Source organism: Gordonia sp. VNK1 (genome assembly GCF_040049135.1).
Lineage (GTDB): Bacteria > Actinomycetota > Actinomycetes > Mycobacteriales > Mycobacteriaceae > Gordonia > Gordonia oleivorans.
Map to the genome: position 1 here is coordinate 1 of NZ_JBDZDJ010000004.1, position 113,141 is coordinate 113,141.

Below are 113,141 nucleotides of genomic sequence, written 5' to 3' on the forward strand. Positions count from 1 at the left end.
CTGCACTACACTGGACATGCGCAACGCCGGAACTCCTCAGGTTTAGTCTTCGCAAACCAAACCTTAAGCAGGACAACGGCGTTGCGCCCTCACGCCACGCCGAACCCACCCACAACTACGTCACAAGAGCCCAAGTTCTGCCGCGAGATGAGTGATCAACTCGGTACGGGCGGAAGCCCACTCTGGTCCGCCGAAGTATGTGCTGCTGACACTCCGGGGACCGGCTGCACCAGTGGACGGCGGCACTCCATGGTGCCCACCGGCCACAACGGCAACCCGCTCTGCCGCACCAGGCCGGAAACCATATTCCTTGCGCAGGAAGGTATGGATTGCGTGATAGCTGATCACCGAATGAGGAACTCCGGGACGCTTGCTGCAGCCCGCCGGAAAGTGAAATCCTGCGTCCCGCATAGGACCGACGAGATCGATTCCTCCTGGAGTGTTCGACAGCGACTCAACCTGGATCGCGAACGTCGGGCTGAGCTTTCCGACATCGTGAGTCGCAGCCAAGAATCTCCCGAGGGTGCACGCCTCGTCGTCGGTGAAACCTTCACTCAAGAATCGTTTTGTCGAGTCCGCGAGCCAGCAATGCCAGAGATATCCGGCAACCTCGGCCGAATCCTCAGAATGCCGGATCAGCGACATCCACTCCCCGGTCTGCCGCCGCGACTTCGCCCATGCAGACTGCACCTGACGACTGAGCACTACACATCCTTTGGTCTCTACCGGCGCAATCCGTCCATCAGCCAAGTCGACGGGTCTGACATTTCTCAGAAGTCGGGACACTGGCCCACCGCATCGCGGCTCATAAGGAGCGGCCAGGAAGCGGCGAGGAGCGGCGGCGTCAGGACGCAGCTGTCGACAGCCTGACACCCGAACACCAAATATGGAGCGTCCCTCCGATTCTCGATCGAGAACGAGCACTCCCGTGTCGCTTCACGCTTTGGACCAAGTGACGACTGGGCGTGAATCACGTTCGCAGGAAACAAGCTACCGCCGTCCTCCTCAGTCTGAACCCACAGTGATGACATTCAACTCTGAGCACAGGGGAGGCCGTCGCCGTGCGGCTCAATATTCCCCCGGACGATGGACAACCGACGCACGCTGAGCCGTTGAACGCGTCGGCAAACGACACGTCAACACACCGACGACGCGTAACACTGGTCCACGGCTAAGCCGTATTGGGCACGCCCAAGATTTCGTTGGGGGTCCCCCGCCAAGTCCCGATTCAGCCGCGGTATGGGTCCTTGGTTGAGCGCCCACTCGACGGGAAAGGACGCCCACTCGACGGAGACGCCGAAGGCCGGCCACCCACTCGGGGTGACCGGCCTTCGGTCGAGTAACGCTGTGAGCGTTGGGGTTTCGAGAACTCAGGGTTTCGAGAACCTCAACCAGCGAGCGGCGGGATCAGAATCCCATGCCGCCCATCTCGTCGCCACCCGGCATTGCCGGGGCCGGGTTCTTCTCCGGCTTGTCGGCGACGACGGCCTCGGTGGTGAGGAACAGGGCCGCGATCGAGGCTGCGTTCTGCAGCGCCGAGCGGGTGACCTTCACCGGGTCGTTGATGCCGGCGGCCAGCAGGTCCTCGTAGTTGCCGGTGCCGGCGTTGAGGCCGGTGCCCTTCGGCGAGTTGAGGATCTTGTCGGCGACGACGCCGGGCTCGAGGCCGGCGTTGAAGGCGATCTGCTTGGCCGGAGCCGACAGCGCAACCTTGACGATGTTGGCACCGGTGGCCTCGTCGCCTTCCAGCGAGAGTCCGTCGATGACCGGCTCGGACTGCAGCAGGGCCACGCCACCGCCGGCGACGATGCCCTCTTCGACGGCAGCCTTCGCGTTGCGGACGGCGTCCTCGATGCGGTGCTTGCGCTCCTTGAGCTCGACCTCGGTGGCCGCGCCGGCCTTGATGACCGCAACACCGCCGGCCAGCTTGGCCAGACGCTCCTGCAGCTTCTCACGGTCGTAGTCGGAGTCGCTGTTCTCGATCTCGCTGCGGATCTGCGCCACGCGACCGGCGATCGCGTCGGCATCACCGGCGCCGTCGACGATGGTGGTCTCGTCCTTGGTCACGACGACCTTGCGGGCGGTGCCGAGCAGCTCGACGCCGGCGCCCTCGAGGGACAGGCCGACCTCTTCGCTGATGACCTCGCCACCGGTGAGGATGGCGATGTCGGCCAGCATGGCCTTGCGACGGTCACCGAAGCCCGGGGCCTTGACGGCGACGGACTTGAAGGTGCCACGGATCTTGTTGACGACCAGGGTCGAGAGGGCTTCGCCCTCGACGTCCTCGGCGATGATCAGCAGCGGCTTGCCGGCCTGGATGACCTTCTCCAGCAGCGGCAGCAGGTCCTTGACGGTCGAGACCTTGCCCGACACGAGCAGGATGTAGGGATCTTCGAGGACGGCTTCCTGGCGGTCGGCGTCGGTCACGAAGTAGCCCGAGATGTAGCCCTTGTCGAAGCGCATGCCCTCGGTGAGCTCCAGCTGCAGCCCGAAGGTGTTGGACTCCTCGACGGTGATGACGCCTTCCTTGCCGACCTTGTCCATCGCCTCGGCGATGAGCTCGCCGATCGAGGGGTCGCCGGCCGAGATGCCCGCGGTGGCAGCGATCTGCTCCTTGGTCTCGACCTCCTTGGCGCTCTTCAGCAGCGACTCGGTGACGGCCTCGACGGCCTTCTCGATGCCGCGCTTGAGACCCAGCGGGTTCGCGCCGGCAGCGACGTTGCGCAGACCCTCACGCACGAGAGCCTGGGCAAGCACGGTGGCGGTGGTGGTGCCGTCGCCCGCGACGTCGTCGGTCTTCTTGGCAACTTCCTTGACGAGCTCCGCGCCGATCTTCTCGTACGGGTCCTCGAGCTCGATTTCCTTGGCGATGGAGACACCGTCGTTGGTGATGGTGGGGGCGCCCCACTTCTTCTCCAGAACGACGTTGCGGCCCTTGGGTCCCAACGTCACCTTGACTGCGTCGGCGAGGCTGTTGAGACCCCGCTCGAGGCCGCGACGGGCCTCTTCGTCGAACGCGATTTGCTTGGCCATGGGTAAGTGATCCTCCGATAGGGGGTGACACTAGGTTTCGTATGGCCGGAACTCGGTGCCCGCGACGGACGACCGGCGTGTCAGGTGCCGATCTCACCGTCCCGACCTGGCACTCGCAGTACGTGAGTGCCAACGTCCGTTTTAGCACTCGACCCTGGTGAGTGCAAGGTGTGACCGCCGTCCGGATACACCGGCCCCGTGTTCAGCCGGAGGCCACCAGCAGCGGCACCAGTTGCTCGTCGGCGGTCCAGGCGCCGTGATGGCCGATCATCGTCGCCTCCGACGGCTCGGCCTCGCCTCGGACCAGCACCGTCGTCCCCTGTCCGACGGCGACGATGTCACCGATGCGGGCCGCGATCCGGGGTGGCACGGCGTGGCCGAACCAGCCCTCGTCGAGCACCTGCTCGCGGGTCGCCGTACGCGCATCGTCGTCGCCGACCACCTGCGCCCACGCCGCGAGCACGTCGTCGCGCGCACCGTCCTCGGTGTACAGATGCCGCACCCGCGGCTCGCCGGCGATCATCGCGACCCCGGCGGTCAGCGCGTCCTCGATGTCGAGGTCGATGCGACGGCCCGCCGCCAGCATGCCGTGATCGCCGGTCACCGCCAGGGAGGCGTCGGCGGGGAGGCTCGAGGCGATGTCGGCGACGAGGCGATCCACCGTGCGCAGCGCCCCGAGCCACTCGGGTGATCCCGGGCCGTACCGATGCCCGGCGGCGTCGAGGTCGGACAGGTAGGCGTAGACGAACCGGGGCCGTTTGCTGCGGCGGACGAGGGTGTTGACGACCCCCTCCAGAACGGTGTCCGACGAGTTGGCCGGCCAGTAGCGTCCGGTCGCGCGGAACGCCACCTGGGTCAGGCCGGTGCCGCGGAACTCACCGGGCATCACGTAGGAGATCTCCACGCCCGCGTCGGCGAGGCCGGCCAGCGCTCCGGCCAACGGCGCCACCAGGTTCGGCGGATAGGTCACCAGCGCCGACGGGCCGTCGGAACGATCCATCGTCCAGCGCAGGGCGTTGAGCAGCCGCGGGGTACCGCGGGTGCGGGAATCGTCGTCGGGCCGAAAGGCGTAGCCGATGATGCCGTGCACCCCGCAGGGCGCGCCGGTGGTGAGGCTGGTGATCGAGGTGGCGGTGGTCGACGGGAACCCGGCGCGCAGTCCGGCCGCGCGCAGTCGGGCGAGGGTGGGCGCGTCGTCGGCGTGCCGCTGCAGCAGTCGGTCACCGAGGCCGTCGACCATCAGCAGCACCACCGTCGACGCGGCGAGGTCGGGCATCCCTTCCGTCGCGGTACCAGGGTCGAGCAGCGTCGTGCCGATCCACGGCAGCACGTCGGCGAGCGTTCGGGGATGGGCTCCCCAGTCGGCCGGCGGGAGTTCCTCCATCACGGCGTCTGCCGGTGTGGGCTGTACCGACGGGGCGCGATCCATAGCTCCGCATTGTGCCGCACAGACGGCGACGCGTCGGCCTTCCGGTCCACTCCGAGCCCGCGAATACCAACGGAATAAAAGTTGATCGTCATGCGCTCAACTTGACATAAGTACTCACCCGCAAGTGATAGGACTCGTCATGGCAACCACCCGCCTCGTTCCCGCCCGTCGTCGTGCCGCCGCGCCGCTGTTCACACCGTTCCGCCCCTTCGACGACCCGCGCGGCCTGCTCGACGTCGTCGACGCCGCCTTTGCCGGCCTCGACTCCCCCCGCTTCGCCGACGCCTGGACACCCGCGGTCACCGTCGAGGAAACCGACGGCGCCTACCGCGTCGAGGCCGAACTGCCCGGCATCAAGCGTGAGGATGTCACCGTCGAACTCGACGAGAAGATCCTGCACATCCACGGTGAGACCGCCGAGACCGAGCGGACCGGCAAGGTCCGCCACCAGACACGTCGCACCGGGAAGTTCGACTACCGGCTCCGCCTCCCCCAGGAGGTCAATGCCGACGCCGTGACGGCAACCCTCACCGACGGCGTACTGACACTCGAACTCGCCAAGGCGGTACCGGCCGGCGCCCGCCAGATCACCATCTCCGATGAGTCGTCCGCCGTGCAGGCGGAGACCGCATCGGCCGACGCTCCCGAGACCCCGCTGTCCGGGGCCACCGAGAGTGAGGCCACCGAGGGCTGAACCTCTCGGTTTCGTTCGGTCGGAGATTGCGCATGATGCCGTCCCACGCATGTCGTGGGGCGGCATCGTGGTGTTTACGGCCCGCTCGTGTGCCGCAGCTCCCGCGGTCCCCGGCCCGGATGCCGATATAACCGGGATGAATACGCCGGCTCGCGTCAATAATTGACGCGAGGGCGCTGGCTCATCCCGGTTATATCGGCTCGTCCCGGTTATATCGGCATCGGGCATCGCCATCGCCGCACACGGACGCCGACATGCTTGCGGATGCGTCCCGTTGGTCAGTGCGGAGGCCGCACAGTCGCGCGAATGACCCGTTCCCCGCGCTACATACGCGATCGTGACCTCATGGTGCTACTTTCGCCACGATATGTGTGTGCCGTCGGCACACCGTCGGGGTGCGGGAAGGGTGAATCATGCGCGGGTCGCCGGATGCGCAGATCGCCGGACACCGACTGGCCGAGATCGTCGGCCAGGGCGGGATGGGGACGGTCTACGCCGCACACCATCCGCGTCTGCCACGGATGGTCGCGTTGAAGGTGCCCAACGCGTCGGTGTCGGCCGACCCGGCCTTCCGGCGGCGCTTCCAACGCGAGGCCCACCTCTCGGCCGGTCTCGAACACCCGCACATCGTCGGATGTCTACGAGAAGGTGTGCGCCGACGCTGCCTGTCGACCTGCGTTGAGAGCGCCATGTGCCGAAAGCCACGTACTCGGCGGGCGCGTTGACGGAGATCACCTCAGTGGCAGCAGGGATGGATGTGGCGCACGCAGCGACAAGGCACAATTCACAGGCGATCACCCATGCAGTCGCCCAAGTCCCGCTCGCTTGTCCGGCGGCAACCAGGCACAGACCGAACGTGATGATGTGCGTGCCAACGAATTTGGAGACGATCTTGCCGGTGCAGTAAGGACATCGCGCACATCGGCAACGTCATCGGAATGAAGGCGAGTCCGATTTACGTGCACTGAGCCCGGGCTGACGCTGGTACCACCGAGCCAGGGTGAACAGCAGTCCGCAGAAGACCAGTGACGCCGACGCCGCGGCGAGGATATGTTGAAACTCAACCATGTTCTACGTCCCTTTGACCAGCAATCACGTACTCTCCGTCCTCGTGACCCACCAACGGCCTACGACGCGGCCGGTCAATGTCATAGATACGTCGTTCCGCGACGATCTCGCCGCCTTTGAATGTCAGCTGCCTCGTAAGAAGTCGGTCGATATGGTTGTACACCAGGGTGCGACGGAGTTCAGGTACAGACGTGCTCGCGAGATAGAACTCGGTCGTTTCGCTAGTTGCCGTTGGGTCAAAATCTACAAACTTCCAGCGGTCATCGCTGCCGCCCCATATGTCGAGATCGACAGGAAAACACAATCTGAATATCTTCGGCGCTCGGGACCATTTAACCAAAGGGTCAGCTGTCGAGAAATCCACGTTCTCTCCGTACCCGTAACCATGATTCGGATCATAGAAGAAATGGATTCCAAATTCATTCTCCACAATAAACGAGCGATCGATCGTATTGGTTCGAAATCGCCACACCAACGGGGCATCTCGTTTCGAATTCCAGGATAGACATCGCGCCTTGATTTCACCAGTTCGTTGAATCTCAATGACTCGGCCAAGTTCCTTGGCGAACTCGCCGATCAGATTACTAGACATCAGATAGTTCCCATCACGATGTAGGCGCGCCAGGAAAGTTGCATGGCGTCGGGTTGCGACGAGTGCCCGGAGAGCAGTAGAACGTAGGCATCCTAATGTTGATGTTACTCTCCCTCTCAGGGAAGTAGTGCCTACCACCGCTAATGTACGTACGATCATTCGTCAGATGGAGATAGATCTCCTCTTCATATGGAACACCGTATTGCGCCCGCGATTCCTGACTATTGCGCCAATAGGGTATATTTTCATATTCCTCAGGACCAAAGAACGGATCTTCACCAGGAACATCTTCGCGCAAGTTCCACCCCAGTCGCACATCAGGCTGATCCGTAGATATCAAATTCGTCCAACGAACTACCTGATTACTTCGATTCGTCAGCTCCTGATTCATTTGATAACGGAGCCATTCGGACCACACCACACGCGTCCTCAACAGTGTGGTATTCTCAATCTTTCCGTAACAGATATCGGCATTCGCTCTTGCGTGCCAGGGGTCTACGAGAAGAATCTCCTTCGACGGATTGCCATTCGGGTTACACGGGTCGGGATTCGTATCCACCTCAGACCGCGACGAGGCCGATTCCCTGTACCCGTTGGTTAACCGGGTCACGTCAGCAGCGGTCTTTCCTGTTGTCTCCTGAAAACTACCCGAGAAAATATTACCAACAAACGACCGATTACCATTTTCCTCGTAAACGCTGACCACACCGCCATTTTGACACAACATATAGGCATTCGAGAGGCTTACAGATTTCAGAATGTGTCCGGCAGCATCGCTGCAAAGGCTAGCTTTAGTTCCGTCACGTTGACCACTTCGAATTGGAGCCTGCCCGGACGTGATATTCGCTGCCGGGCTGCTTGTCGATGTGGGCGGGTTCAGGTTCGGTCCGCTCGCCGGGGAGGAACTGCTCGTCTCAGTCGAGGCTTCGGTGGTGGTCGGGGCTTCCTCGGTGGTACTTGGTGTCGTAATGGTCGGGGTGGTCTCGTTGTTCTGACCACACTTGTACGGCGGATTTGGGGTGGGCGCGTCATCGACGGTACTGCCGGGATGCGCCAGCACCCATGCCTGTTTCCACGCGGTGTTGTAGGCGGTAGTTTCGCGTTTGCACCGCTCGGCGGGAGTTTCCGCGCTGCTCGTTGGTGCGCTGATCAGCGTGATCGCGACCACGGTCACCGCAACGATGCAGCCCAACGCAAGAAGCGCCGCCTTCGCCGCCCGGCCCAAAGCCGCCGGGGTGTGGGTGTGCTGTCCCATAGCTGGGTCACTCTCCCTTCAGATTGGCGGCAAGAACGGTCGTGTCGGGAACTCCCGGCGAAGTGAGACAGCCAGGCAGGATCGGTGCCCGTGACGTCATACGTGGATCATCTGCGGGATGGGTCAACACCGAGCCTTGAAACCACACCCGCTGGTAGGCCAGGCAATCCGGGTTATCCACCTCGACATGGGCTGGCACAGGCTGGGGCACCGAGGACGCATCGGCGACCAAGGAGGCTTGAGACGCAACCGACCACAAGCCACCGCTCACCATGGATCGGGCCCAACCCGTGTCACCCACCGGCACAGGCCGGATGGTGTGGCAGCGCGGTGACGACCGCTCCGCCCCCTACTGTCGTGATGTAGCGCGTTCATGCGAAACAGATCTCCTGTCAGATCGAAGAATTTGAGCAAGAAGGCTCGCGTGTGACGGGGAGGCCACCGCCACACGCGCGGACTGTTGGCGACTGGCGCCGGCCGTCGTGACCTCCCCTGGTGGGGGCGCCAATGTGTTAGCGCGATCACCGCACTACCTCGAGCGCCAGCAAGAACCGACGTCAGGTTGCACACAGTGTCCCTGCGGTGCCGTTACCAGCCCGGCTCTGCGAGAGTTCGTGCCGAACGGTGGTCAGATAGCTTTCTGGACGCCGTACTCGGTGAATACGTAAACGCCTGTCTCGGTAATGACCGAAATCTTGGCGTACGGCCGAACCTGTACCGCCCCCAACGCATTCGACATCGACAATTGGATACCGGAGAGCACAATGTCGGCCGTCGGCCGCGTCAATGCGATCTCGGCCAACGTAACCGTAGTAACCTTGCCCGCACCCACCTCGAACTCCAGATCCGCCGACGGGATCACTGTCGCCTCCGCACCAGCCTCGGCACCGATCTCGCCAATCGACCCACCACCACCGCCAGAGGAGATGTTGACTGTGGGTGCGATCTTCGCGTTCACCCCAGCATTGAGCTTCAACTCCGGCGTATGCGCAGTCACTTTCACCCCGGTCGGGGCAAACGACACGGGATACCCGATCTGATAGCCAACCTCGAGAGTCGCCTGGACCGCCTCACCACCGGTGATGCCGCGCACCGCGGCATGCACATCAGCCGAGAGCAACGCTTCCCGCGAGAACGCATCCACCGAACCGATCGGGGTCGCCCTCACCGAATATGCATTGAGATAGATCGTGTGCCCATCCCGCGTCGGATGCGCTGTCGCCGAAGCAACCCCACCTCCAGCCAACAATGCGGCTATCACTGAGGCGAGCACGACAGCCAGCGCGGCGGGCACCCCGAACAACCCGTGCGCGTGTCGGCGTACACGACCGGACCGGTTCGCTAGCACCTGCGGTAGGTGTGCGTGAACAACTTGCTTCATTCTGATCCCCCAGACCCTGATGAATATGTAATCGCAAACCCACACACCCCCGGCGCCAGCAAACCGCTGCGTCAGAACCGTGAATCAGCTGCGTGCAGAAGTACGCCACATCAAATCACGTGATGCATATGATCAACTCTAGGTTTGTGCGTGACCTCACAGCTCGACATGCCTGGCAGGTTCTCCGGAACCGGAATCTTCCCCCAAAGTGGGCACATCGCGGCGGGAATCTCACGGACTCCCCTACCATCCAGCATCCGCTGCCATGCAGCCCATGGCGTGCGTAGAAATCTTGTCTTTCATCGACGACATCGACGGGACGCGCCTCGACACCGATGACGCCGACACCATCCGATAGTCATGACGCGGCGTCGACTTCCAACTCGAGGCCTGACTTGGCTCAATTTCGTGAACTCGCGGATGGCGGGGCTGTGACCTGGGTTGATGGGTGTCGGTGTGGACACTAGCGGTGGGGGTTTTGGGCTGCTGGGGTGGCGTTTGTGCGGAAGGTGAAGACCAAGTCGGGGGCGACGGTCGGTGCAGATCGTGCATTCCAATCGTCGTGATATCGGCGATCAGGCATGGGTGGGCGAGGACGCCTGGGTGGTCGGCGACGCGCGGGTCCGCGAGAACGCGAGCGTGCGTGACAACGCCTTCGTGGGCGACCGCACCGACATCTCCGGTACCGCACGCGTCGACGGCAACGCCTCGGTGTTCGGCGATGCGACGGTGTCGGGCACGGCTCGCATCTCCGGTGACGCCGAAATCAGCGGCACCGCATCGGTGTCCGGTTCGGCCTGGGTGTACGAGGAGGCCGCGATCGGGGACGCGTCGAGCATCGACGGAAACTCGCGGATCTGTGGTCGAGCCAAGATCGGCGGCCACGCCCGCGTCGACGAGTTCGCGATCGTGAGTGACCGGTGCCGCATCGGCGATCGGGCAACCGTTCGCGGCCACGCCCGGGTGGGCGACTCCGCGATCGTCTCCGGATCGGCCGTCGTCGATGGGCGGGCCCGTATCCACGGCCACGCCGAGGTCGCCGGGGCGGCCCAGATCGGGGACGACGCGGTGATATCCGGCAATGCGCGGGTCGCCGGGCAGGCCGTGGTCCGCGACGATCAGAAGGTGGATTCGGGCACCCGGGCGTGAGGCGAGCGCCGTTCGGGTCACCGCAGCTTGCGGCGCAGCAGTTTTCCCGTCGCCGATCGGGGGAGTTCGCCGACGATCTCGATCTCCCGCGGGTACTTGAAGGCGGCGAGACGGTCGCGGCAGTAGTCGATCAGCCCGGCCTCGGACACCGAATCCGGTTCGGCGAGAACGACGAACGCCTTGACCGACTCACCCCGGTACTCGTCGGGGATGCCGACCACGGCGACGTCGACGACCGCCGGATGGGTGCGCACGATACGTTCGACCTCGGTGGGCCACACCTTGTACCCGGACGCGTTGATGAGTTCACTCTTGCGGTCGATGATGTAGAACCAGCCGTCGGCGTCCATGAATCCCAGGTCGCCGGTGCGTAATTCGCCGCCGACGAAGGTGTCCGCACTCGCCCGTGGGTTCTGCCAGTAGCCGTCGACCACCTGCGGTCCGGCCACCACGAGCTCACCGATCTCACCGGCGGGCAGATCGGCACCGGACTCGTCGACGACCCGTACCGACGTGTCGAACACCGGCACCCCGACCGACAGCACACCGGTTTCCGGGTCGACCGGGGCATCCCTGCCGAGGGGCACCATGTGGGTGGGTGAGGTGGTCTCGGTGAGTCCGTAGACGTTGTGGATGTAGCCGCCGAGCCGGTCGGCGATGCGCTGGGCGGTCTCCGGATCGATCGGTGCGCCGCCCGACAGCCGCAGTCGAAGCGGCTCCAGTTCGGTTGCGGTGATCGATGATTCGTCGGCGAGTGCGATGTAGGCGGTGATCACCGCGACCATGAAACCGGGACGGTGACGCCGGATGGCGTCGGCCATCACCTCGGGGTGGAAGCGGTGGGTGAGCACCAGGGTTGCGCCGAGCAGGGTGGCGAGCATGACGCCACCGATCAGCCCCGTCACGTGGAAGACCGGCGACGCACCGAGGACCGGGTCGCGCGTCGCACCGGTCCAGTCCCGGTACACGTGGGCACTGAACACGAGGTTCGCATGGGTCAGGCGCGCTCCCTTGGGTGGTCCGGTGGTTCCCGACGTCGCCATCAGCACCGCGGTGTCGAGCGGGCCGACCGGTCGTGCCGGCACCGTCCCATCCGTCGGCCACCCGGCGATCAGCGCGTCGAGATCGATGGTGTCGGCGGGCGCGCGTCGTCCGAAGTCGGCATCGGAGAACAACCTCGCATCCGGACTACTCACACCACTGATCGGCGACGCGGTGAGCACCACCCGTATCCCGGAGTTCCCGTCGCCCAACAGGTTCCGGAGTCGATCCTCGTAGATGTCGTCGAGGGCCAGCAGTGCCGTCGGGGTGTACTCACCGAGCCGTGCGGCTAGTTCGTCGGCGGTCGACATCGGGCTGAGGGTCGCGGCCACTCCCCCGGCGCGCCACGCCGCGATCAACCCGATGACAAAGGCCGGGTCATTCTGCAGGATCAGGGCCATCCGGTCGCCCGGCGCGAATCCCCGGGCGATGAGCAACGCGGCGACGGCGCCGGCCGCATGGTCGAGTTCGGACCACGTCAGCACGCGGTCGAAGTAGGCGATCGCGATGTCGTCGGGGTGCGCGGCGACCGTCGCGTCGAACATGTCGAGCGCGGTGGCGACACCGATCCGCAGGTGCGCTCCCAGACCCGGTGCATAGTGGGCCAACCACGGACGTCGGTCGTAGACGTCGAGGCGGTAATCGGAGTCCGGTGCTGCGGGTGTGTTCATCGCGTCCGCGAGTGTACGAACGCGTGACCTCCTGTGTCCGGCGAACGCGCGGACAGGTAGCGCACCGATGCCCTACCGTGTTCAGCATGGCTGAACGAAGTGCGGTCGGATCGGCGGTTCGACGCACCCGTGAACACGCGGGGATCACCCTGCGTGCGCTGGCGAGCGCGCTCGGCGTCAGCGTCGGCACCATGAGTGCGATCGAGAACGACAAGGTCGCCGTCACGATCGACCGGCTGAACGCGATCGCCGCCGCACTCGACGTGCCGAGTTCCACGCTCCTCGATTTCGACGCCGGGGCACCGGTGGCCGACGCCGCACATCCCGCCTCCGGCGACTGGCGCCACTTCGCCGACCTCGATCTGGACCCGGTGCTCTCGGCCGCGGTGGAGGTGTTCACCGAGACCGGCTATCACGGCGCCACGATGCGGCTGGTGGCCAACGCCGCGGGCATCAGCGTCGCCGGGATCTATCACCATCACCGCAGTAAGCAGCAGATGCTCGTCGCTCTCTGCGATCTCACGATCGCCGACATCACCTGGCGCATGGCCGCCGCATCCGATGAAACCGATTCTCCAGTCGAGAGTTTCGCGAGAATGGTGGAGGCACTGGCACTGTGCCACACCCATCGGCGTGACCTGGCCTTCATCGTGGCCACCGAGATGCGCAGCCTCGAGGAGCCCGACCGGTCGCGGATCGCCGACAATCGCCGTCGCATCCAGCAACGCCTCGACCACGCGGCCGCCCGCGCCGTCGCGACCGGCGAGTTCACCACCGACACACCCCACAACACCGGCCGCGCCATCGCCACCATGTGCATGGCGCTGCCCTACTGGTTCTCGCCTCGCGGGCCGCAGTCCCCCGACGAGGTGGCCGCCGAGTACGCCCGGTTGGCGCTGACCATGATGGGCCATCGGGTTCAGCCCGACTGAACATCTGCGAGCTCCGATCGCCGCCGATGGGCCTGCGGCGGCGGGGGTTGACGCACGCCCGGTCCATCTGTGATCCTCATCTCACTGAACCCGGTCCGAACGATCGCTCGGACTGTTCAGACCTGACGAATCGATGGAGGCGACCACACCATGACATCCGCACCACAGGCTCCCGACCTCACCGAGCTCCTCGACGGCGCACCCAGCAATTGGGGGAAGTGGGGTCCCGACGACGAGGTGGGCAGTCTCAACTACCTGACCGCCGAGCAGGTGCTCGCCGGTGCCGCGCTGATCCGCAAGGGCGCCCTGTTCACGCTGCAACGACTGATCGGTGACCCCGACGGTGACCCGGTGTGGCCCGGACGCAGCCCGGCGACCCGGGAGATGATCCTCGATGAGTCGCACTGGGACGAGGGCGGTGACGGGCCGGCCTTCCCCGGCGGACTGCATTACGCCGACGACAAGATCAACGCCTTCCTGCAGGGCTCCACCCAGTACGACGCACTCGGGCACGTCTGGTACGGCGGCAAGATCTGGAACGGCTACGACGCCCGCACCACCGTCGGCGGACTCGACAAGGCCAGCGTCGAACCCATCGCCGAACGAGGCGTCGCCGGGCGCGCGGTGCTGCTGGACATGGCCCGCTTCCGCGGTGTCGACTGCCTCGGACCCCGCGAGACCTTCGACCACACCGACCTCGAGAAGTGCGCCGCCGCACAGGGTATCGAGATCAAGCCGCGCGACATCCTGTTGATCCGCACCAACCATCTGGAATTGTTCTTCCGCCAGGGCGACAAGTTCTACGACGACTTCTGCGAGCCCGGCCTGGTGTACTCCCCCGAACTCGTGGAGTGGTTCCAGAACAACGAGATCCCCAACCTCGTCACCGACACGATCGCCAACGAGATCACCACCGACCCGCACAACGGCGTCGCGCTGGTGCTGCACAACGCCCTGATGCGCAACCTCGGCGTCACCTTCACCGAGATCTGCGACATGGAGAAGCTCGCCGCCGACTGCGCCGCCGACGGCGTGTACGAATTCTTCTATGTCGCAGCGCCGCTGAAGATCCACAATGCGACCGGCTCCCCGGTCAACCCGGTGGTGCTCAAGTGAGCGGCCCCACCTACACCGACCGGCCCTGGCTGGCGCTGTACCCGCCGGGGTCGCCACCCGACATCGACGTCGAGTACCGCACCGGACTCGACATCTTCGACGCCGCGGTCGCCGATCATCCCGATGATCCGTTCCTGCTCTACTTCGACGGCTCACTGAGCTTCGGTGACGTCGACAAGGCGTCACGTGCCGTGGCGGTCACGTTGCGCGAGAAGGGATTCAACGCAGGCGACCGACTCGCCCTGTATGTGCAGAACAATCCGGCGTTCGTCATCGGTCTGATCGCCGCCTGGCGGGCCGGTGGTGCCGCCGTGGCGATCAACCCGATGAACAAGGCCCGGGAGTTGACCTATCTGCTCACCGACTCCGGCGCGGTCGCTCTGCTCACCCTCGACGACCTGTACGAGACCGTCGCCAAGGAGGTCATCGCGGCCGGCACCACGTCGGTGCACACGGTGATCACCTGCTCGCCGTTGGACTTCCAGGGTCGCAACGACGAGCGTCTCTTCGCCGGACTCACCCGGACGAAGCCGGAGGGAACGCTGGACCTGCTCACCATCATCGACGATGACATCGGCGCGGAGCTGCCGCCGGTGACGTTGAGCCCCGACGACGTCGCGGTGCTCGCCTACACCTCGGGTACCACCGGTAATCCCAAGGGCGCCATGAACACTCATGGGAACCTGGCGTTCAATGCGCAGACGTATCGGGATTGGACCGGCCTCAAGCCGGGCGAGGGTGTGCTGGGCGTGGCACCGCTGTTCCACATCACCGGGCTGGTCGGGCATGTCATGTTCGCGATGATCGCCGGATCGCCGCTGGTGCTTGCGCATCGTTTCGAACCGTCGGTCATGCTCGACGCCATCCGGGAGCATCGTCCGGTGTTCACGGTCGCCGCGATCACCGCGTTCAACGCGCTGGCGTCGGCACCGGGAGCCACCCGCGACGATTTCGAGAGTCTGCGCATCCTGTACTCCGGTGGCGCTCCGATCGCACCGGCGGTCGCCGACCGCCTCGAGGAGGTCTTCGGCGCCTACATTCACAACATCTACGGGCTCACCGAGACCAATTCCCCGTCTCATGGTGTGCCACTAGGTGTCCGGGCTCCGGTCGATCCGGCGTCGGGAGCGTTGTCGGTGGGCGTGCCGGTGTTCAACACCGTGGTGCGTGTCGTCGACGAGGCCGGCAACGACGTCGCGCCCGGCGAGGTCGGCGAGTTCGTCACGTCCGGTCCACAGGTGGTGGCGGGGTACTGGAACAAGCCGGAGGCGACGGCGAGTTCGATCCCCGGCGGTGCCCTGCACACCGGTGACGTCGGTTTCATGGACGCCGACGGCTGGTTCTATCTCGTCGACCGCAAGAAGGACATGATCAACGCGTCCGGGTACAAGGTGTGGCCACGGGAGGTCGAGGACGTCCTCTACACCCATCCGGCCGTCCGGGAGGCCGCGGTCGTCGGGGTACCCGACGACTACCGCGGCGAAACCGTGAAAGCCTATGTCTCCCTTCGCGAAGGTGAGTCCGTCGAACCCGACGACCTGATCGCCTTCTGCAAGGAACAGATGGCAGCCTACAAGTATCCGCGCGCGGTGGAGATCGTCGGCGAACTACCGAAGACCGTCACCGGCAAGATCCTGCGAAGGGAGTTGCGGGACAACGGCTGAGGACCGACATGCGGCTCGGCCGGCGGGCGACTTCCGCCGGTCGAGCCGCCCCGTTTCGTCGGTCGAGCCGACCATCCCCTCCGGTCGAGACCACGCAACCCGGTGCTGGAAACCGACTGCAGCGCACCAAAACTCCCGCCGGTCGAGCCGTCACCGTCTCGCCGGTCGAGCCGCCTCGTGCGAGCTTGCGAGCCCGTGGCGTGTCGAGACCACGCAACCCGATGCTGGAAAACAATTGCAGCGCAGCACCACCCGACGGTAGTGACCTACCGCGGATAGGTGGTAATGGTCTCCCCGGTGACCGGGTCGCGCCAGATGACAGCCCGATCCGACAGCATGGTGGGGATCAACAACCCCATGTGTTTTCTCTGATGGTCCGGGGTGCACAACGGCATCAGGTTGAATTCCACGGTCCAGCCACCGGTGATCGGATCCTGGTGCACGAATTTCACCAGGTGATCGATCTGGCATTCACTGGCCGGGCGGCCGCAATGCGGGTACCGGCAGGTGCCATCCAACTCGATGATCTTCTCCCGCAACCATGCCGGTATCCGATACGTCAACGCACCCGGCGGTGGGAGCAGATGTCCGCCGTGTCCGGTGGGGTCGATCGGTGCCGCGGGGAACGGATCGTCGAGGCGACGCCACGCCGCGGGTATCCGATCGAGTGAGGTGGCGGTGTTGATGCTGGGGATGTCCAGGGTGGGAAACTCGCTGACGGTCACCAGTTGCCCCGAGCTGATCAGCGATCGGGCGTGGGAGTTGTCAATCACGCCGAAGTACTCCAGCCGGGCTTCCCGCTGCCCGGACGGGTCGGTGATCAACGACAGCGACAACTGCGAATCGGTCTCGGTGTCGGTGTCGGTGTCGGGTTGCGCCTCGACGGTATCCGTTGCCGCACCGTCGGCGTCGTCGGTGATCTCATCAGGCTCACCATGATCGGCGTCCGCATCGACCTCGACATCGCCAGATAGATCAGTCGCGTCGTCGGGGTCGATGTCGAGGTCGGTCAGGCCACTGGGCTCGTCCGGCAAGGGGATCGCCCGCGAGCAGTCGCCCCGACCGCACTCACACGACAGCTGCGCGCCGGGCAGTCCTTGGATTTCGGCGAACGCCGCGACCTGCACCTGACCCTGACGACGCGGATCACGCGGGCAGATCCGCTCACTGATCATCTTCGCGATCCGCGCCGCCAGGTGGGCACCCATCTCGCCTGGTGCGTAGACCGAGATGCTGCAGTGCCCGTTGGTGTCCCGGCGCACCCGCACGTTCTGATCCCGTGCGGCGGCTCCTCGCGACGGTCGGCGGCACCGTCGGGATCCAGGGCGATCACCATCTCGATGACCTGATCCCGCAGGGTCGTATCGGCCTGATTGCGTTCGGCGAGTTGCAGTGCACGGGTTTCGGCGAAGGCACGGACGTCATCGTCGGACAGGACGACGATCTCGTCGGCGATGATGCGGATGCGTTCCAGGGAGTGGTCACCGTCGAGGAATGCGGCGGTCACGGTCGGGAGCGTTGACAGCAGAAAGCTCAACGTCATCCACGCCGTTGCTTGCGGCACCGATACTCCCAGGGTGGTGGATACCTTGCCGGTCGCGGACTTGTCGACGGCGCCGGTGGTGTGCACGTTGGTTTGATGGCCCGAGAGCAGCATCTCGTCGTATACGGTGTGCCCGATCCGCGCCGCGGACAGCACTTTCCGCGCGATCACTTGCCGTTCCTGGCGTTGCAGGGATCGGGCCAGGGCGGTGGCCGCCTCGACAGGGAGGTGATCGATCATGGCGGCGTCGTCGGCGGTCATCGACAGTTCCGGCGCCTTGCTGCCGGTAATTGTGTTGGTGGCCATGATGTTCACCCCCTTTGCTCGTTCGATTCAACTGAACTGAGTCAAGTGTAGCGACGGCCACCGACAAGTCTTTCCGCCGCGGAATCGGTTGGGGGTGAGCGCTGTCAGTGTCGGCAGAGCCGTGTTCGGTTGGCGGTGACTCGGTTTCGTCGTCGGGTTGCGGAGGTCTCGACTCGGTCCTCCGCTATCGCTCCGGACCGGCTCGACCAACGGGAGGGGCGGGTCGGCTAACGGAAGGTCGGCTCGGCCAGCGGGGGTTACTGAACCGCCTGTTTGCGTGAGGCTTTCACCTTACGAAGGTGGCCTCGATACGCGACGAGCTCGCTTCGCTCACGCGGCGCACTCGACCAGCGGGGGAGGTATTGCGCTGTCGAACTGCGGAAGTGGTCTCGACCTCGACGAGCTCGGCCCGGCGGATACGCGACGAGCTCGCTTCGCTCGCGCGGCGCACTCGGCCAGCGGGGGTTGCAGAAGTGGCCTCGATACACCGCCTCGCAAGCTCGTCGGCACTCGGCCAGCGGGGGTTGCCCACCGCTGGCCGAGTGGGGCGGAGCTTGCGGAGCCCCGTATCCGCCGGGCCGAGCCTGTCGAGGTCGTGGCCACCCTGGTGAGTGGGAGCTGTTGCTTGGGTGGAGCTTTCAACTTACGCAAGTGGGTCTCGATACGCGACGAGCTCGCTACGCTCGCGCGGCGCACTCGGCCAGCGGGGACCAGGCGCGCTCGACCAGCGGGGGTTGAACCGGTTGCTTACGTGATACTTTCACCTTGCGAGGGTGGTCTCGATACGCGACGAGCTCGCTTCGCTCGCGCGGCGCACTCGACCAGCGGGGGAGGTATTGCGCTGTCGAATTGCGGAAGTGGTCTCGACCTCGACAAGCTCGGCCCGACGGATACACCGACTCGCAAGCTCGTCGGCACTCGACCAGCGGGAGGTCACCTACCGCTGGTCGAGTCGTCGGAGCCCGTCAGCCCTGCAACTTCTCCACGCAGACAACCTTCTGTCGCTCGTCGTAGGTGTAGTAGTTTGTCGTCGCATCCGGGCACCGGCTGTCGTCGGTGGTACCGGGGATGATCTCGAGGACGCGCAGCGCGTCCGAGTCGGAGGACGTGCATTCGACGTGCGTGGGGTCGCCATAACTCGGCACGGTCATGCACTCGCCGACGGCCCAGTCGGTGTCGAGGCACAGGGCACCGGTCTGCGTCGAGCCGCGGGTGACGTAGTAGGTCTGGTCGACGTCGGACGGGCAGGCCTCCTTGTTCGGAGCCTTGGCCACCACGACGTAGTTCGCCGGATCCTGCCCGCAGGTCGCGTGATCGATCTCGGCGTCGAAGGTCGTGCCGGACAGGTAGACGCAGTCGCCGATGTTCGCGTCGAAGGCGACGTCACCGCCACCGTCCTGACTCTCCGTCACCGACGACACGGTCGACGAGCTGCCGAACGGCAGTGCTCCACACCCGGTCAGGGTCGCCGCAGCCAGCAACCCTGCCCCGATTCCACCGATGACTCGCGCCGAAATCCTGCGCACGTCCCACACCTCCGCATCCATGGGCCACTTCCCACAGCCCCCGACATGTCCTCGGTACGCTACGACACATCCCCCATTCGCCTCATACCGGACCATTCGAACGCGCGACAATGACACACGTGAGGTCGACATCCGGGAGTTGTCATGTCTAGCGGTCTGGCGATCGCGCTCGCGATCGTCGCGGTGGCCGTCGTTGCCGGGCTGATCGTGCTGGTCCGCACCCGCCGCGTCGTCGCCACCCCCACCGAACGTGCCGTGCACACGGCATTGCACACCGCGTCGCTGGCGGCTCGGTCGCTGCGTGGCGGCCTCACCGCCGACGCCGCGCGGGACGCCCTCCCGCCGCTGCGTTCCCTGACCGCCGCCGACGGCATCGCGCTCTACGACGCCGAACCGTCGCTGCTCGCCCACGACGCCACCGACATCGTCACGTGGGATGAGCTGCTGATCGCGGCGGCGGACACGGCGGCCACGTCCGCTCTGACCGACCAGCGACGTGTCCTGGTGAACGACCCGTCCGGCCCCGAGTCGCCGGTGCGAACGCTCATCGCCCAACCGCTGATCGCCGACGACGTGGGTGCCGGTGCGCTGGTCGTCGTCACCGTCGACCACCCCACCCCCGGCAAGCTCGGCGCCATCGCCGAGGTCGCCCGCTACGTCGCCGATCAGGTGGAACTGGCCGAACTCGACGCGTCACGCACCCGCCTGGACCGCGCCGAGGTCCTGGCCTTGCGCGCGCAGATCAGTCCGCACTTCATCTACAACGCGCTCAACACGATCGCGTCGTTCGTGCGGACCGACCCGGACCGCGCCCGCGAACTCATCATCGAGTTCGCCGACTTCACCCGCTACTCGTTCCGTGCCGCCGGTGAGTACACCCTGCTGTCGGACGAACTGCGCAACATCGACCGCTACCTGACGTTGGAGCGGGCCCGCTTCGGCACCGCCCTCGACGTGCGGTTACAGGTGGCACCGGAGGTCCTCGGCGTCGTCGTACCGTTCCTGGCCCTGCAGCCACTCGTGGAGAACGCGGTCCGGCACGGACTGGCCGGCAAAGGCGGCGGCACCATCACGATCATCGCCCGCGACGAGGGCGCCGACTGTGTGATCACCGTCGAGGACGACGGCGTCGGCATGGACCCGGAGCTGTTGCGGTCGGGTGAGATCGACGCGCTCGATCCGCCCGGACCGTCCGCTCGGGAACGCGGCGAATCCGCGGGCGCCCACGTGGGGCTCACCAATGTCGATCATCGGCTGCGGGCGGCGTTCGGCAACGACTACGGTCTAGTGGTCGATACCGGCATCGGCGCCGGAACCAAGGTCGGTATGCGCGTCCCGAAGTTCCGTGCCGGCGTGCAGGTGTGATGAAGCAGCAATGAGATGGGATTCGCCGTGCCCCTGAGCGTTCTGGCCGTCGACGACGAGCGGCCCGCCCTCGACGAACTGGTGTTCCTGCTCTCCCGGGAACCGGGCATCGGCGAGGTGCGTTCGGCCTCCGATGCCACCCAGGCGTTGCGCACCCTCAACGACCACACCATCGACGCCGTCTTCCTCGACATCAACATGCCCGGACTGTCCGGCATCGAACTGGCCACCGTCCTGGGCAAACTCAGCGATCCGCCGGCGATCGTGTTCGTCACCGCCCACGACGATCGCGCCGTCGACGCCTTCGACGTCGGCGCCCTCGACTACCTGCTGAAACCCTTGCGGGATGAGCGATTACGGCAGGCCATCGAACGGGTGGAGGCCGCCGTCGCCGGACACCGCGACGCGGAACCGGAGTCCGGTCGCGACGACGACGTCATCCCCGTCGAACTCGGTGGGGTGACCTCCCTGGTGCGTCGCGACTCGATCTCCTGGGTGGAGGCGGTCGGCGACTACGCACGACTGCATTCGGCCACCGGCGCACACCTGGTCCGCATCCCGCTGAGCACGCTGGAATCGCGCTGGCAGGACAAGGGTTTCGCACGCATCCACCGCTCGTATCTGGTGGCGTTGCCGATGGTGACCGGCCTGCGGTCGGCCGGCTCGACGACCGTGGTGTGTGTGCGCGCCAACGGTTCCGCCGACGCCGTCGAACTCCCGGTGAGCCGCAGGCAGGTTCGTGAACTCAAGGACCGACTGATCCGGGACCCCATGCGCGCCTACCGATCCGGGGACGAGCAGTGAACAGCCCACCGCAACGCGAACGGGTGGTGCTCGCCCAACGCCGCGGCGCCCGGATCGTCCGCACCCGCGTCGAGGTGCATGAGCAGACCGAGGTCGGCGACGCCCTCGTCCGCGGGCTGATGCGCGCACAACTGGGACTGGCCCTGCGACTCGGCGTCAGCATCGTCGCATTGATCGCACTGATTCCGTTGCTGGGCATCATTTTTCCCAGCCTCGCCGATTTCGACGTGTTCGGCATCAGACTGTCCTGGCTGGTGCTCGGTGTCGCACTGTATCCGGTCTTCTACGGATTCGGACGCCTCTACGTGCGGCTGGCCGAGCAGGCCGAAAGCGACTTCATGGGGGTCGTCGACGACGACGCGCGCACCTCCGAGGCCACCGATGGCCGACGATGAGTGAGTCGGTGCTGACCGCGACCGCCCTGGTGGTCGCGGCGCTGGCCACCATCGTCATCGGCGCCTACGGCGGCCGCTTCGCCCGCACCACCTCCGATTTCCTGGTGGCCTCCCGCAGTGTCGGATCACGCTGGAACGCGGCCGCGATCTCCGGCGAATACCTCTCGGCGGCATCCTTTCTCGGTGTCGCGGGACTCGTCGCCAAGTACGGCGCCGACGCCCTGTGGTATCCGGTGGGCTTCACCGCCGGCTACCTCGGCGTGCTGTTGTTCGTCGCCGCGCCGCTGCGCCGGTCCGGCGCCTACACCGTGCCGGACTTCGCCGAGTTCCGGCTCGCGTCCCGCCCGGCCCGCCAGACCGCGATGATCGTCGTGGTGGTGATCTGCGTGTTGTACCTGATCCCCCAATTCCAGGGCGCGGGACTGACATTGAACATCCTGCTCGGCGTGCCGGTGTGGGTGGGTGCGGTGGCCGTCGGGGTGATCGTCATCGTCAACGTGGTCGGCGGCGGGATGCGGTCGATCACCTTCGTGCAGGCCTTCCAGTACTGGCTGAAACTCACCGCGATCGGCGTTCCCGCACTCGCCCTGGTGATCGTGTTCCTCGGTGATCGCCACGCCGTCGGCGAACCCGCACCACCGCGGGTCGACGTCGCGACCACCGTGGACGTCACCACCGACACCGTCGTCGCGGTGCCCGCGGTCGCGGGCGTGCGGGTCACCGGCGTCGTCGACGGCCACGAGATGCGCGACGGCCGATTCCCCGCCCCCGGTGAGTACACCCTGCGGTCGGGTACCACCATTCACCTCGACGCCGGTGCCGCCACCCCGGTGATCGCCGGGGCGCCGACGACGGGGGCGGCGTGGCTGTCCACCGGCGGTGGTCTGGGCGGTGAACATCCACTGTTCCAGGTGTATTCGATCATCATCGCGACCTTCCTGGGCACCATGGGATTGCCGCACGTGCTGGTGCGCTTCTACACCAATCCCGACGGCCGCTCGGCCCGTCGCACCGCACTCACCGTGATCGCGCTGCTCGGATTGTTCTACCTGTTTCCCCTCCTGCTGGGTGTGTTCGCACGCCTCTACGTGCCGCAGCTGCTGATCACCGGGACCGCCGACGCGGCGGTGCTGCTGTTGCCGTCGGCGGCGGTCGGTGGGCTCGCCGGGCAACTCCTCGCCGCCCTCGTGGCCGCGGGTGCGATCGCGGCCTTCCTGGCGACCTCGTCGGGTCTGCTCGTCAGCGTCGCCGGCGCGGTGTCGACCGACGTGCTGTCCGGGCGCATCCGCGACTTCCGGATCGCGGCGGTGATCGGCGGGACGCTGCCGATCGTGTTCTCCCTGGCGACCGCGTCATTGGAGCTGTCGCGGACCGTGGGCCTGGTGTTCGCGGTGGCCGCCTCCACCCTCTGTCCGCTGCTCATCCTGGGTATCTGGTGGCGTGGACTGACCCCGATGGGCGCGATCTGCGGCATGGTGATCGGCGGCGTGTCCTCGGGCACCGCAACATCTTTGGCGATCGCCGGGGTCATCGACGACGAGGCCCTCGGCGGGTGGCCCGCGGTGATCATCGGCTATCCGGCCGCGGTCACCGTGCCGCTGGCCTTCGCCACGATGGTGCTGGTCAGCCTCGGCACACGACGCCGCGTACCCGGCGACCTGTCGCGCATCTTCGCCCGCATGCACGTGCCCGAAAGGCTCGGCATGGGCGTCGAACGCGTACCCGGCGAACGCTGAACCCGGGGCACGGCAACCCTTTCCGTCGTGAACCAGGAATGCGTCATCGCGGATACACCTCGAGTGATCGGTGTCGACGGGCTACGGTCGAGAGGTTCGATCGACCGCCCAACGACGGGAGTTCACCATGATCACCTTGGCCGCCACCGAGATCCTCGCCCGATCGACCACCCTGACCAACGTGGGGTGGATCAGCTACATCTTCATCGGCGCCATCGCCGGCTGGATCGCCGGCAAGATCGTCAAGGGCGGCGGTTCCGGGCTCCTGATGAACATCGTCATCGGCATCGTCGGCGCGCTGATCGGCGGCTTCCTACTGAGCTTCTTCCTCGACACCGCGGGCGGCGGATGGTGGTTCACCCTGTTCACCGCCATTCTCGGATCGGTGATCCTGCTGTGGATCGTGGGTCTGGTCCAGAAGCGGTAAGCGGGAGTCACCAGCTGACCCTCACCAACTCACCCTCACCAGCTGACCGCGGCCACACGCGCGAAGTTGCCGCCGAGCACCGCGATGACGTCGGCGTCGGCCCAGCCGCGCGCACGCAGATGGTCCCCGAGCGTCACGAAGATCTCCGGCGCCATCCACTCGATGGGACCCCAGCGCGTGTACGACTCGTCGAAGGCCTCCGGATGGCTGCGGATCTCGTCGAGGAAGTCCGCGGCGTCGAAGGAGTGATCCGTGCTGACGCCGACGTGATCGATGCCGACGAGTTCGACGGCGTACTCGAGGTGGCGGATCATCGCCTCGATCGACGGAGTATTGGGGCCCAGGAAGATTCCGACGCCGGTGACCCCGACGACCCCGCCGGTGGCCGCACACGCGCGCGCCTGATCGTCGGTGATGTTGCGCGGATGCTCCCAGACGGCGCGCATGCAGGAGTGGCTGTAGATCACCGGCTTGGTGGACACCTCGCACATGTCCAGGCCGGTGCGGGCGCTGCAGTGTGAACCGTCGGGCACCATGCCCGCGGCGTTCATCTCGGCGACCAGCTCCCGCCCCCAGCCGGTGAGTCCGGTGTCGTCGGTGTCGAGACATCCGCAGCCGGCCCGGTTGGCGTGGTTGTAGCTGGGCAACATGGTGCGTACGCCGAGTGCGGTGAAGGCGGCCACGTTGTCGAGGTTGCCGTCGAGCGGGTGGGAGTCCTCGAGATCGAAGGCGATCGCGATCCGGGTGGGATCGCCGGTGGTGATGTCGTCGACCCCGGCGGCCAGGCGAAGTTGCGGGTGCGCCTCGATCCCGGCGCGGAAACGGCGCAGCAGACGCGTGGAATCGGCACAGGTCTGCGGTGAGTACCCGACGTTGACCGACACATACGTCGGGCCGGGCCGCGCGAACCGCGTCAGGGGGTCGACGTCGGCGTCGGGCTGCAGCGGCAGGCAGGCATGCTGGTCCCAGAGCAGGGTCATGGCGTCAGTAGTACACGCAATCCCCCGACCGTTCATCGGCACGCACCGACCGCCCACCGCACAGATGACCGGCTTCGTCGTGTGACCCATACCACCCCATTGTGTGTGATGTCTGCCTCACCCACTCTGTGATGCATCGACCATCACAGTTGGGAGGGACATCGTGTCCACTGTCGATCAACCCGCGTCGGCCCAGCCGCCCGGCCATCCACCGCACGAACATCATCAGCTGCACCCGTCCGGCGAGCAGTTCATCGCCATGCAGGCCAGCCCCGGGTTCCAGAACCTCAAGCGGACCCTGCGCCGCTTCGTCTTCCCGATGACCGCGTTCTTCCTGATCTGGTACGCGCTCTACGTGGCCCTCGGCGCCTTCGCGCACGACTTCATGGCGACGCCGGTGTGGGGCAACATCAACGTCGGTCTCATCCTCGGTCTGCTGCAGTTCGTCACCACGTTCCTCATCACCGGGCTCTACGTACGCTTCGCCAACCGCGACCTCGATCCGCAGGCCGCCGCACTGCGCGACAAGATGGAAAGTGAGGTCGAACGATGACCACCGCTGCAGCCGCCGCCGTCGGCAATCCGGTCGCCAACATCGCGATCTTCGTGGCGTTCGTCGCCATCACCATGTTCGTAGTCATCCGGGCGAGCCGGAACAACTCCTCGGCCGCCGACTACTTCACCGGTGGCCGCGCCTTCTCCGGTCCGCAGAACGGTGTCGCCATCGCCGGCGACTACCTGTCCGCCGCGAGCTTCCTCGGTATCGCCGGCGCCATCGCGGTGTACGGCTACGACGGCTTCCTCTACTCCATCGGCTTCCTGGTGGCCTGGCTGGTCGCCCTGCTGCTGGTGGCCGAATTGCTGCGCAACACCGGCAAATTCACCATGGCCGACGTGCTGAGCTTCCGGCTCAAGCAGCGCCCGGTGCGCCTGGCCGCGGCCATCTCGACCCTGGCCGTGTCGCTGTTCTACCTGCTGGCCCAGATGGCCGGTGCCGGCGGTCTCGTCGCCCTGCTCCTCGACATCGAGTCGCGGGCCGGACAATCGCTGGTGATCGCCGTCGTCGGCGCCCTGATGATCGTCTACGTGCTCGTCGGCGGCATGAAGGGCACCACCTGGGTGCAGATCATCAAGGCCGTCCTGCTGATCGCCGGCGCGGCGTTCATGACGGTGATGGTGCTCGCCAAGTTCGGGCTCAACGTCTCCGACATCCTCGGCAATGCGCAGCAGGCGATCTCGGGGTCGTCGAGCGACAAGGTCGCCGCCCGTGACGTTCTCGCACCCGGCGCCAAGTACGGCGGGTCGTTGGAGTCGCAGATCAACTTCATCTCGCTGGCCATCGCCCTGGTGCTCGGCACCGCCGGTCTGCCCCACGTGCTGATGCGCTTCTACACCGTCCCGACCGCGAAAGAGGCTCGGCGCTCGGTCGTCTGGGCCATCGCCCTGATCGGCGCGTTCTACCTGTTCACCCTGATCCTCGGCTACGGCGCCGCGGCCATCGTCGGCCCCGACCGCATCCTCGCCGCGGCCGGCAAGGAGAACTCGGCGGCACCACTGCTGGCCTTCGAACTCGGCGGCACCGTGCTCCTCGGCATCATCTCGGCGGTCGCCTTCGCGACGATCCTCGCGGTGGTCGCCGGCCTCACCATCACCGCATCGGCGAGCTTCGCCCACGACATCTATGCCAGCGTCATCAAGCGCGGCAAGGTGAGCGAAGACGATCAGGTGCGTGTGTCCCGTTACGCCGCAATCACTCTCGGCGTGCTGGGGATCGTCCTGGGCATCCTGGCCAACGGCCAGAACGTGGCCTTCCTGGTGGCGCTGGCCTTCGCGATCGCCGCCGCGGCCAACCTGCCGACCATCGTGTACTCGCTGTACTGGAAGCGGTTCAACACCCGCGGCGCCCTGTGGAGCATCTACGGTGGCCTCGGCTCGACGCTGCTGCTGATCGTGTTCTCCCCCGCGGTCTCCGGCAAGGCGACGTCGATGATCCCCGGCGCCGACTTCGCCTGGTTCCCGCTGGAGAACCCCGGCATCGTGTCGATCCCGCTCGCCTTCGCGCTCGGCATCATCGGCACCCTCACCGCGCCGAACGATCGCGGTACCCCGGAACGCAATGCGGAGATGGAGGTGCGTTCGCTGACCGGCATCGGTGCCGAGGAGGCGGTCGCCCACTGACGTCCCGGTAATCCCGGACACAAGAATTGGGTCCTGTTGGAGAAGCTGGGTGGCACACCACCCAGGTTCTCTGACAGGACCCAATTCTGTTGTCGCAGAGAGTGTTATCGAGAGCGCGAACTCAGGTCGCGTCGACGAACTCCACGAGCTTGGCGTCGACCTTGTCCTGAATGTCCTTGACGCGCTCTTCGATGGGCTTCGCCGCGTCGAGGCTGTGCTTGGCCTTCTCCACCAGCTCCCCGATCAGCTTGGCCTGCTCGATGGAGACGATGTGGAACTTGTGATGCTTGAACTTGTGGCCGACGTTGCCCGACAGTCCGTGCTCGACCTCGAGATTGTTGACGAGGTCGAGCTTCGCGTCTCCCGATCCCTCGCTGAAGTCGAGATCCTTCAGGTCGACCCACACGGTGTTCGGGCGGGTGGTGGACTCGAAGACGTAGCGCGGGTTGGTCAGATCGATGACGACCTGCCACAACGTCTGTGACGCATCGGGCTTGCCCGGGTCCGCGGTGCGGAACGGTTGAGCCGTGTTGCGCATGATGCTGCCCATCGCGGCGGTGGCCTGTAGCCGCGAGGTGGGCTGCGGCTGATGGTGCACGTAGTACGACGCACGAGCGAAACGGTCGGCCGCGTCGCAGGTACCGGGGAGCGCGTCCGAGCCGCCCAGACCCTCGAACTTCTTGACGAGCTCCAACTGCTTGTCGTAGGTGGGCGAATTGGTCATCACCCAGTAGTCCCGGCTGTGGTAGACGTCGAGCTTGCCGTCGATGTATTCGAAGATCGCCGAATCGCCAGTGGCATCGTCGAGCGCCAGGTGGATCGCCGGGTGGCTGCCGCCGGTCGGATCCGCCATCGGAATCACCTGCGGATCATTGTCCTGGGTCCACCGCACGGCCTCGGCAACCGTGGCGAAATTGTCGAGGTAGTACTGCAGCCACACCGACATCGCCAGCTGCGGACGATTCGGATCCGGGGTGCCGTACTCGGACTCGGCGAGCCACAGAATGTGCCCTGCCAGCCCTTTCTCATTCACCCCGTCGGTCGACAGGATGTCGTACACGCCGGCAATCACGCTGCCGTATTTCGAGGTCCACTTCAGCTTGCCCTCGACGCGATCATTGCGTTTGACGCCGCGCGGGAGTTTCCAGAGGTTGGTGTGGAGATCCTGATGGAAGTCCATGTTCCGGCCGACGATGACAGATCCGTTGGCGTCCGGCCACATCACACGCGTGCAACAGAATTCTCTTTTCGTTGTCGACGATTCTGCCGAGAACATTATCTCAGTGCGAGAGAACATCGCAGCAATAGGTTTACCGCGGACGACACCGATGATTCGGGACACGATCCGAGCGATTCCGTGCCAAGGTTTCTGAGAAATCACCCGCGACGGCCGCGGTTCCTCTATACATCGTCGTCAGCTGTCGGCGATGTCGCGACGATGGATTCCACCCGGTGGCGTCGGACAGATCCGCTCTTGCGCGCGGGGCTTCCGCATCGAAGCGCCGGTCACCCCGATGTAGGTTGATCCGAGCCGTGTCGGCAGTCCGACCACATCGGTTGGTCCGCATGGCAATCGAGACCCGCTGTGAGGTGCAGGCATGTCAGATGACGCGGTGAAACGGCCCGGATCGGCAGATCCGGACGACATGCTGACCCTCATCACCGAGGTCGGTGAGGCGCTCAACAGTTCGTCGTACCCGGTTCCCCTCACGCAGCAGGTTCTTCACGAGATCTGCACGACGTACGACTACGACGCGACGACCGAGGTCTTCGCGACCTACATCATCGCGCTCGATCGTCAACGGGGTCGGACGGCGATGGCGAACAGCACTACGCCCTACCGATTCGACCAGATCGCGGACACCGAGACGCTGGTGCACCGGCTCCGGCGGGAACCGATTCCGGTTCCGGATGCGCTCCACAAGCTGCGCGCCATCGCCGCTGCCCCGCCACCGATTCATCCCCTGGTCCGGATTGCGGGCTACATGCTCATGGCGTTGGGGTTCGCCATGTGCTTCCGGATGAGCCCGTTGGCGTCGGTCGCTGCCGTCGTCCTGTCGATTCCGATTGCGGCGGTGCTGTTGTGGAGTGGCACCAAACCGGCGATCACCGCCCTGATGCCCGTCCTGTTGACGTTTCTGGCCGCATTGCCGATTGCACTGTGGTCGGTGCACGGCGGATTCGACGACCCGGTGCGACTCGCCGTCATCCCGGTGGTGACACTGATTCCCGGAGCGGCGCTCACCACCGCACTGATCGAGCTCACCACCGGCGACATGATCGCCGGCTCGACCCGCCTGGTCTCCGCGCTGATCGTGCTGCTGTCGATGGCGTTCGGATTCGCGTTGGCCCTCGACGTCGCCGGCCTGACGTCAGTTCACCTGCAGGATCTGACAAGTGAGCAGGCGCCGTCGTGGGTGCTGTGGCTCGCCGGACCGGTGTTCGCGGTCGGCAACACCCTGTATTTCTGTACGCCCCAACGGTTGTGGGTGTGGACCATCGGGTTGACATTCGGGACCTTCTGGCTCAACAACGTGACACAGCTGGTCATCCTGCCCGCGTTCGCCGGCGGTATCGCGTTGGGCGTCACCCTGCTGGTCGCCTGGGTCGTCAGCGACCGCGCCAAGGGACATCCGAGCGCCCTGGTGATGTATCTGCCGCCGTTCTGGTTGATGGTTCCGGGATCGATGGGTTTCGTCGCGATCAGCGGAGTCATCACCGAGGATCGCGAACTCTCCGGTCTCGGGACGAATGCCGCCCTGTCCCTGCTGAGTATGGCCATCTGCATGATGATCGCCACCGTCCTGGCCCCCTTGGTGATCCGGCTGCTGAACTCGTGGTGGCCACGGCCGTAGCGGGATCGCCGGACGGGGAATCACAGCGCGACAACAGTAGTGGGCGACAGTGGTCGTGGTTCCCCCACGGCGAGATGGGGTCGTGTTGGCGGAATTGGGTGGTGTAGCACCCAGATCCTCAGGTCCGACCCAATTCTCTGGGTCCCGAGGCGTCGCCCACGACCGCCGAGACGGTTTCTCGTCTCAGCCCGCGTCCTGAATGCGCGCGAACGGCTGTGCGGCCTCGAGTTCGTAGGCGAGTTCCAGCAATGTCCGTTCGTCACCGAGATCGGCCGAGAAATGCATGCCCAACGGTAATCCGTCCGACGTCTGTGCCAGCGGCAGGCTGATTCCCGGGGTACCCGACGTGTTGTTGGCCGGCGTGAAGGCCACGTAGCGGATCAGCCGATCGAAGGCCTCGTCGAAATCCACACCCGGATCGAGGTAGCCGATCTTCGGCGTGGTGTGCGCCAGCGTCGGCGAGAGCACCGCATCAAAACGCGAAAAGGTCTCGCGCAGTTGAACCGTAGACCGTTTGAGGCCACGGATCACACCGGGTGTGCGCCACATCCGGCGAAGATACATCCGCGAGAGCCCACGAGTGAACGGATCGAGTTGCGAACGGTCGAAGCCCTTGTCGATCATCCGCTTGCCGAAGTGATCGATACCGAACGCGAGCATCGCCCAATACGAGGTGAACTCGTTGATATACGACCGGTCCACCGGAACCGGAACGAATTCCGTTCGGTGACCCAGACTTTCGAGAAGTTCAGCGGTGGCGGTCAGTCCGGCCTGGGTGTCGTCGTCGAGGAGTTGCCCGGTCAGCGGTTCGGTGAGCATCGCGATCCGCAGGCGTCGCTCCGACGGACCGTCGACGCGACCCACCAGCGGCAATCCCTTTGCTGGACTGAAGGTCTCGGCATCGGCGAGGAATCGCGCGGTATCCCGGACGGTGCGGCTGACGATGCCGTTGGAGATCAGGTCGATCGGCATCGACTTCCCCTCGGGCGAGGCGACGACGCGATCGCGGGAGGGTTTGAGTCCGACGAGCCCGCAGGCCGCGGCCGGGATACGGATGGACCCGCCACCGTCATTGGCGTGCGCGATCGGCAACGCCCCGGCCGCCACCAACGCCGCCGACCCACCCGATGACGCGCCACAGGAGTAGTCGGTGTCCCAGGGATTACGGGTGGGATCGCGGTCGACGAATTCGGTGGTCGCGGTCAGCCCGAAGGCCGGCAGCGTCGACGCGCCGACGATGTTCACGCCGGTGGACAGCAACTGATCGGTGAAGGGTTCGTTCTGCGTGGCCACCCGCTCGGGTACCGCGGCCGAACCGTGCGTCGTCGGGATTCCGGCGAACAACGTGTTGTTCTTGATGATCGAGGGCACCCCGGCGAACGAGCCGCCGCAGTACCCGCCGTCGACGGCGCGCTTGCGGGCGCGCTCACGGTCATCCACCGCGACCGCGTTGAGCGTCGGGTTGACCGCGTCGATCCGAGCGAGGGCCGCCTCGACCGCCTCGGTGGCCGAGATGTCGCCTCGCGTGATCGCCTCGGCGACGCCGACCGCGTCCCATTCCCCCAGCGCGTCGTCACCGAACGCGTGCACATGCCTCATGCGCGCCGAGCCTAGTACGTCACGGGCATCGGATTCGCCAGGATCAGACCATCCGCATGACATCGGCGGCCAGGCGGGTGGCGAACTCATCGTCGATGTGTTTGGCGAAGACCGCATGGTGATAGAGCGGCGCGATGATGTGGTCGAGGATCTGTTCCACCGACGGTGTGGCCTCGCCGCGGCCGGAAGCCCGCCCGACCATCTCGGCCGCCTGACCGCGGCGGATCTCCCAGCACGGGCATTCGTCGATGAGGTCGTCGCGCGCGGTGACCATCGCGCGCAGGTAGGCGCGACGCGACGGCCGGGAGATGTCGGCGCCGATGATGCGCGCCCACTCGGCCAGATCCCCGGCCAGCGTGCCGGTGTCCGGCAGCGCCTCGCCCTGGGTGAGCGCGGCCACCGCGACCTCCTCGAGCAGGGCGGTGATCGACCCCCAGCGTCGATAGATGCTGGTCGGGTTGACCCCGGCGAGCTCGGCGACCTGCGGGATCGTCATGCTCTCGCGTTCACCGCGGGCGACGAGCCGGCCGACCGCGTCGTACACCGCGTGTTGCACCCGGGCACTGCGTCCACCGGGTCGGCGACCCGTCGTGACCTCGGTGTTGTCCGCTGTTACCGCACTCATGGAATCGATTATTGCAAATCGCGTTGCTTTAGGGGTCCACGTCGGGCTAGGTTGGCCCTAACGCAAACCACTTTGCTTTTGGAGGATCGATGTCGCGACTGCATCCGCACCGCGCGTTCTGGGTGATCGCCGCGACCGTGGTGATGGTCCTCTTCGCCTCGGCCGCCCCGTCGCCCTTGTACCCGGTCTACCAGCAGCTTTGGGGCTTCTCGTCGTTCACCCTGACCGGGGTGTTCGCGATCTACGTGGTGACGATGCTGATCAGCCTGCTGTCGGTGGGATCGCTCTCCGATCACATCGGCCGCCGACCGGTACTGGCCGTGGCCCTGGTCCTGCTGATCGCCAGCATGGTGCTGTTCCTGGCCGCCGACGGTGTCGGCATCCTGATCGCCGCTCGTGCCCTGCAGGGCCTGGCCACCGGGGCCGCGATCGGCACGCTGACCGCCACCGTCGTCGACCTGCAGCCCAGTGCGCGCCTCGGCTCCGCGATCACCGGGGCGGCCCCGACCATCGGTCTGGCCGCCGGGGTCGCGATCGCCGGTGTCCTCGTCCAGTACGCGCCGCAGCCGCGATTCCTGGTCTACGAGATCACCCTGGGCATCTACGCCGTGCTGCTCGTCGCGTTGCTGATCGTGCCCGAGACGTCGTCGCGCATCGGATTCACCTCACGCCGGCACATGCTGGCCACCCTGGCCCCGCAGGCGTCGGTACCCGGCGAGATCCGCCATCTCTTCTGGGGCGCCCTGCCGGCCTTCGTCGCGACGTGGTCGATGGGTGGGCTCTACCTCTCGCTGGGGTCGTCGGTGATCGCGAAGGTCTTCGGCATCGACAATCACGCCGAGGCGGGCGCCCTGCTGTTCACCTTCTTCGCCGCCGGCGCACTCACCTCGCTGGCCCTGATCGGACGCGACGCCGCGACCAAACTGGCCTACGGCTACCCCGCCCTGGCCGCCGGCGCGGTGATCTCGCTGGCCGGGGTGCTCACCTCGGCACTGCCGTTCTATGTGGCGGGCTCGCTGATCGCCGGTACCGGCTTCGCGGCGACCTTCCTCGGTGCGCTCGATTCGATCAGTGCCGCCACCCCACCGCCGCAGCGCGGGCAGGTGTTCTCGGCCGTCTTCATCGTCAGCTACCTCGCCTTCAGCGGCCCGGCCGTGATCGCGGGACTCGTCGTCAGTCACGTCGGCCTGCAGGAGACCGTCGTCGGCTACGTCGTCTACGTCCTGCTGGTCGCCGTCGTCGGGGCGGTGCTGTCGCGGCGGGCGCGACGCAGAGCCGGAATCGTCTCATCTTCGGTGTCCGATCCGGCCGATCCGGCATCCCGGGTTTTGCCCCGCGACCTCGAAGAGTATGAAGGTAGGCATGCACCTGAAATACAGTTCAAGTGAGGAAGCATTCCGCGAGGAGCTCCGGACGTTTTTCACGACCCAGGTCCCCAAGGACATTCGTGAGCGCAGCGCCGCCGGAAAACTCAATTACCCCGACGACATCGTCACCACCACCCGCATCCTCAACGAGGCCGGGTACGCGGTGCCGCACTGGCCGGTGGAGTGGGGCGGCCAGGATTGGACCCCGATCCAGCACCACATCTACCGCGAGGAGATGAGCCTGGCGTCGGTGCCGGACATGCTGCCGTTCAACGCAGGCATGATCGGACCGGTCATCGCGCAGTTCGGCTCCCCGGAGATGAAGGAACGATTCCTGGCCAAGACCGCCAACCTCGACATCTGGTGGTGCCAGGGCTTCTCCGAACCGGAAGCGGGCTCCGATCTCGCATCCCTGAAGACCCGGGCGGTACGCGACGGCGACCACTACGTCGTCAACGGTCAGAAGACCTGGACGACGCTGGGCCAGTTCGCCGACTGGATCTTCTGCCTGGTGCGTACCGACCCGGACGTCAAGAAGCAGGCCGGCATCTCGATGCTGCTGTTCCCGATGGACACCCCCGGCGTCGAACTGCGTCCGATCCAGCTGATCGACGGCGGCTTCGAGGTCAACGAGGTGTTCTTCAACGACGTCCGCGTTCCGGTGGAAAACCTTGTGGGCGAAGAGAATCAGGGCTGGACACAGGCCAAGTTCCTGCTCGGCAACGAGCGCAACGGCATCGCACGGGTCGGTTACACCCGCACCAAGCTCGCTCGCGCCAAGGAACTCGCCCGCGAGGTGACCGCCGCCGACGGCACCCCGCTGCTCGCGGACCCGCTGCTGTCCGCACGTCTGGCCGAACTCGAAAACGAGCTGCTCGCACTGGAACTCACCCAGTTGCGGGTGGTGGCGTCCTCCGCCGACGGCAAGCCGAACCCGGCGTCGTCACTGCTCAAGCTCCGTGGCAGCCAGCTGCAGCAGGAGGCGATGGAGCTCATCGCCGACATCGCCGGCCCGCAGTCGCTGCCGGTGTCCGCGATCGAATCCGGCTCCGCCAACGGTTCTGCCGACATCCTCGCACCGGAGTGGGCGCAGCTGTCCGTGCCGACGTACCTGAACTACCGCAAGGTGACCATCTACGGCGGTTCGTCGGAGGTTCAGCGGCAGATCATCGACAAGGCCGTGCTCGGCCTGTAGGCCCGATCCCCTTCTGCCCGAACACCTCTCGACACCCGAGGAACTTTCATGGATTTCGAACTGTCCGAAGAACAAACGATGTTGCGCGACACCGTCCGCGACGTCCTGACCAAGACCTACGACGTGGAGACGCTGCGCAAGGTCACCGACACCGAACTCGGCTGGAGCCGCGACGTCTGGAAGTCGTTGGCCGACATCGGCATCCTGGGTCTGACCATCCCCGAGGAGGACGACGGCGCGGGCGCCGGTCCGGTGGAGTTCGCCAGCGTGATGGGCGAGATCGGTCGCGCCAATGCGCCTGAGCCGTACCTGGATTCGGTACTCGTCCCCAGCTCGCTGATCGTCGCCACCGCCGAGGGCGAGTTGCGCGCCGAACTGCTCGGCGGGCTGGCGTCCGGCGAGTTGCTGATGGCCTTCGCCCACCAGGAGTCCGGCGATCGCTGGCCGGCCGCCGCGGTGGATTCAACCGTCGCCGACGGCAAGCTCACCGGAACCAAGACGCTTGTCCCCCACGGCGATTGCGCCGACAAGCTGATCGTCTCGGCACGCGAGAACGGCGAACTCGGCCTCTACCTCGTCGACGCCGACGCCGACGGCGTGGACCGCGTCGCCTACCGCACGAGCGATCGTCGACGCGGTGCGCAGATCACCTTCACCGACGCACCGGCCACCCGGCTCGGCTCGGGTGATGCCGGCGCCCTGCTGTCCGACGTCGAGGTGGGCATCCAGACCGCGCTGTGCGCCGAGGCCGTCGGCGCGATGGAACGCGCCCTGGACCTCACCGTCGACTACCTCAAGACGCGCAAGCAGTTCGGCGTGACCCTGTCGACGTTCCAGGCCCTCGACCACCGGGCCGCCGACATGTACGTCTCACTGGAACTCGCCCGCAGCATGAGCCTGTACGCGACCACCGCGCTCTCCGACGGTGTCGCCGACCCGATCATCGCCTCCCGCGCGAAGCTGCAGATCTGCCGTTCGCTGCGGCACGTCGGGCAGGAAGCGGTGCAGATGCACGGCGGCATCGGTATGACCGCCGAATACCCGGTGGGCCACTATCTGTCCCGGCTGACCGCGATCAGCCACACCCTCGGCGACGCCAACGATCACCTCACGGCGCTGTCGAAGAACGTGGGCAGCTACGACCTCGTCGGACTGCTCTGACGGCTCGCTGAACGCGACCACGCCACCGCCCCGATCACACCGCCACACACGGCGGGTGGTCGGGGCGGGTGCTTTGTCCGGCGCACACTCGACGGGAATCAGCGCACACTCGACGCGGAACAGCGCCCACTCGACGGGAAAGGGCGCACACTCGACGGGGAACGGCGCACACTCGACGGAAATCAGCGCCCACTCGACGCGGTGGGTGGGGTCACGGCACCCACACCCCTACCCACACCCACACCCACACCCACACCCACACCCACACCCACACCCACACCCACAGCATCAGCACATAGGGCGGTGGCACCCGCCGCTTCGGGGCACAGTCCCGCGACACCGTCGAGCAGCCGGCGATGCTCGTTCTCCAGTAGTCGTGTCAACCAGCCCATCCCGGCCACCTCCTGCGCCACTCGATTCGCACGACGATCCCGCCCAGTAGGCCCCGAACAGATCGCGGTGACCAGGGTTTGGCCCAGCGTGATCGCGCCGACCTCGTCGGCGGGCGCATGTCGTGAGCGCCAAACCCGACGCCTCCGACGCCATTGTCGCTAGGGTTTCTTCTGACCCGGTCCCGGTGACGGACGGGCCCCGACGCTCGGCGACGACAGGAGTTCGTGTGGAGATCTTGCGGGACAATCTGGCCGGCGCCGCGTCGTTCTCGCTGGTCGGCATCGCGCTGCTGATCCTCGGCTACGCCGCCCTCGACCTCGTGACGCCGGGCCGGCTCCGGCAGCTGGTGTGGGTGGAGCACAATCGCAACGCGGTGATCATGACGGTGTCGATGGTGATCGGCCTGTCGCTGGTGCTGGTGGGGTCGGTGTTCGACACGGCCTTCCTGGAGTTGTGGCGCGGCCTGGTCTACACCATCGCGTACACCGTGGTCGCGATCGCGGTGATGATGTGGTCGTTCGTCCTCATCGACTGGCTGACCCCCGGCAAGCTCGGGACCCTCCTGCTCGACGATTCCCGCGATCACCCGGCGATCTGGGTGACCGCGGCGGTGTTCGTGGGCGTCGGCGCGGTCATCGCGGCCACGCTCCTGGCCTGAGCGGCCCGAGCGCTTATTGACGGTTGCTCAATAAGTGGCCTAGGGTCGTCCATATCCGACGTCGCCCGGCGGCGTCATCGACCAATCACGCCGTCATCCGACCGATTCACACGAACCGATCAACACGAGGGGAACCGAACCGTGGCTGCACCACTCATCGAGGAGTCCATCGACATCACTGCCTCCCCGGAGGCGGTCTGGACGGTGATCTCCGATCTCAAGCGCATGGGTGAGTGGAGCCCGCAGTGCGTGAAGATGATCATCCGCGGCCCGGTGGAACTCGGCACCAAGACCATCAACATCAACCGTCGCGGGCCACTGGTGTGGCCGACGACGTCGAAGGTCGTGCGGTTCGCCCCGAATCAGGAGATCGGTTTCCGGGTCGCGGAGAACCACACCGTGTGGAGCTACACCATCACCCCCACCGACGCCGGTGTCACGCTGACCGAACGCCGTGAGGCGCCCGGCGGGACGACCACGAAGGTCTCCTCGGTGCTCGTCGACAAGCTCATGGGTGGCACCGAGTCGTTCGAGGAAGAACTCAAGCTGGGGATGGCCGAGACCCTCGGCAAGATCAAGAAGGCCGCCGAGGCATAGGAAGGCGTAGGGCGTACCCGACTCAGCCGTCGAGCTTGTCGATCAGGGCCGGTAGGTCGGCGATCGAGTCGATGACGTAGTCGGGCACCGGCCCGAACTCGTCGCGCTGCAGGGCGGCGAGGGCCTCCTCCCGGAACTTGCCGGTCCGCACCAGCACCCCGATCAGCGCCGACGCCTGCGCGCCGAGCACGTCGTTGTGCATGTCGTCGCCGACCATCACCACCTGCGTCGGTTCCAGATTCATCACCTCGACGGCGGCGCGGAAACCCAGCGGGGACGGCTTGCCGATCGCGCGGATCTTGCGGCCGGCGGCCTTCTCCAGTCCCTCGAGGTAGACGCCGGTGTCGATGGACAGGCCCGAGGCCGTCGACCAGATCATCGACCGATGCATTGCGATCACCGGAACCCCGGCGAGCAGCATCTCCAACACCGTCGACAACGCCTCGTGGGTGAACACCGGGCCCGCCCCACCGAGGACGACGACCTGCGCCTGCGACGGGTCGTCGGTGAGGGGTACCCCGGTCATGTCGTCGGCGATCGGGCCCTCGTTGAGCACCCACGCCTTCTTGCCGGGGTAGGTCTGCGCCAGATACTCCGCGGTGAGCTTGGCGGCGGTGAGGATCTCCTCGGGCGCCACCTCGAATCCCGCCTGCGCGAGGGCGTCGGCGATATCCCCACGCGAACGAGACGTGGTGTTGGTCAAGAACATTCGTGGGATCTGACGGTCGGCCAGGGTGCGCACCGCATCGACGGCACCCGGCAGCGCCTCCCAGGACGTGACCATCACGCCGTCGATGTCCAGCAGCAACCCGAGACTCATAGACCAAATCTAGTATCGGTCGCCGATGCCTGCAGAGCTCGACGACCCCGGTCCGCTCGGCGTGCACCGACGACGGCCCGGCGGGGCGGGATGACATGCCGGGGCGGTGACATGCCGGGGCGGTGACATGCAAGGGCGGTGACATGCAAGGGCGATGACATGCAAGGGCGATGGCATGCTGGGGCGATGCGCCCGGTGAATGTCCATCAGCAGATCGTCGCCGCCCTGTTCGCCCCGCCGGAAACGGTCACCGTCGCCGTCACCGACGCGCTGGGCCTGGTCACGGCCGGGCCGATCGACGCGCCGATCTCGCTGCCCGGCTTCGACAATTCCGCGATGGACGGATTCGCCGTGCGCGCCGCCGAGGTCGCCGACGCCGGAGCCGACCGCCCGGTCACCCTGCCGGTGGCCGCCGACATCCCGGCCGGGCGCACCGATCCACCCCCCCTGGCACCGGGCACGGCCGCACGCATCATGACCGGCGCACCGATGCCGGCCGGCGCCGACGCGGTGGTACCCGTCGAGTCGACGACGGCCGATTTCACCGGCGACGCCGACCTGCCCGACACGGTGACGATCACCGCCGGCGTGCCGCTCGGCAAACACATCCGGCTCGCCGGTTCCGACATCACCGTCGGCAGCCCCGCGCTGGCCGCCGGCACCGAGATCGGTGCCGCGCAGATCGGCCTGCTCTGTGGTCTCGGCATCACCGAGATCGGTGTCTTTCGCAGGCAGCGGGTGGCGGTGCTCTCGACCGGCTCCGAACTGGTGGCGCCGGGACAGCCGCTGCTGCCCGGCCAGATCTACGAATCCAACGGCGCGATGCTGACGGCGGCGGCCATCGAGGCCGGGGCCATCGCGCGGCACGTGCACTTCGTGCCCGACGACCCCGCACAGTTCCTCGGACGCCTGGCGGAGATCGCCGCCGACGCAGACCTCATCATCACCTCCGGAGGCGTCAGCGCCGGTGCGTTCGAGGTGGTCAAGGAGGCCCTCACCGCCACCGGTGGCGTGGAGTTCGCGAAGGTGGCGATGCAACCGGGAATGCCGCAGGGCTGCGGCCACTTTCGCGCACCCGACGGGCGGGCGGTGCCGATCGTCACCGTGCCGGGCAACCCGGTCAGTTCGCTGGTGTCCTTCGAGATCTTCATCCGCGATCCACTCCGTGCGGCGATGGGACTGCACCGACGCCGGCCGCGTCTGCACGCGAAACTCACCACCGATCTCACCTCGCCGCCGGGCAAACGCCAGTTCCAGCGCGGCCTGTTCGTCCGCCACCCCGGCGGCCCGTGGATCTCCCCCGCGGGCCCACCGGCGTCGCATCACCTGAGCAACCTGGCGCGCGCCGAGGCCCTCGTCGACATCGACGAAGACACCGTGGCGCTGTCGGCGGGCGACGAGGTCGACGTCATCCGCCTGCGGTAGTCGGGGCGGGGCGGTCCGCCGGTCGCCCCGCGGCCGGGGGCTCTAAGCTGTACGGGCGCACCATCGGAGTGCGCATCACCCGACATCATCAACGGACATGGGGAGAGGTTGACTGTGGCGAGGCGCCCGCGGCCGGACGCACCAGACGGTCTGTCACCTGCACATCTGGTCACGTTGGCCAAAGAGACCATTCCCCCGGTCCATCCCGCCGGTCTGCCCTTCGTCGCGGCCGCATCCGCGGTGGCCGTCGTCGGCCGCAGACACCGCTGGATCCGGGTGCCGGCCACCCTGACCGCCGGGGCGTGTGCCGCGTTCTTCCGGCATCCCGCCCGGGTGCCACCCACCGATCCGGCGGTGGTGGCCGCACCCGCCGACGGCACGGTCAGTCTCGTCGACGAGGCGGTCCCGCCCGCCGAGGCCGGACTCGGCGACACACCACGGCCCCGGGTGTCGGTGTTCCTGTCACTCTTCGACGTGCACGTGCAGCGGGTCCCGGTGTCCGGCACGGTCACGTCGGTGACACATACGCCGGGACGGTTCGTCTCCGCCGACCTGCCCGACGCCAGTTCGGTGAACGAACGCACCACCATGACGCTGCGCGCCGACGCCACCGGCGACGACATCGCCGTCGTCCAGATCGCGGGGCTGCTCGCCCGTCGCATCGTCTGTGAGCCGTCGGCGGGTGATTCGCTGTCGGTCGGCGCGACGTACGGCCTGATCCGTTTCGGGTCCCGCGTCGACGTCTACCTGCCACCCGGAGCGGTGCCGCAGGTCCGGCTCGGCCAACGCACCATCGGCGCCGAGACCGCGCTGGCCACCCTGGGTGGCGACCGCGCATGAATCCGCACCGGGAGCGTCCCGTCACCCAACGCCCGCCCACGCGGGTGGCGGGTCGTCGGACCTCGCCGGCTGAGCAGTCCCGGCTGCGTCGTCAGGCCGCCGCCGGACGCATGTTCGTGCCTTCGGCGCTGACGATCCTGGCGATCTGCGCCGGGATGACGTCCGTCCGGTTCGCGATGAACGGCAACATCAACGCCGCGTTGGGCCTGCTCGTCGCGGCCGCCTTGCTCGACGGCATCGACGGCCGCGTCGCGCGGCTGATGGGTGCGACGACGAAGATCGGCGCGGAGATCGACTCGCTGGCCGACGTCATCAACTTCGGTGTGGTGCCCGCATTCCTGGTGTATCTGACGCTGCTCGACGGTACCGACCTGGGCTGGCTGCTGGCCCTCATCTACTGCTGCGCGATCGTGCTGCGTCTCGCCCGGTTCAACACCCTGCTCGACGACGATGACGCCCCCGCCTACACCCGGGACTTCTTCGTCGGGGTGCCGGCACCGGCGGCCGCGATCGGTGCGTTGCTGCCCGTCGGACTGCTGCAGCAGTTCGGGACGGGGTGGTGGACGTCACTGGCCGCGGTCGGGATCTGGTTGATGCTGGTGGCCTTCCTCGCGGTGAGCCGTATCCCGACGGCGTCGCTGAAGGCGTCGAAGGTGTCGGCCCGGGCGCTGCCGGGCCTGCTGTTGCTGGTGGCGATCGGGGCGGCCCTGCTGCTGACCTTTCCCTACATCCTGATGGTGATCGCCATCGTCGCCTATGCCGTGCACATCCCGTTCGCCTGGCGGAGTCGGCGCTGGGTCGCGTCGCGACCCGAACACTGGGACGCCGCCCCCAAGGAACGTCGCGCCGAGCGGCGGGCACTGGCCCGGGAGGGTTCCGGACGCCGCGTCATGCCACGGCGGCGGCAGGCGATGAAGAAGTCCGAGGGACGACTCGGACTACACCGCCCGACTCGCCCGGAGGATCCGGAGCGTCGCCCCTCATGAGCCGGTTGACCCTCACCGCGCGACTCAATCCGTCGGCCGCCGACGCCCGACGCGGGATCGTCCGCGTGCATCCGGAGGTCCTGACCGCGCTGGGCCTGCGCGAATGGGATGCCATCAGCCTCACCGGGGCGCGCGTCACCGCGGCCGTCGTCGGCGCCACCGCCCCGGATGCCGCGACCGGCGCCATCCTGCTCGACGACATCTCGTTCTCCAACGCCGGCGTCCGCGAGAACGCTCAGGTGGTGATCGGCCCGGTGGTCGTGCAGGCCGCCGCGCGGGTCGTCGTCAGCGGATCGGCCCTGGCCAGCCACGGCGTCGACCCGACCACCCTGCGACGAGCACTGCTCGGCAAGGTGCTCTCCGTGGGCGACACCGTCTCCCTGCTGCCGCGCGACCTCGGCCCCGAGTTGACCGCAGGCGATGCGGTCCGCGCCCTCGCGGTGTCGGTGGGTATCACCTGGACCAATGAACTGCTCACCGTCACCTCCACCGAGCCCGGCGCGCCGGTGAGCGTGCAGCCGAACACCGCGGTGATGTGGACCGGGGGCGCTGTCGGTGGGAATCCGGGCGCTGTCAACGCGGGGGTGAGCGCTGTCAACGTGGAGCAGGGCGCCGTCAACGTGGGGGTGAGCGCCGTTAACGCGGGGGTGAGCGCCGTCAACGCGGGGGTGAGCGCTGTCAACGTGGAGCAGGGCGCTGTCAACGTGGGGGTGAGCGCTGTCAACGCGGCGCGGCCGGCGCGATCGGTCGCCGAACTGGTCGGGGTCGATGACCAGGTCGCGAAGCTGACCGAATGGTTACGGATCACCCTCGACGAGCCGGAGGTGCTGCGCACTCTCGGCGCCATCCCTCGGCTCGGGGTCTTGCTGACCGGTCCGGCCGGCGTCGGCAAGGCGACGGTCGTGCGGGCGGTGGTCGCCGAGCGACCGATGGCCGCCGTCGCCGAGCGACCGATGACCGCCGTCGCCGAGCGACCGATGGCCGCCGTCTCTGGGCGGCCGATGACGGTCGTCGACGGTCCGACGGTCGGCGCGCTCGAGGCGAATGCCCGTCTACGCGCGGTCACCGACGCCATCGCGGGTCTGCGTCCGGCCGGCGGAGTGCTGCTCGTCACCGACGTCGACGCGCTGCTGCCGGCCGAACCCGAACCGGTGTCGACACTCATCCTCGACGCGTTGCGTACCGCACTCGATCCGGCCGACGATGGCACCGGTGGCGGGGGCACCGGTGGCGGGGGCACGATCGCCCTCATCGCGACGAGTGCCGAACCGGCCGCCATCGACATCCGGCTGCGCGATCCGCAATTGTGCGACCGCGAACTGTCGATCGGTCTGCCCGACGCGGCCACCCGGGCCAAACTGCTCGCCGCCATCCTGAGCGGCGTACCCACCGACGGCGCGCTGGACCTTTCGGCAATCGCTTCTCGCACACCGGGTTTCGTTGCCGGCGACCTGGCCGCCCTGACCCGCGAGGCGGCACTGCGGGCCGCGGCGCGGGTGACCGCCGACGCCTCGTCGTCGGCACCCGCGCTGACCGACGCCGACCTCGCCGGGGCGCTCGGCGTCATCCGCCCGGTGTCGCGCGGCGAATCGCCGGAGGTGTCGCTCGGGTCGATCACCCTCGACGACGTCGGCGACATGACCGAGACCAAACAGGCGCTCACCGAGGCGGTGCTCTGGCCCCTCGAACACCCGGACACCTTCACCCGGCTCGGCGTGCAGCCACCGCGCGGCGTGCTGCTGTTCGGGCCGCCGGGCTGCGGGAAGACCTTCGTGGTGCGGGCCCTCGCCGCGTCGGGGAGATTGTCGGTGCACACCGTCAAGGGTGCCGAGCTGATGGACAAGTGGGTCGGCTCGTCCGAACGCGCCGTCCGCGACTTGTTCTCTCGCGCAAGGGAATCCGCGCCCTCACTGATCTTCCTCGACGAGATCGACGCGCTGGCCCCGCGGCGCGGGCAGTCCAGCGACTCCGGCGTCTCCGACCGCGTCGTCGCCGCCCTGCTCACCGAACTCGACGGCGTCGAACCGTTGACCGATGTGGTCGTGCTCGGCGCCACCAACCGGCCCGATCTGATCGATCCGGCGTTGCTGCGCCCCGGCCGGCTCGAGCGCCTGGTCTTCGTCCCGCCGCCCGATGCCGCCGCCCGCGCCGACATCCTGCGGACCTCCGGACGCAATGTCCCGCTGGCCGACGACATCGATCTCGATCACCTGGCCACCGATCTCGACGGCTACTCGGCCGCCGACTGCTCGGCGCTCCTGCGCGAGGCGGCACTCTCCGCGATGCGGCGCAACATCGACGCCGCGACCGTCACCGCCGACGACATCGCCGACGCCCGCACCCGGGTGCGCGCATCCCTGGATGCCGCGCAGGTGGAGAACCTCCGCGCGTACGCGGAGCGTCGGCTCACCTGACCCCGACCGACAAAAAGTGGGGGAAGAATGTTCTTCCCCCACTTTGGGTTTCGCTCGCCGGCAGTTTCCGTCGGACGTACGATTCCTGGGGGAAGAAGCTTCTTCCCCCACTTTCGTCAGCTCGTCTGGGTCTGGCCCTCGGTCTGCGTCGGCGCCTGGGTGGGAGCCTGCTGCTGGCCGGTCTGGCCGTTCTGGGTCTGGCCGCTCTGGCCGGGCATCTGACCCATGCCACCACCCTGCTGGCCACCCATACCGCCGCCGGGCATCTGGCCGCCCATGCCACCGCCGGGCATCTGGCCCATGCCACCACCCTGCTGGCCGCCCATGCCACCGCCGGGGAACTGCTGGGTGTTCGACGACGAGCCGGAATCACCGACGACGTAGCCGGCACCGAAGCCGAGCAGCCCGAAGCCGACGGCGAGGCCGATGCCGCCGGCGATCACGGCGTTCTTGGTCTTCGAAGGCAGGCCCGAACCCGGCTGCGCAGCGGCGGGAACGGCTGCCGCCGGTGCGGGCGAACCGGCGACCGGCGCCGACCCGATCGGGGCGGTGGGAGCGGTGGCGGCCGTCGGGCCCTGTCCGACCGGCACCGTCGGCGCGGTGGCGCTGTAGGCGTCGGCATTCGCCGGTGCCGCGGTGGTGCCGGGGGTTGCGTCGGGGGCCGTCGACGTATCGGAAACTGTCGTGGTGTCGGGAGTCGACATCGTGTCACTCTCGCTTTCGGGTTTGGTCCGGTCACAGACACCTGCGTCCCGGATCGGTTTCAACGACTCCACGGTGGCGACGTCCGCTTGGCCGGTACTGCCCAGCACCTGTGAACCCGCTGTCAACCGCGGCGGCCCGGCCCGATCCGCTCTACGTTCTGCTCACCGGTCCGCTCAGCCGACGCTGACCTGATAGAACACCGAGGTGGCACCGGCGGCCGCGGCCGGTGTGATGCCCAGCGTCACCCAGTAGGTGGTGCCGTCCTTCGTCCCCGACATCCGCACCACGGTCTGACCCGAGTCGCTCTCCCGGCCCTCCTCGGTGAAACCGGCGTCGGTCAGCTTCGTCACCGCACCCTCGATCGGGTTGCCCTGATTCGCCGGTGCCTGCACGGTGACGGTCCAGTGATCCTTGCTGCCGTCGGCGGTCAGCACCTGACCGTCGACGAGCGGCACCTGCGCGGTCGGGAAATCGGCGGGCAGCCCCGGACGGGTCGGCGCGTCGCCGCCGCATGCCGCGATCAGCACCGTTGCCACCGATATCACCAGCATCGCGGCGAGCACCCTCACCACTGCATTCAGCCGAGCCATGGGAGCAACGGTAAGGTAGAGCCCGCGGACGTCACGTCGTGACACTCCCGGCCACCGGGACAGACACACCCGACATCCGCGCCATGACCACCCCGCCCGCCGAACGACGACCGACGACCGACGACCGAAGACGGAGTGCGCCCCCTTGCTCACTGTGCTGATTGCATTGGCACTCTGCGCGCTCGTGGCCCCCGCGATCGTCGGCAAGCTCGGGACGAAGGGGTTTTACGTCCTCGGCCTGGCACCACTCGGCGGACTCGTCTGGGTGCTGACGCACTGGCCCGATTCCGACCGCGCCCCGCAGGTCGAGACGCTGCACTGGGTTCCGACGCTGCACATGGACATCGTCATGCGGATGGACACGCTGTCGGCGATCCTGTCGGTGCTGATCCTCGGCGTGGGGACGCTCGTCCTGTTCTACTGCGCGCACTACTTCGACGACGCCCGCCCGCGGGTCGCGGTGTTCGGCGGCGAGATGATCGCCTTCGCCGCCGCCATGTTCGGCCTGGTGACCAGCGACAACATGCTGGTCCTCTACATCTTCTGGGAACTGACGACGGTCCTGTCGTTCATGCTGGTCGGTTTCTATCGCATCCGCGCGACGTCGCGACGCTCGGCCACCCAGGCGCTGCTGGTCACCACCCTGGGCGGTCTGGCGATGCTCGTCGGCATCATCATGCTGGGCGAACGCACCGGCAGTTACCTGCTCAGCGATCTGCTGGCACACCCGCCGATGGACGGCGTGTACGTCCAGGTGGCCGTCGTGCTGCTGCTGATCGGCGCGCTCAGCAAGTCCGCGATTGTGCCGTTCCACTTCTGGCTCCCCGGCGCCATGGCCGCACCCACGCCGGTCTCGGCGTACCTGCACGCCGCGGCGATGGTGAAGGCCGGCATCTACCTGATCGGTCGTCTCGCGCCGGCCTTCGCGCCGCTGCCGAGCTGGCAGGTGATGGTCATCGGGCTCGGCTCGTTCACCATGGTGCTCGGCGGCTGGCGCTCCCTGCGGGAACTCGACCTGAAGCTCGTCCTCGCCTTCGGCACCGTGTCCCAGCTCGGTTTCATGTCGGTGCTGATGGGCATGGGCGATGCGAACGTGGCGATGGCCGGCCTCACCATGCTGGTCGCGCACGCCCTGTTCAAGGCGTCACTGTTCATGGTCGTCGGCATCATCGACCACGCCACCGGTACCCGCGACATCCGCAAACTCGCCCGGCTCGGGCATCGCCTGCCGGTCCTCGCGGTCACCGCCGCGGTCGCCGGCGCGAGCATGGCCGGATTGCCGTTCACCTTCGGATTCGTCGGCAAGGAGACCGCGTTCGGGTCGGTGTGGGACACCGGGTCGCTGCAACCCTGGCAGGGCCACGTCGTCGACCTCGTGCTGCTGCTCGGTTCGGTGATCACCTTCGCCTACACCTGCCGATTCCTCTGGGGAGCGTTCGGACGCAAGTTCCGCACCCTGCCGACGCGGGCGGTCGCCAAGATGCATCCGCCGACGCCGATGTTCCTGTTCTCCCCGGTCCTGCTCGCCGCCCTCGGCGTCGTCGCCGGCCTGGCCAGCGGCTGGGTCGGTCACTGGTTCGAGCCCTACGCAGAGGAACTGCCCCTCTACGGCCACGAACTCGAACACCTCGCGATGTGGCACGGCTTCGGATTGCCGGTGGTGTTCTCGGTCATCGTCGTCGTCGGTGGTGCCGCCCTGTTCCTGGGGCTGCGCCCGATCCGCGACCGCGTCTTCGGGTTCCGGCCACTGCTCAACGCCGACCGCATCTACGACGCCACCCTGCGTGGCGCGGACACCGTGTCGCTGTTGATGACCCGCAACACCCAGCGCGGATCGCTGCCGATCACCCAGGGCGTGATCCTGTCGACGATGATCATCCTGCCGACGACGGTGCTCTTCCTCGGCAACCGCAACACCCTGACACCCCGCGGATTCGACTCCCCGGTCCAACTCGTCGTCGGCGGCATCATGATCGCCGCGGCGATCGCCGCCGTCATACTGCGCAACCGCCTGGCCGCCACCCTCATCGTCGGCGTCACCGGGTACGGCTGCGGCATGCTCTTCGCGTTGTACGGCGCCCCCGACCTGGCGCTGACCCAGTTCCTGGTGGAGACGCTGACGCTGGTGATCTTCGTCCTGGTACTGCGCAAACTGCCCGCCGAACCCGAGCCCCGCCACTCCACCGGGTTCAAACCGCTGCGCGCGCTCATCGGCATCGCACTCGGAGTGTCGGTCGTGCTGATCGGACTGTTCGCGGCGGCGGCCCGTTCCGAACAGCCCGTCAGCATCGATCTCCCCGAGGCCGCCTACAAGTTCGGCCACGGTGCCAACGCGGTGAACGTCCTGCTCGTCGACATCCGCGCCTGGGACACCCTCGGCGAGGTGTCGGTCCTCATCGTCGCCGCGACCGGGGTGGCGTCGATGGTCTTCCGCAATCGCCGGTTCGGTGCCGCCCCGCGCGTCGCCGACGCAGCGAAGTTCTTCGGCGGGTCCACCGACGAGGACGACGACATCATCCCGCCCGACCGCACCACCTACCTGCTGGGCAGCGAGTTCCGCGATCCCCGGCACCGGTCGATGGTGCTCGAGGCCACCACCCGGTTGATCTTCCCGACGATGGTGGTGCTGTCGGTGTACTTCTTCTACGCCGGCCACAACTCGCCGGGCGGCGGGTTCGCCGGTGGCCTCACGATGGGCCTGGCGCTGGTGCTGCGTTACCTGGCCGGTGGCCGCTACGAACTCGGTGAGGCCCTGCCGGTGGAACCGGGCACCTTCCTCGGTGCCGGCCTGCTGATCTCCGCGGGCACGGCGGTCACCTCGATGTTCCTCGGCGCCCCCGCCCTGAGCTCGGCCGTCTTCGAGATCACCGTCCCGGTCCTCGGGCACATCAAACTGGTCACCGCGCTGTTCTTCGACCTCGGCATCTACCTGATCGTCATCGGTCTGGTCCTCGACGTCCTGCGCAGCCTCGGCGCGCGCCTCGACGTGGAGGGCCCCGGCGGTCTGGTGACCCGGTCGGTGCAGGTGCCGGCGGATGGTGGGGCGAAATGAGCGTCAACCTCGGCCTGCTGGTGGTCATCGCGGTACTGATCGCGGCCGGTGCGTATCTGCTGATGGAACGCAGCCTGGTGCGGATGTTGCTGGGTCTGCTGCTGGCCGGCAACGGCATCAACCTGCTGATCCTGGTGCTCGCCGGCGGGATGGGCAATCCACCGATCATGGGCCGGTCCTCGGAGGCCCGCCCCCGTGACGCCGACGCCCTCGCACAGGCGATGGTGCTCACCGCCATCGTCATCACCATGGGTGTGGCCGCGTTCATCCTGTCGCTGGTGTACCGGCTGTTCGTGCTCAATCGCGACGACGACGACGTCGAGGACGACACCGAGGACGTCAAGGTCGCCACCGGCTCCCTGCGGACCGCACCCGACCGCGACCGCAGCGACGACCCCCTGACCGGCGCGGACACCTCCGCCGGCGACTTCTTCGACGACGAGGGCAACCCGCTGACCCCCGAGGAATACATCAAACGACACCTCGAGGTGATCGAGACCGACCTGATGCCCGAGGACGCCGACGTCATCGACGAGATCGGCGTCGACGATCCGGATTCGGACAACCCGGATTCAGACAACACCGGGTCGGACAACACCGATTCGGAAAGAACCGGGTCGGACACCACCGGGTCGGATGACCACACCCCGGGGGATCGCCGATGATTCCGCAGACCTCCTGGCTCCCGGTCCTGATCACCCTGCCGACGCTGGTCCCGATGCTCGCCGCGGCGTTGACCCTGCTGCGCGGCCGCGGCGCCATCTTCCAGCGCATCATCACGGTGTCGGCGATCGGGGTGGCGCTGATCGCGTCGTGCATGATGCTCTACCTCACCAACGAGCACGGCACCTACGCACTGGCCATCGGCGGCTGGGACGACAAGGGATTCGCGAACGGACCACTCGGCATCACCCTGGTGGTCGATCAACTCGCCGCGCTGATGCTGGTGGTGTCGACGCTGGTGTTGCTGTGCGTCGTCATCTACGCGATCGGGCAGGGTATCCGCGACGGCACCACCGATCAGCCGGTGTCGATCTTCCTGCCCACCTACCTGATTCTGTGTGCGGGCGTGTGCAATTCGTTCCTGGCCGGTGACCTGTTCAACCTCTTCGTCTCGTTCGAGGTGCTGCTGGCCGCGAGCTTCGTGTTGCTGACCCTCGGGGCCAGCGCCGACCGTGTCCGCGCCGGCGCGTCGTACGTGATGGTGTCGATGGTGTCGTCGCTGATCTTCCTGGCGGGCATCGCCTTCGCGTACGCGACCACCGGAACCCTCAACCTCGCCGAGATGGCGGTACGCCTCGATCACGTGCCCGACGGCACCCGCAACGCCCTGTACGCGGTGCTGCTGGTGGCGTTCGGCATCAAGGCGGCGGTCTTCCCGCTGTCGACGTGGCTGCCCGACTCCTATCCGACGGCACCGGCACCGGTCACCGCGGTGTTCGCCGGCCTGCTCACCAAGGTCGGTGTGTACGCGATCATGCGGACGCACACCCTGCTGTTCCCGGGCGGCTCGATGGACGCCATCCTGCTGGTCGCCGGCCTGCTGACGATGATCGTCGGCATCTTCGGTGCGATCGCCCAGTCCGACATCAAGCGACTGTTGTCGTTCACCCTGGTCAGCCACATCGGGTACATGATCTTCGGGATCGCGTTGTCGTCGGAGATCGGGATGAGCGCGGCCATCTACTACGTCGCGCACCACATCCTGGTGCAGACGACGCTGTTCCTGGTGGTCGGGCTGATCGAACGTCAGGCCGGCTCGGCGTCGCTGCGGCGGCTCGGTGGACTCATCGCCAGCCCGGTCCTGGCCGCACTGTTCCTCATCCCGGCGTTGAATCTCGGTGGCATTCCGCCCTTTTCGGGCTTCCTGGGCAAGGTCGCGTTGATCGAGGCGGGCACCTCGGACGGTTCGGTCCTCGCCTGGATCCTGGTCGCCGGGTCGGTGGTGACCAGCCTGCTGACGCTGTATGTGGTGGCCCGCATCTGGACCAAGGGCTTCTGGCGTCCCCGCGCCGACGCCCCCGAGGGGGAACTGTCCGACAGTGCCCCGTCGGCGTTGATCGACGAGAGCGACGACATCGCCTTCGACGAGCGAGCCGATGTGGGTCGCATGCCCGTCGCGATGGTCATCCCGACCGCGCTGATGGTGGCCGCGGGACTGGCGTTGACGGTGTGGGCCGGCCCGATCTTCGGATTCACCGACCGCGCCGCGACCGACATCATCGATCGCGACATCTACGTCAGCTCGGTGTTGGGAGGCCGATGATGACCGACCGGAGGAACGAACGGATCGCACCCGTCAGGCCCGTCGGCAAGGGGCCGGTGAAGCGTCTGCTCATCAACATCGCCCGCTATTCGGTGCTGGGTTTCGCGTGGACGACGGTCAGTGCCTGGGTGTGGCTGCGCGAGCGGATCCGCACCCCCCGCTGGTTGGGCACCGACGGCCGGGAGGTGGCCGTCCGGCTGTGGTCGATGGCGTGGCTGACCTTCGTGTGGGTGTTGTTGTGGGGCACGGTGTCGTGGGCGAATGTGCTCGCCGGGCTGGTCCTGGCCATCGCCATCGGCGTCCTGTTGCCGCTGCCCCGGGTGCCCGTCGAGGGCCGGATCCATCCCCTCACCCTGCTCGTGCTGATCCTGCGGCTGATCGTCGACTTCTTCGTCTCGAGTGCGCAGGTGGCGTGGATGGCGATCCGGCCCGGACGGCCACCGCTGGGGGCGGTCATGCGGGTGCGCGTCGCCATCAAATCCGACATGGTGCTGACCCTGGCCGTGGACTACCTCAACCTGGTGCCCGGCACGATGGTGCTGGAGATCGATCATCGTCGGCGCCTGCTCTACGTCCACGTCTTCGACGTCCGGTCGGACAAGAAGGTGCGCAGCTTCTACAACCAGGTCGCCTTCGTCGAGCGGATGTTCATCAAGGCCTTCGAACGCGACAGTGAGTGGCATCCCAGTCCGTTCCACGGCATCGACGACAGCTTCCATCACGTGCCCGACGGTGAGCATGCCGCCGTCGCGACGGGGGCGGCCCGCCATCGCCCCACTCTCCTCGACCGCACGACCCCCGGCGACGAGGAGGATCGGCGATGACCGTCGTCTGGTTCGGCATCGCCACGGCGTTGCTCGTCGCCGCCATCCTGGTGATGGCGCGGATTCTGCTCGGTCCGACCACCCTGGACCGGCTCGTCGCACTCGATGCGCTCATCGCCCTGTGCATGTGCGGGCTCGCGGCCTGGACCGCCTACAGCGGCGACACCACCGTGGTACCCGGGATCGTCGCGTTGTCGCTGGTCAGCTTCGTCGGTTCGGTGGCCATCGCCCGCTTCCGTGTCCGGGATGATCAGACATGATCGCCGACATCGTCACCGCCGTCTTCCTGTCCATCGGGGCGTTGCTCGCCGTCACCGCGGCGATCGGCATCCTCCGTTTCCCCGACACACTCTCGCGGATGCATGCCGCGACCAAACCCCAGACCCTGGGGCTGCTGATGATGCTGATCGGGACGATGATCAGCGTCGGCGGCGGGCACGTCGACAACGGCATGCTGATCCTCGCCGGGATCTTCGCGTTGATCACCGCACCGGTGGTCGCGCACCGCATCGGACGCCTCGTCTATCAGGAGCAGCGTGCCCGCGACGGGCTGATGGCCCGCGACCAGATGGAAAGCGGCGACCGGGATTAAGGCAGATCAGGGCCGGATCGCGACTGTCTGGCAAGCCGCTGTGTGACGAGGATCTCGACAATCACGCCAGTTGGGTAAGTCGACCCTTCCCTGTGGCCGACGACCACCGGTAGATTGATTGTTCACAGGACTAACGAGGGGGTCGCGGAAGGAATCGAGTGGTGGGTAATCGATTCGATCAGCGGACGCTCGCTGTCTTGTGCAGCGAGCTGGGGGCGGTACCGCTGCTGATCTTCGCCCTGTTCTCGTCGTCCTTCGCCGTCGCCGGCACCCGGCCGCTCCTGGTGGCGATCCTGGTGTTCACCGCGATCTCGGTATCACTCACGGCCTGGCAGGGCAGTCTCGACGACCGACTCTTCGTCATCCTCTGCGCGGGCGGGATGATCGGGGTGGCCGGCTCGGCGGCGGTGATCGCCGATCAGGGCACCTCACACGCGGTGCTGGTGCTGTTGGCCGCGATCCCTGCACTCGCCGCGATGGGGTCCTCGGGCCGAACGGTCGTCGGTTTCATGACGTTCGCGGTGACCCTGGGACTCGCCGTCGTCGCCGTGCGTGCGGCATCGCTCACCGATCTCCTGGTCGGCGGGGGTGCGGTGATCATGGCGGTCATCGCACCGACGCTGATGGTGACGATGCTGCGGCGCAATCTGTCGGATCTGATCCACGAACAGGCGACGCTGAGCCTGATCGATCCGCTCACCGGGGCCCTCAACCGGCGCGGCCTGTTCGACGGCGCGCCGACGGTCTTCGAGGAGGCGCAGCAGTCGGGTCAGATGATCGGCATGCTGGTCATCGACATCGATCACTTCAAACGCGTCAACGACGCACTCGGACATTCCGCCGGCGACGAGGTTCTCGTCGACATCACCTCGGTTCTCCACGAGGAGGTGGGGGATCGCGGGATCGTGGCACGCACCGGCGGTGAGGAATTCACCATTCTGTTCGGGGTCGCCGACGCGGCCGAACTCGAGGCCGTCTCGACGAGGTTGCGGCTGGCGGTCGGTTCCCGCTCCGAGGTGACGGTCAGCGTCGGTGGCGTCTGCGCACCGCTGCGGCGACTCGATGCGCCGCTGCACCCCGATGCCCAGACCCTCCTGGACGATCTGGCACGACCGGCCGACCAGCGCCTGTACGCCGCCAAGGCGTTGGGGCGCAACCGGTCGATGGTGTCGCAGATCCCGACCGTCGAGTGGTACTTCGACGATCCGGAGGCGACGTCGGCGACATCGGACGACGGGACGGCCCGGCAGGTACGCGCCACCTCCGCACTGGTCTCGGCGGTCGCACCGCGATCGGCGGGAGCGACGACGCGGGCACCGAGAGCCGCGTCGACACGCGCCGAGAGCGAGCGCCGGACACCGACGCAGTCACGCAGCGTCCGCTTTGTCGACGTCGACGAGGCGACGTTCGAGATCCTTCATCCGGGCCGGGACGCCGACCGTATTCGGCAGCTCACCTCGTCGAATGTGTACGAGGTCGTCGACATCTGGCCCGACGCGGTGGCCGAACTGCGCCAACTCGACGCGCTCGACCACGTCGAACCGGGTGTCCATCCGGCCGTCCCGCTCGACTACGACGATCCGGCGGTCGTGGACGAACACACCCGGTATGTCGTGTTCCCGTGGCGCCGCCGGGTGGTCCGGATGCCCGACAGCGCGACGTTCTATCGGTTGAAGACGGCACGCAACCGCTTCCTCGTCACCGGCGCGGAGCAGCGTCGGTGGGATGAGACGATCATCGCCGTCGCCGGACTCAGCGTCGGATCGTCGGCGGTGTCGGCGTGTTCGCTGACCGGGGCACGGCATTTCCGCCTCGCCGACCCCGACACCCTGGCCGCCACGAACCTCAATCGCATGTCCGGGTCGGTGTGCGATGTCGGGACGTCCAAGTTGGACCTGACGGTGCGTCGACTCCTCGAGGCCGACCCCTATACCGTCATCGAATCGTTCGCCGACGGCTACACCCCGACCACGGCCGACCGCTTCCTGGCGACCTCGGAGTCCGGGCCCCGGACCATCGTCATCGAGGAGATCGACGACGTCGCCGCGAAGATCGACATGCGTCGCCGCGCCCAGGCCCTGCGGATTCCGGTCATCAGCGCAACCGACATGGGCGACAATGTCATTCTCGACATCGAACGCTACGACCTCGACCCCACCTACCCGATCTTCCACGGCCGGGTCGAGCAGTTCACCGCCGGCGACCCCGGCGACCCCGCCCAGCGACTGCGAATGGCCGCGTCGATCGTCGGCGATGTCCTCACCCCTCGAATGGCGTTCTCCGCCAGTCAAATCGGCCGCGGTGTCGCGTCCTGGCCGCAACTCGGTTCGACCGGCGCGATGGCCGGCGCCTTCGCCGCGGCCGCGGCCCGCAACATCGTCTGCGGCCACCGCGTCGAATCCGGCCGCCACGTCCTCGACATCGAGCAGATGCTCAACGCGGGCGACGGCGGTTCGGCATGGAATGAACTCGATCCCGACGTCGTCGCCGGCAGGCACACCGACGGGCCGGGGACGTGGGACCGCGAGAAGCCACCCGCCTGAGGTGGGTTCTCGCGGTCGACGACCCCCGACGTGCACCCGTCAGGCCACCGTCGCCGTCCCCGCCGCCGACACCTCCCGCGACCGGAATGCGGCGGCGTACTCGGCGTTCATCACCTCCCACACGTCGGGATCGGCGAAGGACTGCAGGTTCTCCGCGTCCCAGAACATCGCCCGGGTGCGGTACCGGTCGTCGGGGTACGGGGTCGCGGCGATCAGCGGATTGACCCGTCCCCCACCGGATGACCAGCGTTCGAGCACGTAGTCGGCCGCGGTGGCGAGCATGTGGCGGCATCCGGTCAGCTCCATCGAGATCTTCACCGACCGCGCCAGCGCACCCGCCGCCACCTTGGCCAGCGGCGACGACGGGTCGACGAAGGCCGACTTGACCTCGATGATCCCGTCGGGGATGCGATGGTTGATCGCCGCGATCAGGTCGTCCTGGCCGGGTTGCCCCGCCCACTCGCCGATCGCATGTGACTGACGGGCATCGCGATACGGCCCCTGCACGCGGAGGCCACCGATGACCGCACCCGACGGGTCGAGCACGGCGCAGAACACGGTGGTGTCCCCGCCGTCGCGGATCCGCTCGTATTCCAGAGCGGACCGGACCCCGCGTGCGGTGTACTCGACGACGGCGCGATCGATGTACTCATGCCACAGTTCCGGCAACGCGTGCGGATCGGCGAAGATCATCGTCGCTCCGCTACCGCAGATGTCGTCCACCCATGCCGATGCACCGGCGAGATCGGGTGCAGAATAGTGCGCGGAATGCGCGATTGTCACGACGGAATTCATTGTTGTCATTTCCTTTGCCAGAAAAGCAGGACGCTCATTTCGGGATGCTGCGCAGGGCGGGCAGCACCTTCAAGTGTCCGTTAGCAAAGGTCACAAGCCAACACGCGGGCTTGACGCAACCCCCGTGAATATCGACGAAGTGTCGAGGTCAGTACGGCAATCCGGACAGCCGGTCACCGGCATCCGCCCCGACTTCCATCGGGTCGGAAAACGCCGACTTCACATGTCGGAAAATGAATTGCCAGGGTGGGTGATGAAATAGCTGCGCATTCGTCGATCGCGGCCGAATTCACCGGATCTCAGTCGCGGTAACGCACCGACGTGGTACCCAATCCGTGCAGAAACGCATCGGCCGCATGCGACGCACGTGTCGCGATGTCGCGGCCGTCGAAGGCGTCGGTGGTGGCAGCGGACCGGATGATCGTCAGATACAGGGTCGCCGCCCATCGATGATCGTCGGAGTCGGCGATCAGTCCCCCGCGGGCGAGCGCGGCCATCCATGCGACGGTCAGATCGAGGACCGGATTCGGCGCGCCGGCGGCCTCCGACTCGCCGAGTGCCCAATGCCAGTCGGCCTTCGCCGAGACCAGATCGGCGGTCACCTGATAGAGCCGGACCACCAGGGGAACCGCGCCGTCGCGGGACCGCTCGTAGGTGGCCGAGATCTCGCCGACGGCACGCTCACGCAGCGCCGAGACCAGGACATCCCGGTTCGGATAGTGCCGATGCACCGTGGCCCGCGACATGCCCGCCGCCGTCGCGATCGCCTCGATACTGGCGCCCGGGTCGCGTCGCAGTGTCGACGCGGCCGCGTCGAGAATCCTCGCCGGTGTTCCTTCGGCCGCGGTCATCGCACCGGACTCCCTTCCTCGTTCTCGTGACGTGTCACCCGAGAGGTGTCGACGTGATTCGACGGTAGCCCCCGCGCCGCCGCCGTTCGGACACAACCCTCCTGCTACACACAACTGTCTCATAGATTCACCCTTGCGAGACTTTGATGTCTCATCTATCGTTGCTCATGCGACGGTGATGTAACCACCCTTCACCGTGGCGTATCAGTAGAAAGGTAGGCACACGAATGGACCGTCACGACGAACTCGTGGACCAGATCATGCGACTCCGTCGTCGCGAGGACACCCTCGACGGCGACATCATCATCGCGATGCACAAGGGGTACGGCGGCACCGGCGGAACCGAGGAGGAGATCCGCGACGAACTCGCCGAGATCCGCCGTGCCATCGAAACCCTCACCGAAGAACTCGACGGGAGCTACCTGTGACCGACCACACCTCAATCACCCCGACCACCTCGACCCCCATCTCGACCGGCACGCCGCCCGCCGCCCTGCCCGCCGTTCCGACATCGATCGGCGGCCGCGCCGTCGTACCGGACGGCTGGCACCTGGTGTGGGATCACGCCGCCCGCCGTTCCGGGGAACCGGTGCGTGTACTGCGGTGGCAACCCACCACCGATCGCGAACTCGGCGTCGAGGCGGTCACCGCGGTCGTCGCCGCGCGTGGTGGCCGGCTGCTGTCGATCCGCCGGTTCATCGGCGAGGTCACCGGTGATCTGCCGTCGCCGGCACGGGCCGAGCAGATCGCGATGGACGTGTTCACCGAACTCGACCCGCGCTATGCGCGCTTGCTGACACCGCTGCGCGTCGACACGCAGGGCCGTCGGTGGCGCACCGCCGACGGACACGACGTCGACATCACCGTTCGGTGGGCCAAGCACGCTCACCCCAACGGCACCTACAACTGGGTGACCGTCGGCCCGGGCGGGTCGATCATCGAGGTGGAACGCGAATCGCACTGGGATTACGAGGCCGGTCGACGCGCCACCGAACAGTGGGATCACGACGGCTGGATCGCCGCGCGCGAGGGCACCGGCCCGCAGTTGCCCGGGCCCGACGCGGTGGCGTGACACACCGGGCCGGCCGGCGGCGCCGCGGGTCATTCCAGTTCGTCGACCACCGACGCGACCACCGCGCGCATGTCCCGGGTGTCGGCGAACGTCGCCCGCTGCCGTTGATAACTCGCGCCGCGGGCCATGATCTCGGAGATCTGCGCGAGTTCGTCGACGCAGCCGAGGTCGGCGGCGATCGGTGCGAGCCGCACGAGCAGGTCGGCCAGATCCTCGGTGACGAGGCGTTCGGTGCAGTCGGAGTCCAGGATGACGATCGCCTCGAGCCCGTATCTCGCTGCGCGCCACTTGTTTTCCTGCACCAGCCAGGGCGCCATCTGCGGCAGGGTCTCGCCGGCGGAGAACCGCCGGTCCAGGTCGACGACGAGGCAGTGGATCAGCGCCACCAGCGCGGAGAGTTCGTGCAGGTTGGTGGTCCCGTCGCACACCCGCACCTCGATGGTGCCAAGGTGCGGCGACGGCCGGATGTCCCAGCGGATCTCGTTGATGTGGTCGATGATGCCGGTGGTCTTCTGGTCGGCGACGAAGGCCTCGAACTCATGCCACGTCTGGAACTGGAAGGGCAGGCCCGCCGTCGGCAACTGCTGGAACATCATCGCGCGGTTGCTGGCGTAGGAGGTGTCCTGTCCCGACCACATCGGCGACGACGCCGACAACGCCAGCAGGTGCGGGTAGTAGTTGAGCAGCGACGACAGGATCGGCAGCACCTTGTCGCGGTGGGAGATCCCGACGTGCACGTGCACGCCCCAGATCAGCATCTGCCGGCCCCACCACTGGGTGCGCTCGATGAGTTCGGCGTACCGATGGCCTTCGGTGAGCAGTTGCGTCGACCATTGCGCGAAGGGGTGGGTACCCGCCCCGTAGAGATCGACGCCGAGGTCGTCGGCGACGCCGCGGACGGCGTGCAACGTCTCGGCGAGGTCGGCGACCGCCTCACCGGTGGTCCGGCAGATGCCGGTGACCAACTCGACGGTGTTGCGCAGCAGTTCCTTGTGCACCTTGCCGGCGAGATGCGGATGCGCAGATCCGAAGGCCGCGAACAGGTCTGCCGCGGAGTTCGAGAGATCGCCACTGACCTTGTCGGTCAGGGCGAACTCCCACTCGACGCCGAGTGTCGGCTCCGGCGAGCCCGAGAATTCGATCGGGACGATGGCGGGCATCACGTCACCACACGGGGATTGTGACCGGGGCGCTCGGCAGGGCGGTCTACCCCGCGGTCTCGATGACGCCGCACGCCAGGCGCGCGCCACCGTCACCGGTGCTCATCGTCGTCTCGTCGGGCCCGGGCTGTCCGTTGGCCTGGTAGCGATCGGGGATGTTGGCGAAGTTGTCGGCGTTCTCGTGGATGATGATCGTCTTGCCGGTCACCTGCTCCAGGTCGACGGCGTCCGTGGAGGTCAGCGTCGTCCCCGAACCGTCGGGCAGGACGTTGATCGACACCAGGTCACCGCTGGCCGGGTGGCCGGTGTTGCCGCCGACCTGCAGGTGGCCACCCGCCGAGTCGAACTTGTCGGCGGTGTTGCAGGTACTTCCGGAGTGGATGTGCATCGCGTGGAAACCGGCCGGCAGACCGCTGCCGGCGTTGACCTTGACGAGCACCGCCAGCGAGGACCCCTGCGGACTGAAGGTCGCGGTACCGATGTCCTTGCCGGAGGTGTCCTTGATGGTGGCCGAGCCCTTCTCACCGCTGCTGGAGGGGATGTCGTCGGCGTCGACGAGTCCGACGACGGGCGCCGGGTTTCCGGTCTGCACCGCCGGGGTGGTGCCCTTCTCGGTGGTGGTCGGCTCGTCCGGGGTACATCCCGCCAGTGCCAACCCGACGGCGCCGGCCGAGGCGAGCACCGCGAGCGCGCGCAGGGACGCAGAGCCTGATTTCGAACTGACGGTCATCTCGCTCCTCGAGTGATATGTGATGGAAAACCGGGCTGCCTTGATGAGCCGGTGTCAGCGCCCGGGGCTGCAACGCTGAGGTCTGGGACGCCGGAATCTGGGTTGCCGGAGTCTGGGTTGCCGGAGCCTGGGACGCTGGGGTCTCGATGGACGGATGTGCCGATCATGGCTGCCTCACCACGACCACGGCGATCCCGCCGTCGCAGCGGCTGAACCCGCTGCCCAAGGAGCTGCGCGAGTCGACACTGAACTCGCCGCCGAGGTCGTCGTTGAGCTTTTGGGCGAGCGGCTTCTGCGCGGACGTCGAGTAGACGATGGAGTTCTCGGAGAAGCCGCCCTGCGAGTAGTTGCTCTCGCTGTTGATGCCCTCGGTGGTGTAGCCCTTGGCCTTGACCTGGGAGTCCACCTCACCGGCCAGCCCGGTGACCTCACCCGCATTGATCACGCAGATGGTGGTGTTGCCCTGGTTCACCGTCGACGTGCTGGCCGGCACGCTGACACTCGTCGACGGCGCCGACGACTGCGCGGCCTGCAGTTGTTCCTCGGGGTTGTCGTTCGCGGTGGCCGCGGAGTGCCAGCCCAAGCCCACGAACACGATGGCAACCGCGAAGAGCAGCATGGCTCCGGCCCTCAGGGGCAGGCGGTTGGACTCGCGATCAGCATTCATCACCGATGACCTTAACGCACACACGCATGGCGTCTGCTCTCCAGCGCCGGGGCGTGCGGGCTCAGGTGATGTCGAACCCGAGTCGACGTGCGGCACGCGCCTTCTGGCGTGATGCACGCAACCGTCGCAGGCGCTTCACCAGCATCGGGTCGGCGGCCAGCGCCTCCGGCCGATCCACCAACGCGTTGAGGATCTGGTAGTAGCGCGTGGCCGAGAGTCCGAAGAGCTCCTTGATGGCCTCTTCCTTGGCGCCGGCGTACTTCCACCACTGACGTTCGAAGGCGAGGATGTCGTGTTCGCGGCGGGACAGCCCGTCGGGACCGACCTCGTTCGGATCGATGTTCTGCGCGCCGTCGACGTCGTGGGTCTTCTCAGACTCCGGGCCCTGGCCCGGCTGATTCTGGCTTCGCGCTGCTGCGCCGTCCATCTCGCTCCCTCGAAGATCTCCTCTGCGACCCCTCACACCACGTCATCGAGGTCCACCGGTCCATCATCGGGCGTCTGGTGACGTCGCGCATGACGGGCTCGGGGCCGGCGAATGACAACGGTGTGGTTCGTGAACATCTAACCACGCAGAACCGGGTGGGTTGACGTGACGCGCGGGCGGCACGTCGCGCGGGACCATCGGCGCCGGTGGCCGTCTGCGCGCACGATAACCTGTCGTGCATGGCAATTCTCCCCATCTGCATAGTCGGTGAGCCGGTTCTGCACCGTCCGACCGAGCTCGTCGAACTCGACGGTGACGGACGGCCGTCGGCGGAGACGGTGACCCTGCTCGACGACATGTACGCGACGATGGACGCCGCGAACGGCGTCGGCCTGGCCGCCAACCAGGTGGGGGTCGGTCGGCGGATGTTCGTCTACGACTGCCCCGACGGCGAGTCCCGGATGGCGGCCCGACGCCGCGGCGAGGTCATCAATCCGGTGCTGGAGACCTCGGAGATCCCGGAGACCATGCCGGACCCGGACGACAACGACGAGGGCTGCCTGTCGGTGCCCGGCGAGCAGTTCCCCACCGGCCGCGCCGACTGGGCCCGGGTCACCGGTGTCGACCGCGACGGTGCCGCGGTGACGATCGAGGGCAACGGTTTCTTCGCCCGGATGCTGCAGCACGAGGTCGGTCATCTCGACGGATTCCTCTACGTCGACGTGCTGGTCGGCCGGAATGCCCGGGCCGCGAAGAAGGCGATCAAGCGCAACGGCTGGGGTGTGCCGGGGCTGACCTGGACCCCGGGTGAGCAGGCGGATCCGTTCGGTCACGACGACGACTGAACGTGCGGATGTCACGATGACCGGGGCGGCGGGTTCGATGCCGGATCGATTCGGCGTGTCGTCCGGGGCTTTCCGCGGTGATCGCGTGGTCGTGCGTTACCGACTCGGCGATGCGACCCCGGCCGATTGGCGCGATACCCCCAATCCCCGCCCGGCACCGGGACGGCCGTCGCTGTCGGATGTGACCGGCTTCCTGCTCGACGACGGCGACCCGATCCGCCTCGAGCGCGACGGGGTCGTGGAATCCATCCCGCGGTCGGCGATCACCTCGATGCGGCTGCTGTCGGCGGTCGCGGTCCGCAACAGCGACATTCGGACGCTGGAACATGCCGCGGCGCTGGCGTGGCCCGGCATCGAGCACGAGGAGATCGACGGATGGTTGCTGCGCGCCGGTGGCGGTATCTCTCGGCGCGCGAATTCGGCCATCGCCGTTGATCGTTCGGCTCGCGTCGATGCTCAGATGCTGTCGGTGATCGAGGACTGGTATGCGGCGCGGGGATTGCGCACGCTCATCGCGGTTCCCGATCGGCTGCTGCCCCGGCAGATCGTCGGGGTGCCCGCGAGCGACGAGATCCAGGTGTTGACACGGACTCTCGACGACGTGCCGGCCGACGGCGGAGTGCCGACCGGCGGTGGCGATGTCACGCTCGGGGCTGATCCGTCGCGCGCTTGGTTACGCGCCTACCTTGGTGACGAGGCCGACCTCACCGTCGGCGCCGGCGTGCTCAACAACGTTGCCGGCGAGAATGGTTCGGTGGTCTTCGCCTCCGTCGAGTACGACGGGGAGCCCATCGCGATCGGTCGTGGTGCGGTGACCGAGGCGCCGGGTTCACGACGATGGTTGGGCGTCACCGCGGTGTGGACCGATCCTGACCATCGTCGACGTCACCTCGGCGACGCCATCGTGTCCCGGTTGGCGCGGTGGGGAGCCGACCATGGTGCGCAAGCGGCATACGTTCAGGTCGAGGCAGGTAACCGGGTGGCCGGGACCTGGTACCGGTCGCGGGGTTTCGCGCTACATCACAGCTATCGATACCTCGCGATCGGCGGCGGAGGGCGATCGAGGTGAATGCGACGCCGAAGCGGCCGCGATCATCGGCCAAAGGATCACGAGCACAGACGCCGGCGCAGCGGCGACGTCAGGCCGCCGTCACCGCAATCGGCCTGGTCGTCGTCGCCGTGGTCGTCATCGCGACCTGGCTCATCAACAATGCGGGTGACGACGCCGGCTCGTCGACGTCGTCGGTGGCGGGCTCGTCGGTGGCAGGCTCGTCGGCGGCAGGCTCGGCGGTGGCACGGTCTTCGAATGCAATGTCTGGGCGGTCGACGTCTCCGCAGACGGCCACCGTCCCCGCCCGGGTGACCCGCACCCTGGCGCTCATCGACGCCGGTGAATGGCCCGAAGCCGCCGACGCGCCCGGCACGCAAGGCGGGATCACCTTCCGTAACAGCGAGGGTCGGCTACCGGCTCGCGATTCCACTGGAAAGCGGATTACGTACCGGGAGTGGGATGTCAACCCGAAGGAGCCCGGCCGTTCGCGCGACGCCGAGCGCATCGTCACCGGCAGTGACGGGTCGGCGTGGTACACCGCCAATCACTACCGCAGTTTCGTGTTGATCAGGGGGCCGTCATGAGCGGGCACTCACGCACTATCGGCGAGTTCCTCTCTGATGCCGGAAGAGGTGGTCCCGCAGTCGGATTGACCACCGATACGCTGTCGGCGACATCACTGCCCGGCTCCGTCGCCGACTCGTGCGAGGTCCGCGTCGTCGAGAGCGACCGCCTCCGTTCGCTGCCGCAGCTGTACGCTGCATTCGCCGAGGCATGGGGATTCCCTTCGTCTTTCGGCAAGAACAAGGATGCCTTCGATGACGCGATGCGCGACCTGGGCAACCTGACCGCCGACGCCGGAAGTCCGCCACGGCGTGGCTACCTGACGGTGATCACCCACGCGCAGCACCTGCTGACCGCGTCGGACACCGACTTCGACTGGTTCGCCGAATCCCTGCCTTTCTACCGAGATCACTACCGTGATTTCTCCGATCCCCCGGCAACATTCGCCGTCCTCCTGTCGACGCCGACGTCATCCCGTCGAGCAACAGTGTCCCGCTGGCGGCACGCGGGCATCCGCCTGGCACCGGTCAGCGTGTGATCGGACCGGCCTACCGTCCATCCCACCGGTCGAGCCGCCCATCCCCCGCCGGTCGAGCCGCCTCGTGCGAGCTTGCGAGCCCGTGGCGTGTCGAGACCACCCAACCCGACGCCGGAAACCGACTGCAGCACAACCCAACCCCCGCCGGTCGAGGCGACCCTTCCGCCGGTCGAGCCGCCTCGTGCGAGCTTGCGAGCCCGTGGCGTGTCGAGACCACGCAACACGGTGCTGGAAAACGGTTGCAGCGCAGCACCACCCAGCGGCAGTGCCTACCGCGGATAGGTGGTGATGGTTTCCCCGGTGACGGGGTCGCGCCAGATGACCGCCCGGTCGGTGAGCATGGTGGGGATCAACAATCCCATGTGTTTTCGCTGATGGCACGATGTGCACAGCGGCATCAGGTTGAATTCCACCGTCCAGCCACCGGTTTTCGGATCGCGGTGCACGAACTTGACCACGTGATCGATCTCGCATTCACTGGCCGGCCGGCCGCAATGCGGGTATCGGCAGGTGCCATCCAACTCGATGATCTTCTCCCGCAACCAGGCTGGTATCCGGTAGGTGAGTGCACCTTTCGGTGGGGTGAGGTATCCGCCGTGCCCGGTGGGGTCGATCGGGGTTGCGGGGATCGGGTTGTCGGGGCGGCGCCACGCTGCGGGTAGCCGCTGCAACGTGGTGGCGGTGGTGCCGGTGTGGGGTACCTCGAGTCCGGGGAACTCGACGACGGTGACCAGCCCGGACCTGATGAGCGCGGCAGCGTGAGCATCGTCAATGACCCCGTAGCGTTCCAGCCGGGCTTCGCGCTCGCCGACGGGGTCGACGACGAGTTCCAGGGCCAGTTGCGGATCGACGTCAGCGTCTGACGACTCACCCTCATCGTCGGTGTCGGTGTCATCAGTGGTGTCGGACTCGGGGAACTCGAGTTGTGCGGCGAGTTCGGCGTCGACATCGTCGGGCAGCCCGACGGCGGGGTCGAGGTCGGCGGGTTCCTCCGGCAAGGGGATGGCCTTGGGGCAGTCGTCCCGACCGCATTGGCAGGATAGGCGTCCGCCAGGCAGTCCTTGGATATCGGCGAACGCCGCGACCTGCTGCTGACCCCGACGACGCGGGTCGCGGGCGCAGATACGTTCGCTGAGCAGCTGCGCGATCCGCGCGGCAAGGTGGGCTCCCATCTCCCCGGGGGCGTAGACGGAGATGCTGCAGTGCCCGTTGGTATCCCGGCGGACTCGCACACTCTGGTCGCGTTCGGCGGCTTCTTCGCGTCGGTCGGCGGCGCCGTCGGGATCCAGGGCAATCACCATCTCGACGACCTGCTCCCGCAGGGTCGGATCGGCCTGGTTGTATGCGGCGATCTCCAGGGCGCGGGTTTCGGCGAAGGCGCGGACATCATCGTCGTCGAGGATGGCGATCTCGTCGGCGATGATGCGGATACGTTCCAGGCAGTGATCGCCATCGAGGAAGGCGGCGGTGACGGTGGGTAGTTTCGACAGCAGGAAGCTGAGCATCATCCATGCTTTGGCTTGTGCGACCGAGATTCCCAGTGCGGTAGACACTTTGCCGGTGGCGGCCTTGTCGGGGCCGTCGTCGACGTGGCGGTTGATCTGGGTATCCGACATCAGCATGTCGAGGAACACGGTCTGCCCGATCCGCGCGGCTGACAGCACCTTTCGCGCGATGACCTGTCGTTCCTGGCGTTGCAGGGAGCGGGCCAGGGCGGTGGCCGCTTCGCCGGGGAGGTGATCGATCATGGCTGCGTCGTCGGCGGTCATCGACAACTCCGGAGCTGCGGTCGTGGCATCAATGATGTTGGCGGCCATGATGTTCACCCCCTCTGCTCGGTCGGATCAACTGAACTGTCACAAGTGTATCGAGGGGGTACGACATAACTTATCGGCACGGGACCGGTTGGGTATGAATGGCATCGACATCCACAGGATTGGGTTCTGTTGGCGGTAACCCGGTTTCGCTGTCGTCTTGCGGAGGTGGTCTCGATACGCGACGAGCTCGCTTCGCTCGCGCGGCGCACTCGACCAGCGGGGGTTACCCACCGCTGGCCTAGTGGGGCGGAGCTTGCGGAGCCCGTATCCGCCGGGCCGAGCTTATCGAGGTCGAGGCCACTTCGGTGAGTGGAAGCTGGTGCTTACGCGACGCTTTCGCCTTGCGGGGTGGTCTCGATCGCGACGAGCTCGCTTCGCTCGCGCGGCGCACTCGACCAGCGGGCGTTACCCACCGCTGGCCGAGTAGGCGAGGAGCGATAGCGACGAGCCGTATCGAGGCCACCTTGGTGGGTGGAAGCTGGGCCTACTCCTCCGCCGCCCGTGCGAGCGCCCGCTTGAGCAGGTCGAGGACGTAGACGGTGGCGTTGGGGGAGGGTTCGTTGAGACCGGTCACCTGCACCGTGTCCATCAATGTGACCGCACCGGCTTTCACCGAGTCGAGATTCTGGTATCCGGGAAGTCCGGGCAGTCGCTTACGCAGGTCGTCGTTCTGGACGCCCATGACGAGGAGGTCGGAGTTGAGCCACGGGATGTTCTCCGCGCTGATCTGGAACCGCGGCTCACCGGTCTTCTGCGACTGCGCGATCAACCGTGGTGCCATCACCAGGCCGAGCGATGTGAACAGCTGTCCGGCACCGTCATTGGGGTCGCCGAGCACGGAGAACTGGTCGGTGCCGTAGAGGTAGGCGAAGGTGTAGGCCTTGCCCTTGATGCCGGGATACTCGTCGGCGAGGGCCTTGATTTTGGCGTCGACGCCGGCGATGATCTCCTTCGCCTTGTCCGGCTGATGCAGGATCGTTCCCATCAGGGTCACCATGTCCTGCCACGGATCCACCTGTGCGCCACTGATCTTGTCGATCGTCGGTGCGATGTCGGTGAGCTTGTCGAACACACCGCTCATCGAGGCGAAGCCGGGTGCGACGATGAGATCGGGCTCGAGTTTCGCGACATTGGCGACGACGTCGTCGTTGGGATTGAGCGCCGTCGAGTCGGCGAGTTTGTTGCCGAACCAGGGCGGGTTCTGGCCGCCCTGCGCTTGGATCGTGTCGTAGTACCCGACGGGTGTCACCCCGAACGACAGCAGCACGTCCGTCCACTGCCCGCCGAGGGTGACGATGCGCTTCGGGGTCTCCGGGATGGTGATGGACCGGCCGTCGGGCAGGTTGATCTGCACTGTGCCACCGGCACTCTCGTCGTCCGACGACGAGCACCCGGCGACACCGACGAGGACGACCGCGGCGAGCATCAGCGCCAGCAGGGCGCGCAGCCTGGTCATCCTCAGGCGACCGAGCACGGGACCATGGCGTATGCGGCGATCACACACACACTCTCATTGGAGAGTTTCCACTTGCCGTCGAGCCAGAACCACTTCATCGGCTTGTACCGAGATCCGTAGCCCGGCACCGACATCTGCAGTTGCGCATTCATCGTGGTGCCGTTCACGGTGACCGGTCCGATGATCTGGTAGGTGAAACCGGAGTTCGGGTAGGACGCCAGCAACCGCGAGACGGTGTCGACCGAAATGAGGGCCTGATTACCGCCCTGCAACTCCGACGCACGCGACGCACGCGGCGCGCTGGTGTTCATGACCGTCTTGACCTTGGTGGTCAGCTGGCCCGGGGTGAGCGCCGCCGGTGCGGCAGCCGCCTGCTGCTGGGTCGGTTGGGCGCCTGCTGCGGGCGCACTCGTCACTGCCGGGGCCCCGGCCGCGGGAGCTCCGGTGGCCGGCGCTGCTGCCGCCGGTGCACCACCGGGCGCTCCGGCCTCGGGCACCTGTTCGGTGGGTGCCGCAGCCGGCGCCTGTCCCGCGGGAGTCTGTCCGGCCGGCGCCTGCCCGGCGGCCGGGGACGACCCGGCCGGCGCGGCACCGAGCGCCTGCGTGTTCGCGGCGCCGCCGAGGTTCACCACGGTCGGCTGGGCTGCGGTGTTGCTGCCACCGTTGTCGCCGTCGGCGATGAGCAGGCCGACGACGCCGATCGTGACGATGAGTGCAGAGATGATGGCGGCCACACCCGCCGAGGCGAGCACCGTCGGCCAGCTCACGCCGCCGCCGGAGTCCGAGCCCGAGTCCACGGAAGCGTCGGCCGCCGCCGGTTGGTCGACGGCGTACTGCTCGGTCGGGTAGTCGTCGGCCGGGTACGCGGACCCGTATGCCTCGTCGTAGGGGGCATCTGCCCCGCCCGCCGCCCCGCCGCCAGCGTCGTTACCGGTCGATCCCTGTGTCATGTCGTACTCCCGTCATAGCCGGAGTCCACCCCCGGAACCCCGCTGAAGGAGAGGCTAACCTGTCTGTTCGCGATTCCCAACCCGGTATTGCCCAGACCGAACCCCGAGCAATCAGGACGGATCGGCCTCCGGCCGCCAGTAGGCCTGCGCCTTCACGCCCTTCTTGCCGAGGCCGAAGTCCTCGCGCAGCACCCCGGCGACGGCTCGAGTGCTGGTGGAATCCAGGGCGACCCAACCGAATTGGCCGGCCGACGGGGTCGCCGCAGCGCGCACCGCGTCGACCAGCGCCGCGCCGTCACGTTCGCGGCGAACCCAGTGCAGCGTGTCCTGCGGCCGCAGCCGGATCGGCAGATCCTTGTCGTCATCGTGGGCGTATTCGAACCAGATCGTGGCCGCCACCTCGGGCGACGACGACGCACTCAACGCGTCGAGCAACGAATTGATCGCCGGCAGCGAGGCCGGATCACCCGCGACGAGCCATCCCGTGGGAGCCGGCTCCGGGATGGCGAATTTCGATCCCATGAACGTGGCACCGATCGTCGCCCCCGGCTGCGCGGCCAGAGCCCAGCGTGCCGCCGCACCGTCGTGGATGGCGAACTCGATGAAGAATGCGTCGGCCGCGGCGTCCGCGTCGGCGAGGGTGTAGCCGCGCTGATGTGCCTTCCCGTTGGACTCGAACCACAACCGGACCCACATCGTCGGATGGATCGGGCGGTCGGCAAGCAGGCCGCCGCCGGTGAATCCGACGCGGATGTAGTGATCGGTGATCAGCTCGCTGCTGGTGACGGTGAATTCGTAGTCGTCGGCGCGGAGCAGCTTCAGGATCGCTCCCTGGATACCCCTCGACGGCGCCTTGTGCTGGGTCTCGGCCATGCCGGACGTCCCCTTTCCTCGACTGCAGTTGAGGTCAGGGTAACCTAAGTTGAAACTGTCTAGCCCCGGCAGATCAGGCCACCAGTACGTTCACCCCCTCGGCAGCGGCACGACTACACCGGAGCCAGAGGCACGACTACACCGGCGCCAGAGGCACGACACCGGGATGATGGTCCAGGAAATCCTTGGTGAAAGTACACACCGGACGCACCCGCGCCCCCTGGTCGCGAATGTAGGCGAGCGCACCCCGCGTCAATCGGGTGCCGAGGCCGTGCCCGGTGTACTCGTCGTACAGAACGGTGTGCAGCACCGTCACCGTCCGTTGCCCGTCGACGTCGTCGATCGAGTAGCCCAGAACTCCGACGAGGTCACCGGCTACCCACAGTTCGAATCGCTCCCGCTCGGGGTTGTGCACCACCTGCGAGATCTGCTGAAGAATCGACTGCGCCGTCTGCGGCGGGCGGTGCCGGTGTTTGCGTTGCATGTGTCCATATCCCTTATGCCGTCGTCCGGTGAACGACGAACCCAGCCGACCGGCGCCCCTTCCGGTCGGCGAACCACTCCCTGTGATCCCGGTCACACACTACATTACGGTTCCGTAGGTGGGTGACATGAACGCATCGGCCTGTGGACGAATCCGTTACGGTTCGGCCACCGCGGACACGCATCCGCGAAACGTTTCCGGCCCCCTGCCACCGACACCATCCTCCGGTCCATCGGCGCCACACCACCCGATGTCGATCGGATGAACCCCGACCCGCGTATGCTCGTCCCTGCACGACGACGATGCACATCGTCGGTGCACAACTTCACACGCGGGGGCTCCCACGTACCGGGGGCTGAGATGGCGACGGGCGGTCGCCGACCGCCCGAACCTGTCCGGGTAATGCCGGCGTAGGGAGACTACAGACCATGGGCACACCTGTATCCGGTGACCGCACACGCACCACCGACACCGTCGACGGCTCGATCCTGACCACCGGCCCGATCCAGGGCAGCACCAAGCACTACCTCGAGGTGGACGGCCTGCGCGTCGGCCAACGCCGCATCCACCTCACCAACGGCGAACATCTCGACGTCTACGACACCTCGGGCCCCTACACCGACGACGCCGCCGTCATCGACGTCGAGCAGGGTCTGCCACCGACCCGCGATTCCTGGACGCGGCCCGCTCCGGTCGATGGCGCCTCGACCCAATTGGCCTGGGCGCGTGCGGGAATTGTCACCGACGAGATGCGGTTCATCGCCGCCCGCGAGGATGTCGACGTCGAACTCGTGCGCCGTGAGGTCGCCGCCGGACGAGCGGTGATCCCGGTCAACCATCGACACCCCGAGTCGGAGCCGATGATCATCGGCAAGGCCTTCGCGGTGAAAGTCAATGCCAACATCGGCAATTCGGCCGTCACCAGCTCCATCGCCGAGGAAGTGGAGAAGATGGTGTGGGCCACGCGGTGGGGTGCCGACACCATCATGGACCTCTCCACCGGCTCCGACATCCACATGACCCGCGAATGGATTCTGCGCAACTCGCCGGTTCCCGTCGGCACCGTGCCGATCTACCAGGCACTGGAGAAGGTGAAGGGGGACCCGACCAGGTTGACGTGGGAGATCTACCGCGACACCGTGATCGAGCAGGCCGAGCAGGGTGTGGACTACATGACGGTGCACGCCGGCGTGTTGTTGCGGTACGTGCCGCTGACCGCCCGCCGGGTCACCGGCATCGTCTCGCGCGGCGGGTCGATCATGGCGGCATGGTGCCTCGCCCATCACGAGGAATCGTTCCTGTACACCCACTTCGACGAGCTCTGTGAGATCTTCCGCCGTTACGACATCACCTTCTCTCTCGGCGACGGACTGCGTCCCGGCTCGATCGCCGATGCCAACGACGAGGCCCAGTTCGCCGAACTGCGTACCCTCGGGGAACTCACCCGAATCGCGAAATCCCATGGCGTGCAGGTGATGATCGAGGGCCCCGGCCATGTGCCGATGCACAAGATCGCCGAGAACGTGCGACTCGAGGAGGAACTGTGCGAGGAGGCGCCGTTCTACACCCTCGGCCCACTGGCCACCGACATCGCCCCGGCCTACGACCACATCACCTCGGCGATCGGTGCGGCGATGATCGCCCAGGCCGGCACCGCCATGCTGTGTTACGTGACGCCGAAGGAACATCTGGGCCTCCCCAACCGTGACGACGTCAAGGTCGGCGTCATCACCTACAAGATCGCGGCACACTCCGCCGATCTGGCCAAGGGCCATCCGCGCGCACAGGAACGCGACGACGCACTGTCCAAGGCACGCTTCGAGTTCCGTTGGAATGACCAGTTCAACCTGGCACTCGACCCGGACACCGCACGCGACTACCACGACGAGACGCTGCCCGCCGAGCCGGCCAAGACGGCTCACTTCTGCTCGATGTGCGGCCCCAAGTTCTGCTCGATGCGGATCTCGGCCGACGTCCGCGCCTACGCCGAGGAGAACAATCTGGTGACCGCCGAGGACATCGACCGCAAGATCGCCGCCGAAATGGCAGCCAAATCAGCGGAATTCGCCGACGCGGGCGGACGTATCTACCTTCCCATCGAAACGGGCAGCACTCCGTGAACTCCCCTCTCCTGCCCACCGCCCCGCCGGGGGCCACGCCGACGCGGGTGATGACCGTTGCCGGTTCGGATTCCGGTGGCGGCGCGGGTATTCAGGCCGATCTGCGGACCTTCGCGCTACTGGGCCTGCACGGATGCGTCGCCGTCACCGCGGTCACCGTGCAGAACTCGGTGGGCGTCAGCGGATTCCAGGAGATCGACCCGGGTATCGTTGCCGCCCAGATGCACTCGGTGGTCTCCGACATCGGGGTGTCGGCGGTCAAGACCGGCATGCTCGCCTCGGCGCCGATCATCGACGCCGTGGTGACCGCATGCACCGAACTCGGCATCGGAGGCAATGCGCCCGTCCCGCTGGTGGTCGATCCGGTGAGCGCATCGATGCACGGTGACCCGCTGCTGGCCACCGAGGCGCTGGACACGTTGCGCACCAACCTGTTTCCGTTGGCGACGCTGGTGACCCCAAATCTCGACGAGGTTCGACTGCTGACCGGGATCGAGGTGGTCGACGCCGACACCCAACGTGCCGCCGCCCACGCCCTGCACGCACTCGGTCCGCGTTGGGTGCTGGTCAAGGGCGGGCACCTGCGGACCAGCGCGCAGAGCCCCGATCTCCTGTTCGACGGTGAGCAGTTCCTCGAGTTCACCCACGAACGTATTGACACCGGCCACGATCACGGCGCCGGCGACACCCTGGCGGCGGCGACGGTATGCGCTCTCGCACACGGGAAATCGGTGCCGGATGCGGTCGAATTCGCCAAGGAGTGGGTGACGCGCGGGCTGGCCGCCGCCTATCCGCTCGGCGCGGGCCACGGACCGGTCAATCCGCTGTGGCGGGTCAGTGCGGCGCCGGACGGTGAGACAGCACGTTGGCCACGTTGACCGTCAGGATCGGTACCGCGCGCACGAGTTCGGTTCCCACGAGGGTAGGGCACGCCCACGATCCGACTGCCCGACGGGCCGAGAGCGACGTAGCGTAGACCCATGACCTGGACCTACCTGATGGATATGGACGGTGTGCTCATCCGCGAGGAGCACCTGATCCCGGGCGCCGATGCGCTCATCGCCGAACTCCGTGACCGCGGCATCCCGTTCACCGTGCTCACCAACAATTCGATCCGCACGCCCCGTGACCTGCGCGCCCGACTCCTGCGCATCGGCCTCGACATCCCCGAGGACGCCATCTGGACCTCCGCGTTGGCCACCGCGCGATTCCTCGACACCCAACGTCCCGGCGGTAGCGCGTACGTCGTCGGCGAATCCGGCCTGACGACGGCTCTGCACGACATCGGTTACGTCATCACCGATGTCGACCCGGACTACGTCGTCCTCGGGGAGACGCGGACGTATTCGTTCGAGGCCATCACCACCGCGATCCGCCTGGTGGAGCGCGGTGCGCGGTTCATCGCCACCAATCCCGACGCGACCGGGCCGTCGACGCAGGGCCCGCTGCCCGCGACGGGTGCGGTCGCCGCGTTGATCACGCGTGCCACCGGGCGGGACCCCTACTACGTCGGCAAACCGAATCCGCTGATGATGCGCTCCGCCCTGCGCAAGATGGGCGCGCATTCCGAACACACCCTGATGATCGGCGACCGGATGGACACCGACGTCATCTCCGGACTCGAGGCGGGACTGCAGACATTGCTTGTGCTGTCCGGGATCTCGACCATCCAATCGGTGGAACTGTTCCCCTACCGGCCCACGCGGGTGATCGACTCGGTGGCAGATCTCGTCGGGCACACCACCAATCCGTTCGGCGGCGAACCCGACAGCCTCTGAGGCCTGAGTCCGGCCCGACAAACGCCGACCGCCCACCCGGTGAATCCGGATGGGCGGTTGAGGAGCGGCAAGACTTGAAGAGCTCAGTGAGCGAGCGCCTTCGCCTTGAGGGCCTCGTACTCGTCGGCGCTGATCGCACCGGAATCCAACAGCGACTTGGCGTCGGCGATCTGCTGCGCGGGAGAGGTACCGGCGACCGACTGGATGTACTTGTCGGACTCCTTCTTGTACTCGGCCGCCGCCGCCTGCGAACGCTCGGCCATGCCCTGACCCTTGGCCAGCAGGTACACCAGCGCGGTCAGGTACGGAACGATGATCAGGAAGATCACCCAGATCGCCTTCGAGAAACCGGACGCCTTATGGTCACGGAAAAGGTCGGCGATGATGTACCAGAGCACCACCAGGTACGCGACGAACGCGAAGATGATGATCATCGACCACAGGAAGTTCCAGAACGAATCCCACACGGGAGTGCTCCTTGCAAAATAGTGAAGCGACCAGTTTTCTGGCCAGCAATAGCATTGCACATATTCGCGTATTCATAGTGAGGCAAACGGCTCTTTTCGTGCCAACGTCTCCCTCGTCACCCGGCGGGCACAATGGACCTCGTGAATCTCGAACTCGGACTCGACACCTTCGGTGATGTCACCGTCGACGACGACGGCGCACCGATCACCGCGGCGCACTCGATACGGAATCTCCTCGATCAGGCCGTCCTCGCCGACGCGGTCGGCGTCGACTTCCTCGGCGTCGGCGAGCATCACCGCGACGATTACGCGGTATCCGCGCCCGAGGTGGTGCTGGGTGCCGTCGCGGCCCGCACGACCCGGATGCGGCTGGGCTCGGCGGTCACCGTCCTGTCCTCCGACGACCCGGTCCGCGTCTTCGAGCGGTTCCCCACCGTCGACGCCCTGTCGTCCGGTCGTGCCGAGGTGATACTGGGGCGCGGCTCGTTCACCGAGTCCTTTCCGCTGTTCGGCTATGACCTCGAACAGTACGAGGAGCTCTTCTCCGACAAACTCGAGTTGTTCTCCCACCTGCGCACCGGCAACCCGGTCACCTGGTCGGGCACCACGCGCGGCCCGCTGAGCAACCAGATCGCGCATCCGCAGCTGGAGAATCCGCCCCTGCCCGCCTGGATCGCGGTCGGCGGGAGTCCCGAATCGGTGGTACGCGCCGCGCGGCACGGACTGCCGCTGATGCTCGCGATCATCGGCGGCGACCCGCTGCGGTTCGCACCGTATGTCGACCTGTACCGTCGCGCGCTCGACCAACTCGGCAAGCCGACGGACCTGCCGGTGGGTGTGCACTCCCCCGGCCACGTCGCCGACACCGATGAGCAGGCCCGCGACCAACTGTGGCCGCACTACCGCTCGTACGTGTCGCGGATCGGCGCGGAACGCGGCTGGCCGCCACCGACACGCATCGAGTTCGAACGATCCACCGGACCGGGTGGCTCACTCTACGTGGGCTCGCCGGAGACGGTGGCCGGCAAGATCGCAACCACCGCCCGCGCGCTCGGTCTCTCCCGGTTCGACATGAAGTACTCCCATGGCACCCTGCCGCATAGCGCCCTGATGCGCAGTGTGAAACTGTATGGCACGCAGGTCATTCCGCGGGTGCGGGAGTTGCTCAGCGACGACTGAGGGTCAGCAAGAAGTCCCCGTGCGGGTCGGTCCAGCTGGTGACGTGCGCCAATCCGGCGTCGGCGAGTTCGGCGTCCAGGGTGGCCGGATCGAACTTGGTGCTGATCTCGGTGAGGATCTCCGCGCCGGCCGGTAGTACCCAATCTCGTTGCAGCACCGCGAGATACGCCCGGACGTCCCGACGGGCCCGCAGCCACATCTCGATGCGGTGCCGGGCCGGATTCCACCGTGCGATGTGGTCGAAGTCGTCGGCGTAGAGTCCCGTCGCGGCCAGCCCGGTACGGAGCACCTCGATCATGTTGCGGTTGAAATCCGCTGTGACACCCGCCCTGTCGTTGTAGGCGGCGACCAGACGCCCGGTGTCCTTGATGAGGTCGGCACCGAGCAGGAAGTGGTCGCCGACCGCGAGTGACGCCGCGAGCCCGTCGAAGAAGGCGCGCCGCGCGTCGTCGTCGAAGTTGCCGATCGTACCGCCGAGGAATACGACGAGGCGGTTCCCCGGCGAACCCGGAAGTGTCAGTTCGGATTCGGTGAAGTCGGCCTCGGTGGGTTCGATCGCGATGCCCGGGTAGTCGCGCGCCAGGATCGTCGACGACTCGGCCAGCATCTCGGCACTGACATCCACCGGCACGTAGGTGACGTCGACACCCGCGGCGGCCCGCGCGGCGAGCGCATCGAGCAGTAGACGCGTCTTGGTGGAGGTGCCGGAGCCGAGTTCGACCATGGTGGTGGCGTTCGACGTGGCGACGATGTCGCGCGCGTGCGCCCGCAGGATCGCCGTCTCCCGACGTGTCGGGTAATACTCGGGGACGCGGGTGATCTCGTCGAACAACCGGCTGCCGCGTTCGTCGTAGAGCCACTTCGTCGGCAGCACAGGCGGATCGAGCCACAGTCCGGCCAGCGCGTCGGCGGCCAGCGGTGTTACGGCCTCAACGGTCACCGCGCCAACCTCAGCCCGGCGAACACCCACCGCGACGGAGCCGGGAAGAAGTTCCGGTACGTCGGACGTTCATGCCCTCGCGGGGTGATCGCGCTCGCTCCCCGCAGGACGTGCTGATCGGACATGAACTTGCCGTTGTACTCCCCGACCGCACCATTGGCGGGCACGAAACCCGGGTAGGGCAGATACGCGCTCGCGGTCCACTCCCAGACGTCGCCGATCATCGCCGCCCCGGCCATGCCCGGGTGGCATCGGTCCGGGTCGAGGAGCTCACCCCGTTGCGAGCCGAGCGCGCAAGCGGCTGCCTCCCATTCGAATTCGGTCGGCAGTCGGGCTCCGGACCACCGGGCGAAGGCATCCGCCTCGTAGAAGGACACGTGCATCACCGGTTCGCCGAGTTCGACGCGTCGTCGCCCGGACAGTGTGAAGGTGGTCCATTCGCCGTCGTCGAATCGCCAGTAGCCCGGTGCGTCCCAGCCGTGCTGACGAATCGTGGCCCACCCGTCGGACAGCCAGAACTCGTGGCGCCGATAACCGTCGTCGGCCATGAATTCCAGCAAATCGGCGTTGGTGACGGCGCGTTCGGCAATCTCGAAGTCCTCCAAGAACACTCGATGCCGCGGACTCTCGTTGTCGTAGGAGAAGCCCACTCCCGGCGCCGCCCCGATCTCGGTGATGCCGCCGGAGACCGACCGCCAGGTGGTCGGGCCGGTGGATGTGGGCGTGTCCGGGTCCCGGTCGACGTACACCGGTCCGGGTGAGAGCGGGATCGTGGAGAACAGGTGCTTGATGTCCATCAGGAGCAATTCCTGATGCTGCTGTTCGTGATTACAGCCCAGTTCGAGTAGGTCGAGGGCGTCGTCGTCGAGGGCGCCACGGGTGAGGACGTCCTCCATCGCACCGTCGACGTAGTTGCGGTAGTGCGTGATGTCGTCCACGCCGGGTCGGGTCACGAGTCCGCGGTCGGGGCGTGGGTGCCGTTCGCCGACCGCCTCGTAGTAGCTGTTGAACAGGTAGCGGTAGGTTTCGTCGTACACGGTGTAGGACGGGTCGCGCCGCAGGATGAACTCCTCGAAGAACCAGGTGACATGCGCGCGATGCCATTTCGCCGGACTCGCCTCGGTCATCGACTGTGGCGTCTGATCTTCTGCCGACAGTCGCGCCGACAGCAGGTCGGTCAGCTCCCGGACCTCTCGAAAGCGTTGCGCCGGTGACTGATCGGCGTGGGTACCGTCTGGGCTGGTGGAGATGCGTTCGGTAATGCTCACTGGAGTACCTCCCGTGGCGTGTGGACCCCGGGCTCTCCCGAGTCGTCGTAGTCCATCGTTCCTACGACGCGTGAAACTGTCAACGCGCCGAGATCACGCGTATTCCGTTCGGCACCGGCGCCGGACGCCCCGCGCGCCGTGCCGTGCCGCGGTCACAACGCGAAACGACCGGTCCCACACGGAACTCCTCCGTGTGGGACCGGTCGCGTGGCGAGGTGCCGCAAGACCGGTTGCCCGGTAACGACTCTCGCATTCCGGACATGGTTGCGTGCGGCAAGCCCCAGGTCAGAACTCGTCGCCGACGACGTGCACCGCCGCCTCCTCCGCGCTGGCGCCGGCGCCGTCGATACCGCAGTCAGAGGCGACGGCCTCGGATTCGGTGTCCACACCGTCACCCCGATCGGGTGCGAGCAGGCGGCCGGCTCGACGCTCGCCCACCTGGTCGGCCCCCTCGGCGAATTCGTCGTCGGCGTCGGACTCGTGCGACTGCCAGTCCCGCTTCTCGTCGGCGACGATGTCGTCGAGCGGGTCGGTCGCACCGACGTCGGGCTCTTCCTCGGCGAGCTTCTGATCGAGCGTCTCCCCGTCACGCATCTCCTGGGCCGTCAACCCGTGGACGGCCCCCTTGGGCGCGTAGTCGGGCGGCGAGAAGCCTTCGTCGAGGACGTCGTCCACTCCTCGATCGTCGAGGGTGTCCTCGGGCTGCAGCTGATCGTCGGGGTCGAGGCTGTACTCGCCGTCGGAGCCTTCAGGGGTGCTGTCGTTGTCGTATCCGCTCACACTTCCAACGATGCCAGGCCGCACCGCACTAGGCCAGTATCCCCAGGTAATTGGGGTATTTCTGCCCTGAATCCGACCGTCGACGCCCATAGGCGGCCGGTAACATGTTTGTGAAACAGATCACTTTCTGCTGCTGCGTCGGCGACAATCGAGTCGTGATCGAGGAAATGCAGGACGAAGCCCGGTCCTTGCTGTCGGCCGGTGAGTACGGACATGCACTGGCCAAGTTCTCGGTCTTGCGCGAGATCCGATCACGCCGCGAGGGACCGTACTCGCCGATGTACCTGTCCAACCTGCACGATTCGGTGCGCTGCATGTCGCATCTGCACCTGTGGGCCGACGCGACGCCTCTGTGCCGCGAACTGCACGGCAAGTACGTCCGGACCCACGGTCGCGGCGAGGCGGACACCGTCGACGTCGCCAAACACTGGGCGTGGGCGCTGGTCCACCTCGACGACTACCCGCCCGCGGTGCGGCTGTATCTGCTGACCGCAGATGCGCTGTGGGATGTGGACCGCGATCAGGCGCACCGGCTGCTCGGTGCGGCGTTGACTCACCGACACGGCCTCGAGCCCGAAACCCTGGTGACGCCCGGCGAGATCGACGGCGTCGGACTTCGTCACGCCGACGACGTGCTGGCCGACCTCACATCGCTGCGCACCCACCTTCCCGACGGCGCCGAACTCGACCGCACGGCATTCGACCGCACCAGTATTGATGGGTTGGTGGCGTAGCCTCGCCCGGCCCGACCGGTCAGCGACGCCGTTGCTGCCGACGGATGTCGACGCTCTGCCTGCTGAAGTAGGCGCGTGAGCGCCGGTTCCATAGCAGGTAGTACATGAAAACGTTGATCGCGATGACAATCACGGCGATGACGATCACGATCACAATGGCGGCTTCCACCTGTCCTCCTTGATCACGCGTAGGCGAAGAGGGCGGCGAAGCCCACGAAGTACAAGACCACGAACGCGACGGGGATGAGCACCACCACCGAGATCCGGATAATTCCGATGACCGTGTAGTACAGGTACGCCCCGCGCGCGCCTCGCAGATACGAAATGGCGATCCACAGATCAATCGCCCAGAAAACCAGCACGGCTATCGACACGGCGAGCAGGTAGTCGTGATAGCCGGTGAGATCCCAGCCCGAGACGGTGGTGGTCTCGTACCCGTAGTCCGAGTACGTCGTGCTGCTCGACGGGGCTTGGGACCAGCTGTCGATGCTGAGGAACCACACCCACCAGATCGCCTCGCTGACCCCGATCAACACGAGCCCGATGACCTGCCACCACCCGAAGAACGTCACCTGCCAGGGACGCCGGGTGGCGACCTCGACCGGATCGGCACCGAGCACGATCACCGGTTGGTACACGTGCAGGGGAGCCACGGCGGGCGTCGCCAGCACCGGCGCGGCCACCACGGGTCCCGAGACGACAGTCCCGGCTACCACGGGCGCTGCGGCAGAGGCCGGAACCGGCAGCGGCCAGTCCTGAGATCGGCGATGCGATGCCCTCGATGACGGAGGGGTCGACGCACCCGACGGTGGTGGAGGGGGCGGCGGAGGCGGTACCGACCGCGCCTTGGGCGGAGGCGGTGGGGGTGGCGGCGGCGGTGCGGCAGCCGCGCCGAACGTACTCGGCCGAGCGGGACGCGGTCCGGACGGCGGGCCGGGATACGACATTGTCCGATTTTAGGGCCCCGGACCTGCGCAGATCTGTCGCCCATTCAGAGGAAATCGACAGCGCCGCCTCATCACCGACAGCACCCTCACCCGCGTTGACAGCGCTCTCGTCCACGTTGACAGCGCTCTCGTCCACGTTGACAGCGCTGTCGTCATCACCGACTCAGGCGGCGACGTCGAGTCCGTCACCGAATCGACCGATCTCGCGACGCGGTCCGTCGGTGGCACGGGGTAGGCCGAGGTGCTTGCCCATTTCTAGACATCCCGCCGAGTACAGAAAGGCGGTGACCTGCGGTTTTGGCGCGAGGCTACTTCGAGAATGTCTAGAAATGGGCAACGGGGTGGCATGCGCGACGCAGACGGCACCGTACGCGAGGCGTGTGGGGTGGTCGTTTCTGATGGGACTGGTGTGTTGTGGAGGTTGGTCGACGCGACGTTGACGGCGCCCATATACGAGCGCCGTCAACCTTCGTCCCACTCAGTCCTCAGTCGACCGCAGCCGAGCGTCGCCGGCCTCGACCCCGCACGAGATAGTTGTCGGCCGCGAACACTCCCGCATTGGCGAAGCCCACGGCGAGGAGCCCGGCGATCAGCGCGAGAGGCCATTCCCAGCCGGCCTTGCCGTCGGCCACCCAGAAGCCCAGGTCCCAGTGGACGTAGTAGATCGCGCCGATCATGTCGATGACCAGCAGCACCGAGACGATGGGCAGCAGCAATCCGAGGATCAGCAGGATGCCACCGACGAACTCCACCCAGGTCACGGCGTAGGCGGAGAAGCCAGGCGCGACCACGCCCATCCCTTCGAAGTTCGCCTTCACACCGGAGATGTGGAAGGTGTTGAGTTTCTGCCACCCGTGGGCGATGAAGATGCAGCCGAGGATCACTCGGGCCGCCAAGAGGGCTATGCCCCGGAATCCGTTCATCTTGCTCTCCTTTTCGACGAGTACGTCTTGTGGACTGTCTCCGCTATCGACCACCACAACCTATACGGACCACGGTCCGCTTACAACGTGGCCCGACCGGAGCCAACCGATGCGCACGATGGCCGGAAGGTAGTCTGAGTGTCCGCAAGGTCGGAGTGACATCGGTGCATCTCGGAGCGATCGTCATCTGGTCGAGAGCTTCGACATCAGCCTGTGACCAGATCGCGATGCACCGTGACATCGACGCCTCCGATGCGGCAGTTCGGCGAGTTCATGAAGAGGCGAGGAGATGTGGGTGCCGGGTAAGTCGGGCAGAGGCGCACGGCAACCGGGCTCCGGGCAACCGGTATTGGGTTCACCGACCGACGTCCTCGATCCCTACCTCCCGGACAACGGAAACCTCGGATACCGCATCAGCCGATACGACCTCGACCTCATGTACAAGGTCTCCGGCAACCGGCTCGAAGGCACCGCCACACTGACCGCGACCTCGCACATCGATCTCCGTCGGTTCAGCCTCGATCTGGCCAACACCCTCACCGTCACACGCGTGAGCGTCAACGACAAACGCGTCCGCTATTCGCACCGCAACAAGAAGCTGACGATCACATCGGCCGATCCCATTCCGCCCGGTGGCGCAATGACGATCGTGGTCCGCTACCACGGCTCCCCTCGCCCGATCCGCGGCTCCTGGGGCGAGGTGGGCTGGGAGGAGCTCACCGAGGGCGCACTCTGCGCGAATCAGCCCAACGGTGCGGCATCCTGGTTCCCCTGCGACGACCACCCGATCGCCAAGGCGCCCTACCGCATCTCCATCACCACCGACAGCCCCTATTACGCACTGGCCAACGGCGTCCTGGAGTCCAAGCGGGCACGCGCCGCCCAGACCACGTGGGTGTATCACCAGGTGGAACCGATGCCGACCTACCTCGCGTCCATCCAGATCGGGCCGTACAAGAAGGTCTCACTGGCCACCAAGCCGTTGCCCGTCGACGCGGTGATCCCGCCGCGGCTGACCAAGAACTTCGACGTCGACTTCGGCCGGCAACTCGAGATGATCGACGTCTTCGTCGAGATGTTCGGCCCGTATCCGTTTCCGCGCTACACCGTCGTCGTCACCGACGATCCCCTCGAAATACCCATTGAGGCACAGAGCTTTTCGACGTTCGGCGCGAACCACTGCAATGGCACCCGGGATTCGGAACGACTCGTCGCACACGAACTGGCGCATCAGTGGTTCGGCAATTCGGTGACGCTGGCCCGGTGGCGTGACATCTGGCTGCATGAGGGATTCGCCTGCTACGCGGAGTGGTTGTGGAGCCAACGTTCCGGCGGTCGAAGCGCCGACGAATGGGCGCGCCACTACTACCAGAAGCTCGCCGCCTCCCCCGTCCGTGTGCCCCTCGCCGATCCGGGCCCGCGCAAGATGTTCGACGACTGGGTGTACAAACGCGGTGCGATCACCCTGCACGCCCTCCGTCTGACCATCGGCGACGGCAACTTCTTTGCTCTCCTGCACAGGTGGACCGAAAAGTACCGGTACGGATCGGTGACCACCGAGGACTTCATCGCCCTGGCGGCCAACTTCTCGTCCACCCCGCTGCAGGATCTGTGGCAACGCTGGTTGTTCACCCCTGCGCTGCCGCCGTTCCCGAGTTGACCCGCACGCCCTACGGGGCACTGCCGAAAGGTGTTGGGCGAGAAAGAATAGCTCCTCCCCCAAAGTGCGTGATCGTCGGCGGGAAGCAACCGGCGGATGAATCGGGTACTGGGGAAGAGCTCTGCCTGCGAGGCATTCAGAGCCCGGTCAGATACTCCGTGACCTCGTCATATCGCGGCAGCAATCCGGACCCGGCAGCCTCCGAAAGGCCCGGCGCTGCCGTGTCTTTCGCGGACAGCTCGTAGCTCAGCGTACTGCCGTCGCGCCCCCTCGTCGGCCACTCGATGCCGAGTTCTTCATCGAGCGGGTTGATGCCGTGTTCGGCACCCGGGTTGTACCCCGTCGAACACAGGTAGGTCACCGTCGAACCGTCGGCCAGCGAGAGGAACGCATGCCCCAGCCCCTCCGAGAGATACACCGTGCGGCGGTCGACGTCGTCGAGCAGCACTGTGTCATAGGTGCCGAAAGTCGGTGAGCCGACCCTGATGTCGACGATCACGTCGAGGATGGCACCCGACGGACAGGTGACGTACTTCGCCTGCCCGGGCGGCACGTCGGCGAAATGCACACCCCGTAACACACCGGCGGCCGACACGGACAGATTCACCTGCGCGAGGTCGAAGCGGTGGCCGATGGTCTCACCGAGGACGTCGGCCTTGAACGCCTCGGTGAACAGCCCACGCGCGTCGCCGTGCAGCACCGGGGTGAACTCCCACGCCCCGTCAATGGACAGTGGCCGAACCTTCACGCGAACCCCTTTCCGCGGGCGAGGATGTCGAGGAGGTAGCCACCGTAGCCCGACTTGCGTAGCCGTTCCGCCCGGGCGGCCAGCTCGTCGTCGCTGAGATACCCACGCCGCCAAGCAATTTCCTCGGGCACCGCGATCTTGAGGCCCTGCCGCTGTTCGACGGTGCGAACGAAGTTCCCGGCGTCGAGCAGCGAGTCGAAGGTGCCGGTGTCGAGCCAGGCGGTCCCGCGCGGCAGGACGGTCACCTTGAGTTCGCCGCGTTCGAGGTAGTGGGCGTTGATGTCGGTGATCTCGTATTCGCCTCGTGCACTGGGTCGCAGACCGCGGGCGATCTCGATCACGTCGTTGTCGTAGAAGTACAGTCCCGGCACCGCATAGTTCGATTTCGGTGCGGCCGGCTTCTCCTCCAGCGACACCGCGGTCCCCGTGTGATCGAATTCGACGACGCCGTACGCGCTCGGCTCGGCCACCCAGTAGGCGAAGATCGCCCCACCGTCGATGTCGCCGAAGCCCTGCAACTGCGAACCGAGCCCGGGGCCGTAGAAGATGTTGTCGCCGAGCACCAGGGCCACCGACTCGTCGCCGATGTGGTCGGCGCCGAGGGTGAACGCCTGCGCGAGCCCCTCGGGCGCGGGTTGGGTGATGTAACTCAGCTCGATCCCGAACTGCGACCCGTCACCGAGCAGCCCGCGGAAGGCGGCCTCGTCCGACGGCGTGGTGATGATCAGGATCTCGCGGATTCCGGCCAGCATCAGCGTCGAGAGCGGGTAGTAGATCATCGGCTTGTCATAGACAGGGACGAGTTGTTTGCTCACCCCCTGCGTGATGGGGTGCAGCCGACTCCCCGTTCCTCCGGCCAGAATGATCCCGCGCATACGGGCAGCCTAGGGCATGTCTCGTCATGCCGAAGCCTGCGCGGCGTCTCACATCACCACTCCGCCCGACGGATGTCCGACCACCTCGGTATCGTCTGAATCCACACGATCACTCGAGGAGATGTGGGAGACGATGCGCGTTCTGGTCACCGGGGGTGCCGGATTCATCGGCGCGAACTTTGTGCTTCGTACCGTCGCACGACGTCCTGACGTGCGCATTCGCGTACTCGACAAGCTCACCTATGCCGCCAACCCGGCCACCCTGGCGCCGGTGTCGGACGTCGTCGAGCTGATCGAGGGCGACGTCGCCGATGCGACCCTCGTCGATCGGCTGGTCAACGACTCCGACCTCGTGGTGCATTTTGCCGCCGAATCCCACAATGACAATTCGCTCGCCGACCCGTCGGCGTTCATCCAGACCAACCTGGTGGGCACCTACACCCTGCTCGAGGCGGTCCGCCGGCACGACGTCCGGTATCACCACATCAGCACCGACGAGGTGTACGGCGACCTCGAACTCGACGACCCGGCCCGCTTCACCGAGTCGACCCCGTACAACCCGTCGAGCCCGTACAGCTCCACCAAGGCCGGCAGCGATCTGCTGGTGCGTGCCTGGGTGCGTTCCTTCGGGGTGGCCGCGACCATCTCGAACTGCTCCAACAACTACGGCCCGTATCAGCACGTGGAGAAGTTCATCCCGCGGCAGATCACCAACGTCCTCTCCGGTGTCCGGCCCCGCCTCTACGGCGACGGCCGCAACGTGCGCGACTGGATTCACGTCGACGACCACAACGACGCCGTGTGGACCATCATCGAGACGGGCCGGATCGGGGAGACCTATCTGATCGGCGCCGACGGCGAGGTGGACAACCGCACCGTCGTCGAGACCATCCTGGAACTGACGGGACAACCACGCGACGCCTTCGACTTCGTCACCGACCGCCCCGGCCACGACCTTCGCTACGCGATCGACTCCACCCGCCTGCGCACCGAATTGGGTTGGCGGCCACAGTATGTCGACTTCCGTTCCGGCCTGGCCGCGACCATCGACTGGTATCGCGCCAACCCCGACTGGTGGCAGACCGCCAAGGAATCAGCGGAGTCGAAATACGCTGTCACCGAACGGGTTCTGGGCTGACGCCGTCCCCTCGCTCAGCGACGACGATCACCACGGTCGCCGCCATCGGCGTTACGACGGCGGTGACGGCCACGGCCGGTCACCACGCTGATGAGGGCATAGATTCCGCCGACGAACCACAGGATCATGACGACGATCAGCACGTAGTCCCAGATCACCCGTCCCTCACACCCCCACCGGCACCGTCGCCGTCAGGAACGCGATCTGATCCCCGACCACCCGCTCGAACGCGTCCCCGACGTAGATGTCGAAGTGTCCATACGGGTAACGCTCCAGCGTGATCATCGGATTCGATTGCGCCGCACGCACAGTCGGTCCCACCGGCGCGACGGTGTCGGCGTCGCAGGCACACACCAGGGTGGGGATGCGGATCTTTTTCATCGACCGCGCCGGCGAATGGAACGGGATCGCCAGACCAATCCGGGCGGCCACCTCGTTGCGGAACGCCGATCCCTCCGGCACCAGTGTGAGATACCCGGGCACCACATCGGGGGCGGTCATCAGCGCCGCGTCGTGACCGGTGCCGGCGAGTTCGACGAGCACCGGCTCGCGGCGCGCCACCATTGACGCGAGATCGGCGATACCCCGCGCGACCACCTTGGCCGCACCCCGGCGATCGAGCACCAGTGTCGACGCCGGACCACTGGTGAACGGGCACTGCGAGATCGCTGCCGCCAGATCGGGATGACGAGCGGCCACCACCAGCGCATGACCACCGGAGAACGACGACCCCCACACGATCACGCGGGCTGCGTCGACGCCGGGCAGGCTGCGCACGTAGGAGATGGCGGCGTCGTAGTCGGCGAGTTGCCGGCGGACCGACAGCAACTGCCGGGGTTGCCCGTCGCTGTCGCCGAAGTGCCGGTAGTCGAAGACCAGGCACGCATATCCCGCCTGGGCGAAGCGCTCGGCGAAGGCATCCAGTCGCATGCCCCGTACCGCACCGAGTCCGTGCGCCATCACGATGACCGGCGGATCCGGTGTTCCCGGCTCCGTATCCGGCCGGTACCACCACGCCCGGATCGTCGTACCCGACGACGCGAACTCCACGTCGGACCGCTGCACACCCATATCCATCCCTACACAGTCTTGTCGCGGGCGTCACCGTTGTCGTCCGGTCGCGCGGATCACAGCATCCTCGCGGCCATCTGCCAGGCTCGCCGCCTACCGTGAACAGTATGCGTGTACTCGTCAGCGGCGGAGCCGGCTACATCGGCTCACACACCGTCATCAGACTCGTCGAATCCGGCCACGACGTGCTCATCGTCGACGACTTCTCCAACTCCAAGCCGACGGTCATCGGCCGGCTCGAGGCCCTGACCGGCATACATATCCCCGTGCATGCCTTCGACCTCACCGACATCGACAAGACCGAGCATCTGTTCGCCCACGAGCAGATCGACGCCGTCATCCATTTCGCCGGCTTCAAGGCCGTCGGCGAGTCGGTGGCCAAGCCGCTCGACTACTACCAGAACAACCTCGACTCGACGTTCTCACTGCTGCGGGCGATGGGCCGGCACGGCGTGTCGACGTTGGTGTTCTCCTCGTCGGCCACGGTCTACGGCGCCGAGCCGGTGCTGCCGATGACCGAGGACTCCCCCACCTCGGCGACCAACCCGTACGGCTGGACCAAGGTGATGATCGAGCAGGTGCTGCGCGACGTCGCCGCCAGTGACGACGCCTGGCGCATCGCGGCGCTGCGGTACTTCAACCCGGTCGGCGCCCACCCGAGCGGGCAGATCGGCGAGGACCCCTCCGGCATCCCCAACAACCTGATGCCCTTCGTCGCGCAGGTCGCCGTGGGCCGTCGGGACAAGCTGTCGGTCTTCGGAGACGATTACGACACCCCGGACGGCACCGGGGTGCGCGACTACATCCACGTCGACGACCTCGCCGCCGGTCACGTCGCCGCCCTGGAGCGGATCAGCACCGCCACCCCCGGCCTGTCGGTATGGAATCTCGGTACCGGACAAGGGGTTTCGGTGCTGGAGGTGATCAAGGCCTTCGAGCGTGCCAGCGGCCGGGAGATCCCGTATGAGATCGCACCGCGTCGCCCCGGCGACATCGCCGCGTCCTACGCCGATCCGTCGCGGGCCAACGCCGACCTGCGCTGGAGCGCGGAGAAGACCATCGACGACATGTGTGCCGACACCTGGCGGTGGCAGTCGGGCAATCCGAACGGCTACCCCGACGCCTGACCCCCCGCCGGAAACTCATCACCACGGGCCCTGGCCGGATATTAGTTGTAGTTCTACAATCTTTGTATGTCCACAACTACCTCCGTCGAGTTGACGCCTCGCCGCAAGGCGATCATCCTCGCGACCTGTTGTATGAGCCTGCTGATCGTGTCCATGGACGCGACGATCGTGAACGTCGCCCTTCCCGCGATCCGCACCGACCTCGACGCCTCGGTCTCCTCCCTGCAGTGGGTCATCGACATCTACACCCTGGTACTGGCCAGCCTGCTGATGCTGTCCGGGGCGACCGCCGACCGGTACGGCCGGCGCCGCGTCTTCCAGATCGGGCTGATCACCTTCGCCGTCGGCTCCCTCGCCTGCAGTCTCGCCCCGTCGATCGGCATCCTCATCGCCGCCCGCGCCTTGCAGGCGATCGGCGGCTCGATGCTCAATCCGGTGGCGATGTCGATCATCACGCAGGTCTTCGCCGACCCCAAGGAACGCGCCCGGGCCATCGGCATGTGGGGTGCGGTCGTCGGGATCTCGATGGCCGTCGGCCCGATGGTCGGCGGCGCGCTCATCGACCTCATCGACTGGCGGGCGGTGTTCTGGGTGAACATCCCGATCTGCCTCATCGCGGTGACGTTGACCGCGCTCTACGTGCCAGAATCACGCTCGCCCGTCATGCGCACGCTGGATCCCGTCGGCCAGGCGCTGGCCGTCCTCGCGCTCGCCGCGGTCGTCTACGGCCTGATCGAGGGACCTGGTCACGGGTGGGGATCGCCGCGCACGATCATCGTGTTCGCCGTGGCCGCACTCGCCTTCGTCGGATTCCTCATCGCCGAACGCCGTCATCGCGATCCGTTCATCGACCTGCGCTTCTTCCGGAGCGTGCCGTTCTCCGCGGCGACCGCCATCGCGGTCTGCGCCTTCGCGAGCTGGGGTGCGTTCCTGTTCCTGATGTCGCTCTACCTACAGGAGATCCGCGGCCTGTCCGCGATCGCGACCGGTGCGATGCTCGTACCCGCCGCGCTCGCCGTACTGATCCTCTCGCCGCTGTCCGGGCGGGCGGTCGCCCAGTTCGGTACGCGTCCGTCCCTGGTGGTGGCCGGCGTCGCGATGCTGATCAGTTCGGCCCTGATGATCACCATCGACGCCGGCACCTCCCTGGTGCAGATCGGCATCATCTTCGCGATCTTCGGCATCGGATTCGGCGCCATCAACGCCCCGATCACCAACTCCGCGGTCAGCGGCATGCCACGGCACCGGGCGGGTGCGGCGGCCGCGGTGGCCTCGACCAGCCGCCAGGTCGGCGTCAGCATCGGCGTGGCCCTGGCAGGCAGCATCACCGGCGTCGCCGCGGCCGGGATCGGCCCGTCGTTCAGTACCGACATGCACCCGATGTGGCTGCTGGTCGTGGTGTTCTCCGCGACCATCCTGATCCTGGGAATCGTGTCGACGACGCGGTGGGCCAAGCGCACCTCCGACGAGGTGGCTCGCGTGCTGATCGATCCGGAGCCGAGTCGTGGCTGATGACACCCCGGTGAATGCCGACGAACTTCGGGCGGAGCTGTGGCGGACGATCGTGTCGGCGGTGATGAATTCGCGCGAGGAATGGCGACGCGCGGTGATCGCGGCCACCGGCCTGCCCTTCAGCCGTATCCGCATCCTGCGGCGCGTGGCACGAGAACCGTTGACCCTCACAGAGTTGGCCCGCGCGGCGACAGTCGACGCCCCGGCCGCCTCGGTCGCCGTATCCGAGCTCGAAGAGGCGGGCTATGTGGTCCGCGAGGTCTCCACCAGAGATCGCCGAAGAAAGTACGTGCGCATCACGCCGGCAGGTCTCGACATCGTCAATACTGTTGCCGCCGTTCCTGATCCGGCCCCGCCGGCACTCCAGGACGCAACGCTGGACCAGCTGCTGGTGATCGGCGAGGTCTTTCGCGCGGTGACATGAGCATTCGTGCCGCCGCCGTTCTCAGCCATCGTCGGAGGCCACGGCCAGCGGAATTCGCACTTCAAAGCGGGCCCCCGACGCGGTGTTCGACGCGGTGATCGACCCGTTCTGCGCATCGACGAGCCCACGCGCGATCGCCAGGCCCATTCCCGAGCCCGTGGGAACGGTCGCAGAGTGCCCCGGCGAGCGCGCCGCGCTGCCACCGCGATAGGCCATTTCGAAGATGCGGGGCAGATCGTCCTCGTCGATACCCGAACCCGAATCGTCGACGCGGCACCATCCGACGGCATGCTGCGCCTGCCCATCCGGCGCATCGGCAGCAGCCACCCCGGTGGCGATGCGGATACACCCACCCGGTGGGGTGTGCGCGAGCGCGTTGGTGACCAGGTTCGTCACCACGCGCGACATCGCCGGTGCGCTCCCGGTTACCCCCACTGCGTCATCCGGCGCCAGCACGTCCAGGGTGATCTGACCTCGTTCCGCGACCGAGCGCACCGACCCGACCACTTCGTCGATCACCTCTCGCAGGTCGATCTCCTCCATGTCCAGTTGAAGCGCATCGGCATTGATCGTCGACATCTCGAAGAGATCATCGACCATCGCCGACAACCGGTCGACGTCTCGTCCGATCTGCGTCGCGAATGCGACGGTGTCGTCGGCGCCGGTGACCACACCGTCGGTGAGGGACTCGGCGAGGATCTTGATGTCGGTGATCGGGGTGCGCAGGTCGTGACTGATCCACGCGATCAGGTCCCGGCGTGACTGATCGGCTGCTCTCTCCTGCTCCCGCATCTGTCGCTCCCATACCGTCCGGCGGGCTTGCAGCCTCCCCAACAACAGAACCGCGGGCACGGTCACCACCGCAACGGCCGCGAGAACCGTTGCGGTGCGGCGCAGATCGCCGGTGACCATCAACCCGCTCGTCGCGAAAACCCCGACGAAGGTGGCCACCAACGGGATCAGCGCCATCACGACAAGGCTCACGAGCAACGACATACGCCGTTGCCACCACAGCAGCGAAGAACCGGCGATCACCAGCGGCGCCGTCCAGACCAAGGCCACCACGAGAATCCGGAAGGTATCTGTGATCACGGGCTCGACTCGCGTGTCGATGCACTCGTCCACCGGTAGCCCCGACCCCACACGGTGTCGATATGCGCGGCCGGTCCCAGTTTCGTGCGAATCCGCTTGACGTGCACTGTCACCGTCGACTGATCGCCGAAAGTCCAACCCCACACCTTGTCCAACAACACTTCTCGGCTGAACACCTCGTCCGGGTGCGCCATCAGAAAGGCGATCAGATCGAACTCGCGTTTGGTCGTCGGCAGCGCCCGACCACCGACGGTGACCACCTGCGCGCGGGTATCGACGACCACATCGCCGTCGACCAACTCCGTGGCATCGTCGGCACCGACGCCGTCGGAGATCGCGCGGGTGGTGCGCCGGAGAACGGACTGCACACGCAGAATCAGTTCACGCGGGCTGAACGGCTTGGTGACGTAGTCATCGGCGCCCGACTCGAGGCCCAGGACGCGGTCGTCGGGAGAGCCGAGTGCGGTGAGCAGGATCAGTGGCAGGTCCGGGTGGGTACCGGATCGCGCCCGACGGCACACCTCGATCCCGTCGAGGTGCGGCATCATCACATCGAGCACGGCAAGGTCGACGGTTCCGCCCTCGATCTCGTCGATGGCGGCAGCTCCATCGCTCACCGCGACCACGTCCATTCCGGCGTGCCGCAGGTAGCGGCCGACCACATCGAGCACCACCCCGTCGTCGTCGGCGACGAGAATCCGCATCACGTACCGCCTTTCACCAGTAGGTGAGCACCAGATGGTTGACCAGCAGCGCCACGACCAGCTGCGCGCCGAGCCACCACCGCGCCGACCGTACGGGAAGCACTGCGGTCAGCGTCATCATCCACACCGTGAAGGGTAGCCAGATTCGTTCGGTCTCGGCCTTGCTGAGCGCGCTGACATCGGCGATCAGCAGCGCCATCAGCCCTGCCACGCCGAGCCACAACTCCGGCCGACGCAGCAGTGAGCGGTCGGCGGCGCGGCCCAGCGCGGCCACCGTCGCCGGTCCGACGGCGATCGCGGTGGCGGCCAGATTCGCCCACCCCCAATACGCGAAGGGACGTTGCGAGGCAATTCCCTGGTAGTACCGTTGCACCACCAGGTGGTAGCCATCCAGCCACCAGAACCCGCCGGCCCAGAACGCACCGACGACGATCAGGGCACCGATCACGGCCCACAGCAGAGGTTTCCACGCTCGCGCCGCCGCCGGCACCGCGATCGCCGGCACCGCGGCCAGGATCAGGCCGTAGTTGAGGAACAATCCGAAACCCAACACGAGTCCGGATGCCAGTCCCGCCGCCACCGCCCGGCCGCCCACGGTGGTCGCCGCGATCGCCAGCAACGCAATGCCCCACGCCGTCACACCCATGTAGTACCCGTCGGCGGATACGCCGACCCAGATCAGTCCGGGAAAGAACGCGAGGAACGGCGCACATCGGCGCGCGGTGTCCACCGCGCCGAGACGAACGAGTGTGATGATGACCGCGGCAAGCCCGGAGGTACCCACCACGATGCAGAAGAGTCCGGCCCATGCCCCGCCACCCAAGCCCAGACGGTCCAGGACGACGAACGTGAGCAGCGAACCCGGCGGGTGCCCGGACACATGCGTGGTCCACGAGTCGGGTTGAAAGTCGAGTATTCGTCCGGAGAATCCCGAGAGCATGGCACCTATGTCATGGATACCGGGAACCTCTGCCAGATACTCGTCGGGACGGGTCAGCCGACCGGCGATACCGCGCTGCCATCCGTCGATCATCGCGAGACTCAGAGTCCACAACGCACCGAACAACCACGTCCACAGCGCCAGCGGCAGTGCCGGTTGGCGATGGAGAAACCGCGGGATCACCGTCACGGCCAGCAGCGCCAGAACCAATGAGGTGACAGTGCCCGGACCGACATGCGGTTCCCACCGGCCGAACAGTGGTGCCGCCAGCGCAAATATCCTGCTGCGCAACCGATCACCCAGAATGAAGGGCGCGGCGACAGCAACGGCGACGAGGAGCAGCCCCACCGCGACAGCGATCGCCGCCCGACGCGCCGGCCACCGCGAATCCTTACCGGCCGCAGCATCAGATCCCCGGATCCGTTGATCTACAGAGCTGTTCACTGTTGCGACCGTAATACCGCGGAGGCACACCACCACCGATGGGATGCGGATGTCATTGTTTCGTAAGACACCGGAACCGAGGGTCACACTTTGGTAAGCGGCCGTGACCTGGTGAACGAGGAATGTCGTTCATACGCTTGACCCGTGCTGTCATCAGAGGTCACCGTCATCATTCCGTGCCACAACGAAGAGGCGTCACTCCCCTATGTGTTACAGGGCATTCCCGACCGATTTCAGGCACTGGTCGTGGACAACGGCTCCACCGATCAGACGGCGCTCATCGGGCGGGCACTCGGGGCTCACGTGATCCACGAGCCTCGCCTGGGCTACGGGTCGGCGGTCCACGCCGGGATCGTCGCCGCGCAGACACCGATCGTGTGCACCATCGACGGCGACGGCTCACTCGACCCGGAGGATCTGACACTGCTGCTCGCCGCCCTCGACGACGGCGCCGATCTGGCGGTCGGTAGGCGCAGGCCGACCGAGCGCGGTGTACTACCGTGGCACGCGCAAGCCGGGACCACCCTCGCCGCGTGGCGGTTGCGTCACCGCTTCGGCATCTGTGTCCGCGATATCGGACCGATGCGAGCATCTCGCCGAGATACGTTGCTGAGCTTGCTAATCGGAGATCGTCGTTCGGGATACCCGGTCGAGTTGCTCCGCCGGGCCGCGGACCGGGGACTGTACGTGTCCGAGGTCGACGTCACCTACCGGCCCAGATTCGGCGGTCGGTCTAAGGTCTCGGGTTCGGTGACCGGCTCATTGCGTGCCGGCCGTGACTTCCTGGCGGCGCTGTCGTGAACACTGACACCCGGCCGGAATCGGCCATTCTGATAGTGGCCAAGGCACCGGTTCCCGGCCTGGCCAAGACCCGGTTGGCCCCGGTGTTCGGCGATGACGGGGCAGCCGAATTGGCCGCGGCCGCTTTGCTGGACACGCTGCACGCAGCTCGCGGCGTGACCGGCACGCGGGTGCTTGTCGCGTGGCATGGGGAGATCGGTGCGGCCAGACGGCACACCGAGATCGCCACCGAACTCCGCGGGTGCGAGGTATTCACCCAATCCGGCACGAGCTTTGCCGATCGGCTGGTGCACGCTCACCATACGGCGGCCACCATGGGCGTCCGCCGGGTTCTCCAGATCGGCATGGACACACCGCAACTCGACTCCGATACGCTCTCCGAGGCGATGTGCATGGTCAACTCGACACCCGAGAAGACCTGCCTGCTGGGTCCGGCCGCCGACGGCGGCTGGTGGGGCCTGGGATTGCCCGACCTGTCGAGCGCACGCTGCCTGCGCGGGGTGCCGATGTCGCGGCCCGACACCGCCGAACGTACCATCGAGGCACTGTGCGGAGTTGGCTGCAGGGTTGAACTCCTTGCCTGTGCGCACGACGTGGATCTCCCTTCCGATGTCCATGTGGTTGCTCAAACATGCTCACCGACAAGCCACTTCGCGAGGTCGGCGGCTGCCACACGCACTCCGGCGAGGTGCCGGTGACCGCCCCCGGCGACACCGCTGATCGCACCGCAGACCTCGGCGATCACATCGGATTCGAGCACACCTGGACCAGCGTGGCATGTGTCCTGAGGGGTCATGACGGAAGCCGGAGCCAACTGCCCATGTCACGGTGGCGGGGAACATCCCGGGACTCCGAGGACCTGGCGTTCGACCACGAGGTGGTGTCCCGTTGTACGGGACCCACCATCGACCTGGGATGCGGACCGGGACGCCTGGTACAGGCATTGGTCACCACCGGAACAGCGGCACTCGGAGTCGACGCCGCACACGCGGCTGTCGCGGTCGCACGCGAACGGGGGGTACCGGTACTGCAGCGCAACATCTTTGACCGCTTACCCGGCGAGGGGCGCTGGGCGAACGCCCTGTTGATCGACGGCAACATCGGTATCGGAGGCGACCCGGCCCGACTCCTGGGACGGGTCGCGACCCTGCTTCGACCCGAGGGTATCGCACTCATCGAGGTCGATCCCGACGTGCCGCACCGCAGAACCGACTTCGTCCGCACCGAGAGCGCCGAGCACACCGGGCCCTGGTTTCGGTGGACCAGGGTCGGTCCCGACGGACTGTCAGATCTGTTACCGCAGTACGGAATGCGAGCAGGTGAGATGATAGCGGTCGGCGAGCGCCGAATCCTCGAGGTGATGACGCGGTGAGTGAGGCGCCGGAGGTCACCGCCGGCCGGGTGCCGATCACCGCCGAGGAACCTCCTGTCACCACCGTCCGGGTTGGTCTCGCACTGGGTATCGCCTTCACCATCTGCTTCGTCACCGGGGTGATCAGTCACCTCATTCAGCACCCGCCGACCTGGTTCTCGTGGCCGGCGCATCCGGTGTGGTTGTACCGGGTCACACAGGGGCTTCACGTCCTGTCCGGAATCACCGCGATCCCGCTGCTGCTCGTCAAACTCGCGATCGTGTACCGAAAGTTGTTCGAACGCCCCCTGATAGGTTCGCCCGTCCGGATGGCCGAACGACTGAGCATCGCTGTGCTCGTCGCCTCCGGAGTGTTCGAGTTGGTGACCGGGCTGATGAACACCGCCCATTGGTATCCGTGGAAGTTCTTCTTTCCTGCCGCCCATCACGCGGTTGCCTACGTCGCAATCGGGGCCGTCGCCATCCACATCGCCGTCAAACTGCCGGTGATCCGGGCGGCTCTCGGTGAGCACACCGAGATCGCCGACGGGACACCAGATTCGGAGAAGACCGACACCGCGCCCGCCGACAAGGACCCGGGCCCCACCCGGCGGACGGTCCTGACGGCCACGGTCATCGGTGTCGGAGTTGCGTTTGTCGCCTTTGCCGGGGCGACCATCACGCCCTTGCGGCGGCTGGCATTTCTGTCACCGCGATCCGGTGACGGTCCCCAGGGTGTGCCGATCAATCGCACGGCCGAAACCGCCGGGGTCAGTACCAAGGCGGTCGCACCCGACTACCGGCTCACCATCGCGGCCGGAGCGGTGTCGCGTTCGCTGGCCCTGTCCCAACTCAAGGCGCTACCCCAACGGCGGGTGCGCCTGCCGATCGCCTGCGTGGAGGGGTGGAGTGCATCCGCCGAATGGTCGGGAATCCGACTGAGCGAGTTGCTCACCAGCGTGGGCGCCGTCCCGGGAACGGGTGCACGGATGGTCTCACTGGAACGCGGGTCCTATGCCGTCACCGACATCCCGGCCACACATGCCTGGGACGACCTGACGCTCATCGCCCTCACCATCAATGGCGACCAACTGTCACTCGATCACGGATACCCGGCACGACTGATCGCCCCGAATCTGCCCGGCGTCATGCAGACCAAATGGCTGGAGCGGATCGAGGTACTGTCGTGACCGCTCCGAGCGCGCGGGGCCACCGCGGGGTGTCGGTGACGCTGATCGTGCGGTCGCTGCTGATATCGGCCGGCATCGCGAGCATCGCCTATGGCATCTCACTGGCTCTGCGCTTCGTTCACCCGGCCGACTGGCGGTCGCTGGTCACCTGGCTCGCCGGCGGGGTGATCGTCCACGACGGTGTCATTGCTCCGTTGTGGTTGGCGGTCTGGTGGGCCATTCGGCGGTCGCGGCGAACCATCACAGCAGCCGTCCCGATCGCGACCGGCGTGGCATTCACCGCAATCCTGCTGCTCCTGTCCGTTCCGGTCCTGGCCCCGCGACCATCTGGGCAGTATCCCGCCGACAATCCCACCCTGCTCGACCGGCCATATGCGCTCAACCTGTCGATCGCCATCGGCATCGTCTGGATCATCCTGGCGTTGTGGATCTTTCGTCGAACCTCGCGTTCCCGGCTCACACCCGAACAGCGGTACCCGCATCAACCTCACCAACCCGATCAAGGAGAACAGATGAGCACCACACCGCCGGCCGTCGGAATCCTCGGCGGAACCGGATTCTACGACTTCCTCGCCGACGACCCCGATGCCCTTGCCCATGACATCGATACTCCCTTCGGCAGGCCGTCGGCACCCCCTGTGGTGGGCACCGTCGCCGGGCGGCGCGTGGTGTTCATTCCCCGCCACGGACGGCACCACGAATGGCTGCCGCACGAGGTGCCCTACCGCGCCAATCTCTGGGCACTGCGCTCTCTCGGTGTACGCGTGATCATCTCTGCGACAGCGGTCGGGTCACTGACGCCGCACTACGGACCCGGCACGTTGGTGGTGCCCGACCAGCTCATCGACCGCACCAGTTCCCGGCCCGCCACTTTTGTCGATCACGCGGCAGGGCTGAAATTCCATCCGCCCATCCATATCTCGTTCGCAGACCCGTACTGCCCACGAGTCCGTGAGTCGCTGATGAGCTCGGCCGAGGAAACCCACGACGGCGGGACCATGATCGTCATCGATGGTCCGCGGTTCTCGACTCGTGCCGAATCCCGGATGTATGCGACGTGGGGTGCCGATCTCATCAACATGACCGGACAGCCGGAGGCAACATTGGCCCGGGAGCTCGGACTATGTTATGCCGCTTTGTGTTTGGTCACAGATCTCGATGCCGGGGTTGCTCCCGGACAGGGTGTGGAGGCAGCGGAGGTCTTCGCCGAGTTCGCCCGCAACCTCCCGCGGTTGACCGATTCGGTACGCCATGCGGTGAGGGCGGTCGATCCCGCCGAGGAGTGCTCCTGCACACCCACCGACCACGACGTCGACGCCATGGTTGCAGCGATCACCCGGTCGCACGACGACTCGCCGGCTGTGCAGGTTGTCCGGTGAGCCGGGTTCTGGTGACCGGAGCCGCGGGCTTCATCGGCTCCCGGGTGGTCGCGGCACTGCACCGCCGTGGCCACGACGTCGTCGGAGTCGACGCCATGGTGCCCAGCGCGCATGCGCCGGGCACACAGCCACCACCCGGGGTCGCGGTGATCGACATCGCCGACGCGGATGCCCTGTCGCCACTGTTGGACGGCGTCGACGTCGTTTCGCACCAGGCAGCCCTGGTCGGTATGGGTCACGGATTCCTCGACGCCCCGGCATTCGCCCGGCACAATGATCTCGGCACCGCCGGCCTCCTCGCGACGATGGCCGAATCCGGGGTGGGGACACTGGTGTTGGCGTCGTCGATGGTGGTGTACGGCAACGGATCACACCTCACCAGCTCCGGTGAGGCGATGTCGGAGCCAGCGCCCCGGCGGACCGATGACCTGACGCGCGGCCAGTTCGAGCACGTCGGACCCGATGGTTGTCCGACCCAGTGGGCACCGACCTCCGAGGACGCGCCGTTGATTCCCCACAATCACTACGCGGCCAGCAAAGCGGCTCAGGAACACTACGTCCGGGCGTGGGCGTCCTGCGTCGGCGGATCTGCCATCGCACTGCGTTATCACAATGTGTACGGTCCGAATATGCCTCGCGACACCCCCTATGCCGGGGTCGCATCAATCTTTCGCTCCGCGCTCGCGGCCGGGCGTGCCCCGACAGTCTTCGAGGACGGTGGCCAGACCCGCGACTTCGTCCACGTCGACGACGTCGCCGAGGCGAACGCACTCGCCGTGGAGGCCGCCCTCGGCAACGCATCCGGCTCCTATCTGCCCCTCAACATCGCCTCGGGGCATCCGATCACCATCGGCGAGGTGGCACACACGCTCTCGGAGTGCGTGCCCGGGCCGCAGCCGAGTATCAACTGCGAGTTTCGAGTCGGAGATGTGCGGCATGTGGTCGCCGATCCGGCTCGCGCCGCGCAGATCCTCGGATTCCGGGCACGTATCGCCCCGTCAGAAGGGTTGCGCGCGTTCGCCACCGAACCGCTGCGAGTGGCAGCGACGACGTGATTGTGAGCCGCACGACGCCACGGCGAATCCAGACCGACCACACGCGAGCGGCATCAGCGACCTGCCCGACCGGTGGTGTTGCGATGCCCGATAATCACCACCGCCAGGCACAGAAGTGCCGCACCGATCCCGACGATGAACATGTCGGTGTAGGTGATGGTGTCGAAGGTCTCTGAAATCGCGGCGAGTACGGCCGGCACCGCGAACCCCAGATACGTGACCCCGTAGAACACCGCGGTCAATCCGGCGAGATCACTACGGCCGGAGGGATTCTGCGCGCCGTAGGCACCCGCGATGCGCTGCACCTCCAGCAGTCCGGCGATCATCGCCATGCCGTAGCCGCAGCCCAGCACCGTCGCAGCGACCAGCGATAGCCACACCGTCAGGACGTGAGCAGCCAAGGCCGCCAACACCATTCCGACCGCGAGGACCACCAGCGCACTGACCACGCCACGCACGCCGTCGGGGTCGTCGATGCGGCGACCCAACGATTGGATGCCGAAACCCGCGGCGAGGCCGAGCACACAGCACAACGCCGCGAAGGCGATCGGCGCTCCCGCGGTGCGCGCGGACATCAGCGCCGGAATGACCGCATAGGCCGACGCGCACGCCCCGAACACCCACGGCGCCACCGGGAGCACGACGAGCAGGAAGCGGCGATGTCCGGCCGACGGGATCTTCAGGTCGTCGAACAGTCGCCCCGGGTCCGTCTGCCGCGCAACCGTTTCCGGGACTCGCAGGATCAGCACGGCGGCGATCGCGGCGATCGTGATGTTGACGGCGTAGGCGAGGACATGCGGCCATGGCGCCCACTGGGCCAGCGCTCCGGCCACCCCGGCGCCGATGCCGAAGCCGGCGGTCAGGCTCATCGCGGCGCGCCGTGCCCCCGCGGCCGCCTTGTCGCCGCCCCGGATGCTCAGCTCGGTGATCCAGCTGCCGCCGACGGCCATCGACAATCCCAGTGCCACACCGCTGCACACGCGTCCGATCGACAGCAGCACGACCGAATGCGCACCGAGCGCCAGGAGCACCGACCCGAGTGCGGCGAAGATCGGCGCCGGCATCATCAGGGGCCGTCGGCCGAACCGGTCCGAGAGCGGGCCGCCGATCAGCAGGGCCGGCACGATGCCCAGCACGTAGAGGAACAGCAGGGCGTCGACCATGACGGCGGAGAACTCGCCGCTCTGCCGGTACATCACCAGCAGCGGGGTGAACTCGTTGCCGCCCCAGGCCGAGGCGAACACGGCCAGGGCGACCGCGGGCCACGCAGGGCGGCGGGTCGTCGTCGACGACGGGGATTCGGTGGTGAGGGTCATCGGTCACCTCCGGTCCGGGTGTGCGCGGCACCGACGTTGTGGACGGCGTCGAGGTGTCTGGCCAATGCGGCGTCGAAGCCGTCGGTGTCGCGCTGCGCGATGAGTTCGAGGAGTTCGGCGTGATCGGCGAGGATGCGCGCAGCGATGCGCGGATCACGGTGGACGCTGGCGGTCGTCATCCGGCGATGACGTTCGCCGAGTCCGGTGAAGAAGCCGGCGAGCAACTCGTTGTCGCCGGCGGCGACGATGAGTTGATGGAACTGTGCGTCGATCCGCGCGAAATCGGCGATGTCGTCGGCGGGCACGAGACGATGCCGGTCGAGATTGTCACGCAGATCCACGGCCAGCGCCGCCGCCGTCGCATCACCCACGGCCCGCACCGCGTGGCCCTCGAGCAATCGGCGGGCGTCGACGACGTCGCGCGCCTCACGCTCGGTCACCGGCAGCACCAGGGCACCGCGTTTGGGGTAGAGACGCATCCAGCCCTCGGCCTGCAGCCGCAGGAAGGCCTCCCGCACCGGAGTGCGGCTGACCTCGCAGCGGCCAGCGACCTCGCCCTCGGAGATCAGCTCACCGCCGGCGATCTCATTGGTCAGGATGAGCTCCTTGACCTCGCCGTACACCCGGTCGGCGGCCGACGGCGCGTTCGCATGCAACATAGACACAAGATGGATGCTAGCGGCGGACCGGGCGGAACGGCCACCCCGGTGTTGCCGGGAACACAACATCGGGACCACTGTGACCGCATCGTAGAGCGCGGGTGAGACACTTGCGAGCAATCCGCGTGGCGCCTGACCAGGCATGCGATGCGGATGCAACGTGCGACGGCTGACGGCATACCCCCCGCGCTGGCGCCGAGCACGACCACGCCGCGACGCGTCAACGCCGACACGTCGCGCAGAACAGGTGACGCTGAGCCCGTCGCCCGACCAGGAGGAAATGCCCGTGACGAGTACGGACGACAACACCACAACACGACCCGGCGAGCCCACCATCGCCGACGCCCCCATCACCGACGACGAGATCTTTCTGGCCCATGCCGGCGGCAAACTGACCGTGGAACTGCGCTCCCCCATCGAGACCAAGCGCGACCTGTCCATCGCCTACACGCCCGGAGTGGCCCAGGTGTCACGAGCCATCGACGCCGAGGCCGACCTGGTCAACCGCTACACCTGGACCGACCGCCTCGTCGCCGTCGTGAGCGACGGATCGGCCGTCCTCGGCCTCGGCGACATCGGCCCGCGCGCGTCACTGCCGGTGATGGAGGGCAAGTCGGCACTGTTCCGCACCTTCGCCGGCCTCAACTCGATCCCGCTCGTGCTCGACACCAAGGACCCCGACGAGATCGTCGAGACCCTCGTCCGGCTGCGCCCGAGCTTCGGCGCGGTCAACCTCGAGGACATCTCCGCGCCGCGCTGTTTCGAGATCGAACGCCGCGTGATCGAGGCCCTCGACTGCCCGGTCATGCACGACGATCAGCACGGCACGGCCATCGTCGTGCTCGCCGCGCTCAAGGGTGCCGCGCGGTTGCTGCATCACGGCCTGACCGATCTGCGTGTGGTGATCTCCGGTGCCGGTGCCGCAGGGGTCGCGTGCGCCAACATCCTGCTGGCCGCGGGCGTCGCCGACGTGGTGGTGCTCGACTCCAAGGGCATCGTCTCCGTCGGCCGCGACGGCCTCAACGAGTTCAAGGAAGACCTCGCCCAGCGGACCAATCCGCGCGGTCTGGTCGGCGGGGCGGCCGAGGCGTTGGCCGGCGCCGACGTGTTCATCGGCGTCTCGGCGGGGCAGATCGACGAGGCGTTCATCGCCTCGATGAACGACAACGCGATCGTCTTCGCCCTGTCCAACCCGGACCCGGAGATCCACCCGGAGGTCGCGGCCAAGCACGCCGCCGTCGTCGCCACCGGACGCAGCGACTTCCCGAATCAGATCAACAACGTCCTTGCCTTCCCCGGCGTGTTCAAGGGTGCCCTCGACGCCGGTGCGCGCCGCATCACCGAAAGCATGAAGATCGCTGCGGCAGAAGCGATCCTGTCGGTGGTCGCCGACGATCTCGCCGTCGACAAGATCGTCCCGAGCCCGCTGGATCACCGGGTCGCACCGGCCGTGGCCGCCGCCGTGGCCGCGGCTGCGCATGCCGAAGGGATCTGCTGAGCGGGCACCTGCCGCGATGACCACAAACGTCCCCGTGAGCCGCTCTCACCGCAATAATCCCGAGTCGGCCGCCCACGGGGACGTTTGCAGTCATTCGGTCTGGGCACCCTCCCGCTCCTGCCAGGTACACAGACAGATCTCGTTGCCCTCGGCGTCGGCGAGCACCCAGAACTCGGGGGCGTGCTCGTCGGTGACCAGTCGACCGCCGGCGTCGAGGGCCGCGGCCATCCGGTCGGCGACCACGTCGTGCGGCAACCAGAGGTCGACGTGCATCCGGCTGCGTTGTGACCGTGGGGAATCCATCTGCTGAAACCACACCGGTGGGAGCAGTCCGTCGGGGTCTGTGAGGTCGGCGAGGGTGTGCTCGGGGTCGTCGCGGTAGCCGAGCACCGCACGCCAGAATGGACGGATCGCCTCGAGGTCGAGGGCGTCGATCGCGAGGTCGAACCGGGCGGGCGGCGCGGCGAGTGGCGACAAGTCCATCTCGGCGGCGATGTCGGCGATGGCACCGGCCAACGCGACGTCGGCCGCGGTGATCCGATGTGAACTGTGCGTACTCAACGTGAGATGCACTGAGCCGTAATGCAGATCAATGTCGGGGTGATGATTCGCCGCCTCGGCCGCGTCGATGATGCGGGCGACGAATCGACCACCGGTCACCATGTTCGACGTGGCGTAGGCCGCCTGCAGGGCGTCCCCGATGACGCGCCACGGATCGGCGACGGCGGCGGTGACCTCGGCGGCGGTGAGGGGTGTGCGTGGGGTTTCGGTCATGACCCGACGATACGACCCGCAATCGCGTGTGACGCGCGGATATCGCTACTATCCTGGGCGCCATGCTGATACCGGCACGGCTGACGGGACGCATCGTCGACGGCGAGGTGGATCTGGCCTTTCGACGATGGACGTCGCCGCGCGTCGCAGCGGGTTCGCGGTTCATCAGCAACGAGATCGTCGTCGAGGTGACCTCGGTCGAGGAGATCACCCTCGCCGACATCACCGACGACGACGCCCGCCGTGCCGGTTTCGATTCCGTGGCCGATGCCGGTAAGGCGTTGCGTCGCAACGAAGCTCCCGTCTTCCGGATCGGACTGAGATATGCCGGACCGGACCTCCGCATCGCACTGCGTAACGACGCCACGCTCTCCGACGACGACCTCACCGACCTGCAACGACGACTCGATCGCCTCGACGCCCACTCCACGCACGGCCCGTGGACGCGAGAAGTGTTGTCCCTCATCGGCCGTCGTCCCGCGGTGGTCTCCACCGAGTTGGCCGCCGAGATCGGACGACCACGGCCCGAGTTCAAGCTCGACGTCCGGAAACTCAAGAAGCTCGGGCTGACCCACAGCCTCGACGTCGGATACGAATTGTCGCCGCGGGGCGCGGAGTTCCTCCGCCGCGACGCGCAGGACTCATAATCGATCCATGCCCTCGCGTCCGCCTGCGCGTCACCTGCTCCGTGCGAAGGAACTGGTCGACACCCGATTCGCCGAACCACGCGGCGGATGAAACGAGCCGCGGCGATGCTGCGCGGCACCGACCGCAGCGTCGCCGACATCTGCGCGACGGTCGGATTGACCAGCGTCGGGTCGTTCACCACCGGTATTCGGTCGGGCCTTCGGCACATCTCCCACCGAACACCGAGAGTCGTTCCCACCCGCAGCCACCTACGCTCGCCTCCCGGCGTGCGTACCGCGCGTCTACGGCCGGCCGGCGGCGACCTCGCGAACCGAGGGCATTGCGCAGACCAACACGGCACACGAGAAGCAGACCCACGCCGTCGGTGCTGCGGCCCGCGCCGAGGGTTTGGCCGCAACATGCGGAGTGATCGACTCGGTGTGACGGCAAGCGCGAGCGCTCACCGAGTCGACCACCGCAGTCCGGTATCGTGAGCCGACGATGTCCAGCGATGTGACCAGCCCCGATGATCGACCTGCAAAGAGTGTCGATCAACTCAGCGAGAAGGGGCGCCGCACACGCGATCGACTGCTCGATGCAGCTCGCGTCGTCTTCGAGCGCGACGGATTCATCGATTCCCGGGTTGCCGACATCGTCAAAGAAGCCGGCGCCGCATACGGCACCTTTTACACCTATTTCCCCTCCAAAGAGGCAGCCTTTCTGGCAGTGATCGAGACCCAGCAGGATGCGATCAAAGAAGCTGCCCGTCAACACGAGGCCGGAGTCGAGCGCCTCAACGCCCGCGATGTGGTCGAGGCCTCCAACCGCGCCTACCTCGAGGGCTACGGCAAACATTGGCGCCTGATGGAAGCGTGGTCGGTGGCCGCCGCTGTTGATCCCGAGATCGGCGGGCTACTCGAGGAGCTGATTCACTTCAACATCGAGCGAACCGAACGCTCACTGTTGCGGCTCCAGCAGCGCGGCGACATCTCGACAGACATCGATCCCCACTACGCCGCGCGCGCTCTCAACGCCATGGTGATGCAGTTCTCCATCCGTATCTTCCGCGACAACCCAGAGGGTGTCGACATCGACACCGCGGTACGCACCATCACCAACATCTGGTGTCAGGGCATTGGGCTCGGCGAGGATGCCCCGGCGTTCGACGCCACACACCCCTGACCGAGATTCACCCCGCGCTCCCCCACCGATAACCACCGCCGCGCCCTGGTGCTCCAGCCGACCGCCCGGGGCTTGTCTGCGCCCGCATCCGCGTCCACATCCGCAGACTTGATATTGACATCAATGTCATATTCTCGCTAGATTTCATGTGCCCGCCGTCACATAGCGGTGGCACTGGCGAGAGGACTCCGACATGACAACCGTCGCGATCACCGGACAGGGCGTGATCTCCAGCCTCGGCCTGACCATCCCCGACTTCTGCGCCGGTCTGGACAAAGCCACCGTGGCAGTCGAAGCCACGCCATGGTCGGCAGAGACCGGAGGTCATCTCTACTACTCCCCGGTCACCGGATTCGACCCGACTCACTGGCTCGATGAACGCACCGAACGCGGCAGCGACAGATTCGCCCAGTACGCCGTGGCCGCCGCCGCCGAGGCCGTCGCAGATTGCGGGATCGGCCAGCTCGACCCACTTCGCACCGCCGTGGTCATGGGTACCTCGATGGCGGGAGCAGCAACTCTCGCCGGAGCCCAAGAGGCTTATGACGCAGGCGGTTACGGCTCGGTACCCAAAAAGCTACAGATGATGGCGTGGCCCAACATGGCGGCCGGACACATCGCGCTGCGCTGGAATCTTCATGGCCCGTTGCTGACGATCTCAACCGCATGCGCATCGTCGCTGGACGCGATCGGTATTGCCGCACGCATGATCGCCAGCGGCCAGGCCGATGTGGCGATCGCCGGCGGAACCGACAACGGTGGCGTCAAGATCAGCAGCCTCGGCGCCGCCCGGTACGGCATGTCACCCACCGACATCGACAACCCGCACGAGATCTGCCGCCCATTCGACCGTAATCGCAAGGGGGTCATGGGAGGCGACGGTGCGGGCGTAGTGATCCTCGAGCGCGCCGAACACGCCCGCGCTCGCGGTGCCCGCATCGACGGAATCGTCCGCGGTTATGGTTCGCTGTCCGACGGCTATCACCCCTCCTCCCCCGATCCGTCTGCGCGCTGGGAAATAGCGGCAATGCAGGCGGCCCAAACCGATGCCGGGCTCCACCCCGGCGAGATCGGCGCGGTCGTGGCACACGGCACTGGAACGCCCGTCGGCGACACCGCCGAGATCTTGGCCATCAACACCGTTTTCGGCGAGTCAGTGTGTGCCACATCCATCAAAGGTCATGTCGGACATACGGCCGGGGCAGCCGGAGTGATGGGCGTCATCACCGGTCTGCACACCCTCGCGACCCGAGCCCTCCCGCCGACCGCCTCGACCACCGATCTCGAACCCGACATCCAGTTTCGTGTTCCGCTCGGCTCCCCGGGCTCAGTCGATCTCGACGCCTTTCAGGTGAATGCCTTCGGCTTCGCCGGCCAAAACGCCTCGCTGGTCATCAGCCGAGACTGAAGAACTCGGCGACACCCACCGAAAGGACCACTCATGCCCGGATTTGCGTTCACCGACAACCTCGGCGCGATCACCGACTTCGGACTCCACTTCCGCCCCGACGAGCCGGCACTGATCCAACACGACCGTACCTTCACCTATCGTGAACTCGACGAGCGAATCAATCGGGTGGCGTGCGGGCTTCTCGCCGCCGGGATTCACGCCGGCGACCGAGTACTCATCTTGTGGGAGAACGATATCCGGTTTGTCGAGGCCACCTTGGGAACAATCCGTGCCGGTGCCGTTGCCGTCCCGGTGAATCCCAACCTCACCGAAGCGATGCACCGAATGCATCTCAACGACAGCGGCGCCGTCGCCGTCCTTGCCGGCACCACCGCCGCAGCCCACGCCGCATGTTTTGCCGACGATGAACGCGTAATACTGGCGGTCACGGCGGATGGATCTCAATCACACATGGTCGAACACGAGGCATGGCTGGCGTCGTCGCCGGCCCAGCGACCCGAGATGAGTTCACACCCTGAGGAACTGGCCTGGGCGCCCTACACCTCCGGGACCACCGGCACCCCCAAAGGTGTCAAACTTGCCCACCAGATGCTGTTGCGCGATGCCCAACTACTCAGTCAGAACTGCTATCTCAATCCCTCGGATCGAGTCGTCCTGGCAGCCCCGCTGTTCCATATGAACGCCGCAGCATGTGGGATTCTGCCGATGCTCTTTGTCGGCGGTTCTGTGTATATCCTGCCCTCCTTCGAGCCCGCTACCGTGCTGCGCACCTTTGCCGAACAGCGAGCCACTTACTCGTTGGGGGTTCCGGCGATGTTCAAACTCATGTTGTCCCAGCCTGATTCGGAACTCGCACGCGACTACAGCGCCTTGCGATTGATCTGCTGCGGCTCGGCTCCGATGCCACCGAGCCTGATCGACCGGCTCACCGAGGTCTTCCCCAATGCGCGTTTCGTGGAGGGCTATGGGCTCACCGAATGTGGCCCTGCCGCGACGATGAACCCCCTCATCGGTCCTCGCCGAAACGGAAGCATCGGCCGGCCACTGCCTGGATTCGAGGCCCGGATCGTCGACTACGACGGGGAAGAGGTAGCCCCCGGCAACACCGGCGAACTGTGGTTGCGCAGCCCGCTGTGTACCACGCTGGGTTACCTGGGACGGCCCGATGAGGATGCCCGTAAACGCAAGGCCGACGGCTGGTTCGCCACCGGCGACCTGGCCGTGAGTGATGAAGACGGCTGGCTCTACTTTCGGGGGCGCGCCGATGATCGCATGAATGTCGGTGGCGAAAACGTGTATCCGGCCGAGGTCGAGGCGATCCTGACCCGGCATCCACAGGTACGCGATGTCGCGGTTGTCGCCCTGCCTCATGACACCAAAGGGCAGGTGCCAGTTGCCTTCATCGTTCGTGAGACCGGGTCCGACCTGGATGAGGCGAGCCTCCGCGAGTTCTTCTTTACCGAAGGTCCTGCATACGCGCACCCGCGGCGGATTCACTTTCTCGACTCACTACCGTTGTCGCCCACCGGCAAGACGGACCGCCGCTCACTGACACGACAAGCCAGGGACACCACACCGGCCGAGATCTCCGGAGGACCACGATGACCCAACCCCTCGTATCCAACCCGTCGACCGATATCGTCGTCGACGATTGGGAACCGGGCATTCGCCGGATCACCATCAACCGAGCTCCTCTGCGCAATGCCTACCGAACCCAGACTGCTATCGAAATAACTTCGGCAATAGCGCAATTCACCGCCGATGACACCGCACGGGTACTCATCATCACCGGTGCGGGCGGGGCCTTCTGTGCCGGCGGGGATCTCACAAGCACGTATGAGACCGAGCACGCCGCGGCCGTCGAGTTCGGGCATGGGGTGGTGATTCGAGAAGGTATGCACTCGGTGATCCGAGCCCTGGCGATCTGCGAGAAGCCGGTCATCGCCATGATCAGCGGCCCTGCAGTTGCCGGCGGTCTGGCCCTGGCGCTGGCGTGCGATATCCGCATCGCCGATGCCACCGCCCGACTCGGCGACACCTCCGGCCGCGTGGGCCTGCTCCCCGATGAGGGGGGAGCATGGTTGTTCAGTCACGCCATGGGCACCGACCAGGCACTAAAGATGCTGTGGGGCAACGAGATCTACGATGCACAACAGGCACTCGAGCTGGGGTTGCTCACCGAGGTCGTCGACGACGCCGCGAGCGCCACCCTCGCACTCGCCCGCAAGTTCGCGGCAACCGCACCACTGACTACCCGAATCGTCAAGCGGTTGGTGCGCAACGCCGGCGTGCAGACTCTTGATCAATCGCTGCGCGAAGCCGAGTATGCCGTGGAGATCATCAATCACACCGCCGACGTGGCCGAGGGCATCAGTGCCTTTGTCGGCAAACGTACTCCCAAGTTCAGTGGGCGCTGAGAGATGAGCACCGACGTACCGCCGACAATTGATGAGACTCGATACGCCGCCCCCATGACAGGACCACTATCCGGGGTATCGATCCTCGACATGTCTCGACTGGCACCCGGCCCCTATGCGACGATGCTGCTCGCCGATCTCGGCGCCGAGGTGACCGTCGTGGGCGGCGGTCGGGCAGGGCTACCACTGGATGCGGTGTCCCGGGGCAAGCGGTTTATCTCGTTGGATCTCAAATCTACTGCTGGCCAACAGGCATTGCATCGGCTGGCCGCCGAATCCGATGTCTTTGTCGAGAGCTTTCGCCCCGGTGTCGCCGCAAGACTCGGGGCAGGCTATGACGATCTGCGCGGTATCAGACCCGACCTGATCTACTGTTCCCTGACCGGATACGGCCAGGACGGACCAATGCGGAACGCGGCCGGCCACGACATCAATTACCTTGCGATGAGCGGAATGTTGGCAATGTTGGGGCCCACCGATGGTCCGCCGAGCATCCCACTGAACCTGGTGGCAGACTTCGCCGGAGGCTCTCTCGTGGCGGCAATGGCCATCGTTGCCGCGCTCTTCGAGCGCACCCGCTCCGGGGCCGGCCAATACCTCGATGTGGCGATGGTGGACGGGGCAGTGTCGCTGATGTCCATGCACCGCCAGATGTGGGGAACCTCGGCCGCCCCCAGCCGCGGGGAGAGCGTATTAGCCGGAGCCGCACCGTTTTACCGGTGTTATGAAACCTCCGACGGCCGATACATGGCCGTCGGCGCGCTGGAACCGCAATTCTTTGCAGCACTGTGGTCAACGCTCGGGCTCGGTGCGGTGCCACCCCAGTATCCACGCACCGCCTGGCCGCGGATCGCGGCCGACCTCACCGCGGTATTCGCCTCGCGCACCCGTGCGGAATGGACCGAGGTCTTCGCCGGAGTGGATGCTTGTGTCTCCCCGGTCCTCGACCCCGACGAGGTGTCCGCCGATTCTCATATCCGGTACCGGCACAGCTTCACCTATGACTCTGCTGCTCCGGCGATCCCCCGGCTCTCGCGTACTCCCGTGCGAGCCGGTGCCACTGATCGCACCGACCAGACTGAGGCTGTGTTGTCGGGAGCAGGCATGACAGCAGAACAGATCTCGGCCGCGCACGACACCACCGAACCGACCGGGCTGACCGGCTGGCCGGATATGTGAAGCCCCGCCATGTCTACGCCACCGATCACGCGCCGTCTGCGGCGCCCCAACTCATCAGGAGACAGTAATGAACGAAGTGACGCTCGCCAGGAGCGGCGCAATCGCCACGGTGACCCTCAACCGTCCCGAGGCGATGAACGCGATGAACGACGCCCTCCTCGACCAGCTCGTGGAAACCCTTGAGTCGCTGGACGGCGACGAGTCAACCCGGGTCGTCGTCATCCGCGGGGCAGGCCGCGCCTTCTGCGCGGGTGGTGATCTCACCGTTGATCACACCGGGCTCACCCCTGCGGTGGCCGAAAGCCGTCTGCGCGCGCACGTCCGGGCGGCAGAGATCCTGCGCGCAGGTCACATGGTGAGTATCGCTGCGGTCGACGGCGCGGCCGCAGGTGCGGGCTTTGCACTCGCCGCCGCGTGCGATCTCCGGGTGATCTCCGAATCGGCGGTCTTTCGCGCCGCATTTCTCACCGCGGCCATGAGCGGTGACTTCGGGTTGTCATGGTCGTTGACCCGACTCATCGGGTCGGCCCGCGCCCATGAAGTCTTGTTGCTCAACGAGAGAATCACCGCCGCTCGGGCCGTCGAGATCGGCCTGGCATCGCAGAGCGTCGTCGCCGCAGAGTTCGAGTCGCACCTCGACGCCATGGCCCAGCGATTGGCCGCCGGCCCGCCTCTTGCCCTCGCCGCGATCAAAGCCAACCTCAATGACGCCACAGAACTCTCCTTCACCGAATGCCTTCGCACAGAATGCCGTCGACATGTGGCGACCGGCCTCAGCGCCGATGCCACCGAGGCCGGCCACGCATTCTCGGAGAAGCGTCAACCCCGGTTCGTCGGCCGCTGACGAGCCCGCAACTACACCTCCACCACTCAATGATCAGGAGAATCCATGTCTGAAAACACTTCTCAGGTGGCCATGGTCACCGGAGCCGCCCGCGGCATCGGAGCAGCAGTAGCCGCCCGCCTACTCGCCGACGGCATGGCTGTGGCACTGCTCGACAACGATGCCTCCGAACTCGAGCCAACCGCCAAAAGGCTGTCGAATAAGGGCACGGTGCACCACGTGGTGACCGACGTCCGCGATCCCGATGCCGTTGCCGCAGCAGTGGAATCGACGAAGCAGACCCTTGGGGACCCCACCGTCCTGGTCAACGATGCCGGATACATCCGCGATAACCTCTTTCACAAGATGACACTGCAGGATTGGGATGAGGTGATGAACGTGCATTTGCGCGCGGCCTTCATCACGACTCAGGCGGTTCAGCCGTTCATGGCGGCCGCCGGCACCGGCCGCATCGTCAACATCTCCTCGGTCGCCGCGCTGGGCAATCGTGGACAGAGCAACTACAGCGCAGCCAAGGCCGGTATCCAAGGGTTCACCAGGACGCTGGCCGTCGAGTTGGGTCGATTCGGGATCACCGCGAATGCCATCGCTCCCGGCTTTGTCGACACGGCGATGACCCGAGCGACTGCCGCACGCATGCGGATGGAGTTCGATGATCTCGTGGCCACGGCGTCCACGCAGATCCCGCTCGGTCGGGTCGGCCAGCCCGAGGATATTGCTGGAGTCGCCTCCTTCTTGGCCGGGCCGGATTCGGCCTATGTCACTGGCCAGGTCATCTACGCCACCGGCGGGCCCACGGTCTGACCTGAACACATCGGTTTCGAGGGCGATCCGGTCTTGCCAGATTCATAGGCGTATCTCGTTACCCTCAACGTCGGCCAGCACCCACGCATTCGGGCGCAAACTCGTCGCTCACGAGGTGCCCACCGGCCGCGATCACAGCAGCCATCAAAGGCGACCGCATCATGGGAAACCCCATGGGCCGACGTGGGTGCGGCTGCGTTGCGGTTGCTCGGTGTCCATCTGTTGAAACCACACCGTCGGCAGGATGCCGTCGGGGTCCTCGAGATCGGCCATGGTGTTCGGGCTCGTCACGTAGGCCGGCGCCGCCCGCCAGAAGGGTGCGAGCGGCGATGTCGAGTGCGGCGATGTCGATGTCGACGCGCCCGAACGGGGCAGGGGTGCCGGCAAGCGTGAGCTCGGCGGCGATCGCCGCGATCGTAGTGGCTGGGGCGACGTCGGCCCTGGTGGTGCTGCGATTGCTGTGCGTGCTCAGACGGATGTGCACCGCGCCGTATCGCAGGTCGATGTCGGGATGGCGATCGGCCCGCTCGGAGGCATCGATGATGCGGACGACAAAGGTGCCACCGGTGACCATGTTCCCGGTGCGGAATGACGCATGAGCGGCGTCGGCCATCACGCGCCAGGGGTCGCCGAGCTGCTCAGTGGCTTCGGCAGCGGTTACCGGGCTACGTGGAGCGGTCACGATCCGACGATACGACCTTGCATCGCCGACCGAGGCCCGGCCTGTTTTGGCTCCCCGAAGCCCACTCGCTACACTCGTGGGCGCTGCCTCGCGCAGCACGCCGCCCTAGCTCAGTCGGTAGAGCAATTCACTCGTAATGAATAGGTCAGGGGTTCGATTCCCCTGGGCGGCTCGGATAAGGCCAGGTAGATCGGGTTATCGGACTCGGTCGCCTGGCCTTAGTCGTTTCCAGGGCACGAATACGGCACGGAATCAGGCCAATCGGTCGAGTATGTGCCGAGTGTCGGGAGCGTCGACAGCGCGCTCGACGTAGTGCCGTTCGGTGACCGCTGTGCCCGAGTGACCGAGCTGGATCGACGCCGCGCCGACGCCGAGTTCCCGCTCGACCATCGTGCCGACGGTCTTGCGGAAGCTGTGCGGCTTCACCCACCCGTAGTCGTCGCGCGTGCTTTCCGCCAGGCGGTCCGGACGTTGGCCGGCCATCGAGGCGCGCCTGTCCGCGTCGGGAAGATCAGCCCCTCGGCCGAGGGGATACCGCGGTCACGTTGGCGTCTGAGCGCCTCGACGGCGAACTGGGGAAGTATGACGGTCCGCCGACCGGCGTCGGTCTTCGTCCGGTCCTGTCGATAGCAGCCGCGGCCCTTGCTTGTCACTACGGTGCCGGCGATCGTTGCTGCGACGCGGTCGGCGTCGAGGTCGGTGCGGTCCTGCCAGCGGAGCGCCAGCACTTCTCCGATTCGGGCGCCGGTGCCGAGCATGACGTCGACGATCTCGACGAGGTCGTGCGTCCGGCGCGGCCCGAGGCGTTGCTCTTCCTGCCACGCGCGGATCCGCCGGCGCAACTCCTGGACGTCGTCGACGGTGAGGGCCTTCGGTTTCGCCCGGGACGTCGGCGGTCGGTACGCGTCGGTCACGGGATTGTGCGGGACGCAGTCGTACCGGGCCGCGAGCGCGAACGCCTGGCGCAGGACGACGCGCGCGTCTCGCTGGCCCGAAGGTGTCGGGATCGCGCGGAGGAACCGGTCGATCTGGCCGACAGTCGATTCGCGGAGTGTCACGGCGCCGAGGCCCGGCTTGATGAACTTCTCGACCGCCCGTTCGTAGTACTCGACAGTGGATTGTGAGCGGTCCGAGTTGCGGACGTCTCCCATCCACCGGTCGAGGAGGTCGGCGACGGTGCTGTCGGCCGTGAGGTCGTCGCCGCCCGCCGCGCGATGACGCTCGCGGATCGCATCTTTCAGCGCCGCTTCGGCTTTCGCTCCGGTCGTACCGTGGGCCTTCACCTGACGGGTGACCCCGTCGAAGTCGCGGTAGCGGGCTCGCGCCATCCAACGCCCGTCGCCGAGCTGGCTGCGCGTGATCTTGCCGTAGGTGCCGATCCCGAGGCGCGGCCTACCCACCGTCGTCACCGTTCATCTGCTCCTCAGACATCCCCCAGTAGAACGGATAGGTCGCTTGCCTCATCGAGCGCTCGACGATCAGCGACGGCAGCTGGTGCGCGATCTGTGGATAGCGGTCGGCGGTGTCGTGCTGACACTTGGGACAGCTCCTCGCGCTGGCATAGCGCACCTCGCCCCCTCGCAGAGCGCTCACCACAGGCTGACCCCCACTCCGTCGAAATATCCGAAGGGGGCCCACACCTGACTGTCCGGTGAGTCATTTATTTTTTGCGGGGACGTCCGCGTTTCTCGTGCAGCGCTGGTCAACCCGTGCTTCTGTATCCGTTTCGACGCGATACGGTCACACCGACCGGCTACGGTGTTGCGTATGGGAGCGAACGGGCTGCAGGTGACCCTGCGCCAGGGCCGTGAGCGCGCCGAGGTCGCGCGCTTCACCCGCACGCTCGACGAAGTCGTCCGGTCCCTGAAAGAGATCGACGAGGTGTACGTCGACCGTGCGACTCGCCCGGTGTGGATCCTTGGTGGCGTCCGGCATAGCGGGAACAGTCTGATCATTCGTCTGACTCCGCGCGAGGCACCGCTCAAACGGGAACTCAGCGACATGCTCGTCCCAGTGCAGGCCCTCGTCG

111 protein-coding genes, 1 tRNA gene, 1 pseudogene and 1 riboswitch (1 of these 114 running past the window's edge) are annotated in these 113,141 nt (G+C 66.7%); of the genes and pseudogenes, 64 read left to right on the forward strand and 49 right to left on the reverse strand.

Annotated features, from left to right (window positions below; all coding sequences use genetic code 11):
- Positions 1-120: 120 nt before the first annotated feature.
- From ABLE94_RS05835 to ABLE94_RS05845, 3 genes are all read right to left on the reverse strand, one after another.
- Positions 121-705, reverse strand: a complete 585-nt coding sequence (locus ABLE94_RS05835; RefSeq protein ID WP_348808276.1) for a CRISPR-associated endonuclease Cas3'' — start codon at positions 703-705, stop codon at positions 121-123.
- A 702-nt stretch (positions 706-1,407) separates the two neighbouring features.
- Positions 1,408-3,033 carry a chaperonin GroEL gene (gene groL, locus ABLE94_RS05840; RefSeq protein WP_348805187.1) on the reverse strand — a complete coding sequence of 542 codons (1,626 nt, stop codon included), beginning with the start codon at positions 3,031-3,033 and terminating at the stop codon, positions 1,408-1,410.
- 202 nt (positions 3,034-3,235) lie between these two features.
- Positions 3,236-4,462, reverse strand: coding sequence for an alkaline phosphatase family protein (locus ABLE94_RS05845; protein WP_348808277.1), 1,227 nt, complete (start codon positions 4,460-4,462; stop codon positions 3,236-3,238).
- Positions 4,463-4,601: 139 nt separating this feature from the next.
- Between ABLE94_RS05845 and ABLE94_RS05850 the strand changes: the two genes are divergently transcribed.
- Entirely contained in the window at positions 4,602-5,156 is a 555-nt protein-coding gene (locus ABLE94_RS05850; protein ID WP_348808278.1) for an Hsp20/alpha crystallin family protein, read from the forward strand.
- A gap of 413 nt (positions 5,157-5,569) precedes the next feature.
- On the forward strand, positions 5,570-5,881 hold the full coding sequence (locus tag ABLE94_RS05855) for a protein kinase family protein (protein WP_348808279.1): 312 nt from the start codon (positions 5,570-5,572) through the stop codon (positions 5,879-5,881).
- 335 nt (positions 5,882-6,216) lie between these two features.
- Here the strand turns inward: ABLE94_RS05855 and ABLE94_RS05860 are convergent, their stop codons facing one another.
- The 3 genes from ABLE94_RS05860 to ABLE94_RS05870 form a co-directional block, all read right to left on the reverse strand.
- A complete protein-coding gene (locus ABLE94_RS05860) occupies positions 6,217-6,816 on the reverse strand; it encodes a hypothetical protein (RefSeq protein ID WP_348808280.1) in 600 nt (199 codons plus the stop codon).
- Positions 6,817-6,829: 13 nt separating this feature from the next.
- Positions 6,830-8,071, reverse strand: coding sequence for a hypothetical protein (locus ABLE94_RS05865; protein ID WP_348808281.1), 1,242 nt, complete (start codon positions 8,069-8,071; stop codon positions 6,830-6,832).
- Positions 8,072-8,699: 628 nt separating this feature from the next.
- Positions 8,700-9,365, reverse strand: coding sequence for an MspA family porin (locus tag ABLE94_RS05870; RefSeq protein ID WP_348808282.1), 666 nt, complete (start codon positions 9,363-9,365; stop codon positions 8,700-8,702).
- A 624-nt stretch (positions 9,366-9,989) separates the two neighbouring features.
- On the opposite strand from ABLE94_RS05870, the gene ABLE94_RS05875 reads away from it, so the two are divergent.
- Positions 9,990-10,601, forward strand: a complete 612-nt coding sequence (locus tag ABLE94_RS05875) for a hypothetical protein (RefSeq protein WP_348808283.1) — start codon at positions 9,990-9,992, stop codon at positions 10,599-10,601.
- A gap of 17 nt (positions 10,602-10,618) precedes the next feature.
- Here ABLE94_RS05875 and ABLE94_RS05880 read toward each other — a convergent pair whose 3' ends face one another.
- Positions 10,619-12,313: a class I adenylate-forming enzyme family protein gene (locus ABLE94_RS05880; RefSeq protein WP_348805191.1), complete on the reverse strand. Its 1,695-nt coding sequence runs from the start codon at positions 12,311-12,313 to the stop codon at positions 10,619-10,621.
- 86 nt (positions 12,314-12,399) lie between these two features.
- On the opposite strand from ABLE94_RS05880, the gene ABLE94_RS05885 reads away from it, so the two are divergent.
- From ABLE94_RS05885 to ABLE94_RS05895, 3 genes are all read left to right on the forward strand, one after another.
- Positions 12,400-13,245, forward strand: a complete 846-nt coding sequence (locus ABLE94_RS05885; RefSeq protein WP_348805192.1) for a TetR-type transcription factor C-terminal domain-containing protein — start codon at positions 12,400-12,402, stop codon at positions 13,243-13,245.
- A 150-nt stretch (positions 13,246-13,395) separates the two neighbouring features.
- The gene (locus tag ABLE94_RS05890; RefSeq protein WP_348805193.1) at positions 13,396-14,361 is read left to right on the forward strand and encodes a cyclase family protein; all 966 of its coding nucleotides are present in this window, start codon (positions 13,396-13,398) and stop codon (positions 14,359-14,361) included.
- The gene (locus ABLE94_RS05895) at positions 14,358-16,025 is read left to right on the forward strand and encodes an AMP-binding protein (protein WP_348805194.1); all 1,668 of its coding nucleotides are present in this window, start codon (positions 14,358-14,360) and stop codon (positions 16,023-16,025) included. The genes ABLE94_RS05890 and ABLE94_RS05895 overlap by 4 nt, the downstream gene beginning before the upstream one ends.
- 266 nt (positions 16,026-16,291) lie before the next feature.
- Here the strand turns inward: ABLE94_RS05895 and ABLE94_RS05900 are convergent, their stop codons facing one another.
- The 3 genes from ABLE94_RS05900 to lppU all read right to left on the reverse strand — a co-directional run bounded on the left by ABLE94_RS05900 (position 16,292) and on the right by lppU (position 19,421).
- Positions 16,292-17,233 carry an HNH endonuclease signature motif containing protein gene (locus tag ABLE94_RS05900; RefSeq protein ID WP_425476151.1) on the reverse strand — a complete coding sequence of 314 codons (942 nt, stop codon included), beginning with the start codon at positions 17,231-17,233 and terminating at the stop codon, positions 16,292-16,294.
- Complete coding sequence (locus ABLE94_RS05905) at positions 17,197-17,874, reverse strand: DUF222 domain-containing protein (protein WP_348805196.1); 678 nt, start codon at positions 17,872-17,874, stop codon at positions 17,197-17,199. The genes ABLE94_RS05900 and ABLE94_RS05905 overlap by 37 nt, the downstream gene beginning before the upstream one ends.
- A 965-nt stretch (positions 17,875-18,839) precedes the next feature.
- Complete coding sequence (gene lppU / locus ABLE94_RS05910; protein WP_348808285.1) at positions 18,840-19,421, reverse strand: LppU family putative lipoprotein; 582 nt, start codon at positions 19,419-19,421, stop codon at positions 18,840-18,842.
- 123 nt (positions 19,422-19,544) lie between these two features.
- Here lppU and ABLE94_RS05915 point away from each other — a divergent pair, with 123 nt between their 5' ends.
- The 5 genes from ABLE94_RS05915 to ABLE94_RS05935 all read left to right on the forward strand — a co-directional run bounded on the left by ABLE94_RS05915 (position 19,545) and on the right by ABLE94_RS05935 (position 24,127).
- Positions 19,545-20,765: a sensor histidine kinase gene (locus ABLE94_RS05915; protein ID WP_348805198.1), complete on the forward strand. Its 1,221-nt coding sequence runs from the start codon at positions 19,545-19,547 to the stop codon at positions 20,763-20,765.
- Between the two features lie 15 nt (positions 20,766-20,780).
- Positions 20,781-21,569, forward strand: coding sequence for a LytR/AlgR family response regulator transcription factor (locus tag ABLE94_RS05920; protein WP_348808286.1), 789 nt, complete (start codon positions 20,781-20,783; stop codon positions 21,567-21,569).
- Positions 21,566-21,964: a hypothetical protein gene (locus ABLE94_RS05925; RefSeq protein ID WP_348808287.1), complete on the forward strand. Its 399-nt coding sequence runs from the start codon at positions 21,566-21,568 to the stop codon at positions 21,962-21,964. Before ABLE94_RS05920 ends, ABLE94_RS05925 begins: the two co-directional genes overlap by 4 nt.
- Positions 21,961-23,700: a sodium/solute symporter gene (locus ABLE94_RS05930; RefSeq protein ID WP_348808288.1), complete on the forward strand. Its 1,740-nt coding sequence runs from the start codon at positions 21,961-21,963 to the stop codon at positions 23,698-23,700. The genes ABLE94_RS05925 and ABLE94_RS05930 overlap by 4 nt, the downstream gene beginning before the upstream one ends.
- Positions 23,701-23,827: 127 nt before the next feature.
- On the forward strand, positions 23,828-24,127 hold the full coding sequence (locus ABLE94_RS05935; RefSeq protein ID WP_348805203.1) for a GlsB/YeaQ/YmgE family stress response membrane protein: 300 nt from the start codon (positions 23,828-23,830) through the stop codon (positions 24,125-24,127).
- Between the two features lie 35 nt (positions 24,128-24,162).
- Here the strand turns inward: ABLE94_RS05935 and ABLE94_RS05940 are convergent, their stop codons facing one another.
- Positions 24,163-25,107, reverse strand: coding sequence for a dipeptidase (locus ABLE94_RS05940; RefSeq protein WP_348808289.1), 945 nt, complete (start codon positions 25,105-25,107; stop codon positions 24,163-24,165).
- A 163-nt stretch (positions 25,108-25,270) separates the two neighbouring features.
- Here ABLE94_RS05940 and ABLE94_RS05945 point away from each other — a divergent pair, with 163 nt between their 5' ends.
- On the forward strand, positions 25,271-25,660 hold the full coding sequence (locus ABLE94_RS05945; RefSeq protein ID WP_348808290.1) for a DUF485 domain-containing protein: 390 nt from the start codon (positions 25,271-25,273) through the stop codon (positions 25,658-25,660).
- Positions 25,657-27,285, forward strand: coding sequence for a monocarboxylic acid transporter (locus ABLE94_RS05950; protein ID WP_348805206.1), 1,629 nt, complete (start codon positions 25,657-25,659; stop codon positions 27,283-27,285). The genes ABLE94_RS05945 and ABLE94_RS05950 overlap by 4 nt, the downstream gene beginning before the upstream one ends.
- 121 nt (positions 27,286-27,406) lie before the next feature.
- On the opposite strand, the gene ABLE94_RS05955 is transcribed toward ABLE94_RS05950, so the two are convergent.
- Positions 27,407-28,507 carry a linear amide C-N hydrolase gene (locus ABLE94_RS05955; protein ID WP_348808464.1) on the reverse strand — a complete coding sequence of 367 codons (1,101 nt, stop codon included), beginning with the start codon at positions 28,505-28,507 and terminating at the stop codon, positions 27,407-27,409.
- A gap of 376 nt (positions 28,508-28,883) precedes the next feature.
- Between ABLE94_RS05955 and ABLE94_RS05960 the strand changes: the two genes are divergently transcribed.
- Positions 28,884-30,140, forward strand: coding sequence for a threonine/serine exporter family protein (locus ABLE94_RS05960; RefSeq protein ID WP_348808291.1), 1,257 nt, complete (start codon positions 28,884-28,886; stop codon positions 30,138-30,140).
- A gap of 183 nt (positions 30,141-30,323) precedes the next feature.
- On the opposite strand, the gene ABLE94_RS05965 is transcribed toward ABLE94_RS05960, so the two are convergent.
- Together ABLE94_RS05965 and ABLE94_RS05970 are read right to left on the reverse strand one after the other, a co-directional pair.
- A complete protein-coding gene (locus ABLE94_RS05965) occupies positions 30,324-31,739 on the reverse strand; it encodes an amidase (protein WP_348808292.1) in 1,416 nt (471 codons plus the stop codon).
- Positions 31,740-31,782: 43 nt separating this feature from the next.
- Positions 31,783-32,364, reverse strand: a complete 582-nt coding sequence (locus ABLE94_RS05970) for a TetR/AcrR family transcriptional regulator (RefSeq protein WP_348805210.1) — start codon at positions 32,362-32,364, stop codon at positions 31,783-31,785.
- A gap of 89 nt (positions 32,365-32,453) precedes the next feature.
- Between ABLE94_RS05970 and ABLE94_RS05975 the strand changes: the two genes are divergently transcribed.
- From ABLE94_RS05975 to ABLE94_RS05985, 3 genes are read left to right on the forward strand one after another with little or no spacing between them, the layout of a single operon-like run.
- On the forward strand, positions 32,454-33,752 hold the full coding sequence (locus ABLE94_RS05975) for an MFS transporter (RefSeq protein ID WP_348808293.1): 1,299 nt from the start codon (positions 32,454-32,456) through the stop codon (positions 33,750-33,752).
- Positions 33,727-34,926: an acyl-CoA dehydrogenase family protein gene (locus ABLE94_RS05980; protein ID WP_348808294.1), complete on the forward strand. Its 1,200-nt coding sequence runs from the start codon at positions 33,727-33,729 to the stop codon at positions 34,924-34,926. The genes ABLE94_RS05975 and ABLE94_RS05980 overlap by 26 nt, the downstream gene beginning before the upstream one ends.
- A gap of 48 nt (positions 34,927-34,974) precedes the next feature.
- Positions 34,975-36,087 (forward strand): acyl-CoA dehydrogenase family protein, encoded by a 1,113-nt coding sequence (locus tag ABLE94_RS05985; RefSeq protein WP_348808295.1) that lies wholly within the window; start codon positions 34,975-34,977, stop codon positions 36,085-36,087.
- A 182-nt stretch (positions 36,088-36,269) separates the two neighbouring features.
- Here the strand turns inward: ABLE94_RS05985 and ABLE94_RS05990 are convergent, their stop codons facing one another.
- Complete coding sequence (locus ABLE94_RS05990; protein WP_348808296.1) at positions 36,270-36,479, reverse strand: hypothetical protein; 210 nt, start codon at positions 36,477-36,479, stop codon at positions 36,270-36,272.
- 227 nt (positions 36,480-36,706) lie between these two features.
- Here ABLE94_RS05990 and ABLE94_RS05995 point away from each other — a divergent pair, with 227 nt between their 5' ends.
- A complete protein-coding gene (locus tag ABLE94_RS05995) occupies positions 36,707-37,138 on the forward strand; it encodes a DUF350 domain-containing protein (RefSeq protein ID WP_348808297.1) in 432 nt (143 codons plus the stop codon).
- A gap of 141 nt (positions 37,139-37,279) precedes the next feature.
- Entirely contained in the window at positions 37,280-37,735 is a 456-nt protein-coding gene (locus ABLE94_RS06000) for an SRPBCC family protein (protein WP_348808298.1), read from the forward strand.
- A gap of 22 nt (positions 37,736-37,757) precedes the next feature.
- Here ABLE94_RS06000 and ABLE94_RS06005 read toward each other — a convergent pair whose 3' ends face one another.
- On the reverse strand, positions 37,758-38,555 hold the full coding sequence (locus ABLE94_RS06005) for an HAD-IIA family hydrolase (RefSeq protein ID WP_348805217.1): 798 nt from the start codon (positions 38,553-38,555) through the stop codon (positions 37,758-37,760).
- 186 nt (positions 38,556-38,741) lie between these two features.
- Here ABLE94_RS06005 and moeA point away from each other — a divergent pair, with 186 nt between their 5' ends.
- The 4 genes from moeA to ABLE94_RS06025 all read left to right on the forward strand — a co-directional run bounded on the left by moeA (position 38,742) and on the right by ABLE94_RS06025 (position 44,220).
- Complete coding sequence (moeA, locus tag ABLE94_RS06010; protein ID WP_348808299.1) at positions 38,742-39,980, forward strand: molybdopterin molybdotransferase MoeA; 1,239 nt, start codon at positions 38,742-38,744, stop codon at positions 39,978-39,980.
- A gap of 114 nt (positions 39,981-40,094) precedes the next feature.
- Complete coding sequence (locus tag ABLE94_RS06015; RefSeq protein ID WP_348808300.1) at positions 40,095-40,820, forward strand: phosphatidylserine decarboxylase; 726 nt, start codon at positions 40,095-40,097, stop codon at positions 40,818-40,820.
- Positions 40,817-41,806, forward strand: a complete 990-nt coding sequence (locus ABLE94_RS06020; RefSeq protein ID WP_348808301.1) for a CDP-alcohol phosphatidyltransferase family protein — start codon at positions 40,817-40,819, stop codon at positions 41,804-41,806. The genes ABLE94_RS06015 and ABLE94_RS06020 overlap by 4 nt, the downstream gene beginning before the upstream one ends.
- Positions 41,803-44,220, forward strand: coding sequence for an AAA family ATPase (locus tag ABLE94_RS06025; protein ID WP_348808302.1), 2,418 nt, complete (start codon positions 41,803-41,805; stop codon positions 44,218-44,220). Before ABLE94_RS06020 ends, ABLE94_RS06025 begins: the two co-directional genes overlap by 4 nt.
- Positions 44,221-44,336: 116 nt before the next feature.
- Here the strand turns inward: ABLE94_RS06025 and ABLE94_RS06030 are convergent, their stop codons facing one another.
- Both ABLE94_RS06030 and ABLE94_RS06035 read right to left on the reverse strand, forming a co-directional pair.
- Complete coding sequence (locus ABLE94_RS06030) at positions 44,337-44,924, reverse strand: hypothetical protein (RefSeq protein WP_348805222.1); 588 nt, start codon at positions 44,922-44,924, stop codon at positions 44,337-44,339.
- Positions 44,925-45,098: 174 nt separating this feature from the next.
- Entirely contained in the window at positions 45,099-45,515 is a 417-nt protein-coding gene (locus ABLE94_RS06035) for a hypothetical protein (RefSeq protein WP_348805223.1), read from the reverse strand.
- A gap of 145 nt (positions 45,516-45,660) precedes the next feature.
- Here ABLE94_RS06035 and ABLE94_RS06040 point away from each other — a divergent pair, with 145 nt between their 5' ends.
- From ABLE94_RS06040 to ABLE94_RS06070, 7 genes are all read left to right on the forward strand, one after another.
- Positions 45,661-48,567: a Na+/H+ antiporter subunit A gene (locus ABLE94_RS06040; RefSeq protein WP_348808303.1), complete on the forward strand. Its 2,907-nt coding sequence runs from the start codon at positions 45,661-45,663 to the stop codon at positions 48,565-48,567.
- Entirely contained in the window at positions 48,564-49,232 is a 669-nt protein-coding gene (locus ABLE94_RS06045; protein ID WP_348808304.1) for a Na(+)/H(+) antiporter subunit C, read from the forward strand. The genes ABLE94_RS06040 and ABLE94_RS06045 overlap by 4 nt, the downstream gene beginning before the upstream one ends.
- A complete protein-coding gene (locus ABLE94_RS06050) occupies positions 49,229-50,833 on the forward strand; it encodes a Na+/H+ antiporter subunit D (protein ID WP_348808305.1) in 1,605 nt (534 codons plus the stop codon). The genes ABLE94_RS06045 and ABLE94_RS06050 overlap by 4 nt, the downstream gene beginning before the upstream one ends.
- Positions 50,830-51,657, forward strand: a complete 828-nt coding sequence (locus tag ABLE94_RS06055) for a Na+/H+ antiporter subunit E (RefSeq protein ID WP_348808306.1) — start codon at positions 50,830-50,832, stop codon at positions 51,655-51,657. The genes ABLE94_RS06050 and ABLE94_RS06055 overlap by 4 nt, the downstream gene beginning before the upstream one ends.
- Entirely contained in the window at positions 51,654-51,917 is a 264-nt protein-coding gene (locus tag ABLE94_RS06060) for a monovalent cation/H+ antiporter complex subunit F (protein ID WP_348808307.1), read from the forward strand. The genes ABLE94_RS06055 and ABLE94_RS06060 overlap by 4 nt, the downstream gene beginning before the upstream one ends.
- Positions 51,914-52,249 (forward strand): monovalent cation/H(+) antiporter subunit G, encoded by a 336-nt coding sequence (gene mnhG / locus ABLE94_RS06065; protein ID WP_348808308.1) that lies wholly within the window; start codon positions 51,914-51,916, stop codon positions 52,247-52,249. Before ABLE94_RS06060 ends, mnhG begins: the two co-directional genes overlap by 4 nt.
- Before the next feature lie 197 nt (positions 52,250-52,446).
- Positions 52,447-54,792, forward strand: a complete 2,346-nt coding sequence (locus tag ABLE94_RS06070; RefSeq protein ID WP_348808309.1) for a diguanylate cyclase — start codon at positions 52,447-52,449, stop codon at positions 54,790-54,792.
- Positions 54,793-54,831: 39 nt separating this feature from the next.
- Here the strand turns inward: ABLE94_RS06070 and ABLE94_RS06075 are convergent, their stop codons facing one another.
- The gene (locus ABLE94_RS06075; RefSeq protein WP_348808310.1) at positions 54,832-55,575 is read right to left on the reverse strand and encodes a hypothetical protein; all 744 of its coding nucleotides are present in this window, start codon (positions 55,573-55,575) and stop codon (positions 54,832-54,834) included.
- Between the two features lie 311 nt (positions 55,576-55,886).
- Positions 55,887-56,438 carry a TetR/AcrR family transcriptional regulator gene (locus tag ABLE94_RS06080; protein ID WP_348808311.1) on the reverse strand — a complete coding sequence of 184 codons (552 nt, stop codon included), beginning with the start codon at positions 56,436-56,438 and terminating at the stop codon, positions 55,887-55,889.
- Positions 56,439-56,665: 227 nt separating this feature from the next.
- On the opposite strand from ABLE94_RS06080, the gene ABLE94_RS06085 reads away from it, so the two are divergent.
- Together ABLE94_RS06085 and ABLE94_RS06090 are read left to right on the forward strand one after the other, a co-directional pair.
- Positions 56,666-56,866, forward strand: a complete 201-nt coding sequence (locus ABLE94_RS06085; RefSeq protein WP_348808312.1) for a hypothetical protein — start codon at positions 56,666-56,668, stop codon at positions 56,864-56,866.
- Complete coding sequence (locus ABLE94_RS06090; protein ID WP_348808313.1) at positions 56,863-57,510, forward strand: hypothetical protein; 648 nt, start codon at positions 56,863-56,865, stop codon at positions 57,508-57,510. Before ABLE94_RS06085 ends, ABLE94_RS06090 begins: the two co-directional genes overlap by 4 nt.
- A 29-nt stretch (positions 57,511-57,539) precedes the next feature.
- Here ABLE94_RS06090 and ABLE94_RS06095 read toward each other — a convergent pair whose 3' ends face one another.
- The 4 genes from ABLE94_RS06095 to napA all read right to left on the reverse strand — a co-directional run bounded on the left by ABLE94_RS06095 (position 57,540) and on the right by napA (position 60,494).
- On the reverse strand, positions 57,540-58,670 hold the full coding sequence (locus ABLE94_RS06095; protein WP_348808314.1) for a glutamate--cysteine ligase: 1,131 nt from the start codon (positions 58,668-58,670) through the stop codon (positions 57,540-57,542).
- Positions 58,671-58,716: 46 nt separating this feature from the next.
- On the reverse strand, positions 58,717-59,400 hold the full coding sequence (locus ABLE94_RS06100) for a superoxide dismutase family protein (protein ID WP_348805234.1): 684 nt from the start codon (positions 59,398-59,400) through the stop codon (positions 58,717-58,719).
- A gap of 163 nt (positions 59,401-59,563) precedes the next feature.
- Positions 59,564-60,067, reverse strand: coding sequence for a LytR C-terminal domain-containing protein (locus ABLE94_RS06105; RefSeq protein ID WP_348805235.1), 504 nt, complete (start codon positions 60,065-60,067; stop codon positions 59,564-59,566).
- Between the two features lie 61 nt (positions 60,068-60,128).
- Positions 60,129-60,494, reverse strand: coding sequence for a nucleoid-associated protein NapA (gene napA / locus ABLE94_RS06110; protein WP_348805236.1), 366 nt, complete (start codon positions 60,492-60,494; stop codon positions 60,129-60,131).
- A gap of 239 nt (positions 60,495-60,733) precedes the next feature.
- On the opposite strand from napA, the gene ABLE94_RS06115 reads away from it, so the two are divergent.
- The 4 genes from ABLE94_RS06115 to ABLE94_RS06130 all read left to right on the forward strand — a co-directional run bounded on the left by ABLE94_RS06115 (position 60,734) and on the right by ABLE94_RS06130 (position 63,492).
- A complete protein-coding gene (locus ABLE94_RS06115; protein ID WP_348805237.1) occupies positions 60,734-61,339 on the forward strand; it encodes a peptide deformylase in 606 nt (201 codons plus the stop codon).
- A 16-nt stretch (positions 61,340-61,355) separates the two neighbouring features.
- Positions 61,356-62,408, forward strand: a complete 1,053-nt coding sequence (locus tag ABLE94_RS06120; protein WP_348808315.1) for an N-acetylglutamate synthase, CG3035 family — start codon at positions 61,356-61,358, stop codon at positions 62,406-62,408.
- Positions 62,405-62,974: a guanyl-specific ribonuclease gene (locus ABLE94_RS06125; protein ID WP_348808316.1), complete on the forward strand. Its 570-nt coding sequence runs from the start codon at positions 62,405-62,407 to the stop codon at positions 62,972-62,974. Before ABLE94_RS06120 ends, ABLE94_RS06125 begins: the two co-directional genes overlap by 4 nt.
- A 65-nt stretch (positions 62,975-63,039) precedes the next feature.
- Positions 63,040-63,492, forward strand: a complete 453-nt coding sequence (locus ABLE94_RS06130; protein WP_348808317.1) for a barstar family protein — start codon at positions 63,040-63,042, stop codon at positions 63,490-63,492.
- Positions 63,493-63,761: 269 nt separating this feature from the next.
- Here the strand turns inward: ABLE94_RS06130 and ABLE94_RS06135 are convergent, their stop codons facing one another.
- From ABLE94_RS06135 to ABLE94_RS06155, 5 genes are all read right to left on the reverse strand, one after another.
- The gene (locus ABLE94_RS06135) at positions 63,762-65,309 is read right to left on the reverse strand and encodes an HNH endonuclease signature motif containing protein (protein WP_348808318.1); all 1,548 of its coding nucleotides are present in this window, start codon (positions 65,307-65,309) and stop codon (positions 63,762-63,764) included.
- 484 nt (positions 65,310-65,793) lie between these two features.
- Positions 65,794-66,765 carry an ABC transporter substrate-binding protein gene (locus ABLE94_RS06140; protein WP_348808319.1) on the reverse strand — a complete coding sequence of 324 codons (972 nt, stop codon included), beginning with the start codon at positions 66,763-66,765 and terminating at the stop codon, positions 65,794-65,796.
- 2 nt (positions 66,766-66,767) lie between these two features.
- Positions 66,768-67,715 carry an MTB12 C-terminal domain-containing protein gene (locus ABLE94_RS06145; protein ID WP_348808320.1) on the reverse strand — a complete coding sequence of 316 codons (948 nt, stop codon included), beginning with the start codon at positions 67,713-67,715 and terminating at the stop codon, positions 66,768-66,770.
- Positions 67,716-67,826: 111 nt separating this feature from the next.
- Positions 67,827-68,588, reverse strand: a complete 762-nt coding sequence (locus ABLE94_RS06150; protein WP_348808321.1) for a siderophore-interacting protein — start codon at positions 68,586-68,588, stop codon at positions 67,827-67,829.
- Between the two features lie 136 nt (positions 68,589-68,724).
- Positions 68,725-69,072 (reverse strand): GNAT family N-acetyltransferase, encoded by a 348-nt coding sequence (locus tag ABLE94_RS06155; RefSeq protein WP_348805245.1) that lies wholly within the window; start codon positions 69,070-69,072, stop codon positions 68,725-68,727.
- A gap of 321 nt (positions 69,073-69,393) precedes the next feature.
- Positions 69,394-69,506: riboswitch (TPP riboswitch) on the forward strand.
- On the opposite strand from ABLE94_RS06155, the gene thiC reads away from it, so the two are divergent.
- The 3 genes from thiC (at position 69,501) to ABLE94_RS06170 (ending at position 72,970) form a co-directional block, all read left to right on the forward strand.
- On the forward strand, positions 69,501-71,192 hold the full coding sequence (gene thiC / locus ABLE94_RS06160) for a phosphomethylpyrimidine synthase ThiC (RefSeq protein ID WP_348808322.1): 1,692 nt from the start codon (positions 69,501-69,503) through the stop codon (positions 71,190-71,192). (Overlaps the previous riboswitch by 6 nt.)
- A gap of 50 nt (positions 71,193-71,242) precedes the next feature.
- Positions 71,243-72,070, forward strand: coding sequence for a bifunctional hydroxymethylpyrimidine kinase/phosphomethylpyrimidine kinase (gene thiD / locus ABLE94_RS06165; RefSeq protein WP_425476158.1), 828 nt, complete (start codon positions 71,243-71,245; stop codon positions 72,068-72,070).
- Between the two features lie 102 nt (positions 72,071-72,172).
- Complete coding sequence (locus tag ABLE94_RS06170; protein ID WP_348808324.1) at positions 72,173-72,970, forward strand: HAD-IIA family hydrolase; 798 nt, start codon at positions 72,173-72,175, stop codon at positions 72,968-72,970.
- Between the two features lie 83 nt (positions 72,971-73,053).
- Here the strand turns inward: ABLE94_RS06170 and ABLE94_RS06175 are convergent, their stop codons facing one another.
- On the reverse strand, positions 73,054-73,437 hold the full coding sequence (locus ABLE94_RS06175) for an SHOCT domain-containing protein (RefSeq protein ID WP_348808325.1): 384 nt from the start codon (positions 73,435-73,437) through the stop codon (positions 73,054-73,056).
- Positions 73,438-73,569: 132 nt separating this feature from the next.
- On the opposite strand from ABLE94_RS06175, the gene ABLE94_RS06180 reads away from it, so the two are divergent.
- The gene (locus ABLE94_RS06180; RefSeq protein ID WP_348808326.1) at positions 73,570-74,616 is read left to right on the forward strand and encodes an LLM class flavin-dependent oxidoreductase; all 1,047 of its coding nucleotides are present in this window, start codon (positions 73,570-73,572) and stop codon (positions 74,614-74,616) included.
- Here the strand turns inward: ABLE94_RS06180 and egtD are convergent.
- The 3 genes from egtD to ABLE94_RS06195 form a co-directional block, all read right to left on the reverse strand.
- Complete coding sequence (egtD, locus tag ABLE94_RS06185; protein WP_348808327.1) at positions 74,603-75,556, reverse strand: L-histidine N(alpha)-methyltransferase; 954 nt, start codon at positions 75,554-75,556, stop codon at positions 74,603-74,605. The two genes, ABLE94_RS06180 and egtD, sit on opposite strands and share 14 nt — an antisense overlap.
- Positions 75,553-76,824: an ergothioneine biosynthesis protein EgtB gene (gene egtB, locus ABLE94_RS06190; RefSeq protein ID WP_348808328.1), complete on the reverse strand. Its 1,272-nt coding sequence runs from the start codon at positions 76,822-76,824 to the stop codon at positions 75,553-75,555. The genes egtD and egtB overlap by 4 nt, the downstream gene beginning before the upstream one ends.
- Positions 76,825-77,109: 285 nt before the next feature.
- Positions 77,110-77,604: a DUF5709 domain-containing protein gene (locus ABLE94_RS06195; RefSeq protein ID WP_348808329.1), complete on the reverse strand. Its 495-nt coding sequence runs from the start codon at positions 77,602-77,604 to the stop codon at positions 77,110-77,112.
- 155 nt (positions 77,605-77,759) lie between these two features.
- Between ABLE94_RS06195 and ABLE94_RS06200 the strand changes: the two genes are divergently transcribed.
- On the forward strand, positions 77,760-78,338 hold the full coding sequence (locus ABLE94_RS06200; protein ID WP_348808330.1) for a hypothetical protein: 579 nt from the start codon (positions 77,760-77,762) through the stop codon (positions 78,336-78,338).
- 19 nt (positions 78,339-78,357) lie between these two features.
- Here ABLE94_RS06200 and ABLE94_RS06205 read toward each other — a convergent pair whose 3' ends face one another.
- From ABLE94_RS06205 to ABLE94_RS06215, 3 genes are all read right to left on the reverse strand, one after another.
- On the reverse strand, positions 78,358-78,507 hold the full coding sequence (locus ABLE94_RS06205; protein WP_348805255.1) for a hypothetical protein: 150 nt from the start codon (positions 78,505-78,507) through the stop codon (positions 78,358-78,360).
- Positions 78,508-78,520: 13 nt separating this feature from the next.
- Positions 78,521-79,021, reverse strand: coding sequence for a hypothetical protein (locus ABLE94_RS06210; protein ID WP_348805256.1), 501 nt, complete (start codon positions 79,019-79,021; stop codon positions 78,521-78,523).
- Positions 79,022-79,770: 749 nt separating this feature from the next.
- Positions 79,771-80,208, reverse strand: a complete 438-nt coding sequence (locus ABLE94_RS06215) for a DoxX family protein (protein WP_348805257.1) — start codon at positions 80,206-80,208, stop codon at positions 79,771-79,773.
- A gap of 295 nt (positions 80,209-80,503) precedes the next feature.
- On the opposite strand from ABLE94_RS06215, the gene ABLE94_RS06220 reads away from it, so the two are divergent.
- Complete coding sequence (locus ABLE94_RS06220; protein WP_348808331.1) at positions 80,504-81,868, forward strand: M1 family metallopeptidase; 1,365 nt, start codon at positions 80,504-80,506, stop codon at positions 81,866-81,868.
- 136 nt (positions 81,869-82,004) lie between these two features.
- On the opposite strand, the gene ABLE94_RS06225 is transcribed toward ABLE94_RS06220, so the two are convergent.
- Positions 82,005-82,616 carry a dTDP-4-dehydrorhamnose 3,5-epimerase family protein gene (locus ABLE94_RS06225; RefSeq protein WP_348808332.1) on the reverse strand — a complete coding sequence of 204 codons (612 nt, stop codon included), beginning with the start codon at positions 82,614-82,616 and terminating at the stop codon, positions 82,005-82,007.
- A complete protein-coding gene (gene rfbA / locus ABLE94_RS06230) occupies positions 82,613-83,491 on the reverse strand; it encodes a glucose-1-phosphate thymidylyltransferase RfbA (protein ID WP_348808333.1) in 879 nt (292 codons plus the stop codon). Before rfbA ends, ABLE94_RS06225 begins: the two co-directional genes overlap by 4 nt.
- Before the next feature lie 133 nt (positions 83,492-83,624).
- Here rfbA and rfbB point away from each other — a divergent pair, with 133 nt between their 5' ends.
- Positions 83,625-84,629: a dTDP-glucose 4,6-dehydratase gene (gene rfbB / locus ABLE94_RS06235; RefSeq protein ID WP_348808334.1), complete on the forward strand. Its 1,005-nt coding sequence runs from the start codon at positions 83,625-83,627 to the stop codon at positions 84,627-84,629.
- 14 nt (positions 84,630-84,643) lie between these two features.
- Here the strand turns inward: rfbB and ABLE94_RS06240 are convergent, their stop codons facing one another.
- Together ABLE94_RS06240 and ABLE94_RS06245 are read right to left on the reverse strand one after the other, a co-directional pair.
- A complete protein-coding gene (locus ABLE94_RS06240; protein WP_348808335.1) occupies positions 84,644-84,787 on the reverse strand; it encodes a hypothetical protein in 144 nt (47 codons plus the stop codon).
- Between the two features lie 7 nt (positions 84,788-84,794).
- Complete coding sequence (locus tag ABLE94_RS06245; RefSeq protein ID WP_348808336.1) at positions 84,795-85,700, reverse strand: alpha/beta hydrolase; 906 nt, start codon at positions 85,698-85,700, stop codon at positions 84,795-84,797.
- 107 nt (positions 85,701-85,807) lie between these two features.
- On the opposite strand from ABLE94_RS06245, the gene galE reads away from it, so the two are divergent.
- The 3 genes from galE (at position 85,808) to ABLE94_RS06260 (ending at position 88,763) form a co-directional block, all read left to right on the forward strand.
- On the forward strand, positions 85,808-86,827 hold the full coding sequence (galE, locus tag ABLE94_RS06250; protein ID WP_348808337.1) for a UDP-glucose 4-epimerase GalE: 1,020 nt from the start codon (positions 85,808-85,810) through the stop codon (positions 86,825-86,827).
- A gap of 66 nt (positions 86,828-86,893) precedes the next feature.
- Entirely contained in the window at positions 86,894-88,339 is a 1,446-nt protein-coding gene (locus ABLE94_RS06255) for a DHA2 family efflux MFS transporter permease subunit (RefSeq protein ID WP_348805265.1), read from the forward strand.
- Positions 88,332-88,763, forward strand: a complete 432-nt coding sequence (locus ABLE94_RS06260; RefSeq protein ID WP_348805266.1) for a MarR family winged helix-turn-helix transcriptional regulator — start codon at positions 88,332-88,334, stop codon at positions 88,761-88,763. Before ABLE94_RS06255 ends, ABLE94_RS06260 begins: the two co-directional genes overlap by 8 nt.
- 21 nt (positions 88,764-88,784) lie before the next feature.
- Here the strand turns inward: ABLE94_RS06260 and ABLE94_RS06265 are convergent, their stop codons facing one another.
- Genes ABLE94_RS06265 through ABLE94_RS06275 form a run of 3 tightly spaced genes read right to left on the reverse strand, consistent with a single transcriptional unit; the run spans position 88,785 to position 91,943 of the window.
- Positions 88,785-89,855 (reverse strand): sensor histidine kinase, encoded by a 1,071-nt coding sequence (locus tag ABLE94_RS06265; RefSeq protein ID WP_348805267.1) that lies wholly within the window; start codon positions 89,853-89,855, stop codon positions 88,785-88,787.
- A complete protein-coding gene (locus ABLE94_RS06270; protein WP_348805268.1) occupies positions 89,852-90,559 on the reverse strand; it encodes a response regulator transcription factor in 708 nt (235 codons plus the stop codon). The genes ABLE94_RS06265 and ABLE94_RS06270 overlap by 4 nt, the downstream gene beginning before the upstream one ends.
- A gap of 13 nt (positions 90,560-90,572) precedes the next feature.
- A complete protein-coding gene (locus ABLE94_RS06275; RefSeq protein WP_348805269.1) occupies positions 90,573-91,943 on the reverse strand; it encodes a hypothetical protein in 1,371 nt (456 codons plus the stop codon).
- 144 nt (positions 91,944-92,087) lie between these two features.
- Here ABLE94_RS06275 and ABLE94_RS06280 point away from each other — a divergent pair, with 144 nt between their 5' ends.
- From ABLE94_RS06280 to ABLE94_RS06305, 6 genes are read left to right on the forward strand one after another with little or no spacing between them, the layout of a single operon-like run.
- On the forward strand, positions 92,088-92,744 hold the full coding sequence (locus ABLE94_RS06280; protein WP_348805270.1) for a glycosyltransferase family 2 protein: 657 nt from the start codon (positions 92,088-92,090) through the stop codon (positions 92,742-92,744).
- Positions 92,741-93,442 (forward strand): TIGR04282 family arsenosugar biosynthesis glycosyltransferase, encoded by a 702-nt coding sequence (locus tag ABLE94_RS06285; RefSeq protein WP_348805271.1) that lies wholly within the window; start codon positions 92,741-92,743, stop codon positions 93,440-93,442. The genes ABLE94_RS06280 and ABLE94_RS06285 overlap by 4 nt, the downstream gene beginning before the upstream one ends.
- Positions 93,376-94,116, forward strand: coding sequence for a methyltransferase domain-containing protein (locus ABLE94_RS06290; protein WP_348805272.1), 741 nt, complete (start codon positions 93,376-93,378; stop codon positions 94,114-94,116). Before ABLE94_RS06285 ends, ABLE94_RS06290 begins: the two co-directional genes overlap by 67 nt.
- On the forward strand, positions 94,113-95,285 hold the full coding sequence (locus ABLE94_RS06295; RefSeq protein ID WP_348805273.1) for a molybdopterin-dependent oxidoreductase: 1,173 nt from the start codon (positions 94,113-94,115) through the stop codon (positions 95,283-95,285). Before ABLE94_RS06290 ends, ABLE94_RS06295 begins: the two co-directional genes overlap by 4 nt.
- Positions 95,282-96,664 carry an S-methyl-5'-thioadenosine phosphorylase gene (locus ABLE94_RS06300; protein ID WP_348805274.1) on the forward strand — a complete coding sequence of 461 codons (1,383 nt, stop codon included), beginning with the start codon at positions 95,282-95,284 and terminating at the stop codon, positions 96,662-96,664. Before ABLE94_RS06295 ends, ABLE94_RS06300 begins: the two co-directional genes overlap by 4 nt.
- The gene (locus ABLE94_RS06305; RefSeq protein WP_348805275.1) at positions 96,661-97,719 is read left to right on the forward strand and encodes an NAD-dependent epimerase/dehydratase family protein; all 1,059 of its coding nucleotides are present in this window, start codon (positions 96,661-96,663) and stop codon (positions 97,717-97,719) included. Before ABLE94_RS06300 ends, ABLE94_RS06305 begins: the two co-directional genes overlap by 4 nt.
- Positions 97,720-97,772: 53 nt before the next feature.
- Here ABLE94_RS06305 and ABLE94_RS06310 read toward each other — a convergent pair whose 3' ends face one another.
- On the reverse strand, positions 97,773-99,035 hold the full coding sequence (locus ABLE94_RS06310; RefSeq protein ID WP_348805276.1) for an MFS transporter: 1,263 nt from the start codon (positions 99,033-99,035) through the stop codon (positions 97,773-97,775).
- The gene (locus tag ABLE94_RS06315; RefSeq protein WP_348805277.1) at positions 99,032-99,694 is read right to left on the reverse strand and encodes a GntR family transcriptional regulator; all 663 of its coding nucleotides are present in this window, start codon (positions 99,692-99,694) and stop codon (positions 99,032-99,034) included. The genes ABLE94_RS06310 and ABLE94_RS06315 overlap by 4 nt, the downstream gene beginning before the upstream one ends.
- Before the next feature lie 280 nt (positions 99,695-99,974).
- Here ABLE94_RS06315 and ABLE94_RS06320 point away from each other — a divergent pair, with 280 nt between their 5' ends.
- On the forward strand, positions 99,975-101,192 hold the full coding sequence (locus tag ABLE94_RS06320; protein WP_348808338.1) for an NAD(P)-dependent malic enzyme: 1,218 nt from the start codon (positions 99,975-99,977) through the stop codon (positions 101,190-101,192).
- Positions 101,193-101,282: 90 nt separating this feature from the next.
- Here the strand turns inward: ABLE94_RS06320 and ABLE94_RS06325 are convergent, their stop codons facing one another.
- Entirely contained in the window at positions 101,283-101,966 is a 684-nt protein-coding gene (locus tag ABLE94_RS06325; protein WP_059036365.1) for a 4a-hydroxytetrahydrobiopterin dehydratase, read from the reverse strand.
- Positions 101,967-102,028: 62 nt separating this feature from the next.
- On the opposite strand from ABLE94_RS06325, the gene ABLE94_RS06330 reads away from it, so the two are divergent.
- The 9 genes and pseudogenes from ABLE94_RS06330 to fabG all read left to right on the forward strand — a co-directional run bounded on the left by ABLE94_RS06330 (position 102,029) and on the right by fabG (position 110,430).
- Positions 102,029-102,613 carry an ASCH domain-containing protein gene (locus tag ABLE94_RS06330; RefSeq protein ID WP_059036366.1) on the forward strand — a complete coding sequence of 195 codons (585 nt, stop codon included), beginning with the start codon at positions 102,029-102,031 and terminating at the stop codon, positions 102,611-102,613.
- Between the two features lie 7 nt (positions 102,614-102,620).
- A pseudogene (locus ABLE94_RS06335) lies at positions 102,621-103,037 on the forward strand (helix-turn-helix domain-containing protein).
- Between the two features lie 57 nt (positions 103,038-103,094).
- Positions 103,095-103,775: a TetR/AcrR family transcriptional regulator gene (locus tag ABLE94_RS06340; protein ID WP_083533907.1), complete on the forward strand. Its 681-nt coding sequence runs from the start codon at positions 103,095-103,097 to the stop codon at positions 103,773-103,775.
- Between the two features lie 193 nt (positions 103,776-103,968).
- The gene (locus ABLE94_RS06345) at positions 103,969-105,183 is read left to right on the forward strand and encodes a beta-ketoacyl-[acyl-carrier-protein] synthase family protein (RefSeq protein ID WP_348808340.1); all 1,215 of its coding nucleotides are present in this window, start codon (positions 103,969-103,971) and stop codon (positions 105,181-105,183) included.
- A 33-nt stretch (positions 105,184-105,216) separates the two neighbouring features.
- Entirely contained in the window at positions 105,217-106,791 is a 1,575-nt protein-coding gene (locus ABLE94_RS06350; RefSeq protein WP_059036369.1) for a class I adenylate-forming enzyme family protein, read from the forward strand.
- Positions 106,788-107,603: an enoyl-CoA hydratase/isomerase family protein gene (locus ABLE94_RS06355; protein ID WP_348808341.1), complete on the forward strand. Its 816-nt coding sequence runs from the start codon at positions 106,788-106,790 to the stop codon at positions 107,601-107,603. Before ABLE94_RS06350 ends, ABLE94_RS06355 begins: the two co-directional genes overlap by 4 nt.
- 54 nt (positions 107,604-107,657) lie before the next feature.
- The gene (locus ABLE94_RS06360; RefSeq protein WP_157079384.1) at positions 107,658-108,782 is read left to right on the forward strand and encodes a CaiB/BaiF CoA transferase family protein; all 1,125 of its coding nucleotides are present in this window, start codon (positions 107,658-107,660) and stop codon (positions 108,780-108,782) included.
- Between the two features lie 67 nt (positions 108,783-108,849).
- Positions 108,850-109,626: an enoyl-CoA hydratase-related protein gene (locus tag ABLE94_RS06365; RefSeq protein WP_348808342.1), complete on the forward strand. Its 777-nt coding sequence runs from the start codon at positions 108,850-108,852 to the stop codon at positions 109,624-109,626.
- Positions 109,627-109,671: 45 nt separating this feature from the next.
- Positions 109,672-110,430 (forward strand): 3-oxoacyl-ACP reductase FabG, encoded by a 759-nt coding sequence (gene fabG, locus ABLE94_RS06370; protein WP_348808343.1) that lies wholly within the window; start codon positions 109,672-109,674, stop codon positions 110,428-110,430.
- A gap of 64 nt (positions 110,431-110,494) precedes the next feature.
- On the opposite strand, the gene ABLE94_RS06375 is transcribed toward fabG, so the two are convergent.
- A complete protein-coding gene (locus tag ABLE94_RS06375) occupies positions 110,495-111,112 on the reverse strand; it encodes a 4a-hydroxytetrahydrobiopterin dehydratase (RefSeq protein WP_348808344.1) in 618 nt (205 codons plus the stop codon).
- Positions 111,113-111,211: 99 nt separating this feature from the next.
- Here ABLE94_RS06375 and ABLE94_RS06380 point away from each other — a divergent pair.
- Positions 111,212-111,284: transfer RNA gene (locus tag ABLE94_RS06380), tRNA-Thr, on the forward strand.
- 80 nt (positions 111,285-111,364) lie between these two features.
- Here ABLE94_RS06380 and ABLE94_RS06385 read toward each other — a convergent pair.
- Positions 111,365-111,538 (reverse strand): site-specific integrase, encoded by a 174-nt coding sequence (locus ABLE94_RS06385; RefSeq protein WP_348808345.1) that lies wholly within the window; start codon positions 111,536-111,538, stop codon positions 111,365-111,367.
- Positions 111,535-112,512: a tyrosine-type recombinase/integrase gene (locus ABLE94_RS06390; protein WP_348808346.1), complete on the reverse strand. Its 978-nt coding sequence runs from the start codon at positions 112,510-112,512 to the stop codon at positions 111,535-111,537. The genes ABLE94_RS06385 and ABLE94_RS06390 overlap by 4 nt, the downstream gene beginning before the upstream one ends.
- A 388-nt stretch (positions 112,513-112,900) precedes the next feature.
- Between ABLE94_RS06390 and ABLE94_RS06395 the strand changes: the two genes are divergently transcribed.
- Positions 112,901-113,141 carry the 5' portion of a hypothetical protein gene (locus tag ABLE94_RS06395; protein WP_348808347.1) on the forward strand. 554 nt of this gene lie beyond the right edge of the window, so 241 of the gene's 795 nt are visible here — the first part of the coding sequence; it begins with the start codon at positions 112,901-112,903; the stop codon falls past the right edge of the window.

What these genes read in the sequence shown, in the direction of transcription:
- groL (WP_348805187.1), bottom strand. Translation starts at nt 3,033, where the DNA reads ATGGCCAAGCAAATCGCGTTCGACGAAGAGGCCCGTCGCGGCCTCGAG.
- ABLE94_RS05845 (WP_348808277.1), bottom strand. Translation starts at nt 4,462, where the DNA reads ATGGATCGCGCCCCGTCGGTACAGCCCACACCGGCAGACGCCGTGATG.
- ABLE94_RS05850 (WP_348808278.1), top strand. Translation starts at nt 4,602, where the DNA reads ATGGCAACCACCCGCCTCGTTCCCGCCCGTCGTCGTGCCGCCGCGCCG.
- ABLE94_RS05855 (WP_348808279.1), top strand. Translation starts at nt 5,570, where the DNA reads ATGCGCGGGTCGCCGGATGCGCAGATCGCCGGACACCGACTGGCCGAG.
- ABLE94_RS05860 (WP_348808280.1), bottom strand. Translation starts at nt 6,816, where the DNA reads ATGTCTAGTAATCTGATCGGCGAGTTCGCCAAGGAACTTGGCCGAGTC.
- ABLE94_RS05865 (WP_348808281.1), bottom strand. Translation starts at nt 8,071, where the DNA reads ATGGGACAGCACACCCACACCCCGGCGGCTTTGGGCCGGGCGGCGAAG.
- ABLE94_RS05880 (WP_348805191.1), bottom strand. Translation starts at nt 12,313, where the DNA reads ATGAACACACCCGCAGCACCGGACTCCGATTACCGCCTCGACGTCTAC.
- ABLE94_RS05885 (WP_348805192.1), top strand. Translation starts at nt 12,400, where the DNA reads ATGGCTGAACGAAGTGCGGTCGGATCGGCGGTTCGACGCACCCGTGAA.
- ABLE94_RS05890 (WP_348805193.1), top strand. Translation starts at nt 13,396, where the DNA reads ATGACATCCGCACCACAGGCTCCCGACCTCACCGAGCTCCTCGACGGC.
- ABLE94_RS05900 (WP_425476151.1), bottom strand. Translation starts at nt 17,233, where the DNA reads ATGGGTGCCCACCTGGCGGCGCGGATCGCGAAGATGATCAGTGAGCGG.
- ABLE94_RS05905 (WP_348805196.1), bottom strand. Translation starts at nt 17,874, where the DNA reads ATGGCCACCAACACAATTACCGGCAGCAAGGCGCCGGAACTGTCGATG.
- lppU (WP_348808285.1), bottom strand. Translation starts at nt 19,421, where the DNA reads ATGGATGCGGAGGTGTGGGACGTGCGCAGGATTTCGGCGCGAGTCATC.
- ABLE94_RS05915 (WP_348805198.1), top strand. Translation starts at nt 19,545, where the DNA reads ATGTCTAGCGGTCTGGCGATCGCGCTCGCGATCGTCGCGGTGGCCGTC.
- ABLE94_RS05920 (WP_348808286.1), top strand. Translation starts at nt 20,781, where the DNA reads ATGGGATTCGCCGTGCCCCTGAGCGTTCTGGCCGTCGACGACGAGCGG.
- ABLE94_RS05930 (WP_348808288.1), top strand. Translation starts at nt 21,961, where the DNA reads ATGAGTGAGTCGGTGCTGACCGCGACCGCCCTGGTGGTCGCGGCGCTG.
- ABLE94_RS05935 (WP_348805203.1), top strand. Translation starts at nt 23,828, where the DNA reads ATGATCACCTTGGCCGCCACCGAGATCCTCGCCCGATCGACCACCCTG.
- ABLE94_RS05940 (WP_348808289.1), bottom strand. Translation starts at nt 25,107, where the DNA reads ATGACCCTGCTCTGGGACCAGCATGCCTGCCTGCCGCTGCAGCCCGAC.
- ABLE94_RS05950 (WP_348805206.1), top strand. Translation starts at nt 25,657, where the DNA reads ATGACCACCGCTGCAGCCGCCGCCGTCGGCAATCCGGTCGCCAACATC.
- ABLE94_RS05955 (WP_348808464.1), bottom strand. Translation starts at nt 28,507, where the DNA reads ATGTGGCCGGACGCCAACGGATCTGTCATCGTCGGCCGGAACATGGAC.
- ABLE94_RS05960 (WP_348808291.1), top strand. Translation starts at nt 28,884, where the DNA reads ATGTCAGATGACGCGGTGAAACGGCCCGGATCGGCAGATCCGGACGAC.
- ABLE94_RS05965 (WP_348808292.1), bottom strand. Translation starts at nt 31,739, where the DNA reads ATGAGGCATGTGCACGCGTTCGGTGACGACGCGCTGGGGGAATGGGAC.
- ABLE94_RS05970 (WP_348805210.1), bottom strand. Translation starts at nt 32,364, where the DNA reads ATGAGTGCGGTAACAGCGGACAACACCGAGGTCACGACGGGTCGCCGA.
- ABLE94_RS05975 (WP_348808293.1), top strand. Translation starts at nt 32,454, where the DNA reads ATGTCGCGACTGCATCCGCACCGCGCGTTCTGGGTGATCGCCGCGACC.
- ABLE94_RS05980 (WP_348808294.1), top strand. Translation starts at nt 33,727, where the DNA reads ATGCACCTGAAATACAGTTCAAGTGAGGAAGCATTCCGCGAGGAGCTC.
- ABLE94_RS05985 (WP_348808295.1), top strand. Translation starts at nt 34,975, where the DNA reads ATGGATTTCGAACTGTCCGAAGAACAAACGATGTTGCGCGACACCGTC.
- ABLE94_RS05990 (WP_348808296.1), bottom strand. Translation starts at nt 36,479, where the DNA reads ATGGGCTGGTTGACACGACTACTGGAGAACGAGCATCGCCGGCTGCTC.
- ABLE94_RS06005 (WP_348805217.1), bottom strand. Translation starts at nt 38,555, where the DNA reads ATGAGTCTCGGGTTGCTGCTGGACATCGACGGCGTGATGGTCACGTCC.
- moeA (WP_348808299.1), top strand. Translation starts at nt 38,742, where the DNA reads ATGCGCCCGGTGAATGTCCATCAGCAGATCGTCGCCGCCCTGTTCGCC.
- ABLE94_RS06020 (WP_348808301.1), top strand. Translation starts at nt 40,817, where the DNA reads ATGAATCCGCACCGGGAGCGTCCCGTCACCCAACGCCCGCCCACGCGG.
- ABLE94_RS06025 (WP_348808302.1), top strand. Translation starts at nt 41,803, where the DNA reads ATGAGCCGGTTGACCCTCACCGCGCGACTCAATCCGTCGGCCGCCGAC.
- ABLE94_RS06030 (WP_348805222.1), bottom strand. Translation starts at nt 44,924, where the DNA reads ATGTCGACTCCCGACACCACGACAGTTTCCGATACGTCGACGGCCCCC.
- ABLE94_RS06035 (WP_348805223.1), bottom strand. Translation starts at nt 45,515, where the DNA reads ATGGCTCGGCTGAATGCAGTGGTGAGGGTGCTCGCCGCGATGCTGGTG.
- ABLE94_RS06045 (WP_348808304.1), top strand. Translation starts at nt 48,564, where the DNA reads ATGAGCGTCAACCTCGGCCTGCTGGTGGTCATCGCGGTACTGATCGCG.
- ABLE94_RS06050 (WP_348808305.1), top strand. Translation starts at nt 49,229, where the DNA reads ATGATTCCGCAGACCTCCTGGCTCCCGGTCCTGATCACCCTGCCGACG.
- ABLE94_RS06055 (WP_348808306.1), top strand. Translation starts at nt 50,830, where the DNA reads ATGATGACCGACCGGAGGAACGAACGGATCGCACCCGTCAGGCCCGTC.
- ABLE94_RS06060 (WP_348808307.1), top strand. Translation starts at nt 51,654, where the DNA reads ATGACCGTCGTCTGGTTCGGCATCGCCACGGCGTTGCTCGTCGCCGCC.
- mnhG (WP_348808308.1), top strand. Translation starts at nt 51,914, where the DNA reads ATGATCGCCGACATCGTCACCGCCGTCTTCCTGTCCATCGGGGCGTTG.
- ABLE94_RS06080 (WP_348808311.1), bottom strand. Translation starts at nt 56,438, where the DNA reads ATGACCGCGGCCGAAGGAACACCGGCGAGGATTCTCGACGCGGCCGCG.
- ABLE94_RS06085 (WP_348808312.1), top strand. Translation starts at nt 56,666, where the DNA reads ATGGACCGTCACGACGAACTCGTGGACCAGATCATGCGACTCCGTCGT.
- ABLE94_RS06095 (WP_348808314.1), bottom strand. Translation starts at nt 58,670, where the DNA reads ATGCCCGCCATCGTCCCGATCGAATTCTCGGGCTCGCCGGAGCCGACA.
- ABLE94_RS06100 (WP_348805234.1), bottom strand. Translation starts at nt 59,400, where the DNA reads ATGACCGTCAGTTCGAAATCAGGCTCTGCGTCCCTGCGCGCGCTCGCG.
- ABLE94_RS06105 (WP_348805235.1), bottom strand. Translation starts at nt 60,067, where the DNA reads ATGAATGCTGATCGCGAGTCCAACCGCCTGCCCCTGAGGGCCGGAGCC.
- napA (WP_348805236.1), bottom strand. Translation starts at nt 60,494, where the DNA reads ATGGACGGCGCAGCAGCGCGAAGCCAGAATCAGCCGGGCCAGGGCCCG.
- ABLE94_RS06115 (WP_348805237.1), top strand. Translation starts at nt 60,734, where the DNA reads ATGGCAATTCTCCCCATCTGCATAGTCGGTGAGCCGGTTCTGCACCGT.
- ABLE94_RS06120 (WP_348808315.1), top strand. Translation starts at nt 61,356, where the DNA reads ATGACCGGGGCGGCGGGTTCGATGCCGGATCGATTCGGCGTGTCGTCC.
- ABLE94_RS06135 (WP_348808318.1), bottom strand. Translation starts at nt 65,309, where the DNA reads ATGGCCGCCAACATCATTGATGCCACGACCGCAGCTCCGGAGTTGTCG.
- ABLE94_RS06140 (WP_348808319.1), bottom strand. Translation starts at nt 66,765, where the DNA reads ATGACCAGGCTGCGCGCCCTGCTGGCGCTGATGCTCGCCGCGGTCGTC.
- ABLE94_RS06145 (WP_348808320.1), bottom strand. Translation starts at nt 67,715, where the DNA reads ATGACACAGGGATCGACCGGTAACGACGCTGGCGGCGGGGCGGCGGGC.
- ABLE94_RS06150 (WP_348808321.1), bottom strand. Translation starts at nt 68,588, where the DNA reads ATGGCCGAGACCCAGCACAAGGCGCCGTCGAGGGGTATCCAGGGAGCG.
- ABLE94_RS06155 (WP_348805245.1), bottom strand. Translation starts at nt 69,072, where the DNA reads ATGCAACGCAAACACCGGCACCGCCCGCCGCAGACGGCGCAGTCGATT.
- thiC (WP_348808322.1), top strand. Translation starts at nt 69,501, where the DNA reads ATGGGCACACCTGTATCCGGTGACCGCACACGCACCACCGACACCGTC.
- thiD (WP_425476158.1), top strand. Translation starts at nt 71,243, where the DNA reads ATGACCGTTGCCGGTTCGGATTCCGGTGGCGGCGCGGGTATTCAGGCC.
- ABLE94_RS06170 (WP_348808324.1), top strand. Translation starts at nt 72,173, where the DNA reads ATGACCTGGACCTACCTGATGGATATGGACGGTGTGCTCATCCGCGAG.
- ABLE94_RS06180 (WP_348808326.1), top strand. Translation starts at nt 73,570, where the DNA reads ATGGACCTCGTGAATCTCGAACTCGGACTCGACACCTTCGGTGATGTC.
- ABLE94_RS06215 (WP_348805257.1), bottom strand. Translation starts at nt 80,208, where the DNA reads ATGAACGGATTCCGGGGCATAGCCCTCTTGGCGGCCCGAGTGATCCTC.
- rfbA (WP_348808333.1), bottom strand. Translation starts at nt 83,491, where the DNA reads ATGCGCGGGATCATTCTGGCCGGAGGAACGGGGAGTCGGCTGCACCCC.
- rfbB (WP_348808334.1), top strand. Translation starts at nt 83,625, where the DNA reads ATGCGCGTTCTGGTCACCGGGGGTGCCGGATTCATCGGCGCGAACTTT.
- ABLE94_RS06245 (WP_348808336.1), bottom strand. Translation starts at nt 85,700, where the DNA reads ATGGGTGTGCAGCGGTCCGACGTGGAGTTCGCGTCGTCGGGTACGACG.
- galE (WP_348808337.1), top strand. Translation starts at nt 85,808, where the DNA reads ATGCGTGTACTCGTCAGCGGCGGAGCCGGCTACATCGGCTCACACACC.
- ABLE94_RS06255 (WP_348805265.1), top strand. Translation starts at nt 86,894, where the DNA reads ATGTCCACAACTACCTCCGTCGAGTTGACGCCTCGCCGCAAGGCGATC.
- ABLE94_RS06270 (WP_348805268.1), bottom strand. Translation starts at nt 90,559, where the DNA reads ATGCGGATTCTCGTCGCCGACGACGACGGGGTGGTGCTCGATGTGGTC.
- ABLE94_RS06290 (WP_348805272.1), top strand. Translation starts at nt 93,376, where the DNA reads ATGCTCACCGACAAGCCACTTCGCGAGGTCGGCGGCTGCCACACGCAC.
- ABLE94_RS06310 (WP_348805276.1), bottom strand. Translation starts at nt 99,035, where the DNA reads ATGACCCTCACCACCGAATCCCCGTCGTCGACGACGACCCGCCGCCCT.
- ABLE94_RS06315 (WP_348805277.1), bottom strand. Translation starts at nt 99,694, where the DNA reads ATGTTGCATGCGAACGCGCCGTCGGCCGCCGACCGGGTGTACGGCGAG.
- ABLE94_RS06320 (WP_348808338.1), top strand. Translation starts at nt 99,975, where the DNA reads ATGCCCGTGACGAGTACGGACGACAACACCACAACACGACCCGGCGAG.
- ABLE94_RS06325 (WP_059036365.1), bottom strand. Translation starts at nt 101,966, where the DNA reads ATGACCGAAACCCCACGCACACCCCTCACCGCCGCCGAGGTCACCGCC.
- ABLE94_RS06330 (WP_059036366.1), top strand. Translation starts at nt 102,029, where the DNA reads ATGCTGATACCGGCACGGCTGACGGGACGCATCGTCGACGGCGAGGTG.
- ABLE94_RS06340 (WP_083533907.1), top strand. Translation starts at nt 103,095, where the DNA reads ATGTCCAGCGATGTGACCAGCCCCGATGATCGACCTGCAAAGAGTGTC.
- ABLE94_RS06345 (WP_348808340.1), top strand. Translation starts at nt 103,969, where the DNA reads ATGACAACCGTCGCGATCACCGGACAGGGCGTGATCTCCAGCCTCGGC.
- ABLE94_RS06350 (WP_059036369.1), top strand. Translation starts at nt 105,217, where the DNA reads ATGCCCGGATTTGCGTTCACCGACAACCTCGGCGCGATCACCGACTTC.
- ABLE94_RS06355 (WP_348808341.1), top strand. Translation starts at nt 106,788, where the DNA reads ATGACCCAACCCCTCGTATCCAACCCGTCGACCGATATCGTCGTCGAC.
- ABLE94_RS06360 (WP_157079384.1), top strand. Translation starts at nt 107,658, where the DNA reads ATGACAGGACCACTATCCGGGGTATCGATCCTCGACATGTCTCGACTG.
- ABLE94_RS06365 (WP_348808342.1), top strand. Translation starts at nt 108,850, where the DNA reads ATGAACGAAGTGACGCTCGCCAGGAGCGGCGCAATCGCCACGGTGACC.
- fabG (WP_348808343.1), top strand. Translation starts at nt 109,672, where the DNA reads ATGTCTGAAAACACTTCTCAGGTGGCCATGGTCACCGGAGCCGCCCGC.